This is a genomic window from Veillonellaceae bacterium (assembly GCA_025992895.1).
Classification (GTDB): domain Bacteria; phylum Bacillota; class Negativicutes; order Veillonellales; family Dialisteraceae; genus Dialister.
Genome location: DAJPGA010000001.1, coordinates 355,001 through 442,500 on the forward strand (window position 1 = coordinate 355,001; position 87,500 = coordinate 442,500).

At 50.1% G+C, this 87,500-nt stretch carries 76 protein-coding genes, 2 rRNA genes, 1 pseudogene, 1 CRISPR repeat array, 1 riboswitch and 1 other annotated feature (1 of these 82 cut by a window edge); of the genes and pseudogenes, 42 read left to right on the plus strand and 37 right to left on the minus strand.

Annotation, left to right across the window (positions count from 1 at the left end):
• Positions 1-1,544 (plus strand): 23S ribosomal RNA (locus OIM03_01295) (it extends 1,382 nt beyond the left edge of the window).
• A gap of 78 nt (positions 1,545-1,622) precedes the next feature.
• A 5S ribosomal RNA gene (rrf, locus tag OIM03_01300) occupies positions 1,623-1,739 on the plus strand.
• A gap of 181 nt (positions 1,740-1,920) precedes the next feature.
• On the opposite strand, the gene OIM03_01305 is transcribed toward rrf, so the two are convergent.
• On the minus strand, positions 1,921-3,492 hold the full coding sequence (locus OIM03_01305; GenBank protein HJI72915.1) for an IS3 family transposase: 1,572 nt from the start codon (positions 3,490-3,492) through the stop codon (positions 1,921-1,923).
• 771 nt (positions 3,493-4,263) lie between these two features.
• On the opposite strand from OIM03_01305, the gene OIM03_01310 reads away from it, so the two are divergent.
• Together OIM03_01310 and OIM03_01315 are read left to right on the plus strand one after the other, a co-directional pair.
• Positions 4,264-4,533 carry a hypothetical protein gene (locus tag OIM03_01310; protein HJI72916.1) on the plus strand — a complete coding sequence of 90 codons (270 nt, stop codon included), beginning with the start codon at positions 4,264-4,266 and terminating at the stop codon, positions 4,531-4,533.
• A 126-nt stretch (positions 4,534-4,659) separates the two neighbouring features.
• Positions 4,660-5,250, plus strand: a complete 591-nt coding sequence (locus OIM03_01315) for a plasmid pRiA4b ORF-3 family protein (protein HJI72917.1) — start codon at positions 4,660-4,662, stop codon at positions 5,248-5,250.
• A 1,097-nt stretch (positions 5,251-6,347) separates the two neighbouring features.
• Here the strand turns inward: OIM03_01315 and OIM03_01320 are convergent.
• Complete coding sequence (locus OIM03_01320; protein HJI72918.1) at positions 6,348-7,133, minus strand: dioxygenase; 786 nt, start codon at positions 7,131-7,133, stop codon at positions 6,348-6,350.
• A 292-nt stretch (positions 7,134-7,425) separates the two neighbouring features.
• Between OIM03_01320 and OIM03_01325 the strand changes: the two genes are divergently transcribed.
• On the plus strand, positions 7,426-9,411 hold the full coding sequence (locus OIM03_01325; protein ID HJI72919.1) for a TonB-dependent receptor: 1,986 nt from the start codon (positions 7,426-7,428) through the stop codon (positions 9,409-9,411).
• Positions 9,412-9,780: 369 nt separating this feature from the next.
• Here the strand turns inward: OIM03_01325 and OIM03_01330 are convergent, their stop codons facing one another.
• The 3 genes from OIM03_01330 to OIM03_01340 all read right to left on the minus strand — a co-directional run bounded on the left by OIM03_01330 (position 9,781) and on the right by OIM03_01340 (position 13,190).
• Complete coding sequence (locus tag OIM03_01330) at positions 9,781-10,230, minus strand: somatostatin (protein ID HJI72920.1); 450 nt, start codon at positions 10,228-10,230, stop codon at positions 9,781-9,783.
• Between the two features lie 9 nt (positions 10,231-10,239).
• Positions 10,240-12,477 (minus strand): TonB-dependent receptor, encoded by a 2,238-nt coding sequence (locus tag OIM03_01335; GenBank protein ID HJI72921.1) that lies wholly within the window; start codon positions 12,475-12,477, stop codon positions 10,240-10,242.
• Positions 12,478-12,668: 191 nt separating this feature from the next.
• Complete coding sequence (locus tag OIM03_01340) at positions 12,669-13,190, minus strand: hypothetical protein (protein HJI72922.1); 522 nt, start codon at positions 13,188-13,190, stop codon at positions 12,669-12,671.
• Positions 13,191-13,477: 287 nt separating this feature from the next.
• On the opposite strand from OIM03_01340, the gene OIM03_01345 reads away from it, so the two are divergent.
• The 7 genes from OIM03_01345 (at position 13,478) to OIM03_01375 (ending at position 20,117) form a co-directional block, all read left to right on the plus strand.
• Positions 13,478-14,065, plus strand: coding sequence for a DUF3862 domain-containing protein (locus OIM03_01345; protein ID HJI72923.1), 588 nt, complete (start codon positions 13,478-13,480; stop codon positions 14,063-14,065).
• 140 nt (positions 14,066-14,205) lie between these two features.
• Positions 14,206-14,541, plus strand: coding sequence for a hypothetical protein (locus OIM03_01350; GenBank protein ID HJI72924.1), 336 nt, complete (start codon positions 14,206-14,208; stop codon positions 14,539-14,541).
• 161 nt (positions 14,542-14,702) lie between these two features.
• The gene (locus tag OIM03_01355; protein ID HJI72925.1) at positions 14,703-16,238 is read left to right on the plus strand and encodes a type I restriction-modification system subunit M; all 1,536 of its coding nucleotides are present in this window, start codon (positions 14,703-14,705) and stop codon (positions 16,236-16,238) included.
• Positions 16,235-17,389: a restriction endonuclease subunit S gene (locus OIM03_01360; GenBank protein HJI72926.1), complete on the plus strand. Its 1,155-nt coding sequence runs from the start codon at positions 16,235-16,237 to the stop codon at positions 17,387-17,389. The genes OIM03_01355 and OIM03_01360 overlap by 4 nt, the downstream gene beginning before the upstream one ends.
• 79 nt (positions 17,390-17,468) lie before the next feature.
• Complete coding sequence (locus tag OIM03_01365; GenBank protein HJI72927.1) at positions 17,469-18,524, plus strand: tyrosine-type recombinase/integrase; 1,056 nt, start codon at positions 17,469-17,471, stop codon at positions 18,522-18,524.
• A 22-nt stretch (positions 18,525-18,546) separates the two neighbouring features.
• The gene (locus tag OIM03_01370; protein HJI72928.1) at positions 18,547-19,245 is read left to right on the plus strand and encodes a helix-turn-helix domain-containing protein; all 699 of its coding nucleotides are present in this window, start codon (positions 18,547-18,549) and stop codon (positions 19,243-19,245) included.
• 29 nt (positions 19,246-19,274) lie between these two features.
• Positions 19,275-20,117 carry an IS3 family transposase gene (locus tag OIM03_01375; protein HJI72929.1) on the plus strand — a complete coding sequence of 281 codons (843 nt, stop codon included), beginning with the start codon at positions 19,275-19,277 and terminating at the stop codon, positions 20,115-20,117.
• Between the two features lie 178 nt (positions 20,118-20,295).
• On the opposite strand, the gene OIM03_01380 is transcribed toward OIM03_01375, so the two are convergent.
• Positions 20,296-21,732 (minus strand): sodium:solute symporter family protein, encoded by a 1,437-nt coding sequence (locus OIM03_01380; protein HJI72930.1) that lies wholly within the window; start codon positions 21,730-21,732, stop codon positions 20,296-20,298.
• A 46-nt stretch (positions 21,733-21,778) separates the two neighbouring features.
• Positions 21,779-22,045 (minus strand) — a binding site (T-box leader).
• A gap of 238 nt (positions 22,046-22,283) precedes the next feature.
• Here OIM03_01380 and OIM03_01385 point away from each other — a divergent pair.
• Both OIM03_01385 and OIM03_01390 read left to right on the plus strand, forming a co-directional pair.
• A complete protein-coding gene (locus tag OIM03_01385; protein ID HJI72931.1) occupies positions 22,284-23,261 on the plus strand; it encodes a metallophosphoesterase in 978 nt (325 codons plus the stop codon).
• A gap of 186 nt (positions 23,262-23,447) precedes the next feature.
• Complete coding sequence (locus tag OIM03_01390; protein ID HJI72932.1) at positions 23,448-23,675, plus strand: hypothetical protein; 228 nt, start codon at positions 23,448-23,450, stop codon at positions 23,673-23,675.
• Between the two features lie 430 nt (positions 23,676-24,105).
• A CRISPR array of direct repeats spans positions 24,106-24,432; the repeat unit is 28 nt; unit sequence TTTCTAAGCTGCCTATGCGGCAGTGAAC.
• 364 nt (positions 24,433-24,796) lie between these two features.
• Here OIM03_01390 and OIM03_01395 read toward each other — a convergent pair.
• Positions 24,797-25,132 carry a hypothetical protein gene (locus OIM03_01395; protein ID HJI72933.1) on the minus strand — a complete coding sequence of 112 codons (336 nt, stop codon included), beginning with the start codon at positions 25,130-25,132 and terminating at the stop codon, positions 24,797-24,799.
• Between the two features lie 12 nt (positions 25,133-25,144).
• On the minus strand, positions 25,145-26,221 hold the full coding sequence (locus OIM03_01400) for an LD-carboxypeptidase (GenBank protein HJI72934.1): 1,077 nt from the start codon (positions 26,219-26,221) through the stop codon (positions 25,145-25,147).
• 158 nt (positions 26,222-26,379) lie between these two features.
• On the opposite strand from OIM03_01400, the gene deoC reads away from it, so the two are divergent.
• A complete protein-coding gene (deoC, locus tag OIM03_01405; protein ID HJI72935.1) occupies positions 26,380-27,036 on the plus strand; it encodes a deoxyribose-phosphate aldolase in 657 nt (218 codons plus the stop codon).
• 724 nt (positions 27,037-27,760) lie between these two features.
• On the opposite strand, the gene OIM03_01410 is transcribed toward deoC, so the two are convergent.
• The 4 genes from OIM03_01410 to OIM03_01425 are packed head-to-tail and all read right to left on the minus strand — an operon-like array spanning position 27,761 to position 29,055.
• On the minus strand, positions 27,761-28,129 hold the full coding sequence (locus OIM03_01410) for a TM2 domain-containing protein (protein HJI72936.1): 369 nt from the start codon (positions 28,127-28,129) through the stop codon (positions 27,761-27,763).
• A gap of 19 nt (positions 28,130-28,148) precedes the next feature.
• A complete protein-coding gene (locus OIM03_01415; protein HJI72937.1) occupies positions 28,149-28,472 on the minus strand; it encodes a TM2 domain-containing protein in 324 nt (107 codons plus the stop codon).
• A gap of 10 nt (positions 28,473-28,482) precedes the next feature.
• Entirely contained in the window at positions 28,483-28,668 is a 186-nt protein-coding gene (locus OIM03_01420) for a hypothetical protein (protein ID HJI72938.1), read from the minus strand.
• Positions 28,669-28,680: 12 nt separating this feature from the next.
• Entirely contained in the window at positions 28,681-29,055 is a 375-nt protein-coding gene (locus OIM03_01425) for a TM2 domain-containing protein (GenBank protein HJI72939.1), read from the minus strand.
• Between the two features lie 181 nt (positions 29,056-29,236).
• On the opposite strand from OIM03_01425, the gene OIM03_01430 reads away from it, so the two are divergent.
• The 3 genes from OIM03_01430 to OIM03_01440 all read left to right on the plus strand — a co-directional run bounded on the left by OIM03_01430 (position 29,237) and on the right by OIM03_01440 (position 30,538).
• The gene (locus tag OIM03_01430; protein ID HJI72940.1) at positions 29,237-29,518 is read left to right on the plus strand and encodes a hypothetical protein; all 282 of its coding nucleotides are present in this window, start codon (positions 29,237-29,239) and stop codon (positions 29,516-29,518) included.
• A 91-nt stretch (positions 29,519-29,609) separates the two neighbouring features.
• Positions 29,610-29,882 (plus strand): hypothetical protein, encoded by a 273-nt coding sequence (locus OIM03_01435; protein ID HJI72941.1) that lies wholly within the window; start codon positions 29,610-29,612, stop codon positions 29,880-29,882.
• Positions 29,883-29,977: 95 nt separating this feature from the next.
• The gene (locus OIM03_01440) at positions 29,978-30,538 is read left to right on the plus strand and encodes a helix-turn-helix domain-containing protein (GenBank protein HJI72942.1); all 561 of its coding nucleotides are present in this window, start codon (positions 29,978-29,980) and stop codon (positions 30,536-30,538) included.
• A gap of 710 nt (positions 30,539-31,248) precedes the next feature.
• On the opposite strand, the gene uraA is transcribed toward OIM03_01440, so the two are convergent.
• Both uraA and OIM03_01450 read right to left on the minus strand, forming a co-directional pair.
• Positions 31,249-32,514, minus strand: a complete 1,266-nt coding sequence (gene uraA, locus OIM03_01445; protein ID HJI72943.1) for a uracil permease — start codon at positions 32,512-32,514, stop codon at positions 31,249-31,251.
• Positions 32,515-32,685: 171 nt separating this feature from the next.
• Complete coding sequence (locus OIM03_01450; protein HJI72944.1) at positions 32,686-34,623, minus strand: TonB-dependent receptor; 1,938 nt, start codon at positions 34,621-34,623, stop codon at positions 32,686-32,688.
• Positions 34,624-34,714: 91 nt separating this feature from the next.
• Positions 34,715-34,927, minus strand: a riboswitch (cobalamin riboswitch).
• A gap of 160 nt (positions 34,928-35,087) precedes the next feature.
• On the opposite strand from OIM03_01450, the gene OIM03_01455 reads away from it, so the two are divergent.
• The 4 genes from OIM03_01455 (at position 35,088) to larA (OIM03_01470) (ending at position 39,400) form a co-directional block, all read left to right on the plus strand.
• On the plus strand, positions 35,088-36,068 hold the full coding sequence (locus OIM03_01455; GenBank protein ID HJI72945.1) for an ABC transporter substrate-binding protein: 981 nt from the start codon (positions 35,088-35,090) through the stop codon (positions 36,066-36,068).
• Between the two features lie 57 nt (positions 36,069-36,125).
• The gene (locus OIM03_01460; protein HJI72946.1) at positions 36,126-37,217 is read left to right on the plus strand and encodes a Xaa-Pro peptidase family protein; all 1,092 of its coding nucleotides are present in this window, start codon (positions 36,126-36,128) and stop codon (positions 37,215-37,217) included.
• An 8-nt stretch (positions 37,218-37,225) separates the two neighbouring features.
• A complete protein-coding gene (aroD, locus tag OIM03_01465; GenBank protein HJI72947.1) occupies positions 37,226-37,996 on the plus strand; it encodes a type I 3-dehydroquinate dehydratase in 771 nt (256 codons plus the stop codon).
• Between the two features lie 96 nt (positions 37,997-38,092).
• Positions 38,093-39,400, plus strand: coding sequence for a nickel-dependent lactate racemase (gene larA, locus OIM03_01470; GenBank protein ID HJI72948.1), 1,308 nt, complete (start codon positions 38,093-38,095; stop codon positions 39,398-39,400).
• 402 nt (positions 39,401-39,802) lie between these two features.
• Here the strand turns inward: larA (OIM03_01470) and OIM03_01475 are convergent, their stop codons facing one another.
• From OIM03_01475 to OIM03_01500, 6 genes are all read right to left on the minus strand, one after another.
• A complete protein-coding gene (locus OIM03_01475) occupies positions 39,803-40,363 on the minus strand; it encodes a hypothetical protein (GenBank protein HJI72949.1) in 561 nt (186 codons plus the stop codon).
• Positions 40,364-40,445: 82 nt separating this feature from the next.
• Entirely contained in the window at positions 40,446-41,396 is a 951-nt protein-coding gene (locus OIM03_01480; GenBank protein HJI72950.1) for a magnesium transporter CorA family protein, read from the minus strand.
• An 860-nt stretch (positions 41,397-42,256) separates the two neighbouring features.
• Positions 42,257-43,564: a nickel-dependent lactate racemase gene (gene larA / locus OIM03_01485; GenBank protein HJI72951.1), complete on the minus strand. Its 1,308-nt coding sequence runs from the start codon at positions 43,562-43,564 to the stop codon at positions 42,257-42,259.
• A gap of 726 nt (positions 43,565-44,290) precedes the next feature.
• A complete protein-coding gene (locus OIM03_01490) occupies positions 44,291-45,133 on the minus strand; it encodes an IS3 family transposase (protein HJI72952.1) in 843 nt (280 codons plus the stop codon).
• 29 nt (positions 45,134-45,162) lie between these two features.
• The gene (locus OIM03_01495) at positions 45,163-45,861 is read right to left on the minus strand and encodes a helix-turn-helix domain-containing protein (protein ID HJI72953.1); all 699 of its coding nucleotides are present in this window, start codon (positions 45,859-45,861) and stop codon (positions 45,163-45,165) included.
• Positions 45,862-46,340: 479 nt separating this feature from the next.
• A complete protein-coding gene (locus tag OIM03_01500) occupies positions 46,341-47,354 on the minus strand; it encodes a putative sulfate exporter family transporter (GenBank protein ID HJI72954.1) in 1,014 nt (337 codons plus the stop codon).
• Positions 47,355-47,477: 123 nt separating this feature from the next.
• Between OIM03_01500 and OIM03_01505 the strand changes: the two genes are divergently transcribed.
• Entirely contained in the window at positions 47,478-48,374 is an 897-nt protein-coding gene (locus tag OIM03_01505; protein HJI72955.1) for a LysR family transcriptional regulator, read from the plus strand.
• A gap of 418 nt (positions 48,375-48,792) precedes the next feature.
• On the opposite strand, the gene OIM03_01510 is transcribed toward OIM03_01505, so the two are convergent.
• The gene (locus OIM03_01510) at positions 48,793-49,848 is read right to left on the minus strand and encodes a hypothetical protein (GenBank protein HJI72956.1); all 1,056 of its coding nucleotides are present in this window, start codon (positions 49,846-49,848) and stop codon (positions 48,793-48,795) included.
• Between the two features lie 42 nt (positions 49,849-49,890).
• Positions 49,891-51,834 (minus strand): hypothetical protein, encoded by a 1,944-nt coding sequence (locus OIM03_01515; GenBank protein HJI72957.1) that lies wholly within the window; start codon positions 51,832-51,834, stop codon positions 49,891-49,893.
• A gap of 471 nt (positions 51,835-52,305) precedes the next feature.
• Between OIM03_01515 and OIM03_01520 the strand changes: the two genes are divergently transcribed.
• From OIM03_01520 to OIM03_01545, 6 genes are all read left to right on the plus strand, one after another.
• The gene (locus OIM03_01520) at positions 52,306-53,073 is read left to right on the plus strand and encodes a hypothetical protein (GenBank protein ID HJI72958.1); all 768 of its coding nucleotides are present in this window, start codon (positions 52,306-52,308) and stop codon (positions 53,071-53,073) included.
• A 139-nt stretch (positions 53,074-53,212) separates the two neighbouring features.
• Positions 53,213-54,127 carry a GIY-YIG nuclease family protein gene (locus OIM03_01525; protein HJI72959.1) on the plus strand — a complete coding sequence of 305 codons (915 nt, stop codon included), beginning with the start codon at positions 53,213-53,215 and terminating at the stop codon, positions 54,125-54,127.
• A gap of 195 nt (positions 54,128-54,322) precedes the next feature.
• Positions 54,323-57,532, plus strand: coding sequence for a DUF3427 domain-containing protein (locus OIM03_01530; GenBank protein ID HJI72960.1), 3,210 nt, complete (start codon positions 54,323-54,325; stop codon positions 57,530-57,532).
• Positions 57,533-57,541: 9 nt separating this feature from the next.
• Positions 57,542-57,943 (plus strand): (deoxy)nucleoside triphosphate pyrophosphohydrolase, encoded by a 402-nt coding sequence (locus OIM03_01535; protein ID HJI72961.1) that lies wholly within the window; start codon positions 57,542-57,544, stop codon positions 57,941-57,943.
• A 141-nt stretch (positions 57,944-58,084) separates the two neighbouring features.
• The gene (locus OIM03_01540) at positions 58,085-58,708 is read left to right on the plus strand and encodes a hypothetical protein (protein ID HJI72962.1); all 624 of its coding nucleotides are present in this window, start codon (positions 58,085-58,087) and stop codon (positions 58,706-58,708) included.
• A 148-nt stretch (positions 58,709-58,856) separates the two neighbouring features.
• Positions 58,857-59,399 carry a GNAT family N-acetyltransferase gene (locus OIM03_01545; GenBank protein HJI72963.1) on the plus strand — a complete coding sequence of 181 codons (543 nt, stop codon included), beginning with the start codon at positions 58,857-58,859 and terminating at the stop codon, positions 59,397-59,399.
• 311 nt (positions 59,400-59,710) lie between these two features.
• Here OIM03_01545 and OIM03_01550 read toward each other — a convergent pair whose 3' ends face one another.
• Positions 59,711-60,511, minus strand: coding sequence for an ADP-ribosylglycohydrolase family protein (locus OIM03_01550; protein ID HJI72964.1), 801 nt, complete (start codon positions 60,509-60,511; stop codon positions 59,711-59,713).
• Positions 60,512-60,782: 271 nt separating this feature from the next.
• On the opposite strand from OIM03_01550, the gene OIM03_01555 reads away from it, so the two are divergent.
• The 4 genes from OIM03_01555 to OIM03_01570 all read left to right on the plus strand — a co-directional run bounded on the left by OIM03_01555 (position 60,783) and on the right by OIM03_01570 (position 64,084).
• Positions 60,783-61,223: a GNAT family N-acetyltransferase gene (locus OIM03_01555; GenBank protein HJI72965.1), complete on the plus strand. Its 441-nt coding sequence runs from the start codon at positions 60,783-60,785 to the stop codon at positions 61,221-61,223.
• Between the two features lie 9 nt (positions 61,224-61,232).
• Positions 61,233-61,922: an MmcQ/YjbR family DNA-binding protein gene (locus tag OIM03_01560; GenBank protein HJI72966.1), complete on the plus strand. Its 690-nt coding sequence runs from the start codon at positions 61,233-61,235 to the stop codon at positions 61,920-61,922.
• A gap of 15 nt (positions 61,923-61,937) precedes the next feature.
• Positions 61,938-62,552 carry a hypothetical protein gene (locus OIM03_01565; protein ID HJI72967.1) on the plus strand — a complete coding sequence of 205 codons (615 nt, stop codon included), beginning with the start codon at positions 61,938-61,940 and terminating at the stop codon, positions 62,550-62,552.
• A gap of 560 nt (positions 62,553-63,112) precedes the next feature.
• Positions 63,113-64,084, plus strand: coding sequence for a hypothetical protein (locus OIM03_01570; GenBank protein ID HJI72968.1), 972 nt, complete (start codon positions 63,113-63,115; stop codon positions 64,082-64,084).
• A gap of 531 nt (positions 64,085-64,615) precedes the next feature.
• On the opposite strand, the gene OIM03_01575 is transcribed toward OIM03_01570, so the two are convergent.
• Positions 64,616-65,524: a hypothetical protein gene (locus OIM03_01575; protein ID HJI72969.1), complete on the minus strand. Its 909-nt coding sequence runs from the start codon at positions 65,522-65,524 to the stop codon at positions 64,616-64,618.
• A gap of 353 nt (positions 65,525-65,877) precedes the next feature.
• Here OIM03_01575 and OIM03_01580 point away from each other — a divergent pair, with 353 nt between their 5' ends.
• On the plus strand, positions 65,878-66,228 hold the full coding sequence (locus OIM03_01580; GenBank protein ID HJI72970.1) for a hypothetical protein: 351 nt from the start codon (positions 65,878-65,880) through the stop codon (positions 66,226-66,228).
• 257 nt (positions 66,229-66,485) lie between these two features.
• Here OIM03_01580 and OIM03_01585 read toward each other — a convergent pair whose 3' ends face one another.
• On the minus strand, positions 66,486-67,349 hold the full coding sequence (locus OIM03_01585) for a MerR family transcriptional regulator (protein HJI72971.1): 864 nt from the start codon (positions 67,347-67,349) through the stop codon (positions 66,486-66,488).
• A 35-nt stretch (positions 67,350-67,384) separates the two neighbouring features.
• On the opposite strand from OIM03_01585, the gene OIM03_01590 reads away from it, so the two are divergent.
• From OIM03_01590 to OIM03_01620, 7 genes are all read left to right on the plus strand, one after another.
• Entirely contained in the window at positions 67,385-68,242 is an 858-nt protein-coding gene (locus tag OIM03_01590) for an arginase family protein (protein ID HJI72972.1), read from the plus strand.
• Between the two features lie 66 nt (positions 68,243-68,308).
• Entirely contained in the window at positions 68,309-68,782 is a 474-nt protein-coding gene (locus OIM03_01595) for an MlaD family protein (GenBank protein ID HJI72973.1), read from the plus strand.
• Between the two features lie 622 nt (positions 68,783-69,404).
• Positions 69,405-71,993: a restriction endonuclease gene (locus OIM03_01600; GenBank protein HJI72974.1), complete on the plus strand. Its 2,589-nt coding sequence runs from the start codon at positions 69,405-69,407 to the stop codon at positions 71,991-71,993.
• Positions 71,977-73,713: a restriction endonuclease-like protein gene (locus OIM03_01605; GenBank protein HJI72975.1), complete on the plus strand. Its 1,737-nt coding sequence runs from the start codon at positions 71,977-71,979 to the stop codon at positions 73,711-73,713. The genes OIM03_01600 and OIM03_01605 overlap by 17 nt, the downstream gene beginning before the upstream one ends.
• A 349-nt stretch (positions 73,714-74,062) precedes the next feature.
• Positions 74,063-74,761: a helix-turn-helix domain-containing protein gene (locus OIM03_01610; GenBank protein HJI72976.1), complete on the plus strand. Its 699-nt coding sequence runs from the start codon at positions 74,063-74,065 to the stop codon at positions 74,759-74,761.
• A 29-nt stretch (positions 74,762-74,790) separates the two neighbouring features.
• Complete coding sequence (locus OIM03_01615; protein ID HJI72977.1) at positions 74,791-75,633, plus strand: IS3 family transposase; 843 nt, start codon at positions 74,791-74,793, stop codon at positions 75,631-75,633.
• An 841-nt stretch (positions 75,634-76,474) separates the two neighbouring features.
• Complete coding sequence (locus tag OIM03_01620; protein ID HJI72978.1) at positions 76,475-76,744, plus strand: helix-turn-helix domain-containing protein; 270 nt, start codon at positions 76,475-76,477, stop codon at positions 76,742-76,744.
• Between the two features lie 89 nt (positions 76,745-76,833).
• On the opposite strand, the gene hisIE is transcribed toward OIM03_01620, so the two are convergent.
• The 9 genes and pseudogenes from hisIE to OIM03_01665 all read right to left on the minus strand — a co-directional run bounded on the left by hisIE (position 76,834) and on the right by OIM03_01665 (position 84,390).
• Positions 76,834-77,511: a bifunctional phosphoribosyl-AMP cyclohydrolase/phosphoribosyl-ATP diphosphatase HisIE gene (hisIE, locus tag OIM03_01625; GenBank protein HJI72979.1), complete on the minus strand. Its 678-nt coding sequence runs from the start codon at positions 77,509-77,511 to the stop codon at positions 76,834-76,836.
• Positions 77,512-77,519: 8 nt separating this feature from the next.
• Entirely contained in the window at positions 77,520-78,281 is a 762-nt protein-coding gene (hisF, locus tag OIM03_01630) for an imidazole glycerol phosphate synthase subunit HisF (GenBank protein ID HJI72980.1), read from the minus strand.
• A gap of 4 nt (positions 78,282-78,285) precedes the next feature.
• A complete protein-coding gene (gene hisA, locus OIM03_01635) occupies positions 78,286-78,999 on the minus strand; it encodes a 1-(5-phosphoribosyl)-5-[(5-phosphoribosylamino)methylideneamino]imidazole-4-carboxamide isomerase (protein HJI72981.1) in 714 nt (237 codons plus the stop codon).
• On the minus strand, positions 78,996-79,613 hold the full coding sequence (gene hisH, locus OIM03_01640; protein HJI72982.1) for an imidazole glycerol phosphate synthase subunit HisH: 618 nt from the start codon (positions 79,611-79,613) through the stop codon (positions 78,996-78,998). Before hisH ends, hisA begins: the two co-directional genes overlap by 4 nt.
• Positions 79,610-80,196, minus strand: a pseudogene (gene hisB, locus OIM03_01645) (imidazoleglycerol-phosphate dehydratase HisB). The gene hisH and the pseudogene hisB overlap by 4 nt, the downstream one beginning before the upstream one ends.
• A complete protein-coding gene (hisC, locus tag OIM03_01650; protein HJI72983.1) occupies positions 80,189-81,262 on the minus strand; it encodes a histidinol-phosphate transaminase in 1,074 nt (357 codons plus the stop codon). Before hisC ends, hisB begins: the two are co-directional and overlap by 8 nt.
• Positions 81,252-82,544, minus strand: coding sequence for a histidinol dehydrogenase (gene hisD / locus OIM03_01655; GenBank protein ID HJI72984.1), 1,293 nt, complete (start codon positions 82,542-82,544; stop codon positions 81,252-81,254). Before hisD ends, hisC begins: the two co-directional genes overlap by 11 nt.
• 5 nt (positions 82,545-82,549) lie before the next feature.
• Positions 82,550-83,173: an ATP phosphoribosyltransferase gene (gene hisG / locus OIM03_01660; protein HJI72985.1), complete on the minus strand. Its 624-nt coding sequence runs from the start codon at positions 83,171-83,173 to the stop codon at positions 82,550-82,552.
• Positions 83,161-84,390 carry an ATP phosphoribosyltransferase regulatory subunit gene (locus OIM03_01665; protein HJI72986.1) on the minus strand — a complete coding sequence of 410 codons (1,230 nt, stop codon included), beginning with the start codon at positions 84,388-84,390 and terminating at the stop codon, positions 83,161-83,163. Before OIM03_01665 ends, hisG begins: the two co-directional genes overlap by 13 nt.
• Positions 84,391-84,492: 102 nt before the next feature.
• Here OIM03_01665 and OIM03_01670 point away from each other — a divergent pair, with 102 nt between their 5' ends.
• On the plus strand, positions 84,493-84,615 hold the full coding sequence (locus OIM03_01670; GenBank protein ID HJI72987.1) for a hypothetical protein: 123 nt from the start codon (positions 84,493-84,495) through the stop codon (positions 84,613-84,615).
• A gap of 693 nt (positions 84,616-85,308) precedes the next feature.
• Here the strand turns inward: OIM03_01670 and OIM03_01675 are convergent.
• The 3 genes from OIM03_01675 to OIM03_01685 are packed head-to-tail and all read right to left on the minus strand — an operon-like array spanning position 85,309 to position 87,042.
• Positions 85,309-86,151, minus strand: a complete 843-nt coding sequence (locus OIM03_01675) for an IS3 family transposase (protein ID HJI72988.1) — start codon at positions 86,149-86,151, stop codon at positions 85,309-85,311.
• Between the two features lie 29 nt (positions 86,152-86,180).
• Positions 86,181-86,879, minus strand: a complete 699-nt coding sequence (locus OIM03_01680) for a helix-turn-helix domain-containing protein (protein HJI72989.1) — start codon at positions 86,877-86,879, stop codon at positions 86,181-86,183.
• 22 nt (positions 86,880-86,901) lie between these two features.
• Positions 86,902-87,042, minus strand: coding sequence for a hypothetical protein (locus OIM03_01685; GenBank protein ID HJI72990.1), 141 nt, complete (start codon positions 87,040-87,042; stop codon positions 86,902-86,904).
• Positions 87,043-87,500 lie beyond the last annotated feature (458 nt).

An 87,500-nucleotide genomic window follows, 5' to 3' on the forward strand; every position in this document is an offset into this window, starting at 1 on the left:
AGGCACAGACGCATAGGCGATGGACAACAGGTTGAAATTCCTGTACCGGATGGAGTCATTTGAGCAATGGAGTGACGCAGGAGGGCACATGATCGCGCGACTGGAAGAGCGCGTCCAAGTGCGTATGTTGAATCGGAGGCAAATCCCCGATTCTGAAAGCAGAGACATGATGGGGAGTTATAAGCGATTATGACGAACTCATGGATCCCACACTGCCAAGAAAAACTTCTAGCGAGACGAAATCCGCCCGTACCGTAAACCGACACAGGTAGGCGGGGAGAGAATCCTAAGGTGCGCGGGAAAACCCTCGTTAAGGAACTCGGCAAATTGCATCCGTAACTTCGGGAGAAGGATGGCCCTGAGTAGGCGAAGTGCAGAAACGCACGGAACAGAAAAGGGTGGCAGAAAAGAGGCCCAAGCAACTGTTTACCAAAAACACAGGTGCCTGCGAAAGCGAAAGCTGAAGTATAGGTGCTGACGCCTGCCCGGTGCTGGAAGGTTAAGGAGAGAGGTTAGCGCAAGCGAAGCTTTGAACTGAAGCCCCAGTGAACGGCGGCCGTAACTATAACGGTCCTAAGGTAGCGAAATTCCTTGTCGGGTAAGTTCCGACCCGCATGAAAGGCGTAATGATTTGGGCGCTGTCTCAACGAGGGGCCCGGTGAAATTGAAATACCTGTGAAGATGCAGGTTACCCGCGACTGGACAGAAAGACCCCATGGAGCTTTACTGCAGCTTGAGATTGAATCCCGGTGGCAGACGCACAGGATAGGTGGGAGGCTTTGATGTAGTGACTTTGGTTGCTGCGGAGCCAATGTTGGGATACCACCCTTCTGTTGCTGGGATTCTAACGCGAAGATTAACAACCTTGCGGACCATCTCAGGCAGGCGGTTTGACTGGGGCGGTCGCCTCCGAAAGAGTAACGGAGGCGCCCAAAGGTTCCCTCAGGCCGGACAGAAACCGGCCGAAGAGTGCAAAGGCAGAAGGGAGCTTGACTGCGAGACAGACAAGTCGAGCAGAGACGAAAGTCGGGCTTAGTGATCCGGTGGTACTGCGTGGAAAGGCCATCGCTCAACGGATAAAAGCTACCCTGGGGATAACAGGCTAATCTCTCCCAAGAGTTCATATCGACGGGGAGGTTTGGCACCTCGATGTCGGCTCATCACATCCTGGAGCTGGAGTAGGTTCCAAGGGTTGGGCTGTTCGCCCATTAAAGTGGTACGCGAGCTGGGTTCAAAACGTCGTGAGACAGTTTGGTTCATATCCATCGCGGGCGCAAGAAGTTTGAGGGAGGCTGCTCCTAGTACGAGAGGACCGGAGTGGACGGATCAACGGTGTACCAGTTGTCACGCCAGTGGCACGGCTGGAAAGCCGCATCCGGAAAGGATAAACGCTGAAAGCATCTAAGCGTGAAGCCCGTCCCAAGATGAGACTTCTCATCAGCAATGAGTAAGACCCCTTAAAGACGATGAGGTTGATAGGCTGTGAGTGGAAGAGCCGCGAGGCTTGGAGCGACGCAGTACTAATAGGTCGAGGTCTTAACTTAAATTTCACAAAGCACGACCGGCTTGAAAAGAGCCTTCGGAACTTCTTCTGTATAGTTTTGAGAGAACAGACTCTCAGATTCAGTGGCGATAGCTGTGAGGATACACCCGTACCCATGCCGAACACGGTAGTTAAGCTCACAAACGCCGAAAGTACTTGGCTGGAAGCGGCCTGGGAGGATAGGAAGCTGCTGATTAAGCGAAAAAGCGTCAATCTACGGATTGGCGCTTTTTCATTTATAAAGGTTGCAAACAAATAAGCACTGAGATCTTATTTTTATTCCTTGTGAAACCTTGCTCCGGTAGGAGAAGGTGGTGCGGATTTGTTAATACAGACAAATAAATATCATAAAAAATCTAATCGTACTTTAATCTTAATCATGCAGCCATTGGAGCTGCGTTGAATACTTCCATTGGAGCTAAAAGATGTAATTTGCGCTGAATGCGTTTGTTGTTGTAGAAGTAGATGTAGCCGTTGATCATGCTTACCACTGCTTTACGGCTGGTGAATTTACGTGTGTAGTAACGTTCGCGCTTCAGCATTCCCCAGAACCCTTCCATCAGACCGTTGTCTGCACAGCAGCCTACACGGGACATGCTGTGAACCAGTCCTGCTTTTTCAACAATCTTATGGAATCCGTTGCTTGTATACTGGAATCCGCGGTCGGTATGAATCATTGGATGTTCTCCAGGATTCTCTTTAAGTGCCTTTTCCATTGTCTCAAAAGCCAGTGCAGTATTGTTCCTGTCGCCGATGACATAAGAGACAATCCGGCGATCATGGCCGTCAATAATCGCGCTTAAATATAACTTGTGCAAAACTCCATCAGCAGTTGTGTACTTGAATTCAGTGACATCCGTCATCCATCTTGCATTGGACACGCCGGCATCAAAGTCACGGTTCAGCAGGTTTTCAAAAATGTACTTTGGATCCTTTGCGTTACGAGTGCAACCATCGGTCTTGTACTTGATCACGGACTTAATATTAAGTATCCGCATGATACGAAGAACCAGACTGTCGCTTACATTTATATTGATGTTGTCATCCTTCTTGATCCAATCGTTAATCCGGCGGTATCCCATATCCGGATATTCCTGATGGGTTTTCATGACCTCCTGTGCGACCTTTTCTCTCAGCAGTTCACGGCCGCTCTTAATATGATTCAGCCATCCGTAATAAGCTGCCCGGGAGACCTTTGAGAGTCGGCAGAGACTTTCTATGGAGATGTTGGTTTCTTCATGGACTTCTTTTATGGCTTTAAAATCTCTGAGAAGGTGAGTAAGGCTGAATCCTTCGAGGAACGCAACCTTTCCTCTATCTCCATCTTTTTTTTTTAGCAGGGCAATCTCTGCTATAAGATCCTTCTGTTCTTCAAGAAGTCTGGCATTCTCCTGACGCAGCTGTTCTTCTTCGGTCCGGGGCGTTTGGAGCCTGATCGGCTTTCCTCTGTAATCCTCAAGACCAACTTCGCCCATTTCCTTGAACTTTTTTACCCATGTGTAGAGCGTTTGGTAGGACATGTTGTACTTCTTGGCTATCTTGTTATAATCGCATCCACTGGCGATGCACTCCTGAACGATTCTGACTCGCTCTTCCTTGACCGATTGCTGGCGTTTGCCCATAAGATCTCCTCCTTCAGAAACGAGGTCTGTCAACTTATGCTCATTATACGCCTCAATCCATGTTTTAAGGGAGAGTGTGCCGGAAATTCTGTATTTGGCACAGACGGAAAGCATGGAAACACCGCCTTTAAGATATTCCTTTACGGCCTGGATCTTCATCTGATTGGAGTAGTAAGACAAATGCTGCCTGGGCCGCAATCCCTTAAAGCCCTCCTCTTTATACCGGAGGACCCATTTCCTGAATGTTATGCGGCTCATATGAAGATTTTCAGCTGCCTGGGTAATCGTAACACCCTGATAGAGATATGAAGCAATCTGGTCTAACATTTCCTCCGGGGACGCTTTGGTTTTACATGGCATAAGAATGACCTCCTAATATATTTATGATATTATTCTGTCTTTCTTGTTGAATCATACCAAGGTGGCTCGTATACCGGTTGACAATAATGGTAATTGCGCAAAAGTCTAATAAGTTAGTGTACGAGACGGATGAGATGTAGTTCCACGGCGTAGCCGTTTGTGAAGGTGTTTATAAGAAAGGTTCCTCTAGCTCTTGCTTGTAATATATTCTTGGCTGGAATGGCTGGGAGGAACAAGCAGAGCTGATTAAGCGGAAATAGCACTTACTTAATTGTAAGTGCTATTTTTATTTGTGCAGATACCTGCTACGTCACCAAACTTGCCTTCCCAGACGGGGAAGGGGGACCCCTTTGCGGTGGATAGGGTTGATTACCACGAGCGCAGCGAGGTTGTAATGGTTTTTCATCGAACGAAGTTCGGTTTAAGGGTGTTGACCTTGCGCCGAAGGAGAAGGTGGGCGGCGTTAGCCGGGGATACAGTAGTTTTCGCAGCATTGCTGCGGTTGTATGGCTTTAATCATGTTGATTCGCCGCTCTCGTGTCATCGCTAAAGTGCCAAGGTACGCTTCTATATCAATATGCTCTTTTAAAAGAACACCGCACAACCTCGCTGCGCTCGAAGAACCTTTTATAAAACCCAATGAATAATCAACCCTATCCGTCCGGCATAAATATTTGAGGCCGGACACCTTCCCCGTCTGGGAAGGCGAGTTAATACCGCAAAACCTCGCGTTGCTCGATGGAACTGCTGTATCCGTCAGGCAACAGAAATTTGGAGCCTGACACCTTCTCCTGGCGGCGCAAGGTCAACACCATTTCCTTGCTTCGCAAACGGAAAACATGCCAACCGAAAGGCTTCCCCACGGGGGAGCTGGCGTCGGAGGCGACTGAAACAGCAGTTATCAGCCTGCAAGGCGGTTGTATGGTTTTCTTTGTTTGCACCCGCCACCTCTCCCATTTCATCGAAAATGGTGTCAATGTTTGCTATTGGCGTTGTTTTATTTTATAGTGTATACAGTTATGAAGGAAGATGATTATAGGGCGGTCTTGGCCCTGGTTTTTTAGCAGTAATCAATTCGGCAGGGGATGCAGTTTCTGCTTTTGTGTCCCATTCTTGTATTTGGAGGTACATTGTATGGCAGAGATTTATTCTTTCCACGTGGCTGTGAGAGACATGGAGGATAAGATTTGGCGGGATATCGATATTTCTGGCAAGTCTACTCTGGCCCAGCTGGCATACACGATTCTGGTGGTCTTTCAGACGAGACGTGAGCACCTGTTCTGCTTGTACTATAAGGGAAAACGGTATGAGCTTCGCTTCGATCCCGATGGACCTAAGGCAAGCCGGCCTAACCGGGTGTATCTGGAGAAAATGAAGCTTGCGCTCGGGGACGAGCTGACCATGATCTATGATTACGGCTGCAATTGGGAATTCCAGATTACCTTCAAGGGGACGCGGCCCATGGAGCTCGGGAAGGGAAATCATTATCCCAATGTGAGCGCTGGCGCTGGGGTTGGTATCGTAGAGGATATGTTCCCAGGCCAGTTACTGGAATTGATTGAAGAAGAAGACCGGACAGGTGAACCGCAAGTTCCAAGCCCATATAACGACAAATACCTGCGGTCCTATAAGCTGTTTGATTTGAAGTCTGTAAATTATGGATTGACCGTGGACGTACGGTGGGCAAAGGATGAATATGAGCACGCCACCAGCCGCCGCAGATAAGGTGCAGTGAACAGCAAGACCTTCAGATGGGGGAGCTGGGGGAGCAGTTTAATTAGGGATATAGATAAAAAGGAGCAGTGACGAAATGATTTTACATTTCGCCATAGCTCCTTTTTTAGTGGGTTGGGTGTCCTTGAGAGTCAGCGCGGTTGTATGGTTTTCCTCAAGCAACGCTATATAAGTTTAAAACAAATCAGAACCGATTTCTTTTGTTTCTCATCGCAGAGCTGCCCCCAACGGAGGGAAGTGCCCGAAGGGCGAAAGGGGTGTAGTTTCTAAAAAGGCGAAGCATCATCGCTCAGGGTGTTGACCTTCCCAGACGGGGAAGGAGGGCCACGAAGTGGCGGTTAGGGTTCATTTCCCAGCCTGCAGGGCGGCTGTGTGGTTTTATCATGTTTTCTCGTCGCTGCTGCAGCAACGCTAAAATGCCTCAAAAAACAGTATGATAGAAAACACCGCACAACCAAGGCTCTGCCTTGCAGAAATGCAACTCATCCCTTTACTTATTAACTTCACCTCATCCGCGCAGCTACAGATAAAAGATAAGCTGCGCACCTTCCCCAGAAGGGAAGGTTTCACAAGGAATAAAGAAAAGATTTTAAATCTGATTTGTTTTTAACCTTTCGTAATCCTATCCAAACCTTCCCTTCCAGGGCAAGGTCAAGTTCAAAACCGTACAACCTCACTCCGTTCGCAGAACCTTTTATAAAAACCGATGAATAATCAACCCTATCCGAGCGGCCTTTTTATATTAACTGCACCTTTGAAAACCACAAAACCAGCCTAATGGCTGAGGAAATGCAACTCATCCGTCGGCTCCGCCGCCACCTTCCCTTTCAGGGCAAGGTCAAAGGCAATTCTTCCCTCCGTTGGGGGCGGCTTCGCAAGGAATAAAGAAAAGATTTCAAGTCTTATTTGTTTTGAACCTTTTGAACCTCATCCCATACGCCTTCCCCGTCTGGGATGGCGAGTTTTACACCGCACAACCTCGCGTAGCTCGTGGTAATGAACCCCTTTCGTCGCCTCCGGCGCCACTTTCCCCTAACGGGGACAGCTCATCTTCGCGCCGCTACCGCTCCTATCATCATTCCCTCTTCTTATTCCTTCTCCCCGAATCCAAATAAATATCCTGTCATGGATAGGGATCCGGTGTTTCTTACGTTGTTGAAGATCTCGGGCTTTTCTCCCTGGGCGGCGCCTAGGGTGTAGAGGAGGGGGAGGAAGTGGTCGGCTGTCGGGGCGGCGTAGGCGGCGTCGGGGTTTTGTTCGTAGTGGATGATTTTTTCGTCGTCTCTCTTTTTGACAAGATCAGTGATGAAGGCGTCGAAGCGGTCGGCCTCGGGTGAGCCGTTGGGGTTGTCCCATTCGAGTCTTCTCAGGTTATGGACGATGTTGCCGCTGCCAAGGAGGAGGTAGCCTTTTTCACGGAGCGGCGCGAGGGCTTCTCCTATGTCGTAGGCGTTCTGCGGCCCTTCGATGCCGTCGATGGAGAGCTGGACGACGGGAATCGGGGCGCCTGGGAACATGTGGACAAGGACGGTCCATGTGCCGTGGTCGATGCCCCAGTCGTCGTTGATGGAGATGTCCGGCAGCAGGGCGAGGACGTCGCCCGTCAGTTCCTGGCAGCCTTTGGGATGGTATTGGACTTCGTAGAGTTCCTTCGGGAATCCGTACATGTCATAGACCTGGCGCGGTTCAGGATCACTCTGGACGTATGTCCCGCGTGTGAACCAGTGGGCAGAGAAGGAAAGGATGGCCTTCGGCTTCTCAAATTCGTGAACAACCCTCTCTCCAATTTTCTGGAATTCCTTTGTCAGCTCATTATCCTCGAGCGCGATCATCGGGCTTCCGTGTCCGGCAAAAATAACAGGAAGTTTCATCATGATCCTCCTTTCAATAAGACTGTATTGATTTTCTTACTTTCATTATAGGTTCGGATTGATAAAGACGCAAAGGAAATAGCACCCGCAGAAGGCCCGCCCATTTCTTTAATATAAATTAACAATAAGTTAGGACTTAGCTTATTATACAGGTGCAAATGATGAGTTGTTAGTATATAATGGATGAGTAAATTATAAGAGTTCATATAATAATAAATTAAAGAATGAAGGGAGGACTTCGGGGTTACAGGGGAATGAGAAACCTTTTATCACCAATAAATTAGGAGGAAAATTGATGAGAAAAGGGAAGATATTAACGGGAGTTGTACTGGCATCAATGATGGCAGGCGTTTATGGGAACGTGTATGCAGCAGATGGGAGCGATGAGTCTGTATACACATTAAATCCGGTCGTTGTCACGGCTACGCGTTATGAGAAGTCCGACGCGGAGATTCCTGCGACGACGCAGACTTTTACTGAAAAGCAGATCGAGCAGACGGGCGCAGATAATATGCAGGTCGCTCTGCAGTATTTGGACGGCGTCGTCGAAGCAGGCATGGGCCCGAATGGCGCCTCTGTTTCGTCCATGACAAGTAAGAACGTCATCCGCGGGGTTACGAACGGGACCGTCGTCATGATCAACGGCACCCCGATCAACTGGCGCTCTCTTTATAATCTGGAAAATATTCCGACCAGTGCCGTAGAGCGCGTCGAGGTCGTCCGCGGCGGTGGAGCTGTCCTGTACGGCAGCCAGGCGACCGGCGGCGTCATCAATATTATCACCAAGAAGACACTGCCGAATGAAGTGAAAGTCGGCCTTGGCAATAAGGGCCGTCAGGAATACGCCGTTACAGCGAATGCAGGCGACCTCTCCATCGCATACACGTACAATAAATGGGGAAATCTGGGATACATTTCCTCGTATGATACTTCGTTCAGGCCGAATAAAAAGACATCCGTCCCTGTCGACATGAAACAGGAATTCCGCGGCTCAGAAAAGAATGATTTCCTTGCCACGTACAAATTCAATGACCATGCGGATTTACTGTACAACCACAACAAATCCACCAACTACTGGGCCTACACCTACACAGGCATCACAAATCCAGCCTACAAAGCGCTGAACGACCAGCCGCGCTACACCAGACGCTATGAAAGCGACAAGGACTTCCTGCAGTTCAATTTCCATGACCTGGACGGCATCAGCGGCCACGTCTTCTACAACTATAACACGCTGAAAACCGGCGGCCTGGAATATTACACCTCAGCCGGCAAGAAACACGCCTCTCCGGTCACCGTTCACGGCCAGGAAAAGAACAAGACATACGGCTACGACGTACAGAAAGTATGGGATGGAAATCCGGACCAGACCTTCCTGCTCGGAACATCCCTCACCAGGGAAACCTTTGTCAATGAAACGAACGATACCGGACGCAACATCATCTCCGCCTTCGGTTCCTGGGAAAGAAATCTCACAGCCAAGGACGTCCTGACACTGAGCGGACGCGGCACATGGACCACCGGCGGCATCCAGAACTTCCACAACTTCAGCGGCCAGGCACAGTACCTGCACAAACTGGACAACTCGCAGAGCTTCTACGCCAGTGTAGGACAGTCCTTCGTCCTTCCGACCTTCAGCCAGATGTACTCCCGCGCAGGAGCAGGCAGCATCGTCAATATCGTCGGCAACCCGGACCTGAAACCGCAGAAAGGCCTTCATTATGAAGCAGGCTGGAAGAAAGAAGACACAAACCGCCAGTACAAAGTCGCCCTCTTCTCCGAAAGAATCAAGGACAACATCTCCTTCACCGGCAGCAATGGCCTCTGGTACGCTGTCAACGAAGACTTCAAAAACCACGGCCTCGAAGCCAGCGTCAGAGGACAGGAAGACAACGGCTTCACCTGGCACGCAGGCATCACGCTGCAGGATCCGAAGAGCAAGCAGTCTACACAGAAAAAATCCGCCAAGACATACTGGGATCGTTCCTATGGACGCATCCTCCTTACCGGCGGCGTAGGCTACGAAAAAGAGAAATGGTCCACCGCGCTGAACTTCTCCTACCTGGCAGACCGCGTCCAGTCACCAATCTCCGCCCATTCCTACAGCGTGAAACCATACCTCCTGACCAGCATGACCGTGAAATATTCCCCGAATAAAGTCAGCGACATCATGCTCTCCATCGACAACCTCCTGAACCGCAAGGACATCGTCTCTCATACATCCAGCGACTACTACGCAACCCCAAGAAACTTCCTCCTGTCGTACCGCTACAGATTCTAAAGGAAGCAGAGAAAATATTGAATACTAAAAGGACACCGGAGAAAAATCGGTGTCCTTTTGTATTGGGGCAAGAAAGCGGTTAATCATAGCAGAAAACCGTACAACCGGACTTCGTCCGCGGAAATCAACCCTATCCACCGCAAAGCGGTCCCCCTTCCCCGTCTGGGAAGGCAAGTGTTAGCGGCGCGCGGGGAAACAGCATTTCTTCAAGGCGTTAGCCTTGGTTTTGTGGTTTTCAATTTGTGCATTTTCTAAGAGGAGGTACAGTTCCGCGAGCGCAGCGAGGTTGTGCGGTTTTAATTCCCTGCCAAAAAGAGCCATGACGAATGATTTTTCATTTCGTCACGGCTCTTTTCTATTTCCTCTGGATTATTTCTCAGACTCGCTTTGTTTGAGCTGCCTGTAGTACTTGGTGCCTTTCTTGGAATCGTGCATGGCGTTGAGAAGGGTCTCGGCTCGTTTGTAGGAGACTCCGATCCAGTCGGCGTATTCTTTCAGAGGATTTCCTCGTTCCAGGCGGCGTTTCTTCATGTAGGCGCGGCGGTCTTCTCTTGTCATTCCTTTTACAATCAGAAGGTCCGTGGAGCGGCGGGTGGCTCTGAATTTCATGTAGTCCAGGGTGCGGGCTGCTTCGTCTTCTGTCATGACTCCTTCTCTGACCAGCTCTCGGAGGTAGTAGACGGCGGCCTTCGGATTGTGCGGCTCCATCGCCTGCATATCAGATGGCATGTCGGGTGGCGGGGCCATGCGCGCTTCGGAGACGGTCCATCCGCCGAAAAGCAGGGTGGTAGAAATGAGTAGTGCAGGAATGAGTTTCATAGAACCTCCTTAGAAACTGTAACGTACGGACAGGTTGTAAGTTCTTTCGCTTGCTGCTTCCGATGCGTAGAATTTCTTGTCAAACAGGTTGTAGATGGAGAACTGCAGGGTCGTATTCTTGTTGACGGAGTAGTTCGCTGCCAGGTTCGTGATGAAGAAGGCATCCTCGGACTTGTAGACATCCGTATCTACATCCGGCGCCTGACGGGCACTGATGTATTCCGCATCCGCCAGGATATCCCAGCGTTCCTGCGGCTTCCATTCTACGCCGAAGTGGAGAATGTGCTTCGGGACATCATAGTCATGCTCGCCGTCGATGGTCGCATTCTGCCATGCGTAGTTGATATACCCGGACGTGATCTTGTTGAAGTCCCTCTTAAATTCCACTTCCACACCGTCCGTGCGGCCCTCGCCCATATTTCTGTACTGGGAGAAACCCTTCTTGTAGAGAATGCCGTTGTAAAGCGTGGAAGCGGACGTGGTGTAATACTTGACGGCATCATCCGTGTCCGCTCTGTAGAGGGAAACGGAAACAGAAGTATGATCCCATGCCTTCCTGGCACCGATTTCATACGTATCCGTCGTTTCCGGCTTCAGAGCCGGATTGGCGATGATGGCCTTCTTATTGACCGTCGTCTGCCCGTTGATATCCGTTTCACTCATGCCGTTTTCCCTGTACACACGATAGAGGAGAGGCGGAGTGAAGGAGCGGCCGTAACTGGCGAAGAGCGTCGTGCCGTTCAGGTTGTATTCGACAGAAAGCTTCGGACTCCACTGCTCATAACTCTTCTCCGGATGATTCGTGTGGATGCCGGTTTCGAGGAAATCAGAATACCCGTCCTTCTTCGTATATTTATCATAACGTACCCCGGCATAAAGAGCCAGATCATCATTGACCTGCCACTTATCCTGCAGGTAGCCGGCATAGGAAATACCCTTGCCGCCGTGCTTTTCATACGCCGTCTTGCTGCTGTCCAGATCCCTCCAGTTTTTCAGATAATAACGCGTCTGGTCGAAGGAAATCCGGCGGTATCCGCCGCCAGCCAGGAGGGTATGGTCGCCCAGTTCCCAGGACTTGTGGATATCGAAATCATACGTCTTGCTCGGATAGAAAGAGTAAGTGCCCTCACCATTCCAGGAATTCAGTTCAGAAGCAGTGACCGCGCCGCTCGGGCCCGAAGTCGAGCTGTAGCCGTCCTTCTTGACATCCGTGATGCCCAAGTGAGCGTAAATGTGATTATCATCATCATTGTAAGAGAAAGAGTGGACATCCCATTCCCTCTGGCCTGTGTAACCGAGGAAATCTCCCGGATCCAGGTCCACATACTTCCCGCTCGGCAGCTTCACGGCGCCGTAGAATACCTCATTTCCATCCGCATCCCGGACATCTGAGAACGGATGATTATAGACGTACGTGTGATTCGTATGGAGGAAATCATAAGACAGAGACTTGTTATCACTGAAATGATACGTCGTCTTGAAATTGTAACTCTCCGTATCCAGCGCCTTCCGGCCGCGGCCGCCGACAATGTAGCGCCCTCTGGCGGATTCAGGAAGATCCGCCTCGATCGGAGTACCGTCATAACTCGTCTTCGATCTGGCCGTGGAATCGATATAGTAACCCCTCCAGCCATGCGTCTTTCTCTTTTCATAACCTACGCCGAAATCCCACTTATCCTTGGAGAACGTCGCAGAATACGCCTGCTTCCACGAAGCATTGCTTCCGTAAGAAACAAGAGCATTCCCATGAAGCCCCTTATCCGGATTCTTCGTCGTAATCTGAATGACACCACCGACAGCGCGGCCGCCGTACAGAGAAGAACCCGCACCGCGGACCACCTCGATCTTGGCGATATTGTCCGTCGGGATCATACTCCAGTAGACCTCGCCATCCCAGCCATTATTGACCGGCTGCCCGTCCACCATGACAAGCACCTTGTCCGAACTGAACCCACGCAGACTGATACCACCGTCCGCTACCGGATTCAGATACACACCGGACAACTGTCCGAAAGCCTGCGCTACCGAGCTGATATTCTTATCCTGGATTTCCTTCGCTGTGATGACACTGACACTCGCCGGCGTATCCTGAATCTTCTCCGGAATCTTCGTAGCCGTTACCACGACACCCGAAAACGAATAAGTACCATCCTCCTGCTCAGCAGCCGAAGCAGCGTCCACATTATTTATTCCCCAAAATAAACTGGACACAGCTAAAAGCGCTAAAACTTTTCCCTGTTTTTTCATAATTTCCCTTTCTTCCCTTAAAATTTTAAAACAAGTTCATCTAATTATAGTATTATGATTGCATTATTACAAATATATAAGCGAAATGCTCAAGAAGAATTAGAAAATGAAGCATACTATGCATAGGAAACCGTATAAAAAAGGACACCGGAGGGGAATTGGTGTCCTTTTTAATGTGGTGTAAATATATATCATTTCTTCACGTCTGGCAGGATTGCCGAGTAGACGTGTTCAAAATAAGTCGGGGCGTACCAGGTGCTGTCTATTGGCTCGATGTATTTGATCACTTTCCATGAATCTCCTTCAGCCAGTACGGCTAACTGGCGGAGGCGGATCCATTTGATGGATTCTTTCTTCGTGCTGTATTCAATGAAATCCACATAAATGAGCCGAGGATCGTCCTTGTCCTGCTGCTGATGGATCACGTGCACCGTGTCATCCCAGGGCTGGCCATCGTGGTAAAAGGATTTTGTCTTTACGGATAAATTATTATATGTTCCTTCATCCATGTACTGGCTGACGTCACCATAGACGGCGTCTTTGGAGGCGGCTCGGTTCAGTACCCTTTCGCAGTCGATGTAAGTGACGAAAGGCCGGTGATTAAGGATCCAGTACAAGCTGGCCGTCGACTTCACAGTTGCCGTTGGAAACAAAAAAGAGAAAATGACAAAAAGAAAAACGCAGCCGACCACGCCAGCCAGGACCTTCTTCATCACCCATTCCTCCTTTTCCAAGAATACTTGTATTTAGTTTACCATGATTTTGAAAAATCTAATTGTTGGAAGGAATGTGAAGCGGAAAGTCCGGGCGCAGGGTTGCCCCCTAAAAATATATCAAAATTATAAAAATAATTAATAACCAAAATTTTGTACGGGACAGAAGGTGACAAGAGAATTCATATAATTAGGGGTAAGGGGGCTCGAAATTCTGAAAGGCTAAGCGCAAGCCTGTAAGAGAATGAGCATTTTTGAAGGGTCAATTTCCAGAAAGGGTGTTTATCATGGAAAAAAGAAAAATTCTTGTGATTGCATTGGCAGCGCTGCTTACGACAAATGTGATGGCCGGATGCGGCAGTGATGGAAACAGTTCGCCTGCTTCTTCTCAGTCCACGTCGGCGAAACCGACAAAGAGCAAAGCACAAGTCCTGTATGAGAAGTTTCTGGCTCTTCCAATGGGAGCATCTTATGAGGATGTAAAGGGAGCGCTCGGCCAGGATGGCACATTGATCAGTGAAAGCAACATCGCAAATATAGTTACAAGGTCATATAAATGGGAAGAAGGCGGGAACTCCCTGATGGCTACGTTCCAGAACGGAGGAATGTCGACAAAAGCAATGTCCAGTCTGGGATTCCTGAAACCCAATGGAGAAGATGTTACTTTGGCTGAGTTCAATCAAATTCAGGCAGGTATGAATTATGATCAGGTCAAGGGAATATTTAACAACCGGGAGGGGTTCCTGGAAAGTGAAGTCCAGCTTATGGGCGAAGATTCGCAAATGGTTATGTGGATCAACAAGGGTGGATCCAATGTACAGATTAGCTTTGACAATGGAGCTGTCTCCAGCAAATCACAGTATGGATTAAAGTAAGAGCCCTTTTAGGAAAAATATTTCAAAATTTCACTTGGAGATGAGAAAATGAAAAAATAAGGCTCACCCTCGGGATTGTTACCTTTGTTTTCTGTGTCATTATCTTTTTCCAGTCCTGCGCCGTTGGTGTTTTGAATGCCATGAATCAAACTGAGGATATCGGAGGAACGGCTGGTGTATTTACGGCTCTCACCAGCTTGATCGCAGGCATCGTGGCGATCGTCATGCGTTCCAGCGCCAAAGGCACAATCGCTGCCGGTGTATTGTATGGCATCGCCTCCCTTATAGGAGGCGGCAATTCCGATGTATATGGAGACTTGGCAATTTGGAGCGGCCTCTTTTTCATCTTTGCCGTATACTTCATCGTTTCCGGCTATAAGCAGAACAAACGCGAGAAAAAGGCCCTGCTGAATCAGGGGAATCCTGCACAGGTAGCGGAAGGCACAGTGGAGGAAAAAGAAGAAAAGAAGGATTAATCCGAAAATTTTATAGAATAGCGGCAGCAAGGCCGTGATGAAATATGCGCTGATTTCATTACGGCCTTGCTTTTTACGGACAGCATTGGAGACAAAAGTGGCAAATCTTCCTATTAGCTTGTACAATAAATGCAATGTATAGATTATCTTTGGAGGGTATTATGATTACTGGCGCAGTTAAAAATAAAGTCGATCAAATCTGGCTTCACTTATATTCTGGCGGGATTACGAATCCTTTGACCGTCATTGAACAATTGACATACCTGATGTTCATTCGCTCTTTGGACAAGAAGGAACAGGAAAATGAAAAGATGGCGAATATTTTTGGCGAACCCGTCAGCCATCCTATTTTTCCGAATTCGGAAGTCGGCCGCGCTATGCGCTGGGATAATTTCAAAGATAAGAATCCTGAGGAAATGTTTAATATCATCAGCCGCTTTGTGTTCCCTGCGATTAAAGCCATGAAACATGGGCAGCTGCCGGATTTTGATGCGGATGGGAAACTCATTCCTGTCACTGGTGATAATGGAGAAGTAGACGATGAGGAAACCGCATTCTCCAAGTACATGGCAGATGCTATTTTCTTGATTCCTACACCGCAGGTACTGGAGCAGCTCGTTACTGGCATGGATGATCTCTACACGCATGATCTCGACAGCAAGGACATGCAGGGTGATCTTTATGAATACATGCTTGGAAAAATTCAGACTTCCGGGCAGAATGGCCAGTTCAGGACACCGAAGCATATTCGCGACATGATGGTCGCACTGATTCAGCCGACGCCGAAAGATACCATCTGTGATCCTGCCTGCGGTACAGCAGGTTTCCTGATTTCCTCCGCTGAATATGTACGTGCTCATTATGGCAGTGAAATGACGCAGGAAGAATGGGATCATTTCGCGGGCCCAATGTTTACCGGCTTCGATATGGATCATACCATGCTCCGTATTTCTGCCATGAACCTGATGCTCCATTCTATTACACATCCAAACATCGCCTACAAAGACAGTCTTTCCAAGCAGAATGAAATCAGTGATGCGTTCTCCGTTTGCCTGGCCAATCCGCCATTCAAGGGAAGTATTAATAAAGAAAGTATCAGTGAAGACCTGAAAGCTGTTGCAAATACGACGAAAACAGAGCTTTTATTCCTGGCTCTTTTCCTTCGCATGCTCAAAAAAGGCGGGCGCTGCGCATGTATCGTCCCTGATGGCGTCCTCTCCGGCTCTTCCAAAGCTCATAAGATGATCAGAAAAGAACTGGTAGAAAATCATCAGCTGCAGGGCGTCATTTCCATGCCATCCGGCGTTTTCAAACCCTATGCCGGTGTATCTACAGCAATCCTTCTTTTCACAAAGACAGGTGCGGGCGGTACGGAAAACGTCTGGTTCTATGATATGAAAGCCGATGGATACAGCCTCGATGATAAGAGAACGGAAGTCGCAGAGAATGATATTCCGGACATTATCGAACGTTTCCGCCATATAGATCAGGAAGCAGGAAGAAAACGTACAGAGCAGAGCTTCCTCGTCCCCAAACAGGATATTGTTGATCAGGATTATGATCTTTCTATCAATAAGTACAAGGAAATCGAATACGTTCCTGTAGAATATCCCCCGACAAAAGAGATTCTTAAAGATCTGAAATCCTTAGAAGAAGAAATCTCTCAGGGATTAAAAGATCTGGAGGGCATGTTATGAAAGTAAGATTAGGGGATGTAGGGCAGGTAGTTACTGGGACAACTCCCAAGAGTGGATGTGAAGAGTATTGGCATGGGGAATATAACTGGATTACTCCAGCAGAAATAAACGATGATTCAGATGTTATTTTTGAGACAGATAGAATGATAACGGACAAAGCCATCAAAGATAGTCATTTAAAATCTTTCCCAGCAGGAACCGTCTTATTAAGTTCACGTGCACCTATTGGCAAGGTAGCTATTGCTGGTACTGAAATGTATTGTAATCAGGGGTTTAAAAACATTATTTGCTCTGAAAGGATCTATAATAGATATTTATATCACTTCTTGAAGAGTAAAAAAGACTATTTAAATTCTCTGGGTAGAGGTGCAACATTTAAGGAAATATCAAAGGGTATAGTGGAAGATATAACAATACCATTGCCCGAACTATCTGAGCAACATGAAATCGTAGAGGTATTGGATAAAATAGATGGATTGATCTCTGCGAATAAGCTGGTTCAACAGAAATATGATGAACTTGTAAAATCCCGATTTATCGAGATGTTTGGGAATCCGGTCAATAATGATAAGAAATGGGTCGTATCAAAATTACAAGCAGTATGCGATAAAATAACTGACGGAACACATAATTCACCAATTAGTTACCCTAATGGGAAATATCCCTATATTACGGCTAAAAATATTAAAAAGGACGGATTTGATTTATCTAATCTTACTTACGTAAATGATGATATACATAATGAAATATATTCGAGATGTAATCCCGAATATGAAGATGTTCTTTATATAAAAGATGGGGCAACAACTGGAATAGCCATGGTAAATAGTTTGCATGAGAAATTTTCTCTGTTATCAAGTGTTGCTCTTCTCAAGCAGGACAGAAGTCAAATAAATGGATTCTATCTATGCGGAGTATTAAATAATACAAATATGTATAAGAAAATTAGAGCTAATATGGGTGGTGCAGCGATAACAAGGTTAACTATTAATAAAATTAAAAATATTATTATTCCAATCCCTCCTCTTTCACTCCAAAATGAATTTGCCGACTTCGTGCAGCAAGTCGATAAATCAAAATTGGCAGTACAAAAGAGTCTGGAAAAGCTCGAAATTTTGAAAAAATCTTTGATGCAGCAGTACTTCGGTTAGTAAAAATCCACGTTCTCCATGGTTTCATGGCGGGACGTGGATTTTTTTGCTATCCTTAGCCTAAAAAAGGCGGGATACAATGAAAAATGAATTGATTGAAATGATCATGCAAAAGATGCTTCCTTATTTGGATAATGCTCAATTGGAAAGGCTGCAGGATGTGCTGGATTATTGTATGCATCAGGTAACGATTGAGGATGAATCTTCCAGACTGCCGAAACCAGATGAAAGCAATGAAGCTTTGATGATGAAGTTCCTGTCGGCAAAGCGTGTCGAGGGTTTAAGCGAGAAAACGATCCGATACTATGAAGCGACGCTTTCCAATTTCTTCCAGCAGATGACGGTGTCCGTGCTGCATATGAAGACAGAGCATATTCGTGAGTACTTATCCCAGTACAGGGAGAAGAGGCAATGCGGGAAATCGAATATAGATAATATACGGCGGATTCTTTCCAGCTTTTTCAGCTGGCTTGAGGAGGAAAGCTTCATACTGAAGAATCCTGTCAGAAGGATCCATAAAATCAAAGTGGATAAAACCGTGAAAGAGACGTATTCGGATGAAGCGTTGGAGAGGATGCGGGATGAATGTCATAATCTCCGGGACCTTGCCATCATAGATCTTCTTTCTTCGTCTGGGATGAGAGTAGGAGAACTGGTTCATCTGAATCGGGAAGATATTGATTTTGAAAACAGAGAATGTATTGTCTTCGGGAAAGGGCACAAGGAAAGGCCTGTTTATTTTGATGCACGGACGAAAATCCATTTGAAAAATTATTTGGATTCCAGGACAGATCACCATCCTGCTTTATTTGTCTCTTTGCTTAAACCTTATAATCGCCTGCAAATCAGCGGTGTCGAGATCCGCCTTCGAGAACTAGGAAGAAAACTTGGAATTCCGAAAGTCCATCCGCATAAGTTCAGAAGAACACTGGCGACAAGGGCAATTGATAAGGGAATGCCGATCGAGCAGGTGCAAAGGCTTCTGGGACATACTCAAATTGATACGACGATGCAGTATGCCATGATCAATCAGAAGAACGTGAAGGTTTCTCATCAAAAATACATTGGTATGATTCAACAAGAAAGACAGAATAATATCATAAATATATTAGGAGGTCATTCTTATGCCATGTAAAACCAAAGCGTCCCCGGAGGAAATGTTAGACCAGATTGCTTCATATCTCTATCAGGGTGTTACGATTACCCAGGCAGCTGAAAATCTTCATATGAGCCGCATAACATTCAGGAAATGGGTCCTCCGGTATAAAGAGGAGGGCTTTAAGGGATTGCGGCCCAGGCAGCATTTGTCTTACTACTCCAATCAGATGAAGATCCAGGCCGTAAAGGAATATCTTAAAGGCGGTGTTTCCATGCTTTCCGTCTGTGCCAAATACAGAATTTCCGGCACACTCTCCCTTAAAACATGGATTGAGGCGTATAATGAGCATAAGTTGACAGACCTCGTTTCTGAAGGAGGAGATCTTATGGGCAAACGCCAGCAATCGGTCAAGGAAGAGCGAGTCAGAATCGTTCAGGAGTGCATCGCCAGTGGATGCGATTATAACAAGATAGCCAAGAAGTACAACATGTCCTACCAAACGCTCTACACATGGGTAAAAAAGTTCAAGGAAATGGGCGAAGTTGGTCTTGAGGATTACAGAGGAAAGCCGATCAGGCTCCAAACGCCCCGGACCGAAGAAGAACAGCTGCGTCAGGAGAATGCCAGACTTCTTGAAGAACAGAAGGATCTTATAGCAGAGATTGCCCTGCTAAAAAAAAAGATGGAGATAGAGGAAAGGTTGCGTTCCTCGAAGGATTCAGCCTTACTCACCTTCTCAGAGATTTTAAAGCCATAAAAGAAGTCCATGAAGAAACCAACATCTCCATAGAAAGTCTCTGCCGACTCTCAAAGGTCTCCCGGGCAGCTTATTACGGATGGCTGAATCATATTAAGAGCGGCCGTGAACTGCTGAGAGAAAAGGTCGCACAGGAGGTCATGAAAACCCATCAGGAATATCCGGATATGGGATACCGCCGGATTAACGATTGGATCAAGAAGGATGACAACATCAATATAAATGTAAGCGACAGTCTGGTTCTTCGTATCATGCGGATACTTAATATTAAGTCCGTGATCAAGTACAAGACCGATGGTTGCACTCGTAACGCAAAGGATCCAAAGTACATTTTTGAAAACCTGCTGAACCGTGACTTTGATGCCGGCGTGTCCAATGCAAGATGGATGACGGATGTCACTGAATTCAAGTACACAACTGCTGATGGAGTTTTGCACAAGTTATATTTAAGCGCGATTATTGACGGCCATGATCGCCGGATTGTCTCTTATGTCATCGGCGACAGGAACAATACTGCACTGGCTTTTGAGACAATGGAAAAGGCACTTAAAGAGAATCCTGGAGAACATCCAATGATTCATACCGACCGCGGATTCCAGTATACAAGCAACGGATTCCATAAGATTGTTGAAAAAGCAGGACTGGTTCACAGCATGTCCCGTGTAGGCTGCTGTGCAGACAACGGTCTGATGGAAGGGTTCTGGGGAATGCTGAAGCGCGAACGTTACTACACACGTAAATTCACCAGCCGTAAAGCAGTGGTAAGCATGATCAACGGCTACATCTACTTCTACAACAACAAACGCATTCAGCGCAAATTACATCTTTTAGCTCCAATGGAAGTATTCAACGCAGCTCCAATGGCTGCATGATTAAGATTAAAGTACGATTAGATTTTTTATGATATTTATTTGTCTGTATTAACAAATCCGCACCACCTTCTCCTTCGGAGCAAGGTTAAGACCGGCCTACGGCCCTCTCTATTTCCTTCACCCACTCAAAAAGGACCATGCCTTGTGATTATACTTGGCACGGTCCTTTTCTATTTCCTTATGCTTCTTCCGCAGCGGCGGGTATTTCTACTGGTGTTTCGTAGTCGCGGATGGGTTTTCTTTCTATGAGGCTGACTCCTCCGAAGGTGAGGGAGCAGACGATCCATTCGGCGTAGATGACGTGGGGGAGGATGCGGACGGCGGGGACGAGCATCCAGAGGACGAGGACGGCGATGGAGGCGAGGAGGGTGTAGAGGGCGGCGCTTCTGGAGCAGAGTCTCGGGGCGTACATGGTCATGAGGACGATGACGGCGAAGGCGGTCATGAGGGAGAGGCCGGCCATGAGGGTGGAGATGATGCCGCTGATGGTGAGGGCGAAGCCGAGGGTCAGAAGGCCCAGGGCGAGGACGGAGAGGCGGGTGATTTTCATGTATTTCCTTTCCGTCATGGATGGATCGACGAAGCGTTTATGGATGTCGTGGGAGTAGAGTGTGGCAGCCGAGAGGAGCAGGTTGCAGGCGGTGCTGACGTCGGCGGCCCAGAGGGAGGCGAGGGTGATGCCTGCGATCCATGGGTTCAGCGTCATGATGAGGCGCGGAAGAGCGGTGGCTGCGTTGATATTCGGGTACATTTCAGCGGCGATGACGCCCAGGAGCGCGGAGAGGAAGCCGACGGGGAGCATGATGAGGCCTCCGATGATGAAGCCTTTCTGCGCGGTGCGGACGTCTTTGGCGCCGAGGGAAATCTGGATGATGGCCTGGAGGGAGAGGTTCACGGTGATGAGGACGACGATCCAGGTAGTGATGGTCATTCCGCCCACGCCACTGATGAAGTCGAGGGAGTGGATGGAGGGCATCTTGAGGGCGACGTTCGTCATGCCGCCGGCCAGCTGGACGATGATCCAGGAAGCGACGGTGATGCCGATGTACTGCAGGGTGACGTTCAGGAGGTTCGACTGGCTGGCGGACCACATGCCGCCGATCAGGGTGATGCCGATGAAGACGACGGCGCTTGTCAGCATGCCGGTCAGGGGCGTGAAGAAATCAGGAAGGAGAGCCGAGAGGATGGCGCCGCCAGCGACGAACTGGAGGCTCATGATGACGAGCTGGACGAGAATCTGGCAGGCAATCCCTGCAATCATGCTGTTTCTTCCATAGTATCTTTCGAGCAGTTCCGGCACGGTCGTGATGTTCATACGGCGGTACCTTTTAGCGACCGTGAGGCCCATGACAATGGCGCCGATGCCCCAGGCGGCGGTGTACCAGCCGGCCGAGAGGCCCTTCGTGTACGCCTGCTCAGCCACGCCGATCGTAGACGCGCCGCCGACAGCCAGGCCGACCACGGAAACCATGACGAGCGGAGTCGTCAGCTTTCTTCCCGCGAGCACGTAGTTTTCGACCGAACCGGAAGAACGGTACTTCACATACGCGCTGATCAGGAAGAGCACGCCGATGTAGGCGCAGATGATGAGGATTTGAATGAGTGAGTTTTCCATAGCGGGCCTCCTTGAAATAAAATTTCCAAAAGAAAATATCGCCCCAGATAGGGACGATGAGATCGCGGTACCACCCTGCTTACCCGTATAAATAAAAAAAGGAGCGGTTCCAAGGCTCGAAAATTTCGAGGGACCACCCTGCACATACGGATCAACTTGAACGCCAGCTAACGGGGGCTTCCGGCAAAACCTACTGAAATTTCAGCTCTGCGGTTCGGGAAAGAACTTCACACTGCTTCACCTGCCGGTTCTCACCATCCACCGGCTCTCTGAGAGGCTCCGTAGTCCTACTTTTTTCCGTCAATACCTTTTTCTTTGGAAATATGTTGTCTGTATTATACAGGAAATTCCAAAACGCGCAAGTGATTTTTGAAAATTTTTCCGATTTCTTACAGATTAAGCCGCACCATAAAAAATTTTGAGGCACTTTGGGCTGCGCATAAAATCATAAAATAGAGGGGCGGGCATGCGCCTGTCTTCTTAAATCATAGCTTAAATTGTATAATAGGGGTAAATAAAGTACGTAAAAAATTATGAAAGAAGGGGTGAAATTGAATAAGAAAATAGGACTCTTTCTGGCGGCCGCAGCCCTCGCCATGACCCTTTCCGGCTGCTCCGGCTCCGCCACGAGCGGCAAGGTCGCAAGCAGTGCGCCGGACGGACGCGACTACGAGAGAATCGTCGTCATCTCCGACCTCCACTACCCGACAAAGACAGGCACGGACGATCCGGAACTCCGCCAGTATAAAATCGACAACAAGCAGAAGTGCCTCCAGGAAATCAACGGCTGGGACGACGTAGACCTCGTCGCATTCCCGGGTGACATGGTCGCCCTTACCGGCAACATGGACGAAATGAACACCGTCAAAGCCTTCACCGACAACCTGAACAAGCCGAAGGTCTTCACGGCAGGCAACCATGAAATCTTCTACCGTGATGTCTTTACGAAAAAAGGCGACGTCATCTCTGCCAGCGAAAGCGTGAAGAAACAGCACCTCGAGAACTATCAGAAGGTCTTCGGCCCGCTGCACAGCACGAAGGAAATGATGGGCTACCTCCTCATCTTCCTCTCTACTGACGACGTGACAGGAAACCTTCCGACAGAAATGTCCAAGGACGAACTCGACTGGTTCAAGAAGACACTTGACGCCAACAAGAAGAAACCAACCATCGTCTTCTTCCACGCCCCGCTGACCGGGACGCTGATCCCTTATAACGACAAAGTCGGAAGCCCGAGAAGCTTTGCCCAGCCATCTGCTAAGATCGACCAGATCCTCATGCTGAACCCGCAGATCAAACTCTGGGTCTCTGGCCACACCCACACCCCGCCGACCCAGCCCTCCTTCGATAACGACATCAACTACTACCACGGAAAAATCCTCGATGTCTACAACCCCACCTGGGACGGTAAGACCATCTGGACCAACTCCCTCTACCTCTACAAAGACAAAATCGTCATCAAAACCTACGACATGGACAAACACGAGACACTCGATAATTTGACGAGAACAGTGCAGATCGATAGATAAAGGAAAACAAAAAAGGATCTGTGACAAAATGTGCAATCATTTTGCTACGGCTCCTTTTTGGTTTTAACGATATATCATAGGCTGTCTGCCTCTTTGGGGATAGAGTTATTTTATTGTTATATTGAATTTTTAAACCTATAATAAAGATAAAGGGACGTTCTGGTCTTTAAAAAAGAGGTGAGTGGGATGTTTATTGTTTACTTTGCTCTTGCTTGGATTGCAGCATATTTGATTGCTGTCCAATTTGTTAGCGACGCTATGTATCCGTTCCTGGTTTTGTTCTTTGCCCTTTTCCCACCAATTGCTGCGTTTCTTTTTACTATGTTTGCTTCATTTAAAGAAGATCACTTATCTTGGAAATACTTATTTTTAATACCTTTCGCCTTGATAAGTGTACTTTTAACTACTATTTGATATCTTCCGACTCTTTAGCAATTTCCTGGGTTAGATTTACCTAATCGATCTGGCATTTCGCTTATAGTTAATATATAAAAAGACTGACTTTGAATAGACACTTCAATGTCAGTCTTTCTTGCGTCTTTAACGATTTTTCAGCATTTGAAAACCATAAAAACCTCGCTCCGTTCGAGGAACCTTTTTATGTTTTAAAGCACAATGAATAATACACCCCTTCAGTCGAACATCAGTGTTAAAGGTTCGACAGCTTCCCCTAACGGGGACGCCAAAAAATGCCGAAACAGTTTCCTCTCATATCATTAATATCGAAAGTGACGGAATAGTTGAGTGCCTTAGTGGTAAAAGCTGTCCCCGTTAGGGGAAAGTGGCGCGCATGCGCCGAAAGGGGTGCATCTCCCAGGCTGCAAGCCGGCTGTGCGGTTCTTTCTCATAGATCTGCCTACGCGGCAGTGAACATATGGTCTGATGTATACAATCGGGTTAATGATTTCTAAGCTGCCTATGCGGCAGTGAACGGCACTGGCACGACCACCGTCCCTGTCATGCATTTCTAAGCTGCCTATGCGGCAGTAAACCCCACACGAACGTGTACCTACATCGAGTTATTTTCTAAGCTGCCTATGCGGCAGTGAACGCCGAATGCGATAGCAGAAACTCTTTTCAAAATTTCTAAGCTGCCTATGCGGCAGTGAATACGAACCCAAGCACATTTCTCGGCGGTACGTGTTTCTAAGCTGCCTATGCGGCAGTGAACTGTAAAGCAATGTGCTCTTATTTGTTATTATCTTATCATTCCACTTTATGCGCTGCAAAACCTTTTTTAGCTTTTAAGCGACGAGCGCGAATTGGAAAACCATACAACTTCGCTCCGCTCGTAGAACCTTTTTATATTTTAAAAACCAATGAATAATCAACCCTATCCGTCCGGCCTTTTTAGAAACTGCACCTCTTTCGTCGCCTAACGGCGCCACTTCCCCCGTGGGGGCAGCTCTGCGATGTGAAATAAAAAAATCCAAAGCAAATTTGTTTTGAACTTATATAGGCCACCTTCCCCGTCTGGGAAGGTCAACACCCTTAAACCTCGCTGGGCTCGTGGAGAAATAATCAACTTTTCTTCTTTATCTTTTCAGGTACACTTCGTCCAGTCTGTACATGTAGGCTCCGTTTTCGAATGTCACTTTTTCGCATGTGACGTAACTTTCTTCGTTTGTGAAATGGATTCTTTTTGTTTCGCCCGCGAGATCTAAATACTGCCATGAAGCCGCACCGTTTTCTGTTTCGAAGAGAACGAAAAGATACGGTGTTAGTGCTGAAACTTGTGCCGGCGCTGATGAAATATCAGCAAGAATTTCGCCAGGTTCTACAGAGCCGCCGTCAGGGAGATTGGATTTGGGTGTGAATTCTTTCGGAACTGTTGTGAAGCTGTAGTAGCGAAGGGGGAATTTCAGTTTCATAATTTCTCACTTTCATTGTTTCAAATAATTCTCATCGATAGACAGTGCCGCACTGCCGTCTCCCTTTGCATCTATCGTTGCTTTAACTCCTAATGGAAGGAAGAGATTGTTTGCGCCGTGACCAATAGGGAGGCCGCGGATGACAGGTTTCCCGGATAGTTTGGCATAGTAGTCCAGAACCTGGGCGGTCGAAAATTCGCCATCCTTAGGGGTTGGGCTGTAGAAGTCGCCGAATGCGATAGCAGAAACTCTCTTCAGAAGTCCGTTCTGCCAGAGCTGCTGCATCAGGCGGTCGATGCGGTAGGGGTCTTCGCCTGTATCTTCAAGTACGAGGATGTCGCCTTTGCCGTTCAGCTCATAGGGCGTTCCGCAGAGAGAGACGACGACGGTCAGATTCCCGCCAATGAGACGTCCACTTGCTTTGCCTGGCACGACAGTCTTGAGCGATGTGCCTTGCGGCATACGGATTTCCCCAGTCGGCAGGCTTCCGGTTAAACCGTTTTCAAAATTGTAGAGCGTGAAGGGTGTAAAGTTTTCTCCTTTAAAATTGCTGAGCATGGGGCCGTGGATGGTGACAAGATGGCTCTTTTCGCCGAGGGCGGCATGGAGCGCTGTCACATCAGAGAATCCCACGAAAAGTTTCGGATGTTTTTCAATCATGGAATAATCGAGAAGTGAGAGAAGACGGGCCGAGCCATAGCCGCCCCGGAGGCAGACGATGGCTTTCACGGAGTCGTCTTTGAAGAAGTTATTGATATCTGCGGCTCGCTCTTCATCGCTCCCCGCGAGGTAGCCATAGTCGGCAGTGACCGAGGGCGCGAGCTTGACTTTGTATCCCATTTCTTCCAGGAAATGGATGGCCTGGTTATAGTCTGTCATCCCGCCATGCGTTCCGGGCGCAACGATACCGATCGTATCACCCGGCTTCAGCGCAGACGGCTTCTCACGCGGGACAGCTGCGTCCCCTGCCGGCGAGAGGTGGGAAGCGACAGTCGGCATGACGGAAGAGTAAAGCGCAGGCAGCGACAATATCATCAAAGCCGCCGCTGCCGCTATATATTTTCTGTGTTTCTTTAGAAAAGAAATCATTTTAAGACCTTTCTGTTTCTGAGTTCACTAGAAGCATTATACAGTATAGCACGGAAAGGACTGCTTTTATGCATGAGCAGAGAAATTTCATTTCATGTATACTATAAGAAAGAATTCATCAGCATACAAATGCTATTTTCATATTATAAGGAGCCATCATGACATTTGAAGAAATACTGCCTCATGTAGACCATACACTCCTTGCGGCCACGGCGACGAAGGGGGAAATCGAGAAGCTCTGCGAGGAAGCGGAGATGTATCATACGGCGTCTGTCTGTGTGCCGTCGTCGTATGTGAAGGGAATCAGGGAGCGTCATCCGGGACTCCGAATCTGTGCTGTCGCAGGGTTCCCGCTGGGGAATATGTCGAAGGCGGCGAAGGTTTTCGAATCCAGACAGGCGGTCCTTGACGGGGCGGATGAAATCGATATCGTCCTCCACATCGGTGCGCTGAAGGACGGGAACGCGGAGTACGTCACGGACGAAATCGCAGCGGTCAAAGAGGCGATCGGGGATCATGTGCTGAAGGTCATTATCGAGACCTGCCTCCTGACGGAGGAAGAAAAGATCCTTGCGTGCGAATGCGTCACAAAGGGCGGGGCGGATTATATCAAGACATCGACCGGGTTCTCGACAAAGGGCGCGGACCTTTCGGATATTGCTCTCTTCAAGAAGCACATTGGAAAGAATGTGAAGATCAAAGCGGCAGGTGGGATCCATACGAAGAAGGAAATGGAAAACTTCCTCGCTGCCGGATGCGACCGCATCGGCGCCAGCGGCGCGGTGAAGGCGTACCTGAAGGAAAAAGGAATGTAAGAAGAGGGAAAAACAAAAACCGAAACAGAAACACTAAAAAAGGACTCGAATTGAGTCCTTTTTTGAGTGGAGAATTAAATTAAAACCGTACGACCTCGCTAACGCTCGAGGGAAAAGTAAAACATGAAAAACCATACAGCCGGCTTGCAGCCTGGGAAATGAACCCCCTCAGACGCATGCGCGCCAGCTCCCCCTACGGGGCGAGCTCTGACACCCTTAAACCGAACTTCGTTCGTTGGAAAACAAGTCGACCTCGCTTCGCTCGAAGAAATGCAACTCATCCGAGAAATTTTAAAATGCAAAAATTTCCCACCTTCTCCTTCCGGAGCAAGGTTAAAACCGGCCTACGGCCCAGGAACTACTGTATTCCCGGTCTCCGACCGGACCTTCTCCTTCGGCGCAAGGTCAACACCCTTAAACCAGCCTTCGGCTGAAAAACACCATCCAACCGGACTTCGTCCGAGGGAGATGAACTTCATTCGGCGTATGCGCGCCACCTTCCTCTACGAGGCAAGGTCAAACACCCTTAAATCAAGGCTACGCCTTGAGGAAAACAATAAAACCTCATTTTGCTCGTGGAGATGAACCCCTTTCGGCGCATGCGCGCCACTTTCCCCTAACGGGGACAGCTAAATTTCGCTTCGCTCGAGGAATTGCGGTTGTATGATTCTCCCCACTCAAAAACGGAGTCATGGGATGATGGACATTTCATGACTCCGTTTGTTTATTCTTGTGGTTTTTTGATGACCTGGATGTCTACGGTGCCTGTGACGCCGGGGAAGAGTTGCTGGGCTTCTACTATGCACTGGGTGAGGATTTCCTGGTTTCTTCTGTCGACCATGCCGGAGATGCGGAAGAGGTCGATGAACCACCAGACGGCGCCTATGCCGAGGGGCCAGAGGATCCAGAGGAGGATGTTCTTGACGGGGTGGCCTAGGTAGAAGTAGTAGACGGCGAAGACGATCCAGAGGATGTAGGCTGTGGATTTCGTCTTTTCTCTGCCGGAGTAGAGGGTGAGGGCGTATTCTTTTTGTTTGGGTGTGAGGACGTTCAGGAGGGCTATGCCCTGTTCGCTGATGGTTTCTTTGCTCATGGCGGGTCCTTTCTTTGGGCTATGGATAGAGGGCTTTGGCTTCTTCGATGCATGTTCCGAGGATTTCTTCGTTGGTCTCGTCGACCATGTCGGAGATGCGGAAGAGGTCGATGAGCCACCAGATTTCTCCTATGAGGCAGCTCCAGAGGAGCCAGAAGATGATGTTTTTCACGGGATGGCCGAGGTAGAAGTAGTAGAGGGCGAAGAAGAGCCAGAGGATGTAGGCGGTGGATTTTTTCTTTTCGCGGGCAGCATAAATCTTCACGGCGTAGTCCCTTTGTTTCTCGGGGAGGGCGGCGAGGCGCGCTATTTCTTCTTCGGTCAGGATGTTTCCTCTCGTCATAGTTTCTCCTTTAGAAGAGTCGGCTCTTCATTTTCATGGCGATCCATTTGGCGAGGGCCTGTTTGGCTTCTTCGGGAGCGCCTTCTATGAGCGTGATGTCGCCTTTCATCCGCTGTTCCATGGTGACGGATGGGTCGATGTATGGTTCGAAGGTTTTATAGAAATTCATTTTTGCGATTTCTTCTGTTAAGTCCATGGTAATTCTCCTTTAGACTTCGTTGTCTATGGTAACGACGTTCTCCGGGCTCATGCTTACGGGGTCGGGGTAGATGCGGACGGCTTCACGCATGCATTCTTCGATGACTTCTTTGTTCCTCTCTTCGACCATGCGTCCGATGTGGAAGAGGTCGACGATCCACCAGACGAAGCCGACGATGACGAACCAGAGGATCCAGAGGACGGTATTCCGCGCGGGGCGGTCGAGGTAGAAGTAGTAGACGGCGCCAGTGATCCAGAAGACGTAGGCGAGGGACTTCTTTTTCTCCCGGTTCGCATAAAGTGTCAATGCGCAGTCGCGCTGTTTTTCGGATAACATGGACAGCACTCTCAGGCTGTCCGGATCGATTCCGGTATCTTGCTGCATGCTCCCGCCTCCCTTACAGAACTTCTTTCTTATATTGTATCATGAAATTTCGAAATAGAGAAAGGGAGGGGGGAGGGACACCTTTCTATTTCCTGTATAGGTGCGGGTTCTGTTATATAATAATGGTAAGAGAATTTTTAGAGCGGAAATATAAAATACGTATTTTAAAGGGGTGAAACCTATGAAGGGCGGAACGGTGGAGGATTTCGTTGAGTATCTTTATACCTGCCAGGACACAGCATTTATCTACAAGGGCGTAACATACTGGTATCAGGGTTATATGCCGGATGATCATACGGTCCATATGGAACTGTATGCATGCAATCCTCCAGATGACAATGATCTCTGGAATCATGACGGCGCGACGATCGATGAAGGCGTGCAGGATCTTCTGAAGGCTCCTATATTTGATGGAAAGACTATTTTGGAAGTAGAACAGGATATTGAATGGATTGATTCTTGAGGCAGAACCGTGGGATGTGGCTAAAAAGCCGGAGAAGTGATGGCGAAGAGGAATAGATGGCGGAAGCTGGATATTATAGGAGAATCAAGAAATGACCGGAAAGACTTTTACAGAATTTATGGATGATTTGGCCTATAATCCTGAGATGGAGTTCATGTTCAGGGGAGAACGGTACATGATTTCCGGATATCTCACGGGGGATCAGTATACATTGGAGTTGTGTAATATTGATACTGATTCGATGCTGTTTACGATGACGTCTGCATCCAGGGACGAATGTGTCGCTGCCTTTGAAAAGGCACAGGTTTTTGACGGAGAAACTATTTTTGAAGCTGAGCATGAAATAGAAGTACTGTATGGATGAGGGGATTTAGGAGATAAGGTGAGAGGCCTTATAGAATTTGATTTTGAAATCCAAAATGCGTAAATCAGTAAATCAGAAGAGAGGAGGTAAGAAAAATGTTAAATGGTGTTATGCTAGTGGAGGAAGCGTCTGTTATCTGGAAAGTAAATTATAAGACTTTGATGCAGTGTATAAAAGGCAGTCCACTCAAGCCTCTGCATTTTGATAGGAGTGAATGCGAGTGGATTCGCTGTATGTGGTTTGTAACGAAACAAGGAATGGAGCGCTTGTTTGGACCTATGCCGCTTATCGATGCTTCAACTGCGCTTATGCTTGTGAGACTGTCGAATTCTGTTTGCATGTTATTATCAATTCCATATTATGAGGAATTGGAAGACGAAATTTTATTTTTCCCTAAGACATATGGGGGAGGTCCTTATGCAGTAGACAGACATACAGGAAGAGTAAGAATGAAATTCGAGCCATGGGATTCGGATGTGAAACATGAATTGAGAGATACTGAAGAGCTTGATGCTTTGGAGTTTGAAATTTTACTGGAACCCATTATCGGAGAACGGAGAGAAAAAGCAAAGAAAGTTTGGAAAGAACATTTAGATCGAGCGTATCCGAAAGAGGAAAAGGGCTTTTTCGGAAGGCTTTTGGATAAATTGAAATGATGGGAAATAGCTGAAGGTCACTGCTTTTTAGCAGCGGCCTTTTTTGTAAGGGAAAAGCGGACGACCGAGCGGGGCTCGAAAAACCTTACAACCGCGATGGAATCGCGGGGAACTACTGTATTCCCGGTCTCCGACCGGACCTTCTCCTTCGGAGCAAGGTTAACACCCTTAAACCTCGCTTTGCTCGATAAAACACCATAAAACCTCGCTGCGCTCGTGGAACCTTTTTAGATTTTAAAGACCGATGAATAATCAACCCTATCCGTCCGGCATCAGTAATTGGGCCGGACACCTTCCCCGTCTGGGAAGGTCAACACCTTTAAACCAGCCTGCGGCTGAGGGAAAACCTTACAACCAAGGCTTCGCCTTGAGGGAAATGAACTTCATCCGTCGGCTCCGCCGCCACCTTCCTCTACGAGGCAAGGTCAAACACCCTTAAACCGAACTTCGTTCGCGGGAAATGAGAAAACCATACAACCGAGCTGCGCTCGAGGGAACCTTTTTAGATTTTAAAGACCGATGAATAATCAACCCTATCCGTCCGGCATCAGTATTGAGGCCGGGCACCTTCCCCGTCTGGGAAGGCGAGTACTCGCTGCGCTTGCCCATTTCCCCCACGAGAAAACCCCTCTGCTTGGCAGCAAAGGGGCTCTCCCGGTCAATCACGATGTCTATTTAATTATATCACAAGGGGTCTGGCGGATGACGGGTTAGTTTTCGTTGGACATGTGTGTTTTGTCGAAGAAGAGGAAGCAGAGGGAGACGATCATGGCTACTACGGTGGCGAGGCCCATGCCTTTGAGCTGGATGGGGCCGATGCCTACGGTGGCGCCGGAGAGGCCGCTGATCATGGTGACTGCTGTCAGGATGAGGTTTCTGGATTTGGTGTAGTCGACTTTCTTTTCGATGAGCATGCGGATGCCGGATGCTGCGATGAAGCCGAAGAGGAGGATGCAGACGCCGCCCATGACGGGGGTGGGGATGGCGTGGATGATGGCTGCTATTTTTCCGATGAAGGAGAAGATGATGGCGAAGACGGCTGCGCCTCCGATGACCCAGGTGCTGTAGACGCCGGTCATGGCCATGACGCCCATGTTTTCACCGTAGGTGGTGTTCGGGGTGGAGCCGACGAAGCCGGAGATCATGTTGGAGAGGCCGTCTGCGAAGAGGGATCTGTGGAGGCCCGGGTCTTTGATGAGGTCGCGGCCTACGATGTCGCTGGTGACGAAGAGGTGGCCCAGGTGTTCGGCGAATACGACGAAGATGGCCGGGAGGATCATCATGATGGCGGAGAAGTTGAAGGCCGGTGCATAGAAGGTCGGCGGTGCGAACCATGCGACTTCTTCGATGTGGGTGAAGTCAACGACGCCCATGGCAATGGAGAGGAGGTAGCCGGCGATGACGCCGATCAGGATCGGGATGATGGCGATGAATCCGCGGCCAAGGACGGTGGCGAGGATGGTGACGATCAGGGTGAACATGGAAATGATGATGGCAGTCGAGGAGCTCATGCCCTGGGGGTCTCCGATGAAGCCTGACATGCTCATGGCAAGCGGGGCGAGTTCAAGGCCGATGATGGCTACGATGGAGCCCATGGCTGCCGGAGGGAAGAGGACGTCTATCCATTCGACGCCTGCTTTCTTGACGATGAAGGCGAGGAGCATGAAGCACAGGCCGAAGGCGATGAAGCCTCCCTGCGCGTCTGCGTATGACATGCCTGCGGTCGAGGTGACGGCGAGGACTGGCGAGATGAAAGCGAAGGAGGAGCCGAGGTAGGCCGGAAGTCTCCATTTGCAGATGGTGAGGTAAATCAGTGTGCCGATGCCGTTCATGAAAAGGCAGGTCGCGGGGTCGACGTTCAAGAGGAACGGGACGAGGACGGTCGAACCGAACATGGCAAATAGGTGCTGCAGGCTGAGTGGAATGGTAGGAAGCAGAGGCAGCCTCTCATCTACTTCTATGATGTGTTTTTCCATGAATAGATCCCTCCGTCAGGAATACTGGCTCAGAAAAAAGGAGGCCTTCAGTGTGATCTGAAGAGCCTCCTTCCGTGTTTTCTAAGCGACTGTAAAATTTTATCCCAACTATCTTATACTTTTTCCACTTGGATTGCAAGACCTTTTTATGGAAATGAAATTAGAAAGGGATTAGAAGCGGTACTGCATGCCGACTTCATAGCTTCTTCCAGGAGCTGCATACCAGGTGCCGGCCGGTCCGTAGCTGGAAGAGGAAGAGCCGATGTTCGTGTAGAACTGGTCGAAGACGTTGTTCACGCGGGCATAGATGGTAGCTTCCTTGGTGACTTTGTAATCAGCGCCGATGTCCCATACCCAGAAGCTGGAGTAATCTTTCATCGTTTTGCTGTCACTGACTCCGTATGCGTTCTTTGTAGATGTATAGCGGTCCATGACGCCGCGGCCGTTGATGTATGCATCGAATTTCTTATCGGTGTAATTCAGGCCGATATTGAGTTCATGCTTCGGTATGTAGACACGGGACAGGTTTCTGATGTCTCCATCGAAGTAGCTGTAGCCCAGGGTACCGGAGAGATGATCGGAGAATTTCTTCGTGAGGGACATGTTCACGCCGGTATTGATGGTCTTTCCAGTGTTGACGTAGGTGCCATTCCAGTTTGCATCAGACTGGTAAGCAATGAGGTTCTTGGCAAACTGGCGGTATACGCTGATATTTCCGGACAGGGTGTCATCGAAGATATGGTTGGCGCCGAGTTCGACGGTGTAGCCTTCTTCCGGATCGAGGTCAGGATTGCCCTTGGTGACCATGCCGTACATGTCGCTGTAGTAGTAGAGCTGCATGAGGCTCGGTGCGTTGAAGAATTTCTTGTAGCTTGCATAGTAGTTCGTGTTGTCGCTGACCTTGTAGCCGACGGTAAGGCTCGGTGTGGTGTGGGTGCCATAGGAAGTATTGTTTTCGACGCGTACGCCAGGGGTGATGTTCCAGCGGTCATTGATGTCCCACTTATCCTGTACGTAGAAGCCAAGGTTTGTCGCATGCTTGCCCTGCATAGCCGGGTTTTCCGCGTAGAAGGGGATAGAATCCTGATAGAGGTCGAAGCCGCCGGTGATGGTCTGGCCTTCCATGGTGTAGGTGAGCTGATCGGAAATGCCGCGTGTCTTGAGGCGGATGTCTGTAGTACCGGAGGTGCCTGCATTATTGTAGTCGTCCTGGAGATGATAACGGTTCTGGTACATGGAGAGGCGGTTGGTCAGGCGGTCATTGATGCGTGCATCATACTGGAGTGCGATGCGGTTATTGTCCCTCTTGCCAAGATCTCTCGTTGGGTCATTGGATCCATAGTCAGGACGGGTGTAGTCGGACTTGTATTTTTCATAGGATAATGTGACGGAAGAGTCATTGCCCAGGTCATAGCCGATCTTGCCTGCGAAGGATTCTGCATTGAGATGGTTGACGACATGGCGGCCCCAGCCGTCCTTGAAATTGCCCTGGATCTGTTTATTCGCTTCGATGGACCAGAAGAAGCCGTCCTTATTTCCTTCGTTGTAAAGGCCGTACTTCTCGCCGTCAAAGCTTGCGCGGGAGAGGTCGAGGGTCGTATGGACTTCGCCTTCCTTCGCTTTCTTCGTGATGATGTTGATGACGCCGCCGGCAGCATCGGAGCCGTAGAGCGTGGAAGCAGAGCCCTTCAGGACTTCAATATGATCGACCGAATCCATATTGGTCAGAGTGCCCAGCTGAGAATGAGTGCCCATGAGGCCGTTCGTGTTGACGCGCATGCCGTCGACCATGACGACGACGTTGGTGGATCCGTTGATGATGATCGGATCGGAGAAATAGGTCTGGCTGGAAGAGCCTCTGGTGGAAATGACGACGCCCGGTACCTGCTTCACAGCATCGGCAACGGTCTTGTAATGGTTGTCTTCGATGTCCTTGGCGGTGACGACGGCGATGTCAGCGTTCGAATCGATGACCTTTTCCGGTTCACGGTTGGCCGTGACGACGACCTGGTCCAAGGTGTAGACCGGCATGTCCTCTGCATGGACGGTCATGGCTCCTCCTGCTGCGCAAAGAGCGGCCAGCGATGCTGCGATGTACTTCTTTTTCATAAAATCCTCCCTGTGTTTTCCCTTTCAAAGGGGCTTTAAAATAGCCCGGCAGGACACGCGTCTGTCGGTCGCAGAGAGACGCATCCCAGCGGGATGTAACGCACGAAAAGGCAGTTCTTCTGACTTCGCTTCCCTGCTTTCCCCGCCTTCCCGGATTTCTCCAGTGGCATATCGGGGTCTGCTCAGCGTTACAGCGGCGGGACCGTGGCGGAATCGGAGCTCTTCCCTGATCTCCTCACCGCGCTTCTCTATTATCCTTATAAGGGGATTCTAACCTTTAAGGACCTTTTCCTGTGTGCATATTGAAATTGCTAAAAATATTATACTCGAGTACCATATAAAATAAAAGAATTAACAAATAAAATTTTAAGAAATAAGGAAAAAATTATTAATAAAGAAAGGCGCAAGTTCTCATTATGTGTTATTCTGTGTACAATAAAAGCTGAATGAAGAGAGGAGGACTTATGAAAAAGAAAATCATGGCAGGGGCAGCGCTCCTTCTGGCGGCTTCGATTCTTCTCGGCGGCTGCAGTGTCAAGAGTGTCAGTTCGGACACGGGCGCCGGATACACGGTGACGGATGCGACGGGCCGGGAGGTGAAGATCCCGAAGAAACCGGAGCGCATCATGGGCAACAGCGCTTCGATCGATACGATGCTCCTTGGCGTCGTCACGCCGGACAAGCTGATCGCCGCGACAGAAGCGGACAGAGATCCTGTCATTTCCTATATCGCCAATGACACGAAGAATATCAAGATGACGGTGCCGCTCATGGGGCTCTCGATGGAACTTGTGACGGAGGCCAAGCCGGATCTCATCATCGCTTCCACGTACACGAAGGGCGAGGAGCTCGATCTGTACCGGAGCATGGGCATCCCTGTCGTTGTCATCAAGGGGCCGCATTCGATTGAAGAAGTAGAGAGCGACATCCGCATCATTGCTGCTGCCACGAAGGAAAAGGACAGGGGCGAGAAGGTCATCGCGAAAATGGATGAAATGCTCGCCGAATCGGACAAACGCCTGTCCGAGGAACATGGAAAGAAGCCCGTCGTCTTCCTCGTTTCCCAGATGACACGCTACGGCGGACCGGGGTCCATGTTCAATGCGCTCCTGACCCGTGCAAGGATCGAGAATGCCATCGCTCTTGCAGGCATTTCAAACGGCCAGATGATTTCCCCGGAACAGATTGTGAAGGTCGATCCGGACATGTTCTTCGTTTCGACGGACCGCGAATCTGACACGACGGGAGCCTCCCGCTACCGCGACAGTTTCCTCGCCAATCCCGCGATTGCGAATATGAGAGCGGCCAAACATATCGTCCCGGTCGATGACCGCTACATTTACGCCGCGTCCCAGAACGCCGTCTATGCCGTAAGGGCGCTGGCAAATGCTGCCTACGGCCCGATTTTCGATATGTCGGGCGAGAAGCAGATCCGCGGCTACTGACCGTCTCTTTTCCAGGGTTTATAATGAAGAAAATGAACCAGGAAGGAAGGGGACATTATGGAAAAATATAATAAGGAAAGACTCGCCCGCGCGGCTGAGGCAGTGAGGAAATCAGGTCTTTCCCAGATTATCGTTTCAGATGCGGCAGCGCTCTGGTACCTGACGGAAGAGGAAATCCATCCAGGTGAGCGCCTGACCGTGCTCGTTATCCCGGCAGGCTCCGATCCGTACTGGGTGAGGAACCGTCTTTTCCCGCTGAAGAGCAGTGATATCGCTGACCATCCTTTCGAGGACGGCGAGGACGGCATCGGACTTCTGGCCAGCCTTCTTGCAGATGGCAGGACAGGGGTCGACGGCGTATGGCACTCGGCCTTTCTCCTCGACCTGATGGGAAGGGAAGGAAATCGGACATTCGTGAACGGCTCGCCGCTCATCGACGCTCTCCGCGCCGTGAAGGATGAGGAGGAAATCCGCCGCATGAAGGCAGCCTCCCTCATCAATGACCGCGCTGTCCGCCGCATCCGGGATTTCCTCTACCCGGGCGTGACGGAAAAGGAATGCGCCGAAGAGCTCCGGAGAATTTACAAGGAAGAGGGCGCTGAGGGCTTTTCCTTCCCGCCGATCGTTTCCTTCGGTGCGCACGGCGCCGATCCGCACCATTCGCCCGACGACACGAAGCTTACCCCAGGCGACTCCGTCCTCTTTGACATTGGCTGCAAGAAAGACCATTACTGCTCCGATATGACAAGGACGTATTTCACGGGAGAGCCGACCGAAGAAGAGAAGAAAGTCCATGACACCGTGAGGGAAGCGGGCCTTCGTGCGGAAGCGCTGATCCGCCCGGGCGTCCCTCTGAAGGACATCGACAAGGCGGCCAGAGACTGCATCGCAGAAGCTGGCTACGGTCCTTACTTCACGCACCGCCTCGGCCATTTCATCGGCATCAGAGAGCATGAAGCAGGCGAAGTCAGCCCGAATTCTCCGCTTATTGCCAAGCCCGGCATGATTTTTTCCATTGAACCGGGCATTTACCTTCCGGGCCGTTTCGGCGTCCGGATTGAAAACCTCGTCCTCGTCACGGAGGACGGATGTGAACTGCTGAACCACGAAGACCGCGGCTGGAAAGCCGATCTCCGTGATGGAAAGTGAGATAAAACATGATAAAAATCAGAACGACTGCCATCGGGGAAGGAAGGCCGAAAGTCTGCATTCCCCTCGTTTCAGACAGCACTGAGCTCCTGGCTATGGAGTGCAAGGATCTTTCCGGCACGCCCTTCGACCTTCTCGAGTGGCGCGTCGACTACCTGGCAGCGAGTCAGAATTTCAAGATGGAAAGGGACCTGAAGGAAGGGTATGAAGCGATAAGAAGCATATTTCCCGATGTGCCGGTCCTCACAACCATCAGAAGCGAACCGCAGGGAGGCGCCCGCGATTTCACGGAGGCCGAATACATCGACATGCTTTCCCTCATCACGAAAGAGCATCTGGGTGATGCCGTCGATATAGAGTACGGCCAGGAAGTCTTTGACACCTACGAAATGATCAGCGAAGCCAAGCGCGCCGACATGCCCGTCGTCATGAGCTGGCACTCCTTCGGAAGGGTGATGGGTGTCCGTGAAATCATCGACGTCATCGAAAACATGCAGGCCATGGACGCAGATATCCTGAAAGTCGCCACCATCGTCGAAAAGCCGAAGGATGCGTCCCTCATCATGTACGCCGCCGCCGAAGCGCAGGAAGAATTCCCGGACAATCCCGTCATCGTCATCGGCATGGGGAAAAACGGCGTCCTGACGCGCACCGCAGGCAATTTCCTTGGCGCACCGCTCACCTTCGCCTCCGGCAAGAAGCCCTCTGCGCCCGGCCAGATTTCTGCGGCCGACATGGACAAAGTGCTGGATATCCTCTACGGGAAGTACTGGAAATAGGAAATTCGCGGATTTCGGAGAAATTCGATTGTTCCTCCTTCTTTTTGGAGTATAATGAAAGAAAATTTCCTAGTAGTGTAGTAAGGAGGATGACCTATGTCCCTGAAAGAATTTAAACTCGCCTACGGCCACGGCACACAGTCCGTCATGCTGCCGGAAGAACATATCTCTGACGTCCTCGAAGGCGTACCGACGCCTGCCTGCGACGTGAAAGAAGCCACCATCGAATGCATGCGTCATCCGATCGCTTCCGAGCCACTCCGCGACCTCGTGAAGAAAGGCGACAAAGTATGCCTCGTCGTCGCTGACATCACCCGCGCATGGAACCGCGCTTCCGAATTCACCGTCCACGTCGTCAACGAACTGAACGACGCCGGCATTCCGGACGACGACATCTACATCGTCTTCGCACAGGGCACCCACCGCGTCCACACCGACGAGGAAAACGTCACCTGCGTAGGCGAGGAAGTCGCTTCCCGCATCAAAATGTACCAACACGTCTCCACTGACAAATCCATGCTGACCCATGTCGGCACCACGACAAGAGGTACCGACGTATGGATCGATACCCGCGTCGTCGAAGCGGACAAAGTCATCCTCATCAACGCCATCTCCACCCACGACATGGCAGGCTTTGGCGGCGGAAGGAAACTCATCCTCCCGGGCGTAGCCGGCTTCGAAACCGTCCAGCAGAACCACTGCCACGCATTGGGACCCACCGTCGGAAGCGGCCTCAACCCGGACGCAGCCCTCCTCAAGATCGCAGGAAACCCCGTCTCCGAAGACATGCAGGAAGCCTGCGACATGGTCGCACCATGCTTCCTCGTTCACTCCGTCATCAATGCGGAAGGACAGATCTCCTCCATGGTCGGCGGCGCCCCCTACAAAGCATGGCTCGAAGGCACCCGTGAAATCTACCGTATGCAGAAAGTACCGATGAAAGCCCAGACCGACGTCACCATCGTCTCCGCAGGCGGCTACCCGAAAGACACCAACCTCTACCAGGGCACCAAGTGCTACACCACCGCCGAAATTGCCACCAAGAAAGGCGGCATCATCATCACCATGATCGAAGCCGAAGACGTCCAGGAACCACCGGCCTACCTCGGCAGCTTCAAATACAAGAACCTCACAGAAATGGAAGAAGGCCTCAGAGCCTGCTTCACCATCCCCTTCTTCGTCGCCTTCGAAAACCTCATCACAGCCATGACACACACCGTCTACATCGTCACAAGGCCCGAGAACTTCGACATCCTCCGCGAAAGAACCCACCAGATCCCGGTCGCAACCGTCGAAGAAGCATGGGAACTCGCCAAGAAACAGCTCGCTGAAGAAGGAAAAACGGATTACACCATCAACGTCATCCCCCAGGGAAGCGCCATCGTGCCATACGTAGAAGAATGAAGAAAGAAAGCAAGAGACAATTAAAAAAGAATTAAAAAGAGGAGCCATTGGAAATGAGCAGTCATTCCAATGGCTCCTTTTGCGTGGGTCTCGCCTTCCCAGACGGGGAAGGTGCCTATATAAGTTCAAAACAAATTTGCTTTGGATTTTTTCATTTCACATCGCAAGCTGCCCCCAACGGAGGGAAGTGCCCGAAGGGCGAAAGGGGTGCAGTTTCTAAAAAGGGGCGGATAGGGTTGATTATTCATTGGGCTTTAAAATCTAAAAAGGTTCCGACGAGCGAAGCGAGGTTTTGTGGTTCTACTCGCCTTCCCAGACGGGGAAGGGGGACCGCTTTGCGGTGGATAGGGTTGATTACCGACAAACGTTAGTCTGGTTGTATGGTTTTCTCCACTCACTCCCTCAAATCCTTACAATTTCTCTCTCGCATTTTCCCACGTAGTCATCGCTCCAGTCTTCTTCGAATTCGCTGACAGGGTTGAATTGGTCTGCGAGATTGGTTCCTCTACGGATCGAGATCATTTCGGAGAACCATATGTTTTTCTCGAAGGAGATTTCCTGTCCGTTCTGTAGGAGGAAGATAATGCCGCGGGTGACTTGTACGTCGTAGGTTTTCTCGCCAAGATGGAAAAGTTCCTGATGCTCGTTGACGATCTGGATTTCCTGAATGATTTCTTCGACGGGAATGTTTGTCATGTCTGTGTTCATGAGCCTGGAGGGCATATCACCGGTGGAGGGGGAGAGCCGGAACATGGCGACGTCTTCGAGGGCGCCGAAGTAATCGGCCACTTCGATGGTGCTCGTCAGTGCGTATGCGCCGCGGCTGGTTATGATTTCTGCGATGCCATAGGTGGAAGATGGCAGGGCCTCGGCATCGGAGCGGATGCTCTTGAGAACGCTGCCTTTCAGGTTCTGCAGCATGGCCATGGTCTCTGCGTCAAAGCGCATGTCGTATGTTTTCATTATTTCCCTTCTTTCCTTTTTCCTTTACTATACTCTATTTCCCCCACAAAAAAATCCCGCAATCGCGGGATGATTTATTCGCTTACAGCATATTCTTTTTCCAGAGGACGACGGTGACGGCGACGGTGACGGCTACGCCGAGGAGTGTGACTTCTACGAAGCCGAAGGGCGAGCTTTCGAAGGGGACGGGGACGTTGATACCCCAGAGGGAGTAAATCAAGGTCGGGGTCGCGAGGATGATTGTGACCGAGGTCAGGAATTTCATGATCTGGGACAGGCGGTTGGAGATGATGGAGGAGAAGGAGTCCATCATGGACATCAGAATGTTCGTGTAGATCTCGGCCATTTCCAATGCCTGCTTATTCTCGATGATGACGTCTTCGAGGAGGTCTTCATCTTCCTCGTACATCTTGAGGAGGGAGTGAAGAGGGCTGTTCCTTAGGCGCATCAGGCGTTCCATGACGTTTTCATTCGCATGAAGGGCGAAGTTGAAGTACGTCAGAGATTTCTGGAGTTCGAGGAGGCGGAAGAGTTCCTTGTTCTGCAAAGATTTGCGGACCTGGGTCTCGATGACGTCGGTCTGTTTGTAGATCTGCTGCAGGTAGAACAGGAAGGAAGAGGATGCCTGGGAGAGGATCTGGAAGAGGAAACGTGTCTTCTTGTAGGTCCTGAAGGATGTGAAAGTGTTCCCGAGGAATTTCTTCACGACGAGGTTCTGCTCGAGGCACACCGTGATGAAGTAATTCTTCGTGATGAAGATGCCGAGCGGCAGTGCGTCGTAGGCATCGGTCTCAAGGACGACTGGCGTATTCACGACGACGAAGATGTAATCGTCTTCGAGCTCGACGTGGGAACGTTCTTCACGGTCGAGGGCGGTCTGCAGGGAATCGACCGGGATCCCGGTCAGTTCATTCAGCTGCGAGAGTTCTTCCTGGCTGGGGGCGGCGCAATTGATCCACGAGCCCTTATCGAGCTGCTCCAGTGACATTTCTGCGAGTACATTATTCTCATCATGCTTAAAGGCTTGTATCATTTTTCCGCCCTCCTTTCGTCTTCTCTTACTATAGTCAGAAATGGGGATTCTGTCAAACATAGAAACGGTGAAATTGCAAGAATTGATGCGGTCTGGCGGGCTTTGGAGAATGGACGCTTTTTTGACGAAATCTTGACAAATTTCAGGAAATTTGAACGTATTCCGCCCGGCTTGAGGAAATGAAAAAGAGCCGCAGCAATTCCGCAAATGTCGTCTGCCCTTTCCCGAGCGCCTTTGACCTTGCCCTGGAAGGGAAGGTGCGCCGTATACCAGTCGACATCAGCGGTAGCAACACAAATGTCTCATAAGTTAGTGTACGGGGCGGATGAGTTGCATTTCCTCAAGGCAAAGCCTTGGTTATATGGTTTTTAGGGTTCATTGTCACGAGCGTAGCTATATAAGTTTAAGACAAATAAGAACTGAGTTCTTTTGTTTCTCATCGCAGAGCTGCCCCCAACGGAGGGAAGTGCCCGAAGGGCGAAAGGGGTGCAGTTTCTAAAGAGGCGAAGCATCATCGCTCAGGGTGTTGACCTTCCCAGACGGGGAAGGGTGTATGGTAGGGAAAGGGGTACGAAAGGTCCAAAACAAATCCGATTGGAAATCTTTTCTTTATTCCCTGTGAAGCTGCCTCCTTCGGGGGAAGTGGCCATTATACCAATGATTGCATATAAAATCATGGAAGTGTTTGCAGTATTTCATAATGGCCGAAAGGGGTGCAGTAATAAGTAAAGCATATTCCTTTTCGTGGCGGTTAGGGTTGATTACCAACAGCCGCAGGCTGGTTGTATGGTTTTTCATCCCCCTCCCTCACCAAAAAAGATGTGAGACCCTTTCGGATCTCACACCTTTTTTTAATTTCCTTATTTATCAGCGAGGAATGGAACGATGGATGCGCAGTGCGGCATGACGTTGATGGTGTAATCGGTCTTGCCTTCTTTTTCCAGCTGATTCTGAGCGAGTGCCCATGCTTCTTCGACCGTTGCTACCGGGATCTGGTTCGTCTTGCGGATCGCTTCGAAGTTTTCCGGCTTCGTGACGAGGTAAATCGTGTAGCGGTGGGTCATGCAGAAGAGGTTGAATGCGACGAAGAATGGAATGGTGAAATGATGGCGCAGAGCTCTTTCCATGTCAGCTTCTGTTTCATACTGGAAGCTGTTCAGGTATGCCGGCGGTTCCTGGATGTCGCTGGCTTCCATGATGGCGATGATGATGCCGCCGTCCTTGACTGCGACGTCAGCCGGATCATAGCACTTGCTGCCCTGGTAGAGGGATACGTCCTTCGGGTATCCGCCAGCGCATGCGAAGCCTACATCGGCTTCCTGCTTCATCGGGACCTTCTGGATGCGGTATACGAGCTTGGTGCCTTCGAGCCATGCTTCGTAAGGATCGCCGCCGACCATGCGGCAGATCTGGCCGTCTGCATTCACGATGGAATGAACGAGGAAGCACGGTTTGATCATATCGGAAGCTTCCTGCATATCATCGGAAACCGGGTTGTGATCGAGGAGCGTGGAACGGGTAGCCGGATTGATGCCGCTGCCGAATTCAGCGCCCAGCGCATTGCAGTGGTTGATCTGAATGGATTCATCACCGGCAACGCCCGGGAGAATCAGCTTTCTGCCGCCGCTGTAGCCTGCGAAGAGGTGGGTGGTGATGCCGTCGACGACGATGACCTTGTCAGCATCGACTGCATGCTTATTGATCCAGACAGGAGTGCCCAGCTTCGTATCGCCGACATGGACGAGTTCGTCCTTGTTCTTGCAGTCATGCTGGTACAACTTGATACGGGAAGCGACTTCCTTGCCTACGACGCGGATATCTTCCTCCGGCGTCTGCGCTCTGTGAGTGCCCTGCGCGAAGAGGATGCAGATATCGCTGTCCGGGATTTCTGCACGGTTCAGTTCATTGACGATATGGATGACGAACTGATCGGAATGATTCCATGTACGGGTAATATCAGCGCATACAATGCAGACTTTGTCGCCCTTTCTGACGATTTCCTGCAGCGGGCGGCTGCCGATCGGATGGCGCATGCATTCCAGTGTGGCTTCTTCCACGTCACAAGCGGGCGTAGGATTTCCTTCAAGAACATCGGAAATGTGTTCTTCAGGGAGCATGACTTTCTGAGTAGTTTGGCCGAAGCCGAATTCGAATTCTTTTAATGCCATAGGGACTCCTCCTTTTCTAAGCGCAGGGGTCCGGTTTCAAACGAAAAGGGACTGCGCATATGCGCGGCACATGCCGTAAAACATATAGATGTATAACAATTATAGCATGATTTCCCTTGAAATCATCTGATTTTTTCCACTTTACTTTGGTAACGTAAAGAAACAGGACATATTGTCCATAAACCACGAAATACAAGGAAGAATCGCCAATAAAAGTGCAACACATTCGCGGGAAAAGGTTCCAAAACTCGTCTCTTGCCGCTAATACTTGCCTTCCCAGACGGGGAAGGGCGTATGGGATGGGGTACAAAAGGTCAAAAACAAATCAGCTTTGAAATCTTTTCTTTATTCCTTGCGAAGCTGCCCCCAACGGAGGGAAGTGCCCGAAGGGCGAAAGGGGTGAAGTTAATAAGTAAAGGGATAGGGTTGATTACCTCGAGCGAAGCGAGGTTTAAGGGTGTTAACCTTGCTCCGAAAGGAGAAGGTGGGAAATTTTTGCATTTTAAAATTTCTCGGATGAGTTGCATTTCACTCGAGCGCAGCGAGGTTTAGCTGCCCCCGTTAGGGGAAAGTGGCTCGCATGCGCCGAAAGGGGTTCATTGCTCTTTTTCGTCGAACGAAGTTCGGTTTAAGGGTGTTAACCTTGCTCCGAAGGAGAAGGTGGTGCGGATTTGTTAATACAGACAAATAAATATCATAAAAAATCTAATCGTACTTTAATCTTAATCATGCAGCCATTGGAGCTGCGTTGAATACTTCCATTGGAGCTAAAAGATGTAATTTGCGCTGAATGCGTTTGTTGTTGTAGAAGTAGATGTAGCCGTTGATCATGCTTACCACTGCTTTACGGCTGGTGAATTTACGTGTGTAGTAACGTTCGCGCTTCAGCATTCCCCAGAACCCTTCCATCAGACCGTTGTCTGCACAGCAGCCTACACGGGACATGCTGTGAACCAGTCCTGCTTTTTCAACAATCTTATGGAATCCGTTGCTTGTATACTGGAATCCGCGGTCGGTATGAATCATTGGATGTTCTCCAGGATTCTCTTTAAGTGCCTTTTCCATTGTCTCAAAAGCCAGTGCAGTATTGTTCCTGTCGCCGATGACATAAGAGACAATCCGGCGATCATGGCCGTCAATAATCGCGCTTAAATATAACTTGTGCAAAACTCCATCAGCAGTTGTGTACTTGAATTCAGTGACATCCGTCATCCATCTTGCATTGGACACGCCGGCATCAAAGTCACGGTTCAGCAGGTTTTCAAAAATGTACTTTGGATCCTTTGCGTTACGAGTGCAACCATCGGTCTTGTACTTGATCACGGACTTAATATTAAGTATCCGCATGATACGAAGAACCAGACTGTCGCTTACATTTATATTGATGTTGTCATCCTTCTTGATCCAATCGTTAATCCGGCGGTATCCCATATCCGGATATTCCTGATGGGTTTTCATGACCTCCTGTGCGACCTTTTCTCTCAGCAGTTCACGGCCGCTCTTAATATGATTCAGCCATCCGTAATAAGCTGCCCGGGAGACCTTTGAGAGTCGGCAGAGACTTTCTATGGAGATGTTGGTTTCTTCATGGACTTCTTTTATGGCTTTAAAATCTCTGAGAAGGTGAGTAAGGCTGAATCCTTCGAGGAACGCAACCTTTCCTCTATCTCCATCTTTTTTTTTAGCAGGGCAATCTCTGCTATAAGATCCTTCTGTTCTTCAAGAAGTCTGGCATTCTCCTGACGCAGCTGTTCTTCTTCGGTCCGGGGCGTTTGGAGCCTGATCGGCTTTCCTCTGTAATCCTCAAGACCAACTTCGCCCATTTCCTTGAACTTTTTTACCCATGTGTAGAGCGTTTGGTAGGACATGTTGTACTTCTTGGCTATCTTGTTATAATCGCATCCACTGGCGATGCACTCCTGAACGATTCTGACTCGCTCTTCCTTGACCGATTGCTGGCGTTTGCCCATAAGATCTCCTCCTTCAGAAACGAGGTCTGTCAACTTATGCTCATTATACGCCTCAATCCATGTTTTAAGGGAGAGTGTGCCGGAAATTCTGTATTTGGCACAGACGGAAAGCATGGAAACACCGCCTTTAAGATATTCCTTTACGGCCTGGATCTTCATCTGATTGGAGTAGTAAGACAAATGCTGCCTGGGCCGCAATCCCTTAAAGCCCTCCTCTTTATACCGGAGGACCCATTTCCTGAATGTTATGCGGCTCATATGAAGATTTTCAGCTGCCTGGGTAATCGTAACACCCTGATAGAGATATGAAGCAATCTGGTCTAACATTTCCTCCGGGGACGCTTTGGTTTTACATGGCATAAGAATGACCTCCTAATATATTTATGATATTATTCTGTCTTTCTTGTTGAATCATACCAAAGGTGGGAAATTTTTGCATTTTAAAATTTCTCGGATGAGATGTAGTTCCACAGCCGACAGGCTGGTTTAAAGGTATTTAAGGGGTTAATTTCCCTCGAGCTAGGCTCGGTTGTATGGTTTTTATCGAGCAACGCGAGGTTTAAAGGTGTTAACCTTGCTCCGAAAGGAGAAGGTGTCAGCGTAGCTGACGGATACAGTAGTTATCGAGCAAAGCGAGGTTTTGAGGTTTTCAGATAGAACCAATAAATACATTTGTTAGATAATCCTTTAATGGAATATTCCAATAGAAAAAGGAGCTGCAACAAAATGATTACACATTTTGTCACAGCCCCTTTTACTATAGCTGAAACAGATTTAATTTCCTTATCGCTCCCTCATCAGGCGTGTTAGAACCAGGTGCGTACGATGAACCAGGCGAGGGTCATGATGACGATGGAGCAGAAGACGGCTCCGGTCAGGGGACGGACGCCTTCGCGCAGGATGACGCCGAAGTTCACGTTGAGACCCAGAGCGGCCATGGCCATGCCGAGGATGATGTAGGCTGCTTTGACGAGGACCGGGACGGCCAGACTGACGGCGGGGATGTAGGAGCCGATGGCGCTTGCTATGATGAATCCACCCATGAACCAGGGGATGGGAATCTTGAATTTTGCGTTCGTGTCGCCGGATCTGCGGCGTTCACGCCATGCTTCGAAGGTCCCGAGGATGAGAGCGACAGGGGCGAGGAGGAGTACGCGGGAGAGTTTGGCGATGATGGCACTGTCTGTACCGACCGCGCCGGCACTGCCTCCTGCGGCTACAGCATGCGCGATTTCATGAAGACTCAGGCCTGCCATTACGCCAAACTGGGCATTGGAGAATCCCAGGAAAGGCTGCAGGAAGACGATGATGAGAGTAAAGACCGTGCCGAGAATCGCAACGATCGCGACGGCGAGGACAGACTGATCGGCCTTCGCTTTGATGGCACCGGAAATGCCCATGACAGCGGCAGCGCCGCAGATACTGTCACCGCAGGCCGTCAGGAGGGCCAGCGTGTGATCGACGCGCAGCAGACGGGCCACCACATAATTGAGCGTGATCATAATGGTGACGACGAAGACAGCCGCCTCGAGGCTCTTCAGCCCGGCGCTCATGAGGATGACCAGGTTCAGTTTGAACCCCAGGAGAATAATGCCGGCGCGAAGAAATTTGTTCGCAATGAATCCCGTGCTTTCCCGCGCCATCTTAGTGATGGACTGGCTGAACTGGATGACCATGCCCAGAATAAGGGCCAGAACGAGATGACCGATCAGAGAAAGACCGGGCAGACCGGCCAGCGCCTGGCCGATAAAAGAACAGGCCAGCGTGAGAACGAGGCCGATGACAGCGTTGCGCTTATTGGCAAAAGGGAATACGTGCATATGAGAGCTCCTTACGTGAAATTTTGACATGAGTTAAGAATACCCTAAGACTTTCCCTTCATAAAATACTAAGATATAATGAAACCAATAAGCTTTTACCTATGGAAGAGAGGAGCCCGCACTATGACCTTTCGACACCTCAAGATTTTTCTCACAGTCTGCGAAACGATGAATATGACAAAAGCAGCCGGGGAGCTGCACATCAGCCAGCCATCCATCACGCAGGCTATCCACGAGCTGGAAGACCACTACGGCATCCTTCTCTTCAAACGCACGGGACGGAAAATCCTTCTGACACCGGCAGGCCGCCATCTGGAGAAATTTGCCAGTGAAATCCTTTCCCTGCAGCAGCAGGCAGAATCAAGCATGCATGCCTTGCAAAAGCAAATGCCTATATGGATTGGCGCCAGCATCACCATTGGCGACGTATTCCTCGTCGACCTCCTGCAGCACGCGCGCCAGCTTTGGCCGGATCTGGAAATCCTCTCCGCTGTCCATAATACCGAAGAACTCGAGCAGATGCTCCTCGACGACAAAATCGACCTCGCCCTCGTCGAAGGCCGCCTCACCTCGACCCAGCTGACGACAGAACCCATCCTGACAGACACAATGACACTCATTGCAGCCCCCGAAAGCGAATGGGCCGGCAAAGACATCAAAACCGCAAGAGATACCGATTATCTCCCCTTCTTCGTCCGTGAAAAAGGAAGCGGCACGCGCGAACTGTTTGAACAAGTCATGCGCGAGCACCACATACCCTACCACGTCATCGGCGTATATAACAACTCAACAGCCATCAAGAACGCCGTCATGGCGAACCTGGGACTTTCCTTCCTCTCCAAGACCCTCGTACGCCAGGAAATAGCTGGCGGCCAGCTCGTAGAAGTCCCCTTAGACGGACTCGAATGCAACCGCATCTTCCGCATCGCCTACCGCAAAGACAAAGACCTCACACCCTCCATGCAGGCCCTGATCGAAGAATGCAAGCACAGCCACGAATGGCTGCATAAAAAGATATAAGGAAATAAAAAAATCCAGCGCCTTCCATTCTCAGCCCCTCGCGGGGCTCTTTTTTTCGTGCGGAAGGCAGAACTCGCTTCGCTCGCCGTACAGAGTCCGGACTTTTGAGAGCGGGGCAAGAAATTGCCTTTCCAGACGGAGAAGGATGCCTTTGACCTTGCCCTGGAAGGGAAGGTGCCCGACCTCAAATTCTGATGTCGGGCGGATGAGTTGCATTTCCTCAAGGCAAAGCCTTGGCTTTAGAAATGGTTAATTTCCTAGCCTGCAAGGCGGCTGTATGGTTTTAATCATCTTTTCTCTGTCCAATCCATTCTCCCAATCAAAAAAGACAGCTCGCTGATGAGACTGTCTTTTTTATTCATCTTACGGTAAAAATCCGGCTTTAGTACGGCATGAATTTCTCAGATGGAACAATCTTTTATTCTTCCCTGAAATGATAGCCTTCGTCCGTTAGAACGTTTCGAATTGCGTCGAAAACATCTTTTGTGAGTATCCGGTTGAAATTATTAGGAAGAACCCGGCATGTTTCCGGCCAGCTGTACAGTCTTAGGAAATTAAGTTCCCTCGGCGGAAGCAGGTATTCCAAATGGACGTGAACAAGTGAGCCATCTATAGAATACCTGATTGACGGCAGCTTTCCGGATGATGCAAGAAGAGCACAGGAAAGTGCCCTGTAATTATGCGACTCCACCTGCCACTCCGGTAGCGGGCTGACTTCAAGGCCTTTACTGGTATAACGATAGAGATGATATGACTGCGGCTCCATCGTCTTGGAACGGAGGATGGAAATTCGCCCGTCTCTGTGAGGAGTGTTAATCCAGTAACCATTGCGGAATGGCTGGCCTAAACGAAGGTATTCCGGCGTGAAATACATTAAAGGTGCCCATTTCCAGGCAGCGGACGACAGGGTATTTTCCCATACAGTCTTCAGATTATCCTGGGGAAGGCCAAACATATCTTTCACGTTCTTTATACACTCGGCTTTATCAGGGGAGCTCGGTAATCTTTCTTGTATGGAATAGAAGCCCAGACCGGATACACAGGAAATATTGTCGATCCCGATGCCTCTTTGAAAACATACATGATCGAGAATTTCTTCATGCTTCATGGACGGAATGACATGGTAACGCTGATGATAGACGATGCCGGCATCGAGAAACTGGTCGTAGATTTCATCTTCAAGCGTGTTGAGCCGCGAGTTTCTTTCTACTGTTAACGGATCCTCTGTGGTCATAGGCAGACTGTCAGCGAAATCAGGAAATAGCGCTTTGTAATCCTTAAGTATACGTCGAACTCTTTTTTTCAGGTGAACAATGGAAACATTTCCTTCGTCATCCCAGAGAGAGGCATACGCCATCAAGCCGCAGATGCTGTATATCACTCGGGATTTCCAATTAACTTCCGATTCCTCCGTTCCCCTGAGGATGTGGTATTTATTAGCTGCAGATTCAAGCAGCCCTTCATACTCATTCATTCAATAGCTCCTAATACTTTAGACATTTTTCAAATAAGTAAATTAATCTGTATTCCGGCGGCGATAAATACTCAGTAATTTTTGATAAGCTTTCCCATTGATACGGCCTTTTTTTATGCATGCCCGTATCCATTGGCAGATATACGGATAACGTCCCATGCCAAGGAGGATATTTCGCAGGCTGGGCGGAATCGGGATCGCGTGGCCGGTTTTGCTGGTCAATTGCTGGAGAAGTTTTCTTTCCTCCTCAGCATTCTTGATGGCAGAATTCTGTTTTCGGATAGGTTCCTTAGAATCCGGGGTAGTCTTCTTTTGTGTACTCTTGTCCAAATTGGAAGGATTTGGTTTCCGGGGTTCAGACGGCGCCGGAGATTTCGGTTTCTTTTCGATTGCTGGCGAAGGTGCAGGGGCAGTTTTCTTCGTGTTTACGTAGAAAGGAATATAAATTTTTGGATATCTTGAGGAAGCCGGGGGAATAGGGGACTTTATTCCTGCACGGGATGGTTCCGCAGCAACAGGTGTTGGAGCAGGTTTTTCAACAGGCCTTTTAGCAGGCTTAATATTATTGTCCGGGATTTTAACGGTCCTTTCGGTCCTTTTTGCCCTTTCGTCCTTTTCTTTAAAGTGAAGCTGCCAGATCGTATCAAGGCCGATAGATACACGGACGGTAGAGCCATAGGCAAGATTGTCTACAACAGCAGATTCATTAGCGCTAAGCTTCTGCTTTTCTACGGCTTGTCCGGGGCGGCTGATGGTAATTTCCCCGTCATAGCGGGATTCAATATACAGTTTCTTTCCGAGTGGCAGCGCAGTTCTTTCCCCGGGCCGTATCACTGCGCCTTTGGAATTAGTGACGGAGATTTCCGGACGGATTCCCTCCATAGTAAGCGCTTTATTCACGAAATACCGATCCTGCAAAGCCTGCGTACGTCCCGCATAAATTAATTGCTGTCTGTCTAAACAGTGTGTTTTATACAGCGCTATTTCCGCTGGGGTCTTGCCGAGTTTGCGCACACTGGACTCAGGGAGGGTACTTACTGTAGTGGCATTTCCCCTGATGAGCAGGTACATGTTTGGTTCGTGATGTATGATGCTGGAGTCATTCTCAACGAAAATCGGCCATATCGGTTGAAGCGAGACAGGGCGTTCCGTAAGACGGCAATGAAGATCAAGGAAAAATCGAATAGCTTCCTCATTGAATGTATTAGCAGAGACGGTGGAGAGGATCCATTTTTCCCCTCCCAAAATTATTGAAGCAATATTTTTAACCGTAATGCTGCGAGAGCTTTTGGGCGGGAAACTTCGCTTTAAAAGATAGTACTCCCATCCGACTTTTACGTCGGCATCATAGGAGAGCCTTCTCCCGCTACCTTTATTAAACAAAGTCCCTTCATGATCAATGCCGCGGACCTCTGATGACCAGAAGGTAGATAATGCCTTATATAATTCATTGTTTCCATTTTTGAAACTGATCTTGTAGGAGTCAAATATGCGCTGGTTCCATAAAGGGAAATAGGTGATGTGCTTATTGAGAAGCTGATTACTCTTTATCTCTATAGGCCGCATCAGTTCATTCACCGCTGGCTGTATGAGAATACTGAAATTCTTTTTGCGAAGCTCTTCAGGAATATGGAAAAATCCCATTTCCAGCCGGAAAGAAGTATGAGATCTATTGAGAAAAGAAATACGGATTGGCAAATTATGACTTTGGAGTTTGTAGACATAGGGGTTGCCAGGGCCGAATGTGCGCTCAGGACAATTCTTATCGTCCTCTTCAAGGCTGTGCTTGAAATGGCGTATCTTTTTATTGCCTTTCGTAAGAATGACATACTGACCGCATAAATCGCACATGAAAAGACCGCTGTCAGCATGGACCGTCCCATAAGGATAGAGCTTGGAAGCTTCTTCCGCCGTGATACTTTTCCAGCCGTGTCCATTCCACCGACAGACATGCGTCAGCGAAGGCTCATTTCCCCTAACCGCCATTCTATGCAACCTCCCCTTTAGTCATAGATTGGATTCATCCAGTGCGCATAGAAATATTAATATTTGATATTCCAATACTTGCAGAATGCGCAATAAAGTATCTTATTTTGTAAATATAACTAACAAAATTATATTTTATAAACGAAAGAATATCAATAAAAACAGGCATAAGCCATGCTCACTTTTGCCTATCTGACAAAAGAAATCAAAGGAATTGAGAAGAAGGGGGAGGTGAATAAAACTATCGCGGAGGGAAAACACCATACGACTGGAATTCGTTCGTGGGAATGCCATTTTGATGTGTGAAGGCAGACTTCGCTTTGGCCGCCATCCAAGGTCCGGGCTTTTTTAGAATGATAATGTGGCATGCGATCGTAGAGCTGACTTCGAAACATACACGTTGCAAGATTTTCCTTGGTATAATAAAAGAAATCTGGCGGAAATGGTATTCATGAGGAAGAGGTGGCATGGATGAGCGATGAACAGGTGCCAAATGCGGGAGAGGAATATGCTCTGAAAGAGTACTTCATTAAGTACATGAAAGAAATAAAAGGATTGTCTGAAGCATCGATTAAGCATTATATGGGTGCGCTCGACACGGTAATCAGTAGGTATTTGAAAGAAAAAGGGCTTGTCAATCATTCCATCTTTGAAATTAAATCCTTGAAACATTTACTTGATGTGCAAGAAATTCTGAAAAAAGATCCTGACTTTGTAGCGCTTAATGAAAAAGGTCATAGGATGTATCGCAGCGGACTCCAGAGTTATATAGATTTTGCCCGTGGTCAATGGTTTGATTCACATAAAGATGAAGATACAAAAGTGGAGCTTTCAAAACTTGACGAACCCATACCAAGAGAAAAATATCACTATGAGATAACTAGTGAAAGGTACAGGAGATCCCCTATTATTAAGCATCAGGTCCTTAAAGCAGAACACTACCTTTGTGAAGTCGATCATCATCATGAGACATTCATCGTAAACAATACAAATCACGCGTACATGGAAGGCCATCATGTAATTCCGCTGAGCCATCAAAAGCAATTCAAGTACAGCCTTGATATTTATGCCAACGTCATCTGCCTTTGTCCAATCTGCCACAGGCTTCTTCATTATGGAAGAATGAGTGACAGAGAAAAGATATTAGATCAGATTTATGGAGAGAGAAGTGAACGCTTGGCAAAGAGCGGCCTGGATATCAGCAGGAAAGATTTCTTCGATTTGGCAGAGAGCAGATAAATAAGGAGTTTCAAAATAGTTCACGAAAATAGAAATGTAATAGTGATCCCTTATTCCCTGCTATAATGAGAATAAATAAGTCTTTCGGAGATATCGAGTGCTTTTATTGGGGGGGGGAACGGCATCGGGAGTGATAGAGATGGCAGCTCATGGAAAAACAATACAATTATTTCTAATGGATGGCGAAGCGACGGGGCGGATTAAATGTACGCTGGCAAACTGGACGGGCATCGCCTACAAGATTCCAAGAATCATGCTTGAGCAGTGCAAAGACCGCAAGGATCTCAAGCAGAGCGGCGTCTATTTCTTGTTTGGAGACTCAGAGAAAGAAGATAAAGAAAAGGCGGTTTACGTTGGCCAGGCGATAGTACGAAAAAACGGGGAGGGACTTCTCAATCGCTTGCAGGAACATCGGCGTAATCCGGACGAAGATTACTGGAATGAAGCTGTCGCTATTACCACTTCAAACAATATACTGGGAGCAACAGAAATCAGCTATCTTGAGCATCGATTCTGTGAACTTGCCACCAAGGCAAAGCGGTATGAAGTGATCAATAAAGATGATCCCAATATCGGCAATCCTACCGAAGAAAAAGAAAGCGAAATGGAAGAATTTATCGATTACGCCAAAATCGTTATGGGTGCATTAGGGTATAAATTATTCGAACCTTACGATAAACAGGAAAATGAACAGGAAGATCCAGAACCAAAACCAGATGAAGAACCGTTGCTGTATTTGGACAGGAAGATTACGGATGTAGGGGAAGTACATGCGGTCGGCAGGCAGACGAATGAAGGCTTTGTCGTTTTACAGGGAAGTCATATTTCGTGTGTATATGATGATACAATCCCTAAATCACTTAAGAAAATCAAAGACGAAACGGTTCTTGATGAGGGAGGAAATTTGAAGGAGGACCATCTATTCAGCAGTCCTTCTTACGCCGCTATGTTCGTTATTGGTAAAAGTGCAGATGGACTGCTAAGTTGGAAGAACGAAGATAAAGTTACACTTAAGGATCTCGAGGAAAAAGCATCGGAAGAAACAACAGAGTAATAAAAGAATAATAAAAAGAAAGAGCAGCATCTCAGAAAATCAAGATGCTGCTCTTTTTGCGTGTGGTTGTACGGTTTACACTTCTTCATCTTTCTCCAGCATTCTCATGAAACTCTCATCTATTACTCATTACTCCCTGGTATAATTAGATCTAGGAAAGATTTTTACGGTTTTCTGGGAAGGTCTGGTGGTTTGATGTTGAAGCAGGGGTTGTATGAGCAGCTGATCAATCAGAAGCTCAAAGAGGAGATTCGCTCGGCGGAGGCGGCGGAGCGGCAGCGGGTGGAGACCGGGGCTGTGGATGCTGCTGAGTCGGCGCGGGTTCTGGCGGAGTATGTGGCAAGGCTTCTTGAGAAGCGGCTGACGGCTGTGGCAGAGGAGTCCGGGAAGGATGAGGCAGAAGAAGAGCAGGTCCGTCTGATCAATCAGATGCTCAGCACACTCGGCAGTGAAAGCGGGAAGGATCTACTTCCGCTCACGCAGGAGCGCAGGGTGGATCAGCTCTTGTCGGTCGTGAATACGAAGAATTCCGCGTTCGCGTTCCAGGAGCATGGGAGTTTCTCGCGTCCGGGCACGTCTTTGGCGCAGAGTTCGCTCTTTACGGGTTCGGATCATGAACCGCCGATGTTTGTGGAGCTCGCGAAGGAAATTGAGTCCGCTGACAGGATCGATCTTCTTGTTTCCTTTGTGAAATGGAGCGGGATTCGTCTTATTCTCGAACCTTTGAAGAAGTTCACTGAGCGGGGTCATCTTCGCATCATTACGACGTCCTACATGGGCGCGACAGATGTGAAGGCAATCGAGGAGCTCGCCAAGCTCAGCAATACGGAAATCAAAGTTTCCTATGATACAGCGAGGACACGTCTCCATGCGAAGTCCTACATGTTCTACCGCGAGAGCGGTTTCTCGACGGCGTATATCGGCTCGTCGAATCTTTCCCGTGCGGCCATTTCGAGCGGCCTGGAGTGGAATGTGAAGATTACTTCTCAGGACCAGCCGTCCACGATGGCGAAGATGGAAGCGACGTTTGAAAGCTACTGGAACTCCAGCGAGTTTGAAACGTACCAGGAAGGCGACAGCAAGAAACTGCAGGAGGCCATTTACAGGGAAAGATATAAGGATGATCCGAATTTCAATAACTTCGGCACGAATCCTTACATCATGGAAATCCAGCCGTACCCGTACCAGCAGGCGATCCTCGACAAACTCGCAGCGGAAAGGGAAATCCATCATCGCTATAAGAATCTCGTTGTCGCAGCAACAGGGACGGGAAAGACCGTCGTCGCTGCGCTCGACTATCGTCGTTTCTGCCAGAAGTTCGGCCATGAGAGAAAGCCCAGACTTCTTTTCGTTGCGCACAGGGAAGAGCTGCTGCAGCAGAGCCTTGCGACCTTCCGCAGCGTCATGAGAGATCCGACCTTCGGCAGCCTTCTCGTCGGACGTGAGAATCATCCGGAAACTATCGACCAGCTCTTCGTTTCCATCCAGAGTTTCCAGTCCAAAGATTTCACGAAACATGTCCCGGACAAGAATTACTATGATTTCATCATCATCGACGAATTCCACCATGCGGCTGCGCCTTCTTACCAGTCACTCCTCAGCTACTATGAGCCGAAGATTCTTCTAGGCATGACGGCAACTCCGGAACGAATGGATGGAAAGAGCGTCCTGCCGTACTTTGACGGACGCATTGCCGTAGAAATCCGCCTGCCCGATGCCATCGACAGGAAACTCCTCTGTCCCTTCCAGTATTTCGGCGTCGACGACACGACCGACCTCAGCCAGATTCGCTGGACGAGAGGCGGCTACGATGCCTCCGAGCTTTCCAACGTCTACTCCATGGAACAGTACGGCGCGAGGAAAAGAGCCGAATGGGTCCTCGAAGAAACGGATCGTTACGTGACCGACTGGAACGATGTCACCGGCCTTGGATTCTGCGTTTCCAAAGCCCATGCCAAGTTCATGTCCGACTATTTCAACGACCATGACGTGCCATCCATGTACTTGACGAGCGATACATCCTATGCAGACAGGAAATCTGCCGAGCAGAAACTCGTCTCCGGTCAGGTGAAATTCATCTTCGTCGTCGACCTTTACAACGAAGGCGTCGACATCAAATCCGTCAACACCATCCTTTTCCTGAGACCGACCGAATCCCTGACCATTTTCCTCCAGCAGCTCGGACGCGGACTGCGTCTCTCTGAAGGGAAAGAATGCCTCACCGTCCTTGACTTCATAGGACAGGCCAATAAGAAATACGACTTTGAATCAAAATTCACTGCCCTTCTGAATAAAACTCACGGAAGTCTGGCGGATGAAATCAAGAAAGGCTTCGTTTCTGTTCCACGCGGCTGCTATATTCATCTCGAGAAAAAGGCAGCCAAAAACATCCTAAGAAATATCAACGCATCTCTTGGTGCACAGGGCAGACTCATCCAGAGAATCAGCACCTTTGAAGAAGATAGCGGAAGACCGCTCACCCTGGACAATTTCCTTTCCTACTACAGCATGGATATCAAGGACCTCTACACCGATAGAGAAACGAAAGGGACCAATGCTGCCGGCTTCTACCGCCTTTGCGTGAAGGCGGACAAGCGGGAGGACTTTGAAGAACCGCTCGAGGAAACCATTACCAAAGCGATGGGCAAAATCTGTGCCATCGACTCCCGGAGATGGATCCAGACCATCCTTTCAGAATTCATGCCGGGCACCGTCAGTGATGCAACGGAAGAAGAAAGACGCCTCATGCTCGAAATGTTCCAGTACACCGTATGGCCGACAAACAGCACGAAAGATCCTCACGATTACAGCGACCTGGAAGGTGACATGGCCTCTATCCGGGAAAATCCCGTCATGTGCCAGGAAATTTGCGATATTCTGCAATACAACCTCGATCACCTTGACTTCGTCGATGAAAACGTCGATCTTGGCTTCACCTGTCCGCTCGATCTCCATTGTCACTACACCAAGGACCAGATTCTCGTCGCACTCGGCCATCCAGAAAGAGCGAAATCCATGCGTCAGGGCGTTCTCTACTTGAAAGACAGAAACCTCGACTTTTTCATCAATACACTGAACAAAGCGGATAAAGACTATTCCCCGACGACCATGTACGCCGACTACTCCATCAATGAGCACCTCTTCCACTGGCAGAGCCAGAGTACCACATCCGAAGCATCCAATACGGGACAGCGCTATATCCACCATAAGGAAATGGGATCCCAAATTCTCCTCTTTGTCAGAGAATACAATAAAGACCAGACCGGTACTGCGCCTTTCGTCTACCTCGGCAAGGCCGAATACGTGAGCCACCAAGGCAGCAGTCCTATGAATATCATCTGGCACCTCGAACGTCCCATCCCGGCCAAATTCATTCGCCAGACAGGAAAGCTTCTGGCACAGTAAGGAGGCTCTATGAAAACGATCAGAGTCGTAGCGGCCGTCATTACTGATGACCTCGACCATCCTACTAAAATTCTCGCCACGGAAAGAGGATACGGAGAATTCAAAGGCCAGTGGGAATTCCCCGGAGGGAAAATAGAAAAAGGCGAAACACCTGAAGAAGCTATCCGTCGGGAAATCCAGGAAGAGCTCGAAGTAGAAATAGAAGTCGGTCCCCTCCTTGGCACCATCGAATATGACTATCCAAACTTCCACCTCAGCATGGACACCTTCCTTGCCAAAGTCAGGGAAGGGACCATTGTTCTCAAAGAAGCGGAAGCTGCAAAATGGCTGACTAAGAGCAGTCTGGATACCGTTGGTTGGCTTCCTGCTGACCAGACCATCATCAAAAAGATACACGAAATCATGGAATAGAGGGAAAGCCACGCGGTTTCCATATTTTCCTCTGTTTCCCCCACCCATTATGCTACAATCAAACTAAGGGAAGGTCTTCGGCCGTGCGGAACGGCTCTTGCTGCTTACTTTTCGAGTACGGGGAGAAAAGGAGGATTTTCTATGACACTTGTCAGCCAGCTGAGTTTCAGAGACATGTATCACCGGGTTTGTTTCCTTGCTATGAATGATGATCTGGCGGAGTTACTTGAGGCTGCGAAGATTGGCGCCGATGGGGCCGATGGTGCTTTGGGATATGGCTATATTGATAACGAAGCAGGCTTCACTTTCGAAATCCTCGCTTCTGCGAAGAGGGAAGGAGACAGGTTCATTCCTCTTCCGAATGACGGGACGATTTCCCTGAAGGTCCGCAGGGGCAGTGCCGCTCATTGGAATATCGTTCTTCATCCCGATGTCGATACGACGCCGTTTGAAGAAACGATCCGGTTCATCAACGAAGGCTATTTCAAAAATGAAGGTCTTGAATTCTTCCGCGGAATGGACGTCATAGACGAACTCCGCCATCCCGATTTCCCCGACGACCTCCGCGTCCTCTTCATGAAGGAGGGCCAGGAAGGCGTCGAAATATGCTGGGTACGAAGCATGGACGTGGCAGAAGACCATGTCATCGGAAAACTCCTGAACGAGCCTTACAAAGACTTCGGTGTCCACGAAGGCGATACCATTCCCTTCGGCATCGTCAAAGACGGCGAAGACTATGTCTGCGTATATATAGGAGAAGAATAAATAGAAATTGAAAAGGAGCTGTGACAAAATGTGCAATCATTTCGTCACAGCTCCTTTTTGCTTGGGTGTACCTTTCGTTTTTCTTTCTGTGTTATCATAGGTTTTAAAGCATTATTTCTAGTCATTATCGCAGGAAAGGGGAATCGGGATGAGGCTGACGGCGCGGAAGGTGGATGGGAGGCTTCGGGATCTTTCACGGGTGAAGGGGCTTCTGGAGAGGGCTTTTCCGAAGAATGAGCAGTTCCCGATGGTCCTGCTGCGGCTTCGGGCGTGGAGCAGTTATGTGCATTTCCTGGCTTATTATGATGGCGATGATTTCTGTGGTTTCACGTACACGGTCGAGAATGAGGATATGGTCTTCGTCTTGTACCTGGCGGTGAATGATGAAATCCGTTCCAAAGGATACGGGACGGCGATTCTGGCGGATCTGAAGGCAAGGGCCTCGGGAAGGGGCGTGGCCCTGAATATTGAGCCGCTGGATCCTCATGCGGCGAATTCTGAGCAGAGGGAGAGAAGGCTGGATTTTTACCGCAGGAATGGGTTCGTCAGTACGGATTACAACCTGATCGACGGCGGCGACAGGTATCTTATCTTGTGCACGAAGGAGGATTTTCCGGTAGAGGATTATATCCGGGTAATCAAGAGAATTTCCTTTGGCCTTCATGTGCCGAAGGTAGAACGAATGAAATAAGGAAAGCAGCGGGACAAAAAACAGCGGTATCAAAATGACTGAGCATTTTGATACCGCTGCTTTTTGATGGGATGAGGAGAAACCGTACAACCTCGCTACGCTCGAGGTAATCAACCCTATCCACCGCGAAGCGGTCCCCCTTCCCCCCGTCTGAGAAGGCGAGTTTAAAACCATACAACCAAGGCTAACGCCTTGAGGAGATGAACCTCCTCAGTCGCCTCCGGCGCCAGCTCCTCCTACGGGGCGAGCTCTGACACCCTTAAACCGAACTTCGTTCGATGGAAAAGAGCTAGTTCTCGCGGTGTTAGGCATTATTCCGTCACTTTGGGTGGGTATTTTTGTTCGAAGGTTTTGAGGATCTTGGTGAGTCTTTGGTCGAGGAATTGTTCAGCTCTTTCTCGGATGGTTTTGGGGACGCCGTAGTAGGCTTCTGCCATGCCGCCTGTGATGGCGGCTAGGGTGTCGCTGTCGCCGCCTACGGAGACGGCGGTGCGGATGGCGTCTTCGAAGGATTCAGATTCTAGGAAGGCTTCGATGGCCTGGGGGACGGTGTCCTGGCAGGTTTCGTTGAATTCGTAGGTGGGGCGGATTTCATCGATGGTGAAGTTCAGTTTGTAGTATTTCTCTTCGATGTATTTCCGGATGTCTTCTTTTGTTTCGCCGGTTCTGGCGAGGTAGACGGCGGAGGCGGCTGCTTCGGCGCCTTTGATGCCTTCGGGGTGGTTGTGGCTGACTTTGGTGACTTCTTTGGAGAGTTTCCTGACTTCGGAGAGGGATTCTCCTGCCCAGCCGCAGGCGCTGACTCTCATGGCTGCGCCGTTTCCGAAGCTGCCGTAGGGTTCGGGGTTGTCGGAGTAGATCCAGTGGTAGAAGGATCCGCCGTAGCCGCTCTGGGGATAGGGGCGTCCTATTTTTTGCATGGAGAGGACGGCTTGTCTGGAGAGGCCTTTGTAGGACGGGGCGGTCTTGAGGAGGGCGTCGCAGACGGCGAGGCTCATGATGGAGTCGTCGGTGAAGAAGCATTTATCTGAGAGGAGGTCAAAGTCTTTGGCGCGGTAGTTGTCCCATTCGAACCGCGATCCGGCAATGTCTCCTATAATGGCACCTATCATATGTATCCTTCCTTTCGTGTGTTGTTATCTTTCACTCTAAGACGGAGGGAGGGGATTGTCAAATGGGGGGATGTGGTTTATTAGCGGGGAGAGTGTGCTTGGAGATTAAAACCGTACAACCTCGCTGCGCTCGTGGTAATCAACCCTATCCACCGCGAAGCGGTCCCCCTTCCCCGTCTGGGAAGGCGAGCACGGCGAGGTTGCGAGTTGTTTTTTCTTGTGTGCTACAGTGTATAATTAATATATACATATATAGAATGGAGTGGGATGGATGTTTATTGCTAAGGGGTTTGATGAGCTGACTCGTGAGGAGTTGTATGAGATTCTTCGGGCCCGGGTGGATGTGTTTGTTGTGGAGCAGCATTGTCCGTATCCGGAGCTGGATGGGGTGGATTATGACAGTCTTCATGTGTTCTGCGTGAAGGATGGAGCGGTGGCTGCGTATCTTCGTGCATTCCCTCGTGAGGGGGAGCCCGGGGTGATCCAGGTGGGCCGTGTGCTGACGCGTGAGCGCGGGACGGGGCTTGGCGGCGAGCTTCTTCATGCAGGGCTTGAGGAAATCAGGAAGAGGTACTCACCGAAGGAAATTTTCCTTGAAGCGCAGACGTATGCGATGGGGTTTTATGCGCGCGAGGGTTTCGTGAAGGCTTCAGAGGAGTTCTTAGAGGACGGGATCCCGCATACGGCGATGCGTCTTCGTCTGGAAGAGTAAGGAGGTCTTATGGACTTCAGCAGTGTGTTCAGGACGCATGATTTCCTGGAGGATGCGGCAATTTCTTATGGATTCAGGAAGAAGGGCGACGTTTTCACGCTGGAGCGTGTTCTTCCGGAGACGGATGGGCTGGCGGCGGTGGTCACTGTCCATGGCAAGGAAATGGCGGTGTCGGTGGTGGAGCTGCCGGATCGTGTGCTGTATGCGCTTTTCGAGGTGGAGTCGGCGGAAGGGGCTTTCGTCGACCGCGTGCGCCAGGAGGCGGAAAATCTCGTCCATGATGTGGTGGAGAATTGTTTCTTCGATTCGGATGTGCGGAGCCGGCTTCTTTCGTACGTGAAGGAAAGGTACGGGACGGAGCAGGAGAATCTCTGGGTGATTTACAAGGATTACTGCACGCTCCGCGAGCACGGGACGAAGAAGTGGTACGGGCTTTTCATGCGTATCCCGTGGACGTCGCTCCATGTGGAGAGGAAGGGCATGACGGAGGTCCTGAATGTGAAGGCGGACCCGGAGGAAATCCAGCACCTGATCGATCATGACCGGTATTTCCCGGCGTATCATATGGACAAGGTGCACTGGATCAGCATTCTTCTGGACAAGGAAACGGATATGGATACGGCGAAGCGGATGCTGGATGAGAGTTATGCTCTCGTGGAGAAGTCTGGCAGGAAGGGCCGCAGGAAAGTGAAGAAATAAAGGGAGGGGAAATTTATGATACAGGTCTCGCAGCTGAATTTCAGGGAGATGGAGCACCAGATCTGCCTGCTCGGGATGAATCAGACGATTTCGGGCTTGCTGTACGCAGGGGGCATGGATATGCCGGAGAATGGCGGTGTGCTGGCGTACGGGTATGTCGATACGGAAGGCGGTTTCACTTTTGAAGTCCTCGCTCCGGCAAAGGTGGAGGGGGACAAGATCATTCCTCTTCCGGGAGTTCCGGATATGATGGTGAAGCTGCGCAAGGAGCAGGCGAATGAATGCAGCATCCGTCTCGGCCCTGTGGTGGACAGGACGCCGTATGAGAGGAAAATCGCTGTCATCAACGAAGCGTATGCGCCGTCCGAAGATGTGGCCGCCATCCGCGGTGTCGATCTCATCGACGACTCCAGGCATCCTGACTATCCGGATGATATCCTCGTCATCTTCCTGAAGGAAGGGTACAAGACAGAGGGCTGCTGGGTAAGGAGCACGGAGGTCGAAGAGGGTCGCTGCATAGGAAAACTCCTGAATGAACCGGACCAGGACTATGGTGTCCATGAGAATGATCTCATTCCTTTTGATATTGTCAAAGAAGGAGACGAATACTTCTGCATTAGCAGGTTTTAGAGGGGGATCTCGCTTCGCTCGAGGAACCTTTTTAGATTTAAAAGTTCGATGAATAATCAACCCTATCCACCGCGAAGCGGTCCCCCTTCCCCGTCTGGGAAGGCGAGTTTGAAAACCACAAAATCAGCCTAACGGCTGAGGGAACTGCATCTCATCCGTCGCCTCCGGCGACACCTTCTCCTTTCGGAGCAAGGTTAACACCCTTAAACCTCGCTATGCTCGAAAAAAACAATATAACCTCGCTTCGCTCGAGGAAAATCATAAAACTCAATGCTCTCTTTTTGCTTTCTGTTTGATATTGAATATTTTTCGCAAAAGGTATACTTTAGTAGTATATCTTTTTAATTTTTTGTGGATTATAGTCAGGGCAGGTTGGGATGTGGAGGGGAGGAGTAAAGATTAACGGAATTTTATAATATAGATAGATGTCTATCCTTTTATTAAATTTTATTAAACATCGCAAAAGTACTATTAATTTATAGAAAAATAATGTAAGATAAAGCGCAATTGATTAGCAGCTGGTTATGGGCGGAGCCCGCTTTATGGCAGGAGGATAAAAGGTGAATAGTTCCTGGTTAATGGATGCCGGTATTTTCGTGGTTTCTTTTGGCACAGCATTTTACGTGCTCGGCAGGCTGGGAAGGAAGCAGGCGGCTAAGGCCGTGAAGAAGGCGGATACGAAGGTCCGCAGCGCAGCGGAGGAGCGGGAAGCGGCGAGGAAGTCGCTTGATTCGACGATCCATCAGCTGGGCGATGAGAAGCTTGCCGTAATTACCGGGGATCTCACGACGTTTACTGAGATTTTCAGCAAGATTGAAAATGTGGATTTTGAAGCCGGCAGCAGGGCTGCTGAAATGGCTGATTTCGTTCCTGGAGGGGATGAGAACAGAAGGCTTCAGGCAGGAGTCGCCAGGATTAAGAGACTTGAGAGAAATGACAATCCTGATTTAAGAGGACTTCGCATCCGTGCGCTGGGTGTTTCTGATGCGGAGACGCTTTTTGAAAGGGCAACGGGGAAGGATGAAATTTCCTATAGTTCTTCGATCAATGCGACTGTCAAATGGATGATGACGGGCAAGGTGGAAGGCGATGTATTCGGACCGGATTGCAGGGAGTCCGTCTTCATCGGCTTCGGCGATGGTCCGTCTCATACGAGGGGCGAGGAAAAGGCATCGAGTTTCCGCACGAAGATGTATCCGCAGGAAGCGGAGCAGTTCGAAGCGGAATCCAAGGTCGTTGCCCGCCTCGCTGTCCAGCTCTGCACTCTGGCGGAGGGTCAGAGGAAGGTGCTGGAAAGCAACACGAAGAATTTCCATGCCCGTGTCAATGCGCTGAAGCGCATCGTCGATCAGGAAGGGTATGACTGGAACAAGTACGGCAAAGAGGACAGAAGAATCATCGCTCTTGCTGCCCGCCAGGCCAGAAATATCTCCGTGATTGTCACGATTGGTCTTCTCCACGATGACGGTTCGATCAATAGAGAAATCCTCGGTGTCATTTCACTCCTGAAATTCAACGAGGAAGAAGGATAAAAAATAGGGGAAGAGCTATGAAAAATGTGGACCATTTTTCATAGCTCTTTTTGCGTGGGGGATGATAAAACAGGATAAGACAGGATAAAACAGGATAAAACAGGATAAAACCATACAGCCGCCTTGCAGGCTGGGAAATGAACTTCATTATAAAACCACAAAACCAGCCTGCGGCTGAGGAACTGCTGTATCCGAGAAATTTTTAAAAAGCAAAAATTTCCCACCTTCTCCTTCGGAGCAAGGTTAACACCCTTAAACCTCGCTTTGCTCGTAGAAAACCATACAACCGCAGCTCTGCTACGGGGTAATGAACCCCTTTCGGCGCATGCGCGCCACTTTCCCCTTACGGGGACAGCTAAACCTCGCTTCGCTCGTGGGAAATGCTGTATCCGTTTACACCTTCCCTTCCAGGGCAAAGTCAAGACCGGCCTGCGGCCCATTTCTTAGGAAGGCGAGGGTTAGCGGCGCTAGGTGTTTCTCCACTCAAAAAGCGGTCTCTTGCGAGACCGCTTTCTACTTTGCTTCTTTATTTTATTTCCCGAGTTTTCTTTCTGCTTCTTCTTTGTCAGTCGGAACGATGATGGGGCTGGAGATGAGGTTGATGATATCGGCTTTGGCTTTTTCGAGGATGCCGATTTTCATTTCGATCTGCGGGATGGTGCCTTCGGGAATCGGACCTTCGTCTACTTCGGTGAGGTCGGATTCTTTGAGTCTGAAGGGCTGGACTCCGATGGTGACGCTCTGGAGGGCAGCGAGGCGGAATTCGAGGTTGGCTGTGTTGGCTTCTTCGAGGAGGGCTGCTGCTTTTTCTTCGTTTCCTTCTTTCTTGACTTCAGCGAGGGACTGTTTCAGTTCTTCGATTCTTTCGCTGAGGAGTCTGTGGATGAGGGGAGCGGAGGTTTCCATGGACGGGGCTCTTCTTGCCGGGAAGATGGTGACGTCTTCGCGGAGGAGCGGTTTGTAGGTGGTCTGGAGGATGCTGCCTTTCTTGGTGAGGAAGTCGGTGCCTGTGATGTACTTGGCTTCTTTCAGGGCTTTTTCCACGATTTCAGGGTCGGTGTCTTCGAAGGTGATTCTTTCGAAGGCAGAGGCGTTCAGGTGAGCGTCGACGCATTGTTCGAGGAAGTGGTCGGCGAAGGGACGGGTGTCGTTGAAGACGTAGAGCGTCTCTCCTTCGGGGACTTTGTTCAGGACGAAGAAGTGTTCAGAGACGACTTCAAGGTGCAGGGGGAAGAGGTTCTCTTCCGGGATGACGGTGAGGAGCTGGGATGCTTCTGTGTCTTCGCAGATGTAGAGTGCATCTTTCCTTGCTTCTTTGATGTCTGCCGTCAGGACAGCCTCGACGGGGTAGTAGGTGCCGATGAGGTTGGTGACGATGAATTGGAGTTCGTCTTTGGATGCCTGGGTTCTTCCAGCGGCAATGAGTACGGGATGGTTCATGATGATGTCCTTTCTTTTCCTTTGGGTTCTTATATGCGTTATCTGGAACAGTATGATTCCGAATAGTTCTCTTTCTTACTATTATACAAAGGTCCAGGGTGAATGACTATAAAATGGCCGTAAAAAATAGAAAATAACGAAAAATTCCTTCAATTTTCTAAATTTGTTTAAGAATATATAGCAGGAAATTGCGATTTCGTGGGATTTTTGTATTTTTTTATAGTTTTCATCAATTAAACATTTCTCATCCCTGGTTTGAAAAGTTGAGGAGGGTACCGCGGCGGCATATACTATGGATAAAGAACATTCGAAACGAACCGCAGCAGGCGGAAATAAGTGGAAAGGAGAAAATCATGAAAGCAAAACCAACGAGGCTCTTGTACTATTATCCGGGAAAGTATGATGCCCAGTACATGCTTGAAATGGATAACGGGTGGTACTATCAGGTTTGCCCAAAGAAGAACATCGTCTATATTTTTAACCAGCCGCTCAGCCGTCTTAATTTTGACCCTGGCACAACATGGCCGAAGAGCAGCGATGAACTTTCCCCAGAGACGAAGCAGGAAATCCTGGATACGATCAAAAACGGGAAATGGGGAAGAGGCGTCGGGGTATCGCCCAGATGGACAGAAGACGATGAAAATACATGGCCCAAGAGGAATCATATTGACATCCATAAAGAAATCCCCGGCGTGAAGTTTTGATGAAAAGAAGGAGCTGTGGCGAAATGATTGCACATTTCGTCACAGCTCCTTTTGCATTGTTATATTCGATGGGGGATTATCCAACACATTTATATATCTGTTTTATCTGAAAGCCGAAAGGATGCTTCGCCTTCTTAGAAACTGCACCTTTGAAAACCATACAACCAGCCTGTCGGCTGAGGAAATGCTGTATCCGTTTACACCTTCCCTTCCAGGGCAAGGTCAAGACCGGCCGATGGCCCCTTTCACAGCTCCTTTCATTTCTCCATGATCCGGATTCCCAGTTCTGCGATGAAGCGTTTGCCGCTTTCTACTTTATAGAAGTCGAGGGGATAGGAGATTTCGTAGGCAACGCTGGAAAGCTTGAGGTGCTGTTTCCTGGCGGTATCGAGAAGGTCGTGGTAATAGGACAGGTAGTTTTCTCTGGACCAGATAAAGTCGATGGCGAGGAAGTTTTCTTCTGCCTTTATGAGCGTGAGGTCTTCGGGGATGGACTGCGGGATGGATTCTATTTTCTTGATGGTGTGGGAGTAAATGATTTCGAAGAGGTCTTTGTAGTCTTTCCTTGGGAAGAGGAAGCCGTAGGAGAGGGCGGGGATGATATGGAGGGAGAGGAGTCTCTGGTCGAGGAGACTGACGGCGTCGTCGGGTTCCACTTTCGGCGTGATGCCTTCTTTTTCGATCGGAAGGGAAAGGAGCGTGGCGTTCGCGCTCTTGATATACGGTCCTTTTCCTGCGTGCTGCTGCATGAGGGAGGCCTCCTCGAGCTGCTTTTGCTGCTGATGGACCATGATTTCCATTTCATGGAGCTCCTGCTGTTTCTGGCGGATGGCTTTTTCCTGGCTGTCCCAGAGGCTCCGGAGGTCGACGGGATCTTTTTGAAGGGTTTCCCTGATTTCCGCAAGGCTCATCCCGGTGCGCTGGAGAAGACGGATGGTCTGGAAAAGGAAGATCTGGCCATTCGTGTAATAGCGGTAGCCGCTGTCCGGATCGATTCTGGCGGCCGGCAGCAGGCCTTTTTGTCGTATAAGCGGAGCGTCTGCACGCTCGTGCCGCAGAGGGCGGCCATGGTTCCTATGGAAAGCATAATTCCTCCTTGACTCTATACTTACTATAGACATTATACTCTAGGCAAAAGTAGTAAGGAGGTATTTTTATGGAAAAGAAAACGATTCGTCTCATTGTCCCGGACTGGCAGGCAGGGGACAATCCTGTCTATTATTTCGGCGCGAAGATTCTGCAGGTGATTGCTCCGAAGAAGGAAGGACAGAAGGAAATCACGATTCCTGTCCCGGATGATTTCAAACCGCTCGAAAGGGAGAACGGCGTGACGGCGCAGAGCGCTGTGTATCAGCAGGTGAAGGATACGGTAAGCGCCATCGATAAGGAAGCGCCGGACAAGATCATTACGTTTGGCGGGAACTGCCTTGTTTCCCAGGCGCCTTTTGCATACCTGAATGAAAAGTATGACGACCTTGGCGTTCTCTGGGTCGATGCGCATCCGGATATTTCCAATCCGGAAATTTATGAAAATGAGCATGCGATGGTCCTGGCCAATCTTCTCGGCGCAGGGGATCCGAAGCTTTCCGCCCTCGTGAGGAAAACGCTGAAACCGTCACAGGTCCGCTATGAAGGCATGCAGGGCGGAGTCGATGTGGAACAGGCGGAACTTGACCGCCTCGGCGTTTCCTATGCGGCAGCCAAGGGAAATGAGTTCGACGCAGCGGGAGCTATTTCCTGGATCCGTGAAAACGGGATCAAACACATCGCCCTTCACCTTGATTGCGACGTCATGGATCCGCATGATTTCTATGCAACCTATTTCAATAACCCGGCTCTCGGACCGATTCCGTACAATGCGGCTATCGGCCATATGAAACGCGCTTCCGTCTGGGATTTCATTGAGAAAATCAGCGAAGAAACCGACCTCGTCGGCTTCACCATCGCCGAATACATGCCATGGAGTGCCATGCAGATGAGAGAGCTTATGCAGAGGACGAAGATATTCGGCTGATGGCTCTTCCTTTTTCCTTTTCGCCCGTATAGGGTATAATACAAAGAAAAGGAAAGGAGGCGCTGTATGTCAAGAGAATCAAGGATCGGTATGTTCGCATTCATTGCGATCGTCGTCATAGGACTGATCGGGTTCTTCCTGAACCCCATCGAGCGCCTCCGCGACCAGTACTTCCGCGTCGACGCCGTCTTCGACGATGCCGGCGGCATCCGGGAGGAAAGCCCCGTCCTCTACGCAGGCGTCTATGTAGGCCGCGTCCACTCCTTCGAAGTGAAAGACGGCAAGGCCATCCTGACACTCCAGATCAAGAAGAAGGCCCTGATTCCGAAAGACTGCACCGTAGGCACCTCCAGCACCGGCGTCGTCGGCGACACCTACGTCAAACTTTCCGGAGGAAATCCTGGCGCAGGCTACCTCCAGAGCGGCGACGTCATCTACGAGACCAAGTCCGACCGCATGGACAAGATCATCGCCAAGGCCCAGAAGCTTATAGAATCAGCAGAAACCACGAAAGATAATATAGATAAAATGAGGAACTAAAAATAAATTAGAAAAGAGCCATGAAAGGGATAGAGTTTTCATGGCTCTTTTTGCGTGGGGAAAGGGAAACCATACAACCTCGCTGACGCTCGTGGTAATCAACCCTATCCGCCGGCATCAGAATTTGAGGCCGGCACCTTCCCCGTCTGGGAAGGCGAGTTTAAAAACCATACAGCCGCCTTGCAGGCTGGGAAATGAACCCCCTCAGTCGGCTCCGCCGCCAGCTCCCCCTACGGGGCGAGCTCTGATACCCTTAAACCTCGCGTTGCTCGATGGAAAAGCAAAACCGAAAAACCTCGCTGACGCTCATGGTAATCAACCCTATCCGCCCTTCGGGCACCTTCCCCGTCTGGGAAGGCGAGTATTAGCGGCGCTCATTTCGTTTCTTCATTCTTCTTTATTATTAGTCAACCGCATTCAATTATGCTAAAATAATAACAGAATTCTAAAAAGGTTTGGAATTCTGTATACATTCCCTTTTGGGAGACGCGGCGGCACTGGGTGGCAGTGTCGAAGGCGGGGATTTCGCGGTCCCTGCTGCCGTGAATAAATGAGGGCTTGGCCCGCAAAGTACGAAACGTGTCGGTTTCGTGCGTATTTAAGTAAAGGAAGGAAAATTCATATGGCGAATTATAACGCGCTTTTTCCAAGCCCGGATAATCCTCATCTTTCCCTCAGGCAGGCTGATGGCAAGGTGCTCGGCCGTGTGCGTGCGATCGTAAAGGGATCGGCACCGCAGGCAGGGATGAAGGATTACCGGTTTTTTGTTGACCCTGTTTCACCGCTGCCAAAGGGCTTCGAGGAGGCGGAGAAGTTCGGGTTCACTGGTTTTATGAGCCGCATCGGTTTCGGTTTCAATTCATTTCAGACGGAGGAGCAGGCGCTCGCAAAGCTCATGGAGGAGTATGGGGACTCTTTTGTGACGTTTACGCCGGCTCTTCGGAGTAATAAGTTTTTTGTCCTGGATGATATGACGAAGGAAGGGCGGACGCCTTTCATGGATGTGGATAAGAATTATTATCCGGTGCCAGCTTTCGGGACGATCGACCAGCCTGTTTTCGGCGGGGATATCAACAAGTTCTGCCATCATATCATGTCAGGGAAGCCGCTTCCGGGGCTTTCGAAGAGGAACTGGAATAATGATGTCCGTCCGCAGCTGGTTGTGGCAGCGACGAAAAATTTCGAGGGGAAGCTGGGGCCGTGGGTCGTCTTCGCTCCGCTTCATGATGATGCTTTCGATTCGATGGTGATCGGCGAAGGCGGGGCGTATTTCCGTGTCAGAAATCACGGTCCTCTGGGCTATGGCCTCGTCGATGTCAATAATTCGGAAATCCTTTCGCATATTCTCCGCTGCGAGGAGAGTCCGCTCTGGTTCGTTCCTGAGGAATTCCTCCCGGATCTTCGCCGCGATCTCCGTCCGGTGCCTGAGGATGAGGATATCCTGAAGGACAGCGGCGTCGAGGTGAATCCTTTCGGTATGTCGGAAGGAAATTTCGTGACGAAGGACGACCTTTTCCAGCTGCTGAATGGCAAGCGGGATGAGGAAACGGGCGAGGGTGTGCTCGATGTGATCCGGAAAATGAATCTCAAGGGGAAGAAGCCGCTTGAGAAGATGCCGGAGGCGCAGGAGGGCAAGAAGCTGAAGGCAGAGTTCAAGGCCGATGAGGTTCTGAAGGATGCCGAGAAACCGCGTCGCGGAAATGAGGGCAGGGGCAGGAAAGAAGCGCCCCGCCAGGAAGCACCGGCCAAAGATGCACCGAAGGCTGATCCAAAACCAAAGGCAGAGGTGAAGGCCGAGGTGCAGAAGGTCATGAAGGCAGAAGCCGCTGCCAGCACCCGCCGCAGTGATAAGAACAAGAACGAAACAAAGGAAAAGGAAAATAACAAGAACCGCCGCGAGGTGAAGGAAGCGCCGCTTCTGGAAGCAGGAAAGGGTCCGGTGAAGGAACTGGAAGCGCCTGCTGCCAAAGAGGTGAAGGAAACCGCCAAGGAAGCGCCGAAAGAGGCTCCAAAGGAAACGGCCAAAGATGCCGCAAAAGAAGCACCCAAGGACGTGAAGGAAGCACCGAAGCAGGAAACGCCGGCCAAGGAAACGAAGGGAAAGAACGGAAAGAGGGACGAAGCGCCCGCTTTCACGGAGAAGGATTTCATCGACCGCCTGACGGACACCGCCAGCCGCGCCGGCCTTCTCTATAACCAGAAGGATCTCATTAATTTCCATATTTCCGTCAAATCCTCCAGGCTCGTCATCCTGGCAGGCATGAGCGGCACGGGTAAGTCCGGCCTCGTCCGCCTCTACGGCAAAGCGCTCGGGATTCCGGAAGAGAGGATCTGTTTCCTCCCTGTCCGCCCGTCCTGGATGGACGACGGCGACATCCTGGGCTACGTCGACATGAAGAATCTCGTCTACAGGAGCGCCGACACGGGTCTTGCCGAGCTTCTGATCGATGCTTCGCAGCATACGGACAAGCTCTACATCGTGTGCTTCGATGAAATGAACCTCGCCCGCGCCGAGCACTATTTCGCGCAGTTCATTTCCGCACTCGAGAAGGAAGGAAATCCGGTCATCCGTCTCTACAACCCGTCGCTTGCCCCGCGCCTCTACAATGGCGACCGCTACCCGGCAGACATCACCGTCGGCTCGAACGTCATTTTCACGGGCACGGTCAATGTCGATGAATCGACGTACCATTTCTCGGACAAGATCCTCGACCGTGCGAACGTCATCACGCTCCATCAGGGCCGCTTCAGGGACCTCATGGGCCTCAAGAGGAGAAAGAGAGCCCGCTATGATGAAATCGGCGCAAAGATGTTTGGTACATTCCGCGTCCGCGGAGGCCTGGGGCTCACTGAACGCGAGCTCGATCTCCTCGATGCGCTGAATGATGCCTTCCACGACAGCGGCATCCAGTGCGGCATCGGTTTCCGCGTTGCGCGCCAGATGGGAAGATACCTGGAAAACATCCCCGAAGGCTTCGGCTTCTCGAGGAAGGAAGGCATCGACTCCCAGGTTGTCCAGCGCATCCTGACGAAGCTCCGCGGCTCGTCCCAGCAGCTTTCGATACTCCTTTCGCTGAACGATAAAGGCGAGCTCAAGGGCACAATTCCTGCCGTTCTTGAGAAATTCTCCGACCTTTCGAATTTCGAAGAGTCGAAGCGTGTGCTGAAGATCAAAGCCGGGGAGCTGAAGCTCTATGATTACACGATCTAAACTGCCATTCTCCCTGACGTTCGAGACAAAGAAGGAAGGGACCATTTCCGCCAGGCGCTTCACGACAGACCCTGACCGCCTGACGGGTCATTTCCCGGCCGCCCTTGCCCTGACGGAGAATCAGGATATATTCCTCCGCTTCGAAGCGCCGCCCGGCTTCCGCTTCACCATGGACGGCCTCGACATCGTGACGCTTCCTGGGCAGGAGAGGGAATCTGAGCAGACATACATCCTCCCCGAAGGGAAGAAGGACATCCTTCTCTTTGCCGGGCAGGACTTCCCGCTCGTCCCGGGCTACTACGTCATGACCGTCGAAGGCGCCGGCCGCGCGTGGTACGGAATCCTTGAGATCAATCCGCGCTACATGGAAAAGCAGAGCTGGCAGGAAATGAGGGATGAGCTCGTCGAGGAAATCAAGACACTCTCCTTCGATTTCATGAAGCGCAATATCCATATTTCCAGGCAGCTCGAAGGGGCGCTTGGCGTCAATACGGAAATGCTGCTCCGCTTCTACACCATCCGTGACGAATCGCCCGTGGTGCTGAACGTACTGGACGAACTCGCGCGCACGGCCAATTCGCGACTGGCGCTGCGCATGAAGCATGTGAGGACACTGGGCGACAGGCGTACCGAGCCGCACATCCGGCCCCAGCACTTCCACGACAGAGCCGGCGCCCCGACGACGCCCGCCCTCTACACGGAAATGACATGGGACGTCGCAGAGAACCGCTTCGCCAAAGCGATCCTCATGAAACTCGACCAGAATCTCTTCACCTTCATTAAGGAAATCGACGGCCACGTAGAGCGCCTCGAAGACCGTCAGCGCGAAATCGCCCGCTTCTCCCGCGACCGTGAATACCGCATGGGCGTCAAAGCCCTCTCGCAGTTCATCGACTACAGGAAACGCGCGACACTCTTAAGGCAGAGCATCCGCCGCGTCACACTCGCGCCATGGTACGAAGAAACAAAAGGCGAAATGCCCGAAACCATGCCCATGGCCGTTTTCCGCGACCCCAGATACTCCGTCCTCTACCGCCTTTACAAGAACCTTGAGAACCCGTTCTCCAGCTTAGACGTTTCCTCCTTCTACCAGTTCCAGTGGAAAAGGACCGACAAGCTCTATGAAATGTGGGGCTTCCTCCGCTTCATCAAAGCCCTCATGGCCAAAGGCTGGGAACTCGAAGACGGCGTCGCCGTCCTCAAAGAAGAAGGCAAGTACCGCCTCGCCAGCCTCGAATCCGGCACAGAAATCCGCCTGAAACGGGAAAACGCAGAAGTCCGCCTCGTCTACGACGGCATCGTCCCGGGAAACTCCGCCGACACCAGCCGCGACAAAGCGCCCCTCTACACCAACAACTCCCACAGGCAGCCAGACCTTAGGATGGACTACTACAAAGAAGGCCTCTACTACGGCTCCCTCGTAGCCGACTTCAAATACAGAGACGTCCTCTTCCTCTGGCAGGACGAAAACAGAAGCTACAGCATCAGGAAACAATTCAACGCCTACCGCGACATGAACACCCGCTTCTACCGCGACATGACAGAAGCCGCCTCCCTAAGAGACAGCCGCCCCGTCAAAGAAGTCTGGGCCGTCTTCCCCAAAGAAATCCCGGGAAGAAGCGACGCAGACTACAGCCTGCGGTTCATCCCCCTGGCCCCGGGCCTTCCAGGCAACGAAGAACTCCCGGATCTGCTGGAGAAATATATAGAGTCGATATAGGGGAAAAATAGTAAATAGGAAGAAAGCCCATGACGAAATGAACGAATATTTCGGCATGGGCTTTTTTGCGGTTGAGAAAACCATAAAACCTCGCTTCGCTCGAGGGAAATGATGTTTTCGGTCCCTCCGGGACCACCTTCCTCTACGAGGCAAGGTCAAACACCCTTAAACCAAGCTGCGCTTGAGGGAAAGGAGAAAACCATACAACCTCGCTCCGCTCGAGAACTACATCTCATTCGTCGCCTCCGGCGACACCTTGGTATGATTCAACAAGAAAGACAGAATAATATCATAAATATATTAGGAGGTCATTCTTATGCCATGTAAAACCAAAGCGTCCCCGGAGGAAATGTTAGACCAGATTGCTTCATATCTCTATCAGGGTGTTACGATTACCCAGGCAGCTGAAAATCTTCATATGAGCCGCATAACATTCAGGAAATGGGTCCTCCGGTATAAAGAGGAGGGCTTTAAGGGATTGCGGCCCAGGCAGCATTTGTCTTACTACTCCAATCAGATGAAGATCCAGGCCGTAAAGGAATATCTTAAAGGCGGTGTTTCCATGCTTTCCGTCTGTGCCAAATACAGAATTTCCGGCACACTCTCCCTTAAAACATGGATTGAGGCGTATAATGAGCATAAGTTGACAGACCTCGTTTCTGAAGGAGGAGATCTTATGGGCAAACGCCAGCAATCGGTCAAGGAAGAGCGAGTCAGAATCGTTCAGGAGTGCATCGCCAGTGGATGCGATTATAACAAGATAGCCAAGAAGTACAACATGTCCTACCAAACGCTCTACACATGGGTAAAAAAGTTCAAGGAAATGGGCGAAGTTGGTCTTGAGGATTACAGAGGAAAGCCGATCAGGCTCCAAACGCCCCGGACCGAAGAAGAACAGCTGCGTCAGGAGAATGCCAGACTTCTTGAAGAACAGAAGGATCTTATAGCAGAGATTGCCCTGCTAAAAAAAAAGATGGAGATAGAGGAAAGGTTGCGTTCCTCGAAGGATTCAGCCTTACTCACCTTCTCAGAGATTTTAAAGCCATAAAAGAAGTCCATGAAGAAACCAACATCTCCATAGAAAGTCTCTGCCGACTCTCAAAGGTCTCCCGGGCAGCTTATTACGGATGGCTGAATCATATTAAGAGCGGCCGTGAACTGCTGAGAGAAAAGGTCGCACAGGAGGTCATGAAAACCCATCAGGAATATCCGGATATGGGATACCGCCGGATTAACGATTGGATCAAGAAGGATGACAACATCAATATAAATGTAAGCGACAGTCTGGTTCTTCGTATCATGCGGATACTTAATATTAAGTCCGTGATCAAGTACAAGACCGATGGTTGCACTCGTAACGCAAAGGATCCAAAGTACATTTTTGAAAACCTGCTGAACCGTGACTTTGATGCCGGCGTGTCCAATGCAAGATGGATGACGGATGTCACTGAATTCAAGTACACAACTGCTGATGGAGTTTTGCACAAGTTATATTTAAGCGCGATTATTGACGGCCATGATCGCCGGATTGTCTCTTATGTCATCGGCGACAGGAACAATACTGCACTGGCTTTTGAGACAATGGAAAAGGCACTTAAAGAGAATCCTGGAGAACATCCAATGATTCATACCGACCGCGGATTCCAGTATACAAGCAACGGATTCCATAAGATTGTTGAAAAAGCAGGACTGGTTCACAGCATGTCCCGTGTAGGCTGCTGTGCAGACAACGGTCTGATGGAAGGGTTCTGGGGAATGCTGAAGCGCGAACGTTACTACACACGTAAATTCACCAGCCGTAAAGCAGTGGTAAGCATGATCAACGGCTACATCTACTTCTACAACAACAAACGCATTCAGCGCAAATTACATCTTTTAGCTCCAATGGAAGTATTCAACGCAGCTCCAATGGCTGCATGATTAAGATTAAAGTACGATTAGATTTTTTATGATATTTATTTGTCTGTATTAACAAATCCGCACCACCTTCTCCTTTCGGAGCAAGGTCAACACCCTTAAACCAGCCTTCGGCTGAAGGAAAACCTCACAACCTCGCTGCACTCGTGGAAATGCTGTATCCGTTTACACCTTCCCTTCCAGGGCAAGGTTAAGACCGGCCTACGGCCCATTTCCCGAGAAGGAGCGTGTTAGTGGAGCTTAGGGAAACACAGAACTCGCTTTGCTCGTCATTCCTGAGCGTTGACTTTCGAGAATGATAATAGCGGTACATGCTGTAGCGGAAGGTTTTGACCTGCCCCAGCGGGGAAGGCGTCCGGCTTATCTTTTAACTGCTGCCGGAGAAAGGGGTGCAGTATTCATTGGTTTTTATGAAAAGGTTTTACGCGCGAAGCGAGGTTGTGTGGTTTAACCTTGCCTTCCCAGACGGGGAAGGTGGCCGGCCCAATTTCTGATGCCGGACGGATAGGGTTGATTATTCATCGGGCTTTACAAAAAGGTTCCTCGAGCGAAGCGAGGTCGTGTGGTGTTGAATTAAAACCCATACAACCGGACTTCGTCCGAAAACTACATCTCATCCGTCGCCTCCGGCGACACCTTCTCCTTTCGGAGCAAGGTTAACACCCTTAAACCTCGCTTCGCTCGAGAAAATGCTGTTTCCGAGGTCTTCGCCGCTCTAAAAAATCAAAGCTCTGGACGGCGAGGGGAGCGAGTTCTTTTGGCGGGATGGTGGCGATTGAAGGTATAAAAGTAAAATAATATAATAAAGGCAATCAATGCAGCCAGTGAGAAGGAGATGAGGGTCATGCAGGAGAGTAAAAGTTTCATAGCGGTGCCGCCAGGAGCAACTATTAAGGAGCAGATTGATGATCGTGGCATGACTCAGAAGGAATTTGCCAGCCGGATGGACCTGTCGGAAAAGCATGTAAGTAAGCTGATTCATGGTGATGTCCAATTGACAACGGATGTTGCTGAACGTTTGGAGTTAGTGCTCGGTGTACCTGCTAGTTTCTGGAATAATCTGGAAGCGATTTACAAGGAAAAGCTGGAGAAGGTACGCGCTGAAAATCAATGAAGTGAATTTAATAAACGCAGAACATAAAAGAGCTGTGGCGAAATGATGGTACATTTTGTCACAGCTCTTTTTTCTATTTCCTTATTCCCTCAAAATGTCTTATCCAAGTGTCCTACTGTTTTCTTGTTTCCTTTGACTTCGTCTCTTCTTTCCATTTCGGCCATGATGTCGTAGAGGTCTACGCCTGCGTTTTCCCACAGGACGAAGAGGTGGTAGAGGAGGTCGCAGGATTCGGAGGTGATTTCTTCTTTATCTTTGTGCTGGTCGGCGATGATGACTTCGCTGGCTTCTTCTCCGATCTTCTTGTCGATCTTGTCGCTGCCTTCGGCAAGGAGGTAGTTCGTGTAGGATTTGGGCTGGGGATTTTTCTTTCTGTCTTTGATTTCCTCGCTGAGGGCGTGGAGGATGGAAAGGTTCCCTTTTGTTTCTTTATTTTCGAATCCCTCTATGCCGCGGAAGAAGCAGGTGCGGTTTCCTGTGTGGCAGGCGGGGCCTTCGGGGAGGACCTGGGCTACGATGGTGTCTTCGTCGCAGTCAATCAAGAGGCGCTCGATGTGCTGGATGTGGCCGGATTCTTCGCCTTTGTGCCAGAGTTTCTGGCGGCTCCGGCTGTAGAACCAGGTTTCTCTTGTTTCGAGGGTCTTTTGCAGAGATTCTTTATTCATCCATGCCATCATGAGGATTTCGCCGCTTCTTGCGTCCTGGACGATGGCGGAGATGAGGCCTTTTTCGTTGAAGTGTATGTTTTCTGGTTTGACGTTTTCCATGTGTACCTCTATTCTGCCGGGCGGATGGGGATGCCTTCTTTTGCCAGGTATTTTTTCAGATCGGGAATCGGGATTTCTCCGAAGTGGAAGACGGATGCGGCAAGCGCGGCATCGGCTTCTGCTTCGAAGGCTTGCTTGAAGTCTTCCATGGGCCCTGCGCCTCCGGATGCGATGACGGGGATGGTGAGGATTTCTGAGAGTGCTTTCAGGAGCTCGAGGTCATAGCCTTTTTTCTCTCCGTCGGCATCCATGGAGTTCATGCAGATTTCTCCGGCGCCCAGGGCTTCGCCTTTTTTCGCCCATTTGAGGACGTCGATGCCTGTGTTCTTTCTTCCGCCTTCGACGTAGACGTCCCAGCTGCCTTTATCGTTTCTTTTTCCGTCGATGGAAAGGACGACGCACTGACGGCCGAAGCGCTCGGCGGCTTCGGAAATAAGTTCGGGGCGGAGGACAGCGGCGGAGTTCACGGAGACTTTGTCGGCTCCGGCAAGGAGCATTTCGCGGAAGTCTTCTGTCGTCCTCATGCCGCCTCCGACCGTGAAGGGGATGGAAATTTCCCTGGCGATGGCTTTGACGGTCTCGGTGAAGACGGGGCGGTTCTCGTGGGTGGCGGTGATGTCGTAGAAGACGAGTTCATCGGCGCCTGCATCGGAGTAGGCCTTGCCGAGGGCGACGGGGTCGTCGACGTCCCGGAGGTTCTTGAACTGCTTGCCTTTTACGACGCGGCCGTGGTTGACGTCGAGGCAGGGAATGATTCGTTTTGTCAGCATAGTATCACTCCTTCAGTTTCCGGATGTCTTCCATGGTGACGCGCCCTTCGTAGAGGGCTTTGCCGCAGATGGCACCATAAATGCTCATGTCCTGTAATTTCTTCAGATCATCAGGGGAGCTGACGCCGCCGGAGGCGATGAGGGAAATGCCGGGAAGTGCCTGAAGCATCTCGAGCATCTCGAAGTTCGGCCCGGTGAGCATGCCGTCCTTGCTGATGTCTGTGTAAATGATGGTGGAAACGCCGGAGGAAAGGAGCTCTTTGGCAAGCGGCATGACTTTCACGCCGCCGCCTTTTGTCCAGCCGTGGACAGCGGCTTCATCTCCTCTGGCGTCGATGGAGACGGCAATGCGGCCCTTCCAGCGCGCTGCAGCTTTTGTAGCAAAGGACGGGTCTTCGACGGCGCGGCTCCCGATGATGACGCGGAAGACGCCGGCGTCGATTCTTTCTTCGATATCGTCCATAGTGCGGATGCCGCCGCCTGTCTCGACGGGGATGGAGACGGCTTCGCAGATGGAGCGGATGAGGGGCGTATTCACGCCTTTTCCTTTGAAGGCGCCGTCAAGGTCGACGACGTGAAGGAATTCCGCGCCGGCTTCCTCGAAGGAGAGCGCGGTTTCCACGGGGTCTTCCCCGTAGACGGTGACGTCGCTGGCCTCTCCCTGACGGAGGCGGACGCAGCGGCCGTTCTTGATGTCTATGGCAGGAAATACGATCATAACTTGAACCACTCCAGTATGTTTCGTAACAACAGGGCCCCGATGGCTCCGGATTTCTCCGGATGGAACTGGAGGCCGATGACGTTTCCTTCTCCGACGATCGCGGGGATGGGGACGCCGTAGTCAGCCGTCGCTATGACTTCTTCGGTGTCTGCGGGGACTTTATAGTAAGAATGAACGAAGTAGACGTAGGGATGAGCGGGAAGGCCTCTGGAAATCCAGTGGTCCTTGGCAAATACGAGCTCATTCCATCCCATGTGGGGGACTTTGCGTCCCGGCACAGCGGGAATTTCTTCGATGTGGCCTGAAAGGAAACCGAGTCCTTCGACGTGGCCGCCTTCGGTGGAGTAGTCGTAGAGGGCCTGCATGCCAAGGCAGATGCCGGCCAGCTTTGTGCCTTTTTCGACCGATTCCCGGATGGCTTCGGAAAGGCCGCTTTCCGTGAGGCGGTTCATGGCGTCTCCCATGGCGCCCACGCCCGGAAGGATGAGGGCATCCGCGTCTGCAATGACCAGGGGGTCGGAGGAAACGATGCCTTCGCTCCCGGCTCTTTTCAAAGCGTGGTAGACATTCGCAATATTTCCTGCGCCGTAATCGATGATGACGATTTTCATACGAGGACTCCTTTCGTGGAAAGGACGCTCTTATCCTTTCTGAAGGATACGGCTTCACCAAGGGCATGACCCCGAAGCCTTTGAAGAGGGATTCGACGATGTGGTGGCCGTTCACTCCGTAGAGGCAGGCGATGTGGAGCGTCATGCCGCTGTTCGAAGCAAGGGCGAGGAAGAATTCGCGGACCATTTCTGTCTCGAAGGTCCCGATCCTTTCGACGGGGATATCGACATCGAAGACGAGGTACGGCCGTCCGGAAAGGTCGAGGACGATGCGGGAGAGGGCTTCATCCATGGGGCAGAAGAAGGTGCCGTAGCGGGTGATGCCGCTCTTGTCTCCCAGGGCTTTGGCAATCGCCTGCCCGAGGCATATCCCGATATCTTCGACGGTGTGGTGGTTGTCGACTTCAAGGTCGCCTTTGGCAGAGAGCTTCAGGTCGAAGCCGCCGTGCGCAGCAAAGAGCGTCAGCATATGGTCGAAGAAACCAATGCCCGATGTGCCTTCGAAGGTTCCTTTTCCACCGAGGCATATGGACAGACGTATGTCCGTTTCCTTCGTCGTCCTTGTGATGGAGGCTTCACGCATTAGGAATCACCTCCCGGATGACGGAGAGGATCCTTTCGTCGACGTCCTTAGTGGTGACAGTGATGCGGAAGAAGGAGGCCATCTCAGGGCTCTTGTACTTCTTGACGAGGATGTCTGCTTTCCGAAGCGCTTCGAAGAGCGCGGGTGCATACGTTCCTGCGTCCATGAGGAAGAAATTCGTGGAAGAGGGGTATACGCGGATGCCCTTGACGGAAGAGAGCTCGGAAAGGAAGCGGTCTCTTTCTGCAATGATGCCGTCCCTGACTTTGAAAATTTCATCCCTGTGCTTCAAAGCGATGGCGCCGAAGGCCTGAGTGAAGACGTTCAGGTTGTACGGGCTCTTCACTTTGGAAACAGCATCGATCATGTCGCTGTCCGCCACCATGTAGCCGCAGCGCATGCCGGCGAGCCCGAAGGCTTTCGAAAGGGTGCGGATGACCATGACGTTCGGATATTTCTTGATGAGGGAAATGGCACTTTCTGCCTGGGCGAATTCCATGTATGCTTCGTCGACGAGGACCGGGTTCTTCGAAAGGGAAACGATCCTTTCAATTTCAGAAAGAGGCGCGAGCTCGCCTGTCGGATTGTTCGGATTGCAGAGGACGGTGAGCTTCGGCTGGTATTTCTCGACGGCTTTGGCAATCCCGTCCCAGTCGCGTTTGAAACCAGGAAGATCGGGAACGGAGATGGTCTTTGCTCCGATGACGGCAGCCTCGGTCTCGTACATGTCGAAGGTCGGCGCATGCGTCAGGAGGATGTCCTCGGGATCGAGGAATGTATTAATAATGTAAGTGATGACTTCATCGCCTCCGTTTCCTGCCAGGATCCAGGAGGGATCGACGGAAAGGTAATCCGCGATGGCTTCGCGCAGTGTGTCTGCCATCGGCGCCGGATAGATCTGCGGCTTCAGATTGGCAAGGGCCTCTTCGGCATCCTTCATGACGGAAGGAAGGGAGAGGATATTGAAGTAGCTTTCGTTGGCGTTGATGACGGTCTTTTCATGGATGGGAGCGACAGCGTAAGGAGCGAAGTTTTTCAGTGTTTTTCTAAGCCAGTTATTGTTCATTGTATCGTACCTCCACGGCAGCTGCGTGAGCGTCGAGCCCTTCGGCGAGCGCCAGCTTCATGACTTTCGGAGCGACAGCGCGGAAGGCTTCCTTATTATAGATTTCCACGCTGCTGTGCTTCATGAAATCGTACACGCCCAATGGGGAAGAGAAGGCGGCCGTCCCGGACGTGGGGAGGGTGTGATTGGGGCCTGCCATGTAGTCGCCAAGGGGTTCGGATGTCCATTTCCCAAGGAAGATGGCGCCTGCATTGACGACAAGGGGCAGGTACTTCTCCGGATCGGGAAGCTCGATTTCCAAATGCTCGGGAGCGATCTTGTTCACGATATCGAAGCATTCTTCCGGTGTCTTGCAGAGGAAGGCTTTCGCATAGTCGCCGATCGAGCTTTCGATGATGTCCTTGCGGTTTCTTTCCTTCGTCTGGCGGGTCATGGCTTCCTCGACCTTTTTGCCGAAATCAGCATCGGGCGTGATGAGGAAGACAGCCGCGCGGCGGTCGTGCTCTGCCTGGGAGAGAAGGTCGGCAGCGATCCATTCCGGATTTGCGCTGCCGTCAGCGACGCAGCAGACTTCAGAGGGGCCTGCAATCATGTCGATGCCGACGGTGCCAAAGACGAGGCGCTTCGCCATAGCGACGAACGCATTGCCCGGGCCTGCGATCTTGAAGACTGGTTCGACGGTCTCGGTGCCGTACGCCAGCATCGCGATGCCCTGCGCGCCGCCGACTTTGTAGATTTCCTTCACGCCGGAAACGTAGGCAGCGGCGAGGATGTTCGGATTGACTTTTCCATCCTTCCCGGGAGGCGTCGTCATGACGACAGAGGGGCAGCCGGCCACGAAGGCGGGAACGGTATCCATGAGGACGGTCGACGGATAGGCCGCGAGGCCTCCCGGCACGTAGACGCCGACTCTCTGGATCGGTTCGTACTGCTCGCCCAGACGGACGCCGGGGCGGAATTCCTTGATCCAGGATTCCTTCTTCTGTTCTTTATGGAATGCGGCGATATTGTCACGCGCTTCCTTCAGGACGTCCAGCATCCCAGGCTCGATCAGGGTCAGCGCTTCTTCGATTTCCTCTTCCGTCACGCGGAAGTCAGAAAGGGTGACACCGTCGAATTTCTCTGTCAGGGCGCGCACGGCCGCATCGCCGTTTTCACGCACGTCCTTCAAAATGGCGGAAACGGATGCTTCCACCTCAGCTGATAAATTGACACTGCGCTCGGTCAGGCGGCGTACGTCGCGGAGGGAGAGGCCTTCCTCCGGCACGGTAATCCATTTCATATCGGTCATCCTTTCTTTTCTATGCTGCTGATGAGTTTCTTCAGCTCATCCTGTTTCATCTTGTACGATACTTTATTGCAAATGAGGCGGGCCGAGAGGTCCATGAAGAAATCGTAGGCTTCCAGCCCGTTTTCCTTCAGCGTCGTTCCCGTCTCCACGATATCCACGATCACGTCCGAGAGGCCCACAAGCGGCGCCAGCTCGACGGATCCGTTCAGCTTGATAATGTCCACGCTCTTGTGCCTGCTTTCGAAATAGGCACGGGCGATGCGAGGGTACTTCGATGCCGCGGTGATCATCCTTTTTTCGAGGACGTTCTGGCGGCCCTTGATGCCTGCGACGGCCATCCGGCACTTTGCAATGCCAAGGTCGAGGAGTACGTACGTGTCGCCGGCCCCGTCTTCTTCGATGACATCGCTTCCGACGACCCCGGCATCCGCCGCGCCGCGCTCGACATAGACCACGACGTCCGGAGATTTCACGAGTGTCACCTTCAGCATCCCTGTCTCATCCGTGAAGATGAGCTTCCGGCTGTCATCGTCGTACGTGGGGAAATTAAAACCCGCGGCGGCGAGATTCTTCATGACCGTCTTTGCGATACGGCCCTTTGCGAGAGCTATGTGCAGCATGATTTCATCGCCTCCAGTTTCTTTTCCATTTCATCCGGCGAGAGGATTTCCCCGCCCGTTTCATACGACCCGTCCCGGTACACGGCCATGGCGGCGTAATCGGAAGGGTCGACGGTATTTCCAAGACGGTATCCCATCACGCGGTACCCTTTCTTCCTCCAGCGAGTGAGGTCGGCGGCGAGGTCCTTCGAGAAGCGGTCGTAGGAAACCGCCAGCTGGAAGGAAGGCCCTTCCTCATCGAGAAGCCCAGAGTCCGTCATGTACTCGTAGAGGAGATTCATATTCATCCCGAAGCCGCAGGCCGGACGCGCCGGGCCGAACTGCTCGGAAAGCTTGTCATAACGCCCGCCGCTCACGAGCGAATAGAGCGCATCGTCGACATAAATGCGGAAGACGAGGTCCGAATAATATCCCATGTGCGAGGCGAAACCGAAGTCCAGATGCGCGAGCTTCTCATATCCCGCGCTGGCCAGGTACTCATACACCCGGCTGATCCGGTCGAGCGCCTGATCCATCTGCCCGTTCAGACAGAGCGAACGCGCCCGCGACATCGTCGGCCCGTACGGCCCGAAAAGCGAAGGCAGCTCCAGAAGCGCCGTGCGCCGCTTGCCCGAAAGGGGAAGGGACTCCGCGATTTCCCGGAAGGTTACCAGATTTCTCTTCTCCATACACGAACGAAGCTCATCCGCCTGCCGCTCTGAAAGCTCCAGCGCCTCGAAAAGCGCATCCATGTAGGCCACCGTGCCAAGGTCGATCCGCATGCTTTCGATGCCCACCGACTCCAGGAACTCTGCCGCCGTGACAATCACTTCCCCGTCACACTCCGGCGTAGGATCCCCCAGCACCTCGACACCCGCCTGCAGGAAATCCCTGCCATGCGACGTCATGCCGTAATAATTGCGAAACACCGTCGTCACATATCCGTACTTCAGAAGCTCTGACCCGTCCGGAAATTCGATTGCCGCCGCCTTCACCAGAGGAAGCGTCACATCTGGCCGAAGCACCAGCACCGATCCGTCCGAATCGATCGTCTTGATCATCTCCTTGCGCAGCGATGGAAAATACGTCCCGTAAGAGTCATAATCCTCAAAACTTGGCGTCTGCACAATCTTGCAACCATGAGACAGCATCACCGAAATCACCCGATCCTGGATCCGCCCGTAACTCTGCATCTCCTCCTCATGGATCATCTTCATCTCATCCAGCGTCTTATTCATCGAAACACCGCCTCACTACAACAATTTAACGCGTTTATTATTTAATGTAGTTATACTTTACCACGGTAAAGATAAGAAGCAAAGAGCAGGATTAGTAAAAAGATGGTAAAAGGAGAAAGCTTATATAAAGGAAAGGAAAGGGAAATGGATAAAAGGGAAAAATTGATGAAAGGAGGCTTCGCCTTTTTAGAAACTGCACCCCTATCGGTCCTTACAATGCATTGATTTAATCATGGGGCCATTACCGGACCTGTTGACTGGCATCAGGACCACTTCCCCCGTGGGGGCAGCTCGGCGATGTGAAACAAAAGGAATCAGTTCTTATTTGTTTTGAACTTATATAGCTTTGCCTTGAAGGAAATGATTAAAACCGGACGACGCTGCGCTTGAAAAAACAGAAAGCGCTCCGCGGAAAACAAGCAAGACTTTAAAAAACAGAATGCATTTGGAAAACAGAAAAGCATTTTGGAAAATAAAAAACGGCTAGGAAAACATACTGCTATTTTATTTTCCTTATATAAGGAAAGAAAAGAATGATCACTGCGCATTGCAGGGGGGAAGGGAGAAAACAAAACAACCAAGGCTGAAGCCTTGAGGAAAATCAGAACCATACGACCTCGCTAACGCTCGTCGGAACTGTACCTCCTCAGTCGACTCCGTCGCCAGCTCCCCCGTGGGGAAGCCTTTCGGGTGCGCCGCTTACCGCTGTTGCTAACTGCGATGTACTGAGTCCTGACTTTCAGACCGTGGGCGACGGATGAGTTGCATTTCCTCAAGGCGTGAGCCTTGGTTGGCATGTTTTTTCAGCCGAAGGCTGGTTTAAGGGTGTTGACCTTGCTCCGGAAGGAGAAGGTGGTGCGGATTTGTTAATACAGACAAATAAATATCATAAAAAATCTAATCGTACTTTAATCTTAATCATGCAGCCATTGGAGCTGCGTTGAATACTTCCATTGGAGCTAAAAGATGTAATTTGCGCTGAATGCGTTTGTTGTTGTAGAAGTAGATGTAGCCGTTGATCATGCTTACCACTGCTTTACGGCTGGTGAATTTACGTGTGTAGTAACGTTCGCGCTTCAGCATTCCCCAGAACCCTTCCATCAGACCGTTGTCTGCACAGCAGCCTACACGGGACATGCTGTGAACCAGTCCTGCTTTTTCAACAATCTTATGGAATCCGTTGCTTGTATACTGGAATCCGCGGTCGGTATGAATCATTGGATGTTCTCCAGGATTCTCTTTAAGTGCCTTTTCCATTGTCTCAAAAGCCAGTGCAGTATTGTTCCTGTCGCCGATGACATAAGAGACAATCCGGCGATCATGGCCGTCAATAATCGCGCTTAAATATAACTTGTGCAAAACTCCATCAGCAGTTGTGTACTTGAATTCAGTGACATCCGTCATCCATCTTGCATTGGACACGCCGGCATCAAAGTCACGGTTCAGCAGGTTTTCAAAAATGTACTTTGGATCCTTTGCGTTACGAGTGCAACCATCGGTCTTGTACTTGATCACGGACTTAATATTAAGTATCCGCATGATACGAAGAACCAGACTGTCGCTTACATTTATATTGATGTTGTCATCCTTCTTGATCCAATCGTTAATCCGGCGGTATCCCATATCCGGATATTCCTGATGGGTTTTCATGACCTCCTGTGCGACCTTTTCTCTCAGCAGTTCACGGCCGCTCTTAATATGATTCAGCCATCCGTAATAAGCTGCCCGGGAGACCTTTGAGAGTCGGCAGAGACTTTCTATGGAGATGTTGGTTTCTTCATGGACTTCTTTTATGGCTTTAAAATCTCTGAGAAGGTGAGTAAGGCTGAATCCTTCGAGGAACGCAACCTTTCCTCTATCTCCATCTTTTTTTTTAGCAGGGCAATCTCTGCTATAAGATCCTTCTGTTCTTCAAGAAGTCTGGCATTCTCCTGACGCAGCTGTTCTTCTTCGGTCCGGGGCGTTTGGAGCCTGATCGGCTTTCCTCTGTAATCCTCAAGACCAACTTCGCCCATTTCCTTGAACTTTTTTACCCATGTGTAGAGCGTTTGGTAGGACATGTTGTACTTCTTGGCTATCTTGTTATAATCGCATCCACTGGCGATGCACTCCTGAACGATTCTGACTCGCTCTTCCTTGACCGATTGCTGGCGTTTGCCCATAAGATCTCCTCCTTCAGAAACGAGGTCTGTCAACTTATGCTCATTATACGCCTCAATCCATGTTTTAAGGGAGAGTGTGCCGGAAATTCTGTATTTGGCACAGACGGAAAGCATGGAAACACCGCCTTTAAGATATTCCTTTACGGCCTGGATCTTCATCTGATTGGAGTAGTAAGACAAATGCTGCCTGGGCCGCAATCCCTTAAAGCCCTCCTCTTTATACCGGAGGACCCATTTCCTGAATGTTATGCGGCTCATATGAAGATTTTCAGCTGCCTGGGTAATCGTAACACCCTGATAGAGATATGAAGCAATCTGGTCTAACATTTCCTCCGGGGACGCTTTGGTTTTACATGGCATAAGAATGACCTCCTAATATATTTATGATATTATTCTGTCTTTCTTGTTGAATCATACCAAAGGTGGCGCCGGAGGCGACGGATGAGATGTAGTTCTCGAGCGAAGCGAGGTTGTTTTGTTTTTCTATCATCCCATTTTCCAGGCGGTAAAGGTTTTCTTCTTTTCAGAATGGCTTTTTATTTTCTTGTTTCCCTTTATATATCCCCTTCATTTTTCAGCATGACGCAGCCTTTCCATTTCCTTCCTGCTCTTCCAAAACTCAGTCTCCATCGTACTTCCCAGTCTCCTAATCCTCAGAACATCGATTCCATCTGAAAAGTTTTTGGAAAAGTTTCAAAAAAGCCGTTGACACCGCTGTCCTTAGGTGGTATTATCATACACGTCGCTGATGCAGCGGCCCCGCTGAAAAGCCTGATTCAAATCTTATCTGAAAATAAGTACTTGCAATCATCGCTTCAGTGTGGTATACTACTAAAGTCGCTTGAAGAGCGATGATTCTTTGAAAACTAAACAGTACAGCGAACGAATAAACCGATGTGCGAGGTAGAAATACCGAGCAATTATTTGAGCAAGTAAGGCAATAAAGAG

Coding starts and splice junctions, on each gene's coding strand:
- OIM03_01305 (HJI72915.1), bottom strand. CDS start 3,492: ATGTTAGACCAGATTGCTTCATATCTCTATCAGGGTGTTACGATTACC.
- OIM03_01310 (HJI72916.1), top strand. CDS start 4,264: ATGGAACTGCTGTATCCGTCAGGCAACAGAAATTTGGAGCCTGACACC.
- OIM03_01315 (HJI72917.1), top strand. CDS start 4,660: ATGGCAGAGATTTATTCTTTCCACGTGGCTGTGAGAGACATGGAGGAT.
- OIM03_01320 (HJI72918.1), bottom strand. CDS start 7,133: ATGATGAAACTTCCTGTTATTTTTGCCGGACACGGAAGCCCGATGATC.
- OIM03_01325 (HJI72919.1), top strand. CDS start 7,426: ATGAGAAAAGGGAAGATATTAACGGGAGTTGTACTGGCATCAATGATG.
- OIM03_01330 (HJI72920.1), bottom strand. CDS start 10,230: ATGAAACTCATTCCTGCACTACTCATTTCTACCACCCTGCTTTTCGGC.
- OIM03_01335 (HJI72921.1), bottom strand. CDS start 12,477: ATGAAAAAACAGGGAAAAGTTTTAGCGCTTTTAGCTGTGTCCAGTTTA.
- OIM03_01340 (HJI72922.1), bottom strand. CDS start 13,190: ATGAAGAAGGTCCTGGCTGGCGTGGTCGGCTGCGTTTTTCTTTTTGTC.
- OIM03_01345 (HJI72923.1), top strand. CDS start 13,478: ATGGAAAAAAGAAAAATTCTTGTGATTGCATTGGCAGCGCTGCTTACG.
- OIM03_01350 (HJI72924.1), top strand. CDS start 14,206: ATGAATCAAACTGAGGATATCGGAGGAACGGCTGGTGTATTTACGGCT.
- OIM03_01355 (HJI72925.1), top strand. CDS start 14,703: ATGATTACTGGCGCAGTTAAAAATAAAGTCGATCAAATCTGGCTTCAC.
- OIM03_01360 (HJI72926.1), top strand. CDS start 16,235: ATGAAAGTAAGATTAGGGGATGTAGGGCAGGTAGTTACTGGGACAACT.
- OIM03_01365 (HJI72927.1), top strand. CDS start 17,469: ATGAAAAATGAATTGATTGAAATGATCATGCAAAAGATGCTTCCTTAT.
- OIM03_01370 (HJI72928.1), top strand. CDS start 18,547: ATGTTAGACCAGATTGCTTCATATCTCTATCAGGGTGTTACGATTACC.
- OIM03_01380 (HJI72930.1), bottom strand. CDS start 21,732: ATGGAAAACTCACTCATTCAAATCCTCATCATCTGCGCCTACATCGGC.
- OIM03_01390 (HJI72932.1), top strand. CDS start 23,448: ATGTTTATTGTTTACTTTGCTCTTGCTTGGATTGCAGCATATTTGATT.
- OIM03_01395 (HJI72933.1), bottom strand. CDS start 25,132: ATGAAACTGAAATTCCCCCTTCGCTACTACAGCTTCACAACAGTTCCG.
- OIM03_01400 (HJI72934.1), bottom strand. CDS start 26,221: ATGATTTCTTTTCTAAAGAAACACAGAAAATATATAGCGGCAGCGGCG.
- deoC (HJI72935.1), top strand. CDS start 26,380: ATGACATTTGAAGAAATACTGCCTCATGTAGACCATACACTCCTTGCG.
- OIM03_01410 (HJI72936.1), bottom strand. CDS start 28,129: ATGAGCAAAGAAACCATCAGCGAACAGGGCATAGCCCTCCTGAACGTC.
- OIM03_01415 (HJI72937.1), bottom strand. CDS start 28,472: ATGACGAGAGGAAACATCCTGACCGAAGAAGAAATAGCGCGCCTCGCC.
- OIM03_01420 (HJI72938.1), bottom strand. CDS start 28,668: ATGGACTTAACAGAAGAAATCGCAAAAATGAATTTCTATAAAACCTTC.
- OIM03_01425 (HJI72939.1), bottom strand. CDS start 29,055: ATGCAGCAAGATACCGGAATCGATCCGGACAGCCTGAGAGTGCTGTCC.
- OIM03_01430 (HJI72940.1), top strand. CDS start 29,237: ATGAAGGGCGGAACGGTGGAGGATTTCGTTGAGTATCTTTATACCTGC.
- OIM03_01435 (HJI72941.1), top strand. CDS start 29,610: ATGACCGGAAAGACTTTTACAGAATTTATGGATGATTTGGCCTATAAT.
- OIM03_01440 (HJI72942.1), top strand. CDS start 29,978: ATGTTAAATGGTGTTATGCTAGTGGAGGAAGCGTCTGTTATCTGGAAA.
- uraA (HJI72943.1), bottom strand. CDS start 32,514: ATGGAAAAACACATCATAGAAGTAGATGAGAGGCTGCCTCTGCTTCCT.
- OIM03_01450 (HJI72944.1), bottom strand. CDS start 34,623: ATGAAAAAGAAGTACATCGCAGCATCGCTGGCCGCTCTTTGCGCAGCA.
- OIM03_01455 (HJI72945.1), top strand. CDS start 35,088: ATGAAAAAGAAAATCATGGCAGGGGCAGCGCTCCTTCTGGCGGCTTCG.
- OIM03_01460 (HJI72946.1), top strand. CDS start 36,126: ATGGAAAAATATAATAAGGAAAGACTCGCCCGCGCGGCTGAGGCAGTG.
- aroD (HJI72947.1), top strand. CDS start 37,226: ATGATAAAAATCAGAACGACTGCCATCGGGGAAGGAAGGCCGAAAGTC.
- larA (HJI72948.1), top strand. CDS start 38,093: ATGTCCCTGAAAGAATTTAAACTCGCCTACGGCCACGGCACACAGTCC.
- OIM03_01475 (HJI72949.1), bottom strand. CDS start 40,363: ATGAAAACATACGACATGCGCTTTGACGCAGAGACCATGGCCATGCTG.
- OIM03_01480 (HJI72950.1), bottom strand. CDS start 41,396: ATGATACAAGCCTTTAAGCATGATGAGAATAATGTACTCGCAGAAATG.
- larA (HJI72951.1), bottom strand. CDS start 43,564: ATGGCATTAAAAGAATTCGAATTCGGCTTCGGCCAAACTACTCAGAAA.
- OIM03_01495 (HJI72953.1), bottom strand. CDS start 45,861: ATGTTAGACCAGATTGCTTCATATCTCTATCAGGGTGTTACGATTACC.
- OIM03_01500 (HJI72954.1), bottom strand. CDS start 47,354: ATGCACGTATTCCCTTTTGCCAATAAGCGCAACGCTGTCATCGGCCTC.
- OIM03_01505 (HJI72955.1), top strand. CDS start 47,478: ATGACCTTTCGACACCTCAAGATTTTTCTCACAGTCTGCGAAACGATG.
- OIM03_01510 (HJI72956.1), bottom strand. CDS start 49,848: ATGAATGAGTATGAAGGGCTGCTTGAATCTGCAGCTAATAAATACCAC.
- OIM03_01515 (HJI72957.1), bottom strand. CDS start 51,834: ATGGCGGTTAGGGGAAATGAGCCTTCGCTGACGCATGTCTGTCGGTGG.
- OIM03_01520 (HJI72958.1), top strand. CDS start 52,306: ATGAGCGATGAACAGGTGCCAAATGCGGGAGAGGAATATGCTCTGAAA.
- OIM03_01525 (HJI72959.1), top strand. CDS start 53,213: ATGGCAGCTCATGGAAAAACAATACAATTATTTCTAATGGATGGCGAA.
- OIM03_01530 (HJI72960.1), top strand. CDS start 54,323: ATGTTGAAGCAGGGGTTGTATGAGCAGCTGATCAATCAGAAGCTCAAA.
- OIM03_01535 (HJI72961.1), top strand. CDS start 57,542: ATGAAAACGATCAGAGTCGTAGCGGCCGTCATTACTGATGACCTCGAC.
- OIM03_01540 (HJI72962.1), top strand. CDS start 58,085: ATGACACTTGTCAGCCAGCTGAGTTTCAGAGACATGTATCACCGGGTT.
- OIM03_01545 (HJI72963.1), top strand. CDS start 58,857: ATGAGGCTGACGGCGCGGAAGGTGGATGGGAGGCTTCGGGATCTTTCA.
- OIM03_01550 (HJI72964.1), bottom strand. CDS start 60,511: ATGATAGGTGCCATTATAGGAGACATTGCCGGATCGCGGTTCGAATGG.
- OIM03_01555 (HJI72965.1), top strand. CDS start 60,783: ATGTTTATTGCTAAGGGGTTTGATGAGCTGACTCGTGAGGAGTTGTAT.
- OIM03_01560 (HJI72966.1), top strand. CDS start 61,233: ATGGACTTCAGCAGTGTGTTCAGGACGCATGATTTCCTGGAGGATGCG.
- OIM03_01565 (HJI72967.1), top strand. CDS start 61,938: ATGATACAGGTCTCGCAGCTGAATTTCAGGGAGATGGAGCACCAGATC.
- OIM03_01575 (HJI72969.1), bottom strand. CDS start 65,524: ATGAACCATCCCGTACTCATTGCCGCTGGAAGAACCCAGGCATCCAAA.
- OIM03_01580 (HJI72970.1), top strand. CDS start 65,878: ATGAAAGCAAAACCAACGAGGCTCTTGTACTATTATCCGGGAAAGTAT.
- OIM03_01585 (HJI72971.1), bottom strand. CDS start 67,349: ATGTCTATAGTAAGTATAGAGTCAAGGAGGAATTATGCTTTCCATAGG.
- OIM03_01590 (HJI72972.1), top strand. CDS start 67,385: ATGGAAAAGAAAACGATTCGTCTCATTGTCCCGGACTGGCAGGCAGGG.
- OIM03_01595 (HJI72973.1), top strand. CDS start 68,309: ATGTCAAGAGAATCAAGGATCGGTATGTTCGCATTCATTGCGATCGTC.
- OIM03_01600 (HJI72974.1), top strand. CDS start 69,405: ATGGCGAATTATAACGCGCTTTTTCCAAGCCCGGATAATCCTCATCTT.
- OIM03_01605 (HJI72975.1), top strand. CDS start 71,977: ATGATTACACGATCTAAACTGCCATTCTCCCTGACGTTCGAGACAAAG.
- OIM03_01610 (HJI72976.1), top strand. CDS start 74,063: ATGTTAGACCAGATTGCTTCATATCTCTATCAGGGTGTTACGATTACC.
- OIM03_01620 (HJI72978.1), top strand. CDS start 76,475: ATGCAGGAGAGTAAAAGTTTCATAGCGGTGCCGCCAGGAGCAACTATT.
- hisIE (HJI72979.1), bottom strand. CDS start 77,511: ATGGAAAACGTCAAACCAGAAAACATACACTTCAACGAAAAAGGCCTC.
- hisF (HJI72980.1), bottom strand. CDS start 78,281: ATGCTGACAAAACGAATCATTCCCTGCCTCGACGTCAACCACGGCCGC.
- hisA (HJI72981.1), bottom strand. CDS start 78,999: ATGATCGTATTTCCTGCCATAGACATCAAGAACGGCCGCTGCGTCCGC.
- hisH (HJI72982.1), bottom strand. CDS start 79,613: ATGAAAATCGTCATCATCGATTACGGCGCAGGAAATATTGCGAATGTC.
- hisC (HJI72983.1), bottom strand. CDS start 81,262: ATGAACAATAACTGGCTTAGAAAAACACTGAAAAACTTCGCTCCTTAC.
- hisD (HJI72984.1), bottom strand. CDS start 82,544: ATGAAATGGATTACCGTGCCGGAGGAAGGCCTCTCCCTCCGCGACGTA.
- hisG (HJI72985.1), bottom strand. CDS start 83,173: ATGCTGCACATAGCTCTCGCAAAGGGCCGTATCGCAAAGACGGTCATG.
- OIM03_01665 (HJI72986.1), bottom strand. CDS start 84,390: ATGAATAAGACGCTGGATGAGATGAAGATGATCCATGAGGAGGAGATG.
- OIM03_01670 (HJI72987.1), top strand. CDS start 84,493: ATGGTAAAAGGAGAAAGCTTATATAAAGGAAAGGAAAGGGAAATGGAT.
- OIM03_01680 (HJI72989.1), bottom strand. CDS start 86,879: ATGTTAGACCAGATTGCTTCATATCTCTATCAGGGTGTTACGATTACC.
- OIM03_01685 (HJI72990.1), bottom strand. CDS start 87,042: ATGATAGAAAAACAAAACAACCTCGCTTCGCTCGAGAACTACATCTCA.